Raw genomic sequence first — 115,343 nt, 5'->3', positions numbered from 1 at the left:
GAGTGAATTAAATTGAATAATAAAAAGGCGAAATCGAACATTGACTATAAGTAATTACTTTAAATTTCTCGTAGCTACTCATACACTGAACTGTTAACCAAAACACATCAAAAACACCCAAATTGGGTGTTTTTTATTGATGCTTGTCGCGATGTATTGATTTTATGCTTTATAAAAGTTAAATTCGTTTCGGTTTGTTGATAAGTAAGCAACAAAATGTATTGGGTTAATGACATTTCATCAAAACCATTTAACAGTTCAGCCATTATAAATTTTAATTCTTACCAAAACAATAGACTTTTGCAAGTGTAAATAACTAACACTAACACATACTACTATGAGCAAAAAGAAAACTATAATACTTAGGGTCATTTTACTTGTTGGAACAGTAACTTCATTGTTTTTTGTACCATGGCTTTTGGTAAAAGCTTGGATACTTCCATTGCCAAATACGGTTCAAGAGCAGCTAGATGAAGCCATAGATCATGGGTTTGACGGAATGGTTGTGTATGTAGACCAAGTCAACAAGCCACCTCAGTATTTTGCTTCTGGTTGGCACAATAGAGATACTAAAATACCAGCTAAACCCAATGCACTTTTTAAAATTGCCAGTATTAGCAAGTTGTATGATGCTGTTGCTGTTACTAAGTTGGTGAGCGATGGTAGGCTTTCATTAGACAAAACCATTGCAGATTACCTACCAGAACTTGTAGGACGAATTGAAAATGCCGATAAAATAACTTTACGATTAATGATTCAGCATCGAAGTGGGATTCCTAATTTTACTGATGCGCCAAACTTTTGGGGAAATCCTGCTACTAGCTATGAAGAAAGTTTAGCATTGATATTGGATACACCAGCCAATTTTAAACCAGGTGAGGACTATGAGTATTGCAACACCAATTATTTGTTAATTAATAAGATTATGGACGATGCTTTAGGGTATCCAAACTATCAATTTATAAAAGAGGAAATCTTAATACCATTAAAGCTTAACAATACGTTTGGCTCGTTAAGCGAAGTCAATATTGATGATGTAATGAGTGGTTATCATGTTGGGTATCCTCATGATTTAAAAGAAGACGAACGTGGTATGGTAGCCACTGCAGAAGATGTAGGTGTATTTTTAAGAGCATTGAATGATGGTTCACTATTTAAAGAGGGAGAACAGGACATTTATAGTTCTATATATGAATACGAACACTCTGGTTGGGTTCCAGGATATCAAAGTTTTGCTAAATACTACAAAGATATTGATGCTGTGGTAGTACAGTTTTACAGTACAACCGATCCAAAACTGTACAATTGGAACCTATCGGAAATAGTGAATAGTAGAATCAAAAAAATAATAAGCAAAGACAAAGTAGAATAGAGTTAGATAAGCATTAAAACAATTAGTGAAAACACCCAAAGTGGGTGTTTTTTTGTTACAACTACGTAACGTTACGTATTGTTTGGTGTTTGGAGAGTATGTATATTGCTCTATTCTAGATGTATAAATCGAATAATTTAAAAACCTTAAGAAACTGAAAATACTACTTATGGCTTGTGCTATAAATGTTTCGTTGACGCTTTTTTTAACCAACCTGAGAAACACCCAATTTGGGTGTTTTTTATTGGTGTTGTTTTGTGATGTGTTGATTATGTGGCTTTTAAATGCTAACTTAGCTTGGTGGTTGATATAGATAATTAAAAACAATCCATATTTTTATAAGATTACATACAAGCTGAAAAAAACATAGAATTATGGAAATTTTAGATGCAATTTTAAATGTAGATCCCAACTATATAATAATCGGTTTGTTGGCTTTTTTCTTTACGCTCGAACAGCTGTTAGACAATCCTTTTTCTTTCAAAAAACGCGGAACCCATTTATTACAAAACATTCTTTTTCAAATAGTATTTTTTGCAATTAACTTATTTTTTATTTCAATTTTAGTCTATTGTATTGAGTGGCTTAACTCTCATGAAATAGGACTTCTCTTTTTATTTGATATACCGTTTTGGATAAAACTAATTTTAAGTGTAATGCTTTTTGATTTTGCGACATATTGGTTACATAGAGCGTCGCACAAAGTTCCTCTTTTATGGCGATTGCATAGAGTGCACCACAGTGATACAACTATGGACTCTTCAACAACATTTAGGTTTCATCCTATTGAGCTCGCAATTATTTACCAAGGCGGTAATATTGTAGCAGCAGGAATTTTTGGATTAGATGTAACAGCATTGGCTTTTTACTATTTTATAGTTTACGTTTTCTTCTTTTTAGAACATTCAAATTTAAATTACCCTAAATGGTTAAATACTACACTAGGCTTAATCTTTGTGATGCCAGATCATCATAGAGTGCATCACCACCAAGAACAATTTTATACAGACTCAAACTTTGCAGATATTTTTATCATTTGGGACCGAATTTTTGGAACGTTTAAACTAATTCCTACTGTACAAATGAACTATGGCTTAATTGAATTTGAAGAAGAAAAAAAACAGTCCTTTCTCTATTTAATGAAAAGTCCATTTATAAATATTAAAAGAAAATAAAACCGCGTTTTAACCTGATATTCTAATGGTGTTTTATGGGTTTTGATTTGTGATGTGTTGACTATGTGGTTTTTAAGTATTAAATTGCTTAGCATAGATAATAAATAGTCTTGATACACTAACCAATCAATATAATAGTATGAACCGTAAAAAATTTTTAAAGTCTACAGCAGTTGGTATTGGAGCATTTTCAATGATACCTATGCTTAATGCTTGTAAAACAGAATCGACAAAAGAGGCTGAAAGCGAATCTTTAGAGGTTAAAGAAAAGCCTTCTTTAGAGCATAAAATAGTTACTAATGATAATGGTGATGCGTTGAATGTTTTGGGCGATAATCAAACTATTAAGCTAACAGGAAAAGATACTAATGGACAATTTACATTAATAGAACAAAACAATGACCCTGGAGTAGGAATTCCGCCTCACGTTCATGAAAGCGAAGATGAAGTATTTCAAGTACTGTCTGGTAAGGTTGAAATGAGCATAGACAATACCACTACTGTTTTGCAAGCTGGCGATTTAATTTTTTGCCCTAAAGGTGTACCACATTCTTGGAGAGTTGTAGGCGACGAAAAAGCTAAGGCAATGTTAAGTATCTTTCCAGCTGGATTAGAGGATATGTTTTCAGAATTATCGCAATTACCTAGTGGACCTCCTGACATGAAAAAGGTTACTGATATTTGTGCAAAGTATAAATTAAAATTTGTTTAAATCTAGTCCCTTTATCACTCTATAGTTGAGAGGTATTAGACAAAATAAACACATTAAAAAACATCCAAAAATGGGTGTTTTTGTGTTAGTACAGTTACAAATTGATTTTATGCTTAAAAAAAATTAACTTCGTTATGTTACTATAAACAGATATAATTACTTGTAATAATGTAATTTAAAATAAAAACAATGAAACACATTAGAATAATTATTGTAACGATATTGCTAAGCTCATTTAGTGTTCATAATTCACTTTTTGCTCAAAGTAGTAGTGAGCAAAGGTTTCAAAACAAATTAAATCAAACTCTTGAAAAAAACAAAAAAGGACTTATAGATTACGATACAACTTTTAAGGAAATATGGTCTCATTTACAATTTGTTTCAAAAGAAAAGGAAAAGTTAAATTGTGTCAATAATAACCGTAAAGCCTTGCAAGAAGTTGATGTGCTTTATCCTATTTATAAAGCAATGCGTGAAGGTAGATATATACCAGTATATAACCCTATAACCGAAAAATGTAATGATTGTGAAATAAGCTTAGGTTTAGTAAAATATGCTGCTAATTCAGGTAATGCCGATGCTAATTGGTATTTAGGGTTGCTTTATGATTCGACCAGTAGGTTCCATAGTGATTTTAATTTTAAACCAGATTTCCAAAAGTTTCAAGATTACCTATCTAAAGCGCATCAGTTAGGTCATAACGAAGCTGCAATTGTACTTGCAAATGCCTTTAGAAACAAACAAAAATATTCTAAAGCTGTCGAGTGGTATGTTAAAGTAAAAAGTCACTTACGCTCCCAAGCACTTACATCAGTTAGTGTTATTTACAGAGAAGGAAAAGGTGATGTTGTTAAAGACCAAAAAACAGCTAACGATTATCTAGTGGCTGCAGTTAATGATAAAGGCAGTGACCCTTCAAGTAAAGAGTATGCTCAATTTCTCTATGCTAAGTATTTGTATCTTGGAATTGAAGGGTTTAATAAAGATGTCCAAACAGCAAAAAAAATATTACAAGCCTTAAATTATAAAGAGGATTATAGTGCTGAAAAATTTATAAAAGAACACAACATAAAGTTTTAAAAGTTAATACACTTATATGCTCTGTGTTTTGTATCTAATTTTATACGCTCTATTTTAGCTTAAGATAAAAATGTAATCATGAATAAATTCACACTGTTACTTTTAGTATTTACACTAACGTTAAGTTGCTCAAACAATGAGAAAACCAGTAAAACCCAAGAGGAGTTAAGCCAGTTGCAAACTGAACTAGACAGTATAAAGCAGTTGTACAAAGACAATATAAAAACTACAACCAACCAAATAGCTACATTTTTAACCTTTCAAAAGGGAGATGCCGAACAAGCCATGAACTTTTACATAACCTTGTTTGATAATTCTAAAATTGAAGATGTAAAACGTTGGGGAAAAGATGCTCCAGGACAGGAAGGAACAATAATGCATGCAACATTTAGTTTAAACGGAAAACAGTTTATGTGTAGCGATAGTCCTGCAATACACGATTGGGGATTTACTCCAGCAGTTTCTAATTTTGTAGAGTGTAAGGATAACAGTGAACTAGAAGAATTATTCACAAAACTATCAGAAAACGGAACAGTGATGATGCCATTAAACAACTACGGTTTCAGTCAGAAATTTGGATTTGTCGAAGACCAGTTTGGTGTGTCTTGGCAACTCAATTTAAAATAAAAACGAGGGTAATCTTTTGTTGACACTTTTTAACTAACCCATCTTAAAACACCCAATTCGGGTGTTTTTTTATTGTGGCTACTTTTTACAATCCTCTAAACCCCATTCGTCTAATCCTCTTAAAATAGTTTCTAACGATTGTCCTCTTTCACTCAATCGATACTCAACTTTAGGAGGCACTACAGGAAATACCTTTCTTGTAATAAGTCCATCGTGCTCTAACTCTCTCACAGTTTGGGTAAACATTTTATTAGAGATACCAGGAATTTTCTTTTGCAAAACGCCTGAGCGTAATCCACCTTCTAGCAAATGAAATAATATTAAAGGTTTCCATTTTGTGCCTATTAAATTCATGGTGTAATTCAAAGGGCAGTGAAGTTCTTTATTCAAAATTTAAATTTTATTATATTAATAATTAGCATTTTACTCCTTTTGGTAACTATGCTACTTTTTGGTAAGTTATTGCCTATAAGGCAAATATAAATTAATTTTGCCATTAAAAATAAAGTTTATGACATCTATTAAAAATTATCCAAAATCATTTTCGCATATAGGTATTACAGTACCTGATATTCATAAAGCTGCAAAGTTTTATTCTGAAGTAATGGGTTGGTATACCATTATGCCACCTTCTGAAGTTAAAAAAGAAACCGATACTGCCATTGGACAAATGTGTATTGATGTGTTTGGTAACGATTGGGACACTTTTGAAATTGCTCACTTAGCCACATCTGACGGAATAGGAGTGGAGCTCTTTAGTTTTCCGCATGGTAAAAAAGAAGCACCAGAGTTTAATCCGTTTAATACTGGTTTATTTCATTTTTGTGTTCAAGATCCTGATATTGAAGGTTTAATTGAAAAAATAGTAGCTGCTGGCGGAAAACAACGAATGCCAATTAGAGAGTACTATCCAAACGATAAACCGTATAAAATGTGTTATGTCGAAGACCCTTTTGGGATTGTTTTTGAAGTTTACACACACAGTTACGAGTTAACCTATTCGTCTGGTGCTTATGCACATAAGCAATAAAACAATAAAACGTCGTATTAAAAAAGTGTGAGTATATAAGAAATAAGCCAAAAGAGTTAAAATAAACTAATCTTACAAAACTTAAACACTATAAAAACTCCCTATTTTGGGAGTTTTTTTATGAAAATTACGTAACGGTATTACGTGTATAAAATTTTAAAATATTAATTTCGTTCAGCGATTTGTATGGGTAATGAAAACTACTCATATTTTTATTTTAGCAAACATTTTTAACCCCAAATATTAACTATTAAAAACAATTACAAATGAAAAAAAATTACCTACTTATTAAAACAACCTTAATTCTAGCTTTCACGTTTTTATCACAAAATTTAACAGCACAATGTGTTATAAGTAATAACCCTCAATTTGCATTCCCTTGGGAAAGTACTGCAAATTGGTCTATAGGTCAAGGCTTTACTGCAGAGTGTAGTGGAGCTTTAGAATACGTTCAACTCCTTGCAGGTACAACAGGTACAATATCAGCTGGTACGCTTAAAGTATATAATGGTAATTCGGTTAGTGGAACACCTATATATACGCAAGCGTATCCTCAAATAACCATTAGTCAAGTAAACGACCCTATTAGAATAAATGTTACTGGCAATGTAAATATAACTCAAGGCAACCAGTATACTTTTGAATTTACCATAGATACAGGTATGAGCATTATTGCTGATTTTACTAATGAATATTCTGGAGGTAATACTTTTCGTGATGGAGCTAGTTTATCTTCAACAGATGCCAAATTTTCAGTTTCAATTTCAGATGACACATTAGGTCTTGATACGTTTAAAGTTTCCAATAACATAAAAGTATTACCAAACCCTGCGTCCGAATACATTAAAGTTTCAGGCTTAAAAAATGAAGCAACATATAGTATTTATAATGTATTAGGTTCAGAAATCACTCATGGTAAAATTTCTGACAATGAAAAAATCAATGTTCAAAATCTTACTGATGGAACATATTTTTTAAAATTTAATAATGGAAACGCAGTAAAGTTTATAAAAGAATAATACTGCTAACACTGTAAATAAGCTATGGCTTGGTTTGTCCTTATATGGAAAATCCTGCGGATTTTTACGCAACGTACATAGTCAAAGTCATTAAGCGAAACATAAAAACTCCCAAATTGGGAGTTTTTTTATGAAAACTACGTAACGTTACGTATTGTATGCTGTTTTAGGAGTTGGTATCTTGCTGTGTTTTGGATATGGATAATTAAAACTATCCATATCTTTATTATTGTGCCCAATTTAAAAAGCCATAATTAAAACATTTAAAATCCTATATTTGCTGAGTGGGAAAAGGACCAAGAAATTATAGCCAACTGACAATTAAAAGACTGTATAGTTTATCTGGAAATCAATGCGCATTTCCAGGGTGCACTACTACTTTTACAAGTCCTAAAAATGACACAAATTTATCTAATATATGTCATATCGCTGGAGCAGAAAATGGAGGCGAACGATATGACCCAAACATGACAGATAAGGAAAGGGCTAGCTATGACAATTTAATTTTGTTATGTGCGAATCATCATATCGTAACTAATGATGTTTCAAAACACACAGTTTCATCTTTGAAACTAATGAAACAAAATCATGAAAAAGATATTTTAAAAAAAATTGGTACAAATGATATTTTAAACAAATATCCCTCCTCTTTAGCAACTGTGATTAATCATATCAGTTCAATAAGCTTAGATAATGTTGACATATTAACTTCAACAAATATTTACAGCCCTGACAAAAAAATTGATTACAATAAAGTTATAGTTTACAAACCAATTCTTGAACAGTATAAGGTTTATCATGGAAAGTTGAATAAAATATATTCAGAAATTGAAAAACAAGGTTCGTTTAAAAAAGAATTGCTTTTGCAAAACATCAATAAACTTTATTTAAAAGCTAAAGGAGAAATCCTTGGAGAAGATTTGACTATTGAAAATATTCGAGAAAATGCAGATAGATTAATTGAACTTGTTGAAAACTATTTATGGGAGTTATTCGAAAAAAGTCCAAATGCAAAAGAAGACATTCCTTTTGAAGCTGTTAATATTGGCATGAAGATTATAATCGTTGATGCATTTGTTCGTTGTAAAATTTTAGAAGAGCCTATATGATTTTAAATAAAGATATAAATCCAGAACATTCTTTATACTTTATCGGTTCATTAATACTTAGTGAACTAACGAATTCTAAGAATGAAAAATTTGATTTTTTAGAGTTATATCGCAGTATTCAAAATAGTCAAACGATTTCAATGAACATATTTACTCTTAGTTTAGATTGGTTATATTTAAATGGTGTAGTTGACATCAACAAAGGAAAAATTAAAAAATGTTTCTAAAACTTTTAAAAATAGAAAATGACAGAAACGTCATAAGAGAAGTTCTTTTTCACAAAGGAATTAATTTAATAGTTGATGAAACTAATACTGATAATGAGCAAGAATCTGGTAACAATGTTGGAAAAACAACTGCAATTCGTCTAATAGATTTTTGTCTAGGCGGTAAAGGGAAAAATATATATCAAGATCAAGAATTTAAAAATAAAGGAAATAATGTCATTGAAAACTTTCTTAAAAACAATAATATAATTATCACATTAATTCTAAAAGAAGATTTAGATGTCGAGAATTCAAGGGAAATCACTATTCGTAGAAATTTTTTAAGTAGAAAAGATAAAATTCAAGAAATTAATGGAGAACAGTTTAATGATGAGAATTTTAGAATAAAATTAAAGGAGTTGATTTTTGACTCTGACAAACTAAAACCGACTTTTAGACAACTTATTGCGAAGAATATTAGAGATGAGAAAAACAGATTAGTTAATGCTGTAAAAGTTCTGCATTTTAATACAACCACAGATGAGTATGAACCTCTTTATCTTTTTTGGCTAGGTATAGACTTAGACGATGCTGACAAAAAACAACGATTGTTATCTCAAAAAAAGATTGAAGAAAATTTACAAAAAAGATTGAGAAAAGAAAGCAATCTTTCTCAAATTGAACAGTCTCTAACTGTAATAAATCGTACTATTTCAGATTTAGAAATTACAAAAGAAAATTTCAACATTAATGAAAATTATGATGATGACTTATCTTCTTTAAATTCAATTAAAACTCAAATCAACAAAATTTCTACTGAAATAAGCCAAATCGAAATACGTAAGGAACTTATTGAAGAAAGTAAAGCTGAACTTGAAAAAGAATACTCAAATATTGATGTATCTCAAATTCAATTTCTGTATAAAGAAGCAAAAATTCTAAACCCATCTATTCAAAAATCATTTGAAGAAACATTGAATTTCCATAATTCAATGCTTTCAGAAAAAATTAATTTCATAACTGAAGAGCTTCCAGTTTTAAATGAGTCAATTATATCAAAAAGGAGAGAACTACAGGATTTATTAATAAAAGAGGAAAAATTTACAACTAAGCTGAAAAAATCTGGCGCTGTTTCAGAACTTCAAACAATAATTACAAATCTAAATGTAGCATATGAGAAAAAAGGTAATCTTGAAGAGCTAAAAAGATTATGGAAAAACTCAATGGATAAATTAGACGACATTTCAACTCAATTAAGTGAGATAGATAAATCTATTACTGATAAAGATGGCTTAATTCAAGAACGAATTTCTGAATTTAATAAGTATTTTTCTTCAATATCAAATAAGTTATATGGGGAACAATTTGTTATGAGTTCAGAAAAAACTGAAAAGGGTTATGAACTAAATATAACTAGTATTAGTGGGAATTTAGGTACTGGTAAAAAGAAAGGACAGATTGCAGCGTTTGATTTAGCATATATTCAATTTGCCGATTCTTTAGACATTGAATCGCTACATTTCATCATTCATGACCAAATTGAAACAGTACATGGCAACCAAATTTTGAATTTAATGACTACTATCATTAATGAAATAAATTGTCAATATATAGCACCTGTCCTTCGTGACAAACTTCCAACTGACATAGATACTAGTATTTATGAAGTATTGAAATTATCACAAGAAAGTAAACTATTTAAAATATAGAATAAAAAAACTGGGCACAACAAAGTGTATAAATAATAGCATCTTATCGTCAGCTACTGCTCATATACGAACAGTTAATCGAACCACAAAAAAAACTCCCAATCTGGGAGTTTTTTTATGAAAACTACGTAACGTTACGTATAGATTTTTAGTTTTTTAACGCTAACTTCGCTTAACGTTCGATATAGATAATTAAAACAATCCATATCTTATAAAGTTACCAAACATTAAACAAAACTATGAAACAAAAAACATACTATTCTTTTTTTATTTTATTGATAATCATTCTTGGGTGCTCAAAAGAAGAAAGTGAATCAAGCGATAATAATTCAAATTTAACATTGAATTTAAGTTCAGTTTTCAGTAATTCTTATAGTGCAAATCTTGGCTACGACTATAGTTCAAACGCTGAAAATGTAAAACTAATATGGAATATTACAAATGAAGTTGATTTAAATAATAAAATTGGAGAAAAAAATATTACAACAAATAACTCTGATATAACAATAAATAATCTTGAACAGAATCAAACATATTTTTTTAGATTAACAGGTAACTCAAATAATGAAACATATTATAGTGAAATCGTTACTATTAATACATCAGAAATTGAAATTACATTTAATAATCAAATTTTAAGTTCAATAATCACAAATGGTGGTGGCTTGAAAAAAATTATCAAAAGGAATGATGGCTACTTACTGTTCACAACAGAGTTAGTAGAATTGTATAATACTGGCATAAGAGTCAGTAAAACTGATAATCAATTAAACTTATTATGGACATTTGTAATTGATGAAACTAACGATGCTGAAAATCTATCTGGAGTTTTCGAATTGAATAATGATGAATATATTGCTATTGCACATAAATTTAGTTATACAAATTTTGGCTTATATAATAATGAAGTTTATGGCTTTAAATTTAATAATTCAGGTAATTTAATTTGGAATAATGATTATAGTGCAAATAATGTCGATGCAAACACTCATTTTGATTTGATTGTCCCTTTTTCAAGTAAATCTAATGACTTAAAAGTATTATTTAAATCTGATTCTACATATTATGCATCAGGAGGAAGCTATTATAGAGAACTTCATCTAAACCCTAATGGACAAATTATTTCAAATAGCATAATCGGTAGTACTTCCGATTATCAATTTCAAACTATTGCTTATAGTAATAACGGAAGTAAATATAATTATGGAGGGATTGATATACTTCCGAACGATGGGTTATTTACTTTAGATGGAATGTTACAAAAGTTTGACCCAAGTAATAACCTACTATTAGATAATAGCTATGGTAACTATGGAGCGGATGATTATATTCATAAAATTCTTATTGCTGACGATGGGAAGATAACAATGATTGGTAAAAATGGACATGAAAATGGATTCGATGGAGAATCAAGATGGGTCTTACAAACAGATGAAAATGATGGAGAAATAATCTGGGACTTTAAAGAAAGTAGAAATAATTTCCTTTATCAAGGTAGAGATTTGACACTGGATGAAGATGGTAATTATTTATCGCTTTTTTTTGATATATATTATCCAAATAGTCACGTCTATAATTTAGCCACATTAATCAAATCTGATAGTGATGGAAATATTATATGGAAATTTGTTGATGGAGAAGATTTTAATGATGATTCATTTTCTCCTGTAAAAGTCTTTCGAGAAGGTAACGAATACCTGATTTTCGGAATAAAAGATGGAAGTTATTTATGGTTAAAGAAAATTAAGGTCGACTAAAAAACGTTTGCTTATGTCAGTACTAAACCGGAAAATTATTAACTTTAATCCCGTAACTGACGGTTATACGAGACCGTTAATCGAAACACACAAAAAAACTCCCAATTTGGGAGTTTTTTGTTTAGTTATTAAAATCGCTAATAATATTTTTTAGCTGTAGTTTAAGGTCTTCACCAGTATCGTACACCATTTGTTCATTACTAGGAAATGGTACTCTACGGTTGTTTACTAGGTCTAGGTCTTCGCGTGTTAAGGCACGTTTGTCGCCTCTAAAAGTGGCAAACAGGTTTTCAAACACAAAGCCACTATCAATAGGAAACGCATCTAGCGTAGTGTTGCTTTTTAAATCGGTATACACCACATTGGCAACTACCTGTGAGCTTTTACGTTGCAATACTTCAAACAGTCTTGCTTTTACTGTCACAATTTTATCTATTTTAATATCGTTACCAAGGCTATCCTTCATTACATTACCATTACTATCAAGTTGGTATTTCCAACCATCAACAATTTGCTTTTCACGTAGTAATTGACGCTCAGTAATTTTTTCAGGTGTAATATTAATACGCTTTAACTGTAATTGCATTGCAAAGTCATAGTCAATCTCATTACTTGGATTAGCATGGTAAGCAGTCCAAAACTGGTCTAAACCATAAGTGTCAAAATTAAGTAACTCATTTTCCAAACGTTTAGGAATAACCTGATTGGTTTGGTTTTGTATAGTTACAATCACATAATGGATTCCACGTTCGTGTGCTTCTTGCATTAAAGCTCTAGTATCTTCATAGTTTGGGTTAATCTTTTCAATATATTGATAGATACTGTACGCTTCACGAATGTTGTATTTGTCTTCGGTTTCTAAAAGCGCTAAGCCTTTTTCATATAAATAGTCTGACGCAAACTCTCTGGCTTCAATAATATCGTTGGTATAATCATTAAACTTAAAGTTTATGGTTTTACCATCAACTACCAAAGGCAATACAGGTTTTACTGCTTCCTGACGTGCATTAAGCGCAAGGTACAACTCATAAATGTTAGTGTACAGCTCTGGGTTGTTATCCTTTTTAAGATGCTTTATGTTGTTTAAATCGCGCTCATTGGCTTTATAGTAAGCGTCTTGAAGCATAATCGCATAATCTTGTTTACGTTTACTGTTTTTATTGGTTTCAAGCTTTTTTAAAGCATCATAAATCGCTTGGTTGTAATTACCAGTATTTATGGCTTTTTCAACTTGTTTTCTTCCACTACAGGAAACTAATACTGAAAGTAATACCGAAAGGAGTAATAATCGTTTCATAAGCTGTAATTTTAGGGTTATAGAAAAGTGTTTTCAATTTTGATGCCAAAAAAGAACCCTCATTGCTGAGGGACTTAAAATTAGTTGGTTGATTATTTAACTTTTTTGGGTTTGAAAACAGGTAGCAATTGCGTGGAGACTTCTCCAAAGCCAATGCGAGTACCATCTTTTTCGCAATACCCTCTCATGATAACCGTATCGTAATCGTTAATGAATTTTCGTTCGCTACCATCTTTCATTTTTAATGGTTTTTCACCTCTCCATGTCAATTCAAGCATAGAACCATAAGAGTCAGGAGTAGGACCAGAAATGGTACCACTTCCCATCATATCACCAGAGTTTACAGGACAACCATTAATAGTATGGTGTGCCAACTGTTGTACCATATTCCAGTACATGTATTTAAAGTTGGATTTGCTTACTATGGTTTCTTTAGCGGTTTTAGGTTTTATAGATACTTCTAAGTTAATGTCGTAGCTCTTTTTACCTTTGTACTGCAAGTAAGGTAATTGTGGTTTTAAAGGCTTAGGGCTTTCTACTCTGTAAGGTTCAAGCGCATCTAATGTTACAATCCATGGTGAAATGGATGATGCAAAGTTTTTAGCTAAAAAAGGACCAAGTGGCACGTATTCCCATTTTTGGATATCACGTGCAGACCAATCGTTAAACAGTACCAAACCAAAGATGTATTCTTCAGCTTCTTCAATTGGGATAGGTTCTCCAAGGTCGTTAGCATCAGTAGTAATAAAAGCCATTTCTAGCTCAAAGTCTACCAATTTAGAAGGTCCAAACACAGGAGTATCACTACCTGCAGGTAAAGTTTGTCCTTGTGGACGATGCACAGGAATACCAGAAGGGATGATAGAAGAACTTCTACCATGATACCCAACAGGAATGTGCAACCAGTTAGGCATTAAAGCGTTTTCTGGATCGCGAAACATGGTTCCTACATTGGTAGCATGTTCAATGCTTGAGTAAAAATCGGTATAGTCACCAATTTGAACAGGTAATTGCATTTCAATTTCGTCTAAACGAAAGAGTACAATTTCTTTATGTTTTTTGTTGTTTTTTAAAGAGGTGTTGTTGCTGTCAAAAATTTGGGCAATTCTATTTCTTACAGCTCTCCAAGTTTTTCTTCCATCAGCAATAAAATCGTTTAAAGTATCTTGAAGAAAAATATCATCTGTTAATGGAATATCGTCAAAGTAACCTAGTTGGTGCAATGCTCCCAAGTCAATGGCAGTGTCTCCAATACGAGTACCAATAGTAATGATATCGTCTCTAGTAAGGAAAACGCCAAAAGGGATGTTTTGGATAGGAAAATCAGAATTCTTTCCAACGTGCAACCACGAAGTTCTATCAGGATTATTTGCAGATAATGGCATAGGCTATTGTTAATTATAAGTTTTATAAAATCTATTCAAACCTACATAAATTTTTTAATCTTTTTGAATAAAAACCATAAAAAGTAGGTTGGTTTTATATAGTTGATAAATTGTTGAAAATACAATAGTAAATATATAGGTTTTGGTGTATTTAACAGATTGTATTTATTATTTTTGATAAATTTTTTAATCAAACCCAATATTATGCAACGCGATCAAGAGATATTTGACCTAATACAAGAGGAAAAAGAAAGACAACTACATGGTTTGGAGCTTATTGCTTCAGAGAATTTTGTTAGTGAGCAGGTTATGGAAGCTGCTGGCTCAGTATTAACCAATAAATATGCTGAAGGGTATCCAGGAAAGCGTTATTATGGTGGTTGCGAAGTGGTTGATGTTGTTGAGCAAATTGCTATTGACAGAGCTAAAACCTTATTTGGTGCTGCTTATGCTAATGTGCAACCACACTCAGGAAGTCAAGCAAATACAGCGGTTTTTGCTGCATGCTTAAAACCAGGAGATAAAATATTAGGTTTTGATTTGTCTCATGGAGGACATTTAACTCATGGTTCGCCAGTAAACTTTTCTGGTAAGTTATATAATCCTGTATTTTATGGTGTAGAAGAGGAGACAGGAGTATTAAACTATGATAAAATACAAGACATAGCTACTAAAGAACAACCACAACTTATTATAGCAGGAGCTTCGGCATATTCTAGAGATATCGACTTTAAGCGTTTTAGAGCTATAGCTGATAGCGTTGGCGCAATTCTTATGGCAGATATATCGCATCCTGCAGGTTTGATTGCTAAAGGTATTCTTAACGACCCAATACCTCATTGCCATGTGGTGACAACAACTACTCATAAAACTTTAAGAGGACCAAGAGGAGGAATGATTTTAATGGGCGAGGATTTTGATAATCCGTTTGGTTTAAAATTGAAAAATGGTAACCTACGTAAAATGTCGTCGTTGTTTGATTCGGCAGTATTTCCAGGAAATCAAGGTGGACCATTAGAGCATATTATTGCTGCTAAAGCAATTGCTTTTGGTGAAGCTTTAACTGACGAGTTTATGCATTACATACTACAAGTAAAGAAAAATGCAGCAGCTATGGCAAAAGCGTTTGTAGATAGAGATTACCATATTATTTCTGGTGGAACCGATAACCACATGATGCTTATTGACCTTAGAAATAAAGACGTTTCTGGTAAAGATGCTGAACAAGCTTTAGTAAAAGCCGAAATAACCGTCAACAAAAACATGGTGCCTTTTGATGATAAGTCGCCTTTTGTAACTTCAGGAATACGTGTTGGAACAGCAGCAATTACTACTAGAGGATTAAAAGAAACTGATATGGAGTATATTGTTGAATTGATTGATGAGGTTATCAAAAATCATGATAACGAAAGTACTTTAGAGGCTGTTGGAGAAAAAGTTAACGCGTTAATGCAAGACCGACCATTATTTTCTTAAATTTATGAAATGAAGTTGAACAGAAACATATTAGTATTTTTCATTTGTGCTATTGTTTTAGTAGTTCAACCTGTACATTCACAAATTTTTTTTGAAGAACAAGCCAATGCACTTGGAATTAATATTTCGGGAGGCTCTACTGTACGACTTGGTGGCGTAAGCTTTTTTGATTACGATAACGATGGTTGGGATGATCTAACTTTTGGAACTAAAGATGTTGATCCTGTTCGGTTTTTTAAAAACAATAACGGCACTTTTGTAGAAGAAACCTTTAATATTAATATCAATGGTCACTCCAAACAAGTTATTTGGGTTGATTATGATAATGATGGTGATAACGATTTGTTTGTAGCCAGATTAGATGCAAACAATAAGCTGTTTCAAAATGATGGTAACTTCAATTTTACCGATGTTACTGCTTCTGCAGGTTTTTCAAATGCAGCATTAATTTCTTATGGAGCTTCCTTTGGCGACTATGACAATGATGGGTTTTTAGATGTATTTATATCCAATAAAGATGATGATGGTATTATTCCTAATCAGTTATACCATAATAATGGAGATGGTACGTTTACTGATGTTTCGGTAGCTGCAGGAATTAGTACAGTTGGGCATTTGTCGTTTTGCTCTGCCTTTTTTGATTATGATAAGGATGGTTATTTAGATATTTACATTTCAAATGACCGAATGAACAATCCTAATATAATGTACCACAACAATGGAGATGGTACCTTTACTGATACTAGTGCTGCAACAGGAACTAATATTATCGCTAATGCTATGTCTACAACTATTGGCGATTATAATTACGATGGTTGGTTAGATATATATGTAACCAATACTTCCGAAGGTAACTTTTTACTTAAGAATAATGGAGATGGTACCTTTACTGATATGGCAAACTATACAGGAACCTTGTTTCACAGTATAGGTTGGGGAGCAATTTTTTTGGATGCTGATAATGATATGGATTTAGACATGTATGTATCAGGAATGATTAACAATCCAAATATTGGTGTGTTGACTTCTGCATTCTATGAGAGTGTTCCTGGTTATATATTTCAAATTCCTTCTAATGCTGGATTTGCAAATGATAACTACCGAAGCTTTGCCAATGCCATTGGTGATGTTGATAATAATGGTTATCCTGATTTTATTGTAATGAACGAGTCGCCAGATAACCATACCTTATGGCAAAACTCAGGTGGTACTAATAACTGGTTAAAAGTAAAGCTCGAAGGTGTTATTAGTAATAAAAACGGAATTGGTTCGTGGATTGAAATTATGGCTAACGGACAAGTGATTTATAGGTATACTTTATGTGGAGAAGGGTTTTTAAGTCAGAATTCTGCTAGTGAGTTTTTTGGATTAGGAACAGCAACCACTATAGATTATATAAAGGTAAATTGGTTGAGTGGAGTGGAAGACATGTATTACAATGTAAATCCAAACCAAACCCTAACATTAGTTGAAGGTGAAACCTTGTCTACTAACGAGTTTTCTCAGGCTAATTTTCATTTAACACCAAATCCTACTACAGGAACGATACAAGTGTTTAATGTAACCCAACCTACAAAAACTGTAGTGTATGATGTTGCTGGACGCTTAATAGACGAAATGACATTAACTTCTGTAAATCATACTATAAGCCTTAAAGCACAAGCTAAAGGCATGTACTTTGTTACCTTAGAGCAAGGTGGACGTAAAGTTGTTAAAAAAGTAGTATTGCAATAAGTTTTATTGCATTAATCTTCTTCAAATACAATATGCTGATATGCTCCTAAATCAGGACTTGTGGTTCTGTTAGTGTTTAAAATGTCAACAGGCACTTGGGCAGCAAAAAAGTCGTATAAGTCATTGCCTAGGTTGTTTGCTCCAGAATCTTCACCAATTCTTAAATCGTTTTCAAAAGGAAGTTTAAAATCAGGATCACTATTGAAGATACAATTATCATAAAGCTCACTATTGCTTAAATTATAGTTGTCACCAGGAAAGTTATTGTTATTGTCTTGGAATCGTATCAAGCAATTGGTGAATTTAAAACCAAAATCGGCTCCATCATTTTCATCTAAAATAATCTCAGGATTATCATTTCCGTAAATGATACAGTTGTTAAAATTAGCGTCTAACACATTAGGCGTAGCATTTTCGTTTTCATCTAACAAATAGTTATTTAAAAACACTGATGGAAATTGTCTAAAACTACTATCCCAATAGTTGGCAATGGTACAGTGTGTAAAATTGTAAGTTCCTCCAAAAGTTCCAGCAAATGACGACTGACCAGAGTTGTTAATTACAAGATTTTCTCCTGTTATAGCACTAGCTCTCGCCAAAATACCAAAGTTACTAGAGTTGTAAATTTTAGAGTTGGTGATGTTTAATTTGTTAGCATCGTTTTGGTTGCCTTCGGTTAAAACACCTACTGTTGCATTTTTAATAGTCGCAAAATCAATGCTATTGTTTGTGCTACCACTATATAACCAAATGGTTCCCCATTGTCCAGGAATGTCTTCATAAAGTGGTTCTAAACGGTCTCCTTGTATAATGACTTCGTTTTCTAAAATATCTTGGTCAGTACTTAATGCACCATTAATTTGTAAAGACGCAGTATTAGTAATTAAAAGTCCAGAGTTAGCATGAAAATGGACTCTTGCTCCAGCTTCCATTGTAAGGGTTTCACCTTCATTTACAGCAGCATAACCATAAATAACATAAGGTTTTTCGTTGGTGAAAGTGAGTTCGTCATTTTCTAAAAAGCGACCTTGAATTTCGGTCTGGTCTGGTGTTCCATCACCATCTACATCAAAAGCCAATGTTTCAATAACACCATTAGCATCTTTGCTTGGGTAAATAAATACAGCATCTTTAACTAAGGTTACCAAGTCCACTTTTTGATAATTACTACCAGAATCGAATTCAATGACATCTGTATATAAAAACTGATTGTCACTAGCTGCAAGCGCTTCAATGTCTATTGTGGTTTCAATGAACACGTACATGCTATCTTTTGCCAATAGCTCGATGTTTTGAAATTCCTTTCCTGCCATTCCATCGACATTTAAGCGGTAGTTAGAAGCTTCGCCTTGTCCAAGTCTAAGCGTTGGGATTACAATGTCATCATTACTTCGGTTATAAACTTTAAGGTTGTAAGTACTTGAGCCAATATTAGTAAACACAGTGTCTAGATATACAGTGTCTTTAGAGAACTCAAGGTTACCAGTACTTGGAGAAAAATCGAAATCCTCACGACAAGAACTCCAAAATACGAGAACAAAAAGTGTGAATACGAAGTATAGAATTTTTTTCATGTTAATGTCTTTATCTGTAGCAATATGCCAAAAATATAACTTTTGAAGTCATATTTTTATTATAAAGACGAAAAATTATTTGTTCATTTTTTTGAGATTAAAAGACTTTGTAGTTAATGCTTTAATCTTGCTGTTGTTCTTTTAGCATCAAATTAAATTCTTTACTCAAGGTGTTTAGTCTATCCAATAGCGGAAGTTCTTGGTTGGTATCAATTAATGCTTTGTTGATGTTTTTAGCACTACAAAAGTCAAAGAACAGTTGATGATATTCATTAGGTATCTTTAGCTCTTTGGTGAGCATTCGTGAGTTAAAAAACGAATGTGTTTCAAACAGGTGAATAAAATCTTCAGTTTCTGCATAAACTATTTCTGGAGCTTTGTTTTTCTTTTTAAAGAGCTTGCCAATTAGCTTTGCAATAGCAACAAAGTCCATATTGCCACTAGGAGGTGGTTGGTATAAGTAAGGTCTTTCTTTATAGTCGTTGTTGATTTGTGTGCTAAATTCTTCAGTATATACTATAGAATCGAACTTTTTCTCTTTGGCTTTTAAAATTTCAACTTCATCGAGTTCGTTAGTGATTTTTTTAAGCTCTACAACAGTGTCTTCTTTAAAGTGTTCTGATGTTACAACAATTGTTTTTTCATGATGAAAGAGTGAACTAAACACTAAAGTGTCATTAGGTTGAGCACTGATATTAAAAACACCTTCGTCATTAGTATAGGAAAGTATGTGTTGTGTGCTATTAATGATTTTTGCACCTTTTACTGTAGCTTCAGCGTCGTAAACAATACCTTTTAGTTGTTGCGCATTTAAAGACAGTGAGACTAAAAGAAAGAGAGTGATTGATAATGATTTCAATTGTAATAGCTTAGTTGGTTATTTCAAATAAAGAGAAATAACTGCACAGCTAATTCAGGATTAAGAAACTTTAACAACGGTTTTAGGCAATTTTTAACTAAAGAGTGTCGCAATTTCTGGAGTAATGCGTGTTGGTCGATGTGTTGTTTTAGACATCAAGCACCATTCAGTTTCTGAGGTAGTTAGTAATTTATTGGTTTGTTGGTTGTAGATTTCCACAACTCTAGTAGATTTGACACCTTCGGCTTTGGTTACAAATGTTTTGAGAGTAATCACGTCGTTTAAAATTGCTTCACCTTTATAGCGTATGTGATGGCTTAACATTACCCAGTAATATGTATCAAGTATTTGAGGTGTTGCTCTCGCGTTCCAATGTTGCTCAGCTATATCTTGAACCCATTGTACATACTGTACATTGTTTACATGGTTGAGCATATCTAGATGCTGATTGGAAACAGTGATTTGGGTTTCAAAAGTTTGCATGCTATTGCTCAATAATTTCAACTTCAAAAAGCTTATCCCAACGTTTTCCTGTTACAAATAAAGTATTGGTATCAGGATTGTAGGCAATACCATTAAGTACGTCCAGTCCTTGATGTTGTGTAACTAGTTTGCGTAAAGGTGAAAAGTCGATAACCGCTTCCATAGCACCATTTTTTGGATTAATGATAGCTACACCATTAAATTGATATAGGTTAGAGTATATTTTTCCGTTAACCCATTCCAATTCGTTTAAGCCAACAACTTTTCCTTTTTCTCTATACACTTGTATGGTTTCTTCTTCGGCAAGAGTTTCAGGATTTAGCAACCAGATATTCTCTGTACCATCACTTTTAAAAATACGAGTACCATCGTTACAAAGTCCCCAACCTTCGTTGCTTTTTCCGTAGGTGAAACTACTCAGCTTCTCAAAACTGTTGACGTCGTAAACAAAGCCTGTGTTTTCTCTCCATGTTAATTGATAGATTTTATCGTTTAAAACGGTTAAGCCTTCACCAAAATATTGGCTCTGTAAGTTGATGTTCTTTAAAACTTCGGCAGTTTTATAATCTACTTTTCTCAGTTTAGATTCTCTGTATTGTCCTGTGCTTTCATACAATTCACCATTGTAAAACTCAAGACCTTGTGTGTAAGATGTAATGTCGTGAGGATAGGTGTTTACAATCTTATAAGTGTAAATCTTAGGCTTGGTATTATTTAAAACAGTAATTTTTGTAGACACATCAGCAGTCGTATCGTCATAGCTAATAGTTGCTGTTAGCGTTTGAACACCTAATTTTAAATCGTTTGTTGCAAAAGATTCAGAAACCTGTTTGTCGTTAATTTTATAAGACACAGCAGTTATAGTTTCATTTTTTGGGTTCTTTATAGAAAGATTTAAGGTTTCACCTAAGGTTATAACGTTGTTTTTAGCATTAGTTTGAAGCGAAAAGTTATGTTTTTTAGTTTCGGTACTACTTCCGCAAGCAAATAGCGATAAGGCTAAAAGTGTGATTGATAATAGTTTAAAGCTGTTGTTCATGCCTGTAAATTTTGAAGCAATTTATTTAATAAAATTCAGTTTAAAAAACTATTGCAAAAGTATTAAAAGGTTGTATCTTTGCAGTCGGCAAGTCCTACACAACCAGCTCCTGTTTAATCCTCCAGGGCGGGAACGCAGCAAAGGTACGCGGTCGTAGCGGTGTGATGTAGGTAGCTTGCCTTTTTTTGTACCCAAAACTCAAATCTTTTTCACTTTTTCTTCTGAATGAATATTACATTGTTAATTTTACAGTATTAATTATAGTTTATGTCTAAAGTTGTTTTAATCACAGGAGGTTCTTCAGGTATAGGGAAATCTATTGGAGAGTTTCTTTTAGAAAAAGGATTTGTTGTTTATGGAACCAGTAGAAATCCTGAGCGATATTCTGAAAGTAAGTTAAACCTTTTAGCTTTAGATGTTTCAAATACCCAAACTATTACCAAAGCTGTTCAAACTATTATAGACAAAGAAGGTCGACTAGATGTCTTGGTTAATAATGCAGGAGCTGGAATTACTGGACCTATTGAAGAAATTCCAGACGAGGAGATAAAACGTAATTTTGAAACTAATTTTTTTGGACCTATCAATGTAATAAAAGCGGTATTGCCACAAATGCGTAAGCAAAAAAGTGGACTAATTATCAATATCACCTCTATTGCTGGATACATGGGATTGCCATATAGAGGCGTTTACAGTGCAAGTAAAGGTGCGTTGGAATTAATTACCGAAGCCTTTAGAATGGAGATTAAAGATTTTAATATTGAAATGACCAATATTGCTCCAGGAGATTTTGCTACTAATATTGCTGCTGGTCGTTACCATGCACCAGTACAAGAACAGTCGCCTTATAAAACACCTTATGGTAACACCTTAAAACTAATGGATGCGCATGTTGATAGTGGAAAAGACCCATTGTTAATGGCAAAAGCAGTTTATAAAGTGATAAATACTAAAAATCCAAAAGCGCACTATAAGGTAGGTGAGTTTATGCAAAAGTTTTCTATTGTTTTAAAGCGCATTTTGCCAGACAAGGTGTATGAAAAAATGCTGATGAAACATTATAAGCTGTAATAGTAATCCATTTCGTTTTTTACTACTGTAGATTGTTAATATTATTTCATAATATTTCTAATTAAAACCTGCATATAAATTGTAATTTTGCAACTTAAATAACACAACAAATAAATTAAATACATGAAATTTTTTATTGATACAGCTAATCTAGATCAAATCAAAGAAGCTCAGGATATGGGTATTTTAGATGGTGTAACTACAAACCCATCTTTAATGGCTAAAGAAGGTATTACAGGAACAAACAACATTTTAAAACATTATGTTGATATCTGTAACATTGTAGATGGTGATGTAAGTGCTGAGGTTATTTCTACCGATTTTGAAGGTATGGTTAGAGAAGGTGAAGCACTAGCAGAATTACACGATCAAATAGTTATTAAATTACCTATGATTAAAGATGGTGTAAAAGCATGTAAATACTTTAGTGATAGAGGTATAAAAACCAACGTAACTTTAGTGTTTTCTCCAGGACAAGCCTTATTAGCTGCAAAAGCAGGAGCAACGTATGTGTCACCATTTATTGGACGTTTAGATGATATTTCAACTGATGGATTAAACCTTATTGCTGAAATTCGTCAAATTTATGATAACTATGGGTTTGATACTGAAATTTTAGCAGCTTCTGTGCGTCATACAATGCACGTAATTGATTGTGCTAAACTAGGAGCAGATGTAATGACAGGACCTTTAAGTTCAATTACAGGGTTATTAAAACACCCACTTACTGACATAGGTTTAGAGAAGTTTTTAGCCGATTATAAAAAGGGTAACTAAGAATTAGAAATATATAGAAAAAGAAAACTCCTGAATTATTCAGGAGTTTTTTTATTGGGTTTATCTGCTAACGAGCGTTTGTATCTCGTTTTCAAAATCTTTATTAAAGAGGCTTCCTCTAGAGGTCACTATTTTACCATCATCATCAACTAAAATTACAGTGTAAATTGAGTTGATAGCCAAAACATTTGACATGCTTTTATCTTTAAATCGATATTCGTTTTGGGTTGGAAATTTTGAGTTTTGTAGCGTGCTTTTCCAGTATTTTTTGTCGTCGTTGTTAATATTAATAGCAATAAACTCTACCTCAGGAAACTTAGCTTTTAGGCGTTTGGTTCGGTAGTGGCTATTCTTAAAAATTAAATCGTTGTTAGAAGACCAGAAATAAATAACTGTTGGTTTAGATATTAAGCTATTCAGCATAACATCTTCATCATTAAAACCTACAAGTTCTGCATTTGGTAAATTTTTTCCTGGTTTCAAATTATTTAAAATAGTTAATAGCTTATTTATATCTTTTTTGTCATTATCGTCAGTTGCTTTTTCTAAGTAAGAGTTTAAAACTTGAGAAATTTCATCAGAGTCTGTACTATTGTAAACAAACTCTCTGGTGTTAATTTTCAATAGGTAGTTTTTAACTTTATTAGAGGTTACTAAACTATCTATTAATCGTAATTTTTCTAGATTATAGTTAAGCGATTGTTTGTCAAAAGCTTCATGGTAAGCTACGTTGTCATAATAATCAGTAAGTGCCAAATTATTAAAGTGAGCTAGCATAAATTGATTGTAGCTTGGATATTCACTCAAATGGTCTAGTCCATAATCTATCTCTTTTCTATAATCATAAAAATCTTGAGGCAAATCTTTGTAATGGGCTAGTTGATGATTACCGTAGTAACCAAAAGGGTAAATTTCTTTATAGTAATAGTAATTGTAGTCAATATTGGCTTCAGCAATAGACTTAAATAAGTCAGAAAAAGGTTTCTTGTCTAAAAAACTATTTAATTCTTCAAGCTTTATTTTTTTTGTAGAGTCTAAATACGATTCAAGCTCTTCAGGCGACATTCGGCAAAACGTATTACGCTTTTTTATTTCAATTTCATTTTCTAAAAATGTTTTAATCAGGTAATTGTTCTTTTTTGAACCAACACCTGTAAATACTAAAGACTCATCAAAATCTATAGTGTTTAGTCTAAGCATAATACTATCACTAGGCTCTAAAAGTACCAATTGGTATTCGCCTCCATGCATAAATGAAAATAAACCAGGTTTAAAAGTCTCTAGCTTCTTTAAAAAACGATTCTGCTTATCAAGAAATAAAGTATCGTATCCAGTTTCTGGACTGTATAATGTAACGTGATTATTTTTAGGGTTAATAATTTCACCGCCAAAATAGGTGTAATCACTGTTTTCAGTTGAAATATCTTTGCATCCAAAAACCAATACAGATGCTAAAAAACTTATGATGTAAAACTTCATATATATTACTATAACGTAGGCTAAATATGCATATCACACAAAAATAAAATTTGAAACGTATATGTGTTGTTAATACGCTGTTAAAACTTGAGTTGCAAGCTTTTTTAATACATTGAAAAAACAGCTTTAAGTTTCTTCTTTATGGATTCATTTTTCTACTTTTGCAAAAAATTAAAATAGACACTATGTTAACAGTATCTAATCTTTCGGTTCAATTTGGTAAGCGTATTTTGTTTGATGAGGTAAATACCACATTTAATCAAGGTAATTGCTATGGTATTATTGGAGCTAATGGAGCAGGAAAATCTACTTTTTTAAAGATTTTATCAGGAAAAATGGATCCTACGTCTGGTCACGTTCACCTAGAGCAAGGTAAGCGTATGTCAGTTTTAGAGCAGGAGCACAATTTATATGACGAGCATACTGTGTTAGAAACTGTGATAATGGGAAATAAACCATTATTTAAGTTAAAAACAGAAATAGATGCACTTTATGCAGATTATACTGATGAAAACGCTGAAAAAATTGGAGAGCTGCAAGTGCAATTTGAAGAAATGAACGGTTGGAATGCCGATAGCGATGCTGCAGCAATGTTGTCTAACTTAGGTATCAAAGAAGATCTTCATTATACCTTAATGAAAGATTTAGATGGTAAGCAAAAAGTAAGAGTGTTATTGGCACAAGCCTTATTTGGAAATCCAGATGTACTTATCATGGATGAGCCTACCAACGACTTGGATTATGAAACAATTTCATGGTTAGAAAATTTCCTAGCCAATTATAACAACTGCGTTATTGTGGTGTCTCACGACCGTCACTTTTTAGATGCAGTATGTACACATATTTCTGATATTGATTTCGGAAAAATTAACCACTTCTCAGGTAACTACACGTTTTGGTACGAGTCTTCACAATTAGCTGCAAGACAAAGAGCACAACAAAACAAAAAAGCTGAAGAAAAGAAAAAGGAGCTTGAAGAGTTTATTAGACGTTTTTCTGCCAATGTTGCAAAATCTAAGCAAGCTACCAGTAGAAAGAAAATGATTGATAAGCTTAATATTTCTGAAATTAAGCCATCGAGCAGACGTTATCCTGCAATTATTTTTGAACGAGAAAGAGAAGCGGGAGATCAAATTTTAAACGTTGAAAACTTATCAGCTTCAATTGATGGTGAAGTACTATTTCAAAATGTAGATATCAACTTAGCTAAAGGAGATAAGGTAGTAGTGTATTCTAAAGACTCTAGAGCAACTACCGCGTTTTATCAAATTATTAACGGAAAAGAAAAAGCCGATTCTGGTAAGTATGCTTGGGGAGTTACAACCTCTCAATCTTATTTGCCACTTGATAACAGCGAGTATTTTGAAAACAAACTTACGCTTGTAGATTGGTTACGTCAATGGGCAACTACCGAAGAAGAACGCGAAGAGGTTTATATTAGAGGTTTTCTTGGGAAAATGATTTTTAGTGGTGAAGAAGCCTTAAAAACTGCAGATGTATTATCTGGAGGTGAAAAAGTGCGTTGTATGTTGAGTAGAATGATGATGATGAGAGCTAACGTAGTGATGTTGGATGAACCAACAAACCACCTTGATCTTGAAAGTATTACAGCATTCAACAACTCATTAAAAAACTTTAAGGGAACAGTCTTGTTTACAACACATGACCACGAGTTTGCTCAAACGGTTGCAAATAGAGTAATAGAACTAACTCCTAACGGAATTATTGATAGATATATGACTTTTGATGAGTATATGGATGATAAAAAGATAAAGGAGCAAAGAGAAAAAATGTACGCTGTAACAGCATCTTAAAACTAAAATCCTGATGAAATTCATCAGGATTTTTTTATACTTTAAGTTCAGATTTTACTGATTCTACAATGGGTAGTGCGTTGTCCAATTCGTCTTTGTTAACAAAGAGTTCTTGAAATCCTTGAATGGATGACCCAAAACCAGCAAGCCTACCAGATTCTGACTCGTCTTTAATAATAGCATTAATGCCAATGCTTTGTAATCTGTCCAATACTAATTGAACAATAATAAAATTACCTGAAAACACTTTTATATAATTAACATCTTCCATAATAATTCGCTTTAAATTCTTTCTATAAGATACAAAAAAAGTACCATAGAATTTCAAAATAAAACAAAAATTTAACAAGGTAATAAAGCATGACTAGTTTGATGAATTACTGAGGACTTTTATTTTTTTTAAAAACCGCTTGATGAGTTTTTTCGTTTATATACCAAACAATTATAAACTTAAATCTAAAGTATTATGAAAAAGATTAAATTATTCAGTTCAATTATTTTGTTAGCAACATTTACTATAGGTACAAATACTATAGCACAAAGCAAAATGAAGAAAGAGGATACCAAAATGGTAGGTGGAGCTGCAATGTACCCAAGTAAAAATATTGTAGAAAATGCTCTAAACTCTAAAGACCACACTACACTAGTTGCAGCAGTTAAAGCAGCAGGATTAGTTGATGTGTTAATGAGCGAGGGACCTTTTACAGTTTTTGCACCTACAAATGATGCTTTTGGTAAGTTGCCAAAGGGCACAGTTGAAAACCTATTAAAGGAAGAAAACATCTCTACACTGCAAACTGTATTAAAATATCATGTGGTTGCAGGAAAATGGAGTGCTAGTGACGTTATGGGAATGATAAAGAAAGGAGATGGAAAAGCAAAAATAGAAACTGTAAGTGGTGGATGGTTAACAGCATGGACCAAAGGAGGAGATGTTTACATTACTGATGAAAATGGTAACACAGCTAAAGTTACAATAGCAGATGTTAACCAATCCAATGGAGTTATACACGTTGTTGATACAGTGCTTCTTCCAAAATCATAATAAAGTTGTATTAGTCATTAATAAAGGTCTCAATTGAGACCTTTTTTTTGTTTTAATTATTGTTTGTTATTGAAATTTTATTTTCTATAAGTTTTGTCAATAATAATATTATTTATAAAAATGTAATTTTTAATCTTTTAGGATGCATTTTTCTTAATTTTATAGAATATAGAATCATAAAAAAACAATAAAAATGGAAAACAATAATCATTCTAACAATTCAGACCCAAACAAGTGTCCCTTTTTAAGCGGAAAACAAAATACTGTTGGTGGAGGTGGAGTAAAGAATAGAGATTGGTGGCCAAATGAATTAAAATTAAATATTTTAAGACAACATGCTGCAAAATCGAATCCACTTGGAGAAAATTTTAATTATGCTGAAGCATTTAATAGTATAGACTTTGCAGAATTAAAACAAGATGTTTTAAATCTTATGACCGACTCGCAAGATTGGTGGCCTGCAGACTATGGCCATTATGGAGGTTTTATGATTCGTATGGCATGGCATAGTGCAGGTACTTATAGAGTTGGAGATGGTCGTGGAGGAGCAGGTACAGGTAATCAGCGTTTTGCACCAATAAATAGCTGGCCAGATAACGGAAACTTAGACAAAGCAAGATTATTATTATGGCCAATAAAAAAGAAGTACGGTAATAAAATCTCGTGGGCAGATTTAATGATTCTTGCAGGAAACTGTGCGTTAGAGTCTATGGGGTTCCCAACCTTTGGTTTTGCTGGTGGACGAGAAGATATTTGGGAACCTGAGCAAGATGTGTATTGGGGAAGCGAAACAGAATGGGGAGCAAACGAAGAGCGTTATGGAAATAGTGATAACTACAATGAAAGAGATTTAGAAGATCCTCTTGCTGCTGTTATGATGGGATGGATTTACGTAAACCCTGAAGGTCCAGATGGAAAACCAGACCCAATGGGTTCTGCTAAAGATGTAAGAGAAACTTTTGGTCGTATGGCTATGAATGATGAAGAAACAGTTGCTCTTGTTGCTGGTGGTCATACTTTTGGTAAAGCACATGGAGCTGCAGATCCTGGTCAATATGTAGGTGCTGAACCACATGGTGCACCAATAGAACAAATGAGTACTGGTTGGAAAAACACTTATAAAAGTGGTGTGTTAGACGATACAATTACTAGTGGTATTGAAGGTGCTTGGACACCAAATCCAACACAATGGGATGCTGATTATTTTGATGTGTTATTAAATTATGATTGGGAATTAACCAAAAGTCCTGCAGGAGCACATCAATGGACGCCAACAGCAGCGTCTAAAGCACGTATGGCTCCAAAAGCAGGTGACCCAAATGGGAAGCAAGCCTTAATGATGACTACAGCAGATATTGCTTTAAAAACAGATCCTGAATATTTAAAAATCTCACAACGCTTTCATAAAGACCACAAAGCTTTTGAAGATGCTTTCGCTAGAGCTTGGTATAAGTTAACGCACAGAGATATGGGACCAATTGATCGTTACTTAGGGCCAGAAGTTCCTAGTGAGCAATTAATTTGGCAAGATCCTGTTCCTAAAGTGGATTATAAACTAAGCGACAGTGATATTACCTCATTAAAGAAAATGATTTTAGCGTCAGGTTTGTCAATTTCTGAATTGGTAAGAACAGCTTGGGCTTCGGCTTCAACGTATAGAGATTCTGATAAACGAGGTGGAGCAAATGGAGCACGATTAAGATTAGAACCACAACGCAGTTGGAAAGTAAACAATCCAGAAGAATTAAATAAAGTTTTGGGCGTTTATGAAGGTATTCAAAACCAATTTAGCGGAACAATTTCTATGGCAGATTTAATTGTGCTAGGAGGTGTTGCGGCTATAGAAGAAGCTGCTAGTAGAGCAGGTCATAATATTTCAGTGCCTTTTGCTCAAGGTAGAGGAGATGCTATTCAAGAGCAAACTGATGTTGAGCAATTCAACTATTTAAAACCTATTGGAGATGGATTTAGAAATTATATGAATCCTAATGTTAGTGTAAAAGCTGAAGATTTATTGATTGATAAAGCCAATTTAATGGCATTATCAATACCAGAAATGACTGTTCTTGTCGGAGGTATGCGTGTATTAGGTGCTAATTATGATAGCTCAAAACATGGTGTATTTACTGATAATGTTGGTCATCTGACTAATGATTTCTTTAAAAACCTTGTAGATATGACCTATACATGGAGTGCTACTTCTGATGAAGAAACTCATTTTGAGGGTAGAGATCGTAGAACAGGTGAAGTGAAGTTTATAGGTACTCGTGCCGATTTAATTTTTGGTTCAAATACTGAATTAAGAGCAGTAGCTGAAGTATATGCAGCCGATGATGCTGAAGAGAAATTTGTTAAAGATTTTGTGGCAGCTTGGACTAAAGTGATGAATGCTGATAGATTTGATTTGAAATAATTGATAAATAGTAACTCTAAAAAGGAATGCATTAGTTATGTAATGTGTTCCTTTTTTTATTGAATACATAGATATGAACGAAAACGAATTATTTTTTAGAACCATACAGTCTGGTAATACCGAAAATATAAAACTACAACTTGATAGAAATCCTAAATTAGTTAGTATAGCTGATGCAAGAGGATTTACACCTTTAATTTTTGCTAGCTACTTTGATAAAGAAGATATTGTAAAAGTGTTATTAGAACATAATGCAGATATTAATGGAAAGGATGCTTCTGGTAATACAGCCTTAATAGGAGTGAGTTTTAAAGGAAATCTTGCATTAGTTGAGATGTTGCTAAAACATAATGCTAATGTAAATGCGCAAAACAATAATGGTACAACCGCTTTAATGTATGCAACACAATATAACCAAGAGGCAGTTGTAGATGTGCTTTTAGCCCATAATGCTGATAAATCACTTAAAGATTTTGAAGGTAAAACAGCTTTGGATTATGCTAAAGAAAAAGAATTAAAGACAATAGCAGAGAAATTATAAAACATAAAAAAACCACTTCTTTTGAAGTGGTTTTTTTATTCTTCTTTTTCAATTAATGCTATTATTTATCGATAGATCCAAGAACACGAGACATAAAAGTATTTAAAGCTTCCTTTTTTGGTGTGCCATCTTTTACCATTTTGTGTACTTCAATTGCACCATACATATTAGAAATTAATTCACCTATAACATCTAACTCCTCATCTTTTAATGATGGTACTTCGGTTAGGTTTTCTAAGGTTTCAATAGTCTCTAATACGAAGTCTTCGTCATTATCTTCGATAAACTGGGTTAATTGTTTTATTACTGGTAATTTCATAATTTAAATAACTTCATCAACAAGTTCTTTTAAAACATCGAACTTATTAGTTTGTATTTGATTTTTGAATTCACCATTTTTAAAAGTAGCAAACGTAGGTAAGTTGTCTACAGTTGCTAATTTTCTACTCTCAGGAAATTTTTCAGCATCAGCAATAACGAAAGTAATATTTTCATTTTCTGTTGCTAATTTCTTGAACTTTGGCTTCATTATACGACAGTTTCCACACCAAGTTGCTGAGTATTGCACAACAACTGTATCGTTTTCAGAAACTATACTTTGTAAATTGTCTTGATCTAATTCTTGAACCATAACTAATACTTAGTTTAAGTGTGCTTTTAAATACTCTTTTGTACCTTGAGCATTAGCTTGCATTGCATCTTTACCTTCTTCCCAGTTAGCAGGACAAACTTCACCTTTTTCTTGTACGTGAGTTAAAGCATCGATGATTCTTAAATATTCATTTACATTTCTACCAAGTGGCATGTTGTTGATACTCTCGTGTTGTACGATACCTTCTTCATCAATGATGTAAGTAGCTCTGTAAGTTACGTTATCGCCATCTACAGTTACAACTCCAGTTTCTTCGTTGTAAGTTTCGTTAGAGATATCTAAAATACCAAGAGTTGATGCTAAGTTTCTGTTAGAATCAGCTAAAAGAGGGTAAGTTACACCTTCAATTCCACCATTATCTTTAGCAGTACTTAACCAAGCAAAATGAACTTCAGCAGTATCACAAGAAGCTCCAATTACTATAGTGTTACGTTTTTCAAACTCACCTAAAGCAGCTTGAAAAGCGTGTAATTCAGTAGGACATACGAAAGTGAAATCTTTCGGGTACCAAAATAATACTACTTTTTTGTTATTGTTTTTTGCTTCTTCAAGAACGTTTAATTTAAAGGTGTCACCCATTTCGTTCATTGCGTTTACATTTAAATCTGGAAATTGTTTTCCTACGAATGCCATGTTTATTTATTTTTTAAGTGATTATTAATTTCACTACAAACATAAGGACTTAAACAGCGTGTTTTGATAGAAATAAATAATATAAAATTATATACAAATAGTATTAGAATATGGCATCAAAATTAGGTGTTGATTTTTGTTAAATCAGCAATTATTGATACTCTAAAATATCAACTTGGTAAAATGAGTTTAAAATGATTGAATTAATAATTATTTCTTAGCAGATAATTGTTTGATTTTAATCGAAAACGCAGCAAAAGTTAAGGTCATAAAAGGGCTTAACCAGTTAAATATGGCGAAAAAGAAATAATCTACAACAGGTACTCCAAGCACACCACTTTGGTAGGCTCCACAAGTATTCCATGGTACTAAAACAGAAGTTACAGTACCAGAATCTTCAAGAGCTCTACTTAGGTTTTCTGGAGCTAACCCTTTATCTTCATAAGCTTTTTTAAACATTTTTCCAGGTACAACTAATGCTAAGTATTGGTCTGATGCTGTAATATTTAAAGCTAAACAACTAGCCACTGTACTTGCAAAAAGACCAAATGTGGTTGTTGCTAAACTTAGTAGTGCTTGACTAATTCTTGTTAATGCTCCAATGGCATCCATAACACCACCAAAAACCATTGCACAAAGAATTAACCAAATGGTTCCTAACATACCATACATTCCTTTTCCTGAAGCAGAAAATAAATCTTGTAGTGTTTCATTGTCAGTAGCTATTGTAGTTTTTACTGTAATAGCATCCATAACACCTTTGTAAGCAGAAGTTAATGTTAAAGAGTCAGTTCCTGCAATTTGTGTGACTATGTGTGGTTGAAATAGCAATGCAAAAATACCTCCTAATAAAGTTCCTATTAAAAGTGCAACAAGTGGAGGTGTTTTTTTTATGATGAGTGCAATAACAATTATTGGAACTAAAAACAGCCAACCATTAATATTAAAAGTACTATCAATATCATTAAGCAGTAAAGAGGTATCAGCATTTCCAGTTGTGTCTTGCGTAAATCCTAAAATGATAAATACTATTAATGTGATTACAATTGTAGGCACTGTGGTTAAAGCCATATACTTTATATGTGTAAATAATTCACTTCCTGCCATAGCTGGAGCAAGGTTTGTAGTATCACTTAACGGAGACATTTTATCTCCAAAATAAGCACCAGATAAAACAGCACCTGCTGTCATTCCTAAAGAAACACCAAGCGCTTCGCCAATACCAACTAAGGCAATACCAACGGTTGCTGAAGTTGTCCAAGAACTTCCTGTAGCCACTGATATGATTGCACATATAATTACACAAGCAGCTAAAAATATGGTAGGATTTAGTATTTGTAAACCATAATATATCATAGCAGGAATAATACCACTAATAAGCCATGTTCCTGCTAAAGCACCAACCATGAGTAGAATTAAAATAGCTCCTGTGGTTGATTTTACATTCTCAGCCACTTCATCAATCATTTGGCTAAACGTTACTTTATTATAAAAGCCAACAACAGCAGCAACAGCAGCGCCTAAAAGTAAGATAAACTGATTGCTACCACTAAGCGCATTATCACCATAAACAAATACATTAAAAGCTAGCATACCAACCAAAGCAATAACAGGTATTAAAGCTTCCCATATATTTAATTGTTTGTTTTCAACAATATGTTCATCTTGTGGTTGTCTAGGCTTTATATCTTGGCTTTCCATAGGTGTTAGTTAGAAGTTTTATAGATGTAATGTTACGATAATGTTGTCTATAAAGCAAATGCAGATGTTTAACTGTTTTTAAATACTTGAATTATAATGATTTTGTAAAATAAAAAAGACGCTTTCGGTTTCTGAAAGCGTCTTTAGTGTATTAATTATGTCAAAAAAATTAAACTAAGCTAGCTTCACTTTTTTTATCTAAGATGTTTAAAGATTCCATGCATTCACGCATCATATTGTATGTGCGTTCAATATCAGCGTCTAGTCCAATAGAAAAACGAATAAGACCATCGCTTAATCCCATTTCTTTTTGCTCATCTTCTGGTATTTCAGAAGATGTTGAAGAACCTGGAGCCGAGAATAATGTTTTATAAAATCCTAAACTCACTGCAAGATACCCAAGGTTTTTTTCTTGCATTAGTTCCATAAGTGCATTGGCCTTATCAAGTGAGCCAACATCTATGGTAAGCATACCTCCAAAACCATATTTTTCGTTCATCATGCTTTTAAATAACTCATGTGAAGGATGCGATTCTAATCCTGGATATACCGTTTTTAAACCATCTGCTTCAAATTTTTGAGCTAAATACGTAGCGTTATGACTATGTTGCTGCATTCTTATGTGTAGTGTTCTTAAGTTTTTTAAAACAGAAGCAGAACGTAAACTATCCATTGTGCTTCCTAACAGCATGCAAGCACCATCATTAACGTTTCTTAAGGCGTCAATAAATTCTTGAGTTCCGCAAATAACACCACCAACAGTGTCGCTAGATCCATTAATAAATTTTGTTAAACTGTGTATTACAATGTCAGCACCTAATTTAACAGGTGATATTGATAATGGTGAAAACGTATTATCAACTACAAGTTTTAAATTATGCTTTTTTGCTATAGCAGCAAGTCCTTTTATGTCGGCAACTTCTAATAAAGGATTACTAACCGATTCGCAATATAAAACTTTAGTGTTTTCGGTAATTGCAGCTTCAACAACATCTAGTTTAGTAATATCAACAAACGAGGTACTAATATTTAGCTTTGGTGTGAAATTTTTTAGAAACGCATAAGTACCACCATAAATAGTTCTACTAGATACCACATGATCTCCAGCGCCACAAAACTGTAAAATTACAGGTGTAATGGCTCCCATTCCTGATGCAGTTACCGTTGCAGTTTCAGTGCCTTCCATTGCAGCAAGCGCTTCTCCTAAATAAAGGTTAGAAGGTGATGAGTGACGAGAATACAGGTAGCAACCATCAGCGTTACCTTCAAACGTATCAAACATAGTTTTTGCTGATAAAAAGGTGTAGGTAGATGAATCTGAAATAGAAGGGTTAACGCCTCCAAACTCACCAAAATATTGTAAGTCTTGTATATTATTTGCGGGTTTAAATGACATAGTAAAGTGTATTTAGTTAATACATCAAAAATCCGAATAAATAGATGTATTATCAATATATATGTATAATTTTAGATTATTAATCTGTTATTTGCTACTTTTATAAAAATATTTTACGAAAAGAATCTGCTAACATGTTAGTTTGAAGAAAATTTTTCAATATGATTTTTGATGATATAGATAAAAAGCTTTTGCATTTGCTTCAGCAGGATAGTAAGCAAACCAATAAAGAGTTGTCGTTAAAACTGAATTTATCGGTAACTGCTGTTTATGAGCGTATCAAAAAGTTAGAGCGTGAAGGCGTTATCAATAAATATGTAGCGCTAATTAAGAAAGAAAAGATTGATAAATCGTTTATTGCTTTCTGCCATATAAAACTTATTCAGCACACTCAAGAATATGTGGTTAAATTTGAAAAAGATGTTGCTAATTTAGAGGAAGTCGTAGAGTGTTTTCATATTAGTGGCGATTATGATTACCTTTTAAAAGTGATAGTGAGCGATATGGAAGCGTTTAGAGAGTTTATGGTTAATAAATTAACTTCTATAAACCATATTGGTAGTACACACAGCATGTTTGTAATTAACGAAGTAAAACACACAACAGCAATACGCGTTTAATTATGAAATCTAACGCTTATAAACTCATAGAGTTTTTCATTATTTTTATTCTAATACCAATAAGTTTTGCGTTAGAGTATTCACCATTTATTAAGTTGGGTATTGGGTTAGGAGGATTCTTGTATGTCATATATTTATTACTTAAAGTTGAGCGGAAAAAATTTAAAGTAGCCCAAGTCTTAAACTGGAAACAGTTTTGGAGAGAAACTGTCATAAAACTAGCCATTATAGCAGTTTTAACCACGCTTTTTGTTTGGTTTACTGATAATGCTCGTTTATTTGAAGTGTTGTTAAACAAGCCCTTGCTGTGGTTGGTCATTTTGTTTGTTTACAGTGTGTTTTCGGTATATCCTCAAGAGCTTATTTATAGAACGCTTTTTTTTGAAAGATACGCTGTATTGTTTCAAAGCACCTCTTTTGCAATAGTTTTAAATGCAGTAGTGTTTTCATTAGCACACATCATGTTTAAAAGTACTTTGGTGCTTGTTTTAACCTTTCTTGGCGGACTCTTGTTTGCGCTAACCTATACCAAAACAAAATCAACACTTTTGGTATCCATTGAACATGCTATTTATGGGTCTTGGTTGTTTACAGTAGGCATGGGAACTATGCTAGGTTTTCCTTCTTAAAACGAAATGAGTTTTTAGAGATTTACAAATCGTAATACTCAAGTAAATTATAGCTTTAAAATTAGTGAACTCACATTCGTAAATAAAAATACAATGTTGTATTTTTGTAATAGTTTTAAATAAAATCTGACAAAAAACAATCTTATGAATTCATACGATGTAGCCGTTATAGGCTCTGGTCCTGGTGGATATGTTGCAGCTATCCGTTGCGCTCAACTAGGAATGAAAACTGCAATCATTGAAAAATATTCAACTTTAGGAGGAACTTGCCTTAACGTTGGTTGTATACCAAGTAAAGCACTTTTAGACTCGTCTCACCATTACGAAGATGCTATTAAGCATTTTGAAGAGCATGGAATTGATATTTCTGGTGAGGTTAAGGTAAACTTAGAAAAAATGATTGCTCGTAAGCAATCTGTAGTAGACCAAACTACAGGTGGAATTGATTTCTTAATGAAGAAGAATAAGATTGATGTATATGAAGGTTTAGGAAGCTTTAAAGATGCTACTCATATCCTTATCAAAGGAGAAAAAGAAGAAGAAATTGAAGCTAAAAACACCATTATAGCAACAGGTTCTAAACCATCTAGCTTACCATTTATCAATATTGATAAAGAACGTGTAATCACTTCTACTGAAGCATTAAAACTTAAAGAAGTTCCTAAACATTTAATTGTAATTGGTGGTGGAGTTATTGGTCTTGAACTAGGTCAAGTATATAAGCGTTTAGGAGCTGAGGTTTCTGTTGTGGAGTATGCGGATAGAATTTTACCAACAATGGATGCAGGTGTTTCTAAGGAGTTGAATAAAGTATTGAAAAAACAAAAATTCAACATCAATGCCTCTCATAAAGTAAAGTCGGTAGAACGCGTTGGAGATGAAGTTATCGTTAAAGCTGATAATAAAAAAGGCGAAGAAGTAGAATTTAAAGGCGATTACTGTTTAGTATCAGTAGGTCGTCGTCCTTATACAGATGGTTTAAATGCTGAAGCTGCTGGAGTAAAAATAAACGACAGAGGTCAAGTTGAAGTAAATGACCATTTACAAACAAGCGCTTCAAACATTTATGCAATAGGAGATGTTATTAAAGGTGCAATGTTAGCGCATAAAGCTGAAGAAGAAGGTGTGTTTGTTGCTGAAACCTTAGCAGGACAAAAACCACATATAGATTATAACTTAATTCCTGGTGTAGTTTACACTTGGCCAGAAGTTGCAGCTGTTGGTAAAACCGAAGAGCAACTTAAAGAAGCTGGAGTAGAGTATAAGGTAGGACAATTTCCAATGCGTGCTTTAGGACGCAGTAGAGCAAGTATGGATCTTGATGGATTTGTAAAAGTTTTAGCTGATAAAACTACCGATGAAATTTTAGGAGTACACATGGTTGGTGCTCGTGCTGCCGATATGATTGCTGAAGCCGTTGTAGCTATGGAGTATAGAGCAAGTGCTGAAGATGTATCTCGTATGTCTCATGCACATCCAACATTTACTGAAGCTATTAAAGAAGCAGCTTTAGCTGCAACTGGAGATAGAGCTTTACATGTGTAGATTTATAATATTGTTATTCTGAATTAAATTCAGAATCTAAAAAAAGCGAGCCATAAGGTTCGCTTTTTTTGTTTTAGATAGAATGAAAGACAAAGGAAAGCGTAAGAAAATACTCAAAATGAGTATATAAACATATTCATATAATCTTTAGATTTGTTAAAATGTAAGTTATTTCTTAACCCTAAAATCTGAAATCATGAAAAACAGTCTATTAATGATTACATTATTTATTTCTATTAATACTATTACAGCGCAAACACTAGAAGAAATAAACCAAGCCTCTATAAAAATGTGTGAGTTTTTTGATGCCGATAAATCAAATAAAACAAGGAAAGAGATCCTTGAAGAATTTTGGAAAACCGAAACCAGACCATATCTCCTACAGTCAACTAATTTTCAATATTATGAGTTGTATCAAATTTTAGAGACTAGACTGTTTTTTAATTGTAAAGCGTATCATGACCTAACTATCTCTGACCCTGAACCCATTATAGGTCCAGATACTTCATATGAGCGCATAAAATCAGAGGTGTCTAAATCAAGTGTGGAAAAGTTTTTAAAGCAAAAGCAATTTTATTACGAGATGGCTTTTGTAGGTAAAACCTATTTTGAAATAGCTGATGGCATTTGGAAAATACATAAAGATAAAACAGATGATTATACATTATATAAGTACAAACAACTTAATGACACACAATTTGAGCTAGAATTTATAGAAAGTAATGACAGTGAAAATAAATACCTTAAAGGCGACAAGCTAATTATTGAAATAATCTTCTTTGATCGCAAAGACAAGCAATTTAAACTTTCTAAAAGCATAAAGGGAACGTCTATTTATGATTTTGAATATTATTACTACGACTAGACGTCTTCTTTTTTAAAATCAAAATAACTATTATGAAAAAAACCTATACACATTACTTACTAGTCATTTTTGTATTAATAAGTACATTTTCAGTTTTCAGTCAAAATAATAATACACCAACAGAACTTGGAGCAGATGTTATGTTTACGGTTTTTGAAGCTACAGGTGGAGGACCAAAAATGGTTTTGCTTATACAGAAAAAAGATGGTACAGAAGTAACCTTAGAAGAATTTGATAGTTTTTCATATCAAGATAAACCAGGAATTCCTGAAGGTTTTAAAGAGTTGAAACTAGAAGACGGTAATTATACGTTTGATAATTTTTTTCAGCGTGCAGACTTCGAGTATCATGGTTTTATTTATAAAGGCAGATGTGTATTGTTTTTCCATCCAACTACAATAATTCTTGATGTGAAATTCCGTCAAATAGTAAGTAAATCTTGGTACGAATTTTCAGAAACTGATTTAAAAATAGAGTTTGAAGAATACTATGAAAACGGAAAAATATCTGCCAAAGGGTTTATAGAAAAAGATGGCAGTAAAACAGGAGAGTGGAAATATTACAGTAGAGAAGATGGTTATTTATTTATGTCAGGAGCATTTGAAAATGATAAGAAAATAGGTGTATGGAAAGAATATAATAGTGAAGGTCATGTAACCATGTCAGGAACTTATGAAAATGATAATAGAGTTGGAGTGTGGAAAGTATATGACAGCAAAGGAAAGGTTAAGGAAGAAGTAAACTTCAGTAAAAGAAGTGAAGGCAATGCTTTCGAGTATTTTTCTAAACAACAAAAAAACTAAATGTTATTACCATGAAAAAAAACCTACTACTAATTACAACATTACTCTTTACGAGTATAGTTTCTGCACAATGGACAGAGTTAGTCAAAATGGCAGAAGAGAGAAACAAACCAGAAGAATACTATGAGTATTATGAAAATGGTAATGTAAAACTAAAAGCATTTAAAGATAAAAACACTAAGGATGGTGAAATTGTTCTAACTGGTGAGTATATAATTTATTATGAAGATGGAACCATTCAGAGAAAAGGGAACTTAGTAAAAGATATAGAAGATGGTGACTCGTATTATTATAACGAAAAAGGAGTATTAACAATTAAAGGAAAACATACTTTAGGTGTCTTAAAGTCTAAGTATGTATACTTTGAAAATGGAAAGATAAAAAGTATAAATAATTTTGAAAACGATTTATTAAATGGCGAGTTTAAAGAATTTTATGAAAGCGGAAAATTAAAATATCATTTTTATTATAAAGATAATAAACATCACGGTGAAGGTAAAACCTATTATGAAAACGGTAATTTACAAGCTAAAGGAAACCTAATTGAAGGAAAAAATGATGGATTGTGGCAGTATTTTTATGAAAATGGCACTTTAAAAAGTATGGGAAACCTAATTGAAGGCAAACAAGACGGATTGTGGAAATATCATTATGATAATGCATCATTGGCAGCAGAAATTGTGTACAAAAATGGAGAAATAGTTTCTCAAAAAGAATACGATCGAAAAGAAGAGTCTAATACTAATGATTATGACGATATGTTTTATTGGTCAGACTCCTATTCTTCATCTAATGAGGATATTGATAAAGCCTTTAAAGAGTTAACATCAGTTAGAAATTTACAGCTAGTAAGTATAGATGAAATAAAAAATAATTCTGGTTATTTTGGAAGCAATAACTCTACCACACATAGTTTTAAAATTAAAACAGATGAAAGCACCAGAAAATTATTTGCTTCAATAAGGTATGAAGCAGATAAAGTATATTATGAAGGACGTTATTATTATGATGTATTATATGATGTGCAAATAATATTTGATGATGTTTATGAAGTGTATCAAAATGGTGATAAAATTGAATTTGTTTTTTATGAAGATTATGGGTTTTTAAGAAGAGCGAAACCACAAGGCGAATATTGGTCTGATTATGTTAAAAATGAATTTAACTTTTCAATTACTATTTATGACGATGAAATTAGAGAAGAAACATTAAAGAATTTTAAGTACTTAGTCGAAAACCCAATTATGAAACGTGAATAATAAACATAAACAGATGAAACAACCTATTGGTGTGAAAAAAACAGCTTTTATTATCTCACTTTTTTTATTTTCTAGCTTTGTTATAGCCCAAGATATATCAGACAAACAAATCCTAAAACATATTAAAGGAAAAGAAATTGAGTGGATTACTGACGAAAATAATTTGGCTAAAGTAAAGATGAAGTCTACCAAAAAATGGGGAGTTTACAATATTGATGCCTATTATGATTTAGATGAAGCAATCATCGATTTTGATGAGGTAGTAGCTCCAAAATTCGATTCTATTGGCTGGTTTAAAAATATGGAGCCTTTTACTATTGTAAAAATCAAAAAAAAATACGGTATTCTTTTAAATCCTTATGAAATACATGATGCAGCGGAGAGAGCCAACTGCATTTATGATGCTATAAAAATGAAGGAAGTAGATGGTAGGTATTATGCGTTTGTAAAGCAAAATGAAAAATGGGGATTAGTAGATTGGTTTGAAGATATAGTTTTAGTAGATCCCACTTTCGATAACCCTGAAGATGTACCTTTGGTTTGGATAGAAGGTTGGGCAAAAGATATGTTTGTAGCTTCCAAGAAAAAACTAAAAGCGGATATACTCATTTTTGATCAAAGTAATGGCGATGGTGTTTTTAAAGCAAGGAATAAAGCCACAAAAAAATGGGGAATGTATCAATCATTAGGCGAAAATGATTTAACAACACTTATACCTGCAAAATACGATAGTATTCGTTTTTTTGGATACAACTCAAAATATACAGCAGTTTACAACAAAGGTAAAATGGGTATGCATTTGTCGTATTGGAGTTATAATGAAAACACAAAACTGTCAGTACCTTGTATTTACGAAGAGTATAAAAATTTTGATGCTGATGGTGTACTAAAACTAGCAATGAAAAAAGATGGAAAATGGGGTTGGGTAAACTGGTTAACAGGCAAAGAAGAATCAGAATTTAAATACGAAACGCTCGACGATTTACCATATCCTTATTATAAACAAGCCATTTGGATTGAAGACTAAATAAATCTTACATTAGTAATTTTTGAAAATGAACCTTCAACCCTTAAAAATACCAGCAGGCTGGACAGTTGAGTGGAATTTGTTAACCGATACAGATCCAACTGAAGACACCATACACGAGTTTACAGGCAGTTCTCTATTGCTTATCAGTTCACACACACGATTAAAAGCGATTGATGTATCATGGCAACCAGAAGGCGACATTAATGGTGCGTACCAATTGCAGGTTATTTGTTTACTGCCGAAATTCAATACTAAAACCAATACACTAGACTACGAAGGTGTTTGGGAAGCGCCAGAATTAGAGTTTTCTACCCAAAACCGGTTAGAACTAGTTGATAAGCTAAATCATTTACTGTTTTATTTAAAGCCTTATACAGATACACGTATTTTGCTACAACCTGGTGTTGTAGACAAACCTAATGAAGCTATAAGACAAGAGCTGTTAACTAACGATTTAACAGAAGAACTTGTAGAAAAAATAATGGCATCGAACCATAAAAAACTTCAGGAGTTACTATTAGCCCACAAAGCTGTTTCGTATGCTGATGTAGAAAAATTATCGCAAGAAGGCGCTACTAAAGGCGTTAAAAATAAGGCAAAGCAATTGTTAAACAGCAAACAGTTTAGAAATCAGAAATCTGAAGCATCATCAGACGTTGATAAGGCTAAACTCATTTCATTAATTACAAATAAGATGGAAGCTGTTCTTGTAGAATTGCAACAGCTAAAACCAGAAAAAGAGTTCACGCTTAAAACTTATGAGCCCAATGGCTATTGGAGTATCCATTGGAAAAGCACTAAGCTTTGGAAAACTGAACATTATTTAAAAGAATGGTTTACTGTTAGTTTATATGGTAATAGTGATGCGTTCTCATTAAGTGGCTCTCATAATATTAAAGATGTTTTTGAACAACTTGAAGAGGGACATTTTCTATATAAAGGAAAAACAATAAAAACGCTTTTTAAAATGCTTGATACCATTGAAAAGCAAACAAAAGATGCAGTTTTAAAAGCTATAGACCAACAATTTGACCCTAGTTTCTAAAAAAGCAGTAAAAATTACGTAAGTAATTATAACTAACACAATCATTGATTATGATAAAATGCAACCTAATAACTTATGTGCTTTCTATACTTTCAATAGTATTGTTTTTAGGCTGTGATGATGCTAAGAATAAAACAAAAAACGAACTTTTAATAACAAAAGAAATTATTAATAAGTTTACTGATAATCCGTCAAATGACTTTTATACTAATTGTATATTTCAAGAAGGACTTCCTATAGTATTTAATAAAAAAAGAAAATCTAGAATTAGTAAAGACAACATTAAACCTCAATGATGATTTTGAGACTAAAGTAAAAAATGCAGAAGGTTTTACTATTCCAGATACTTTACTGCCTAAACTAAATATCATCACTCAAAAGCAAATAGATAGTTTAGAAGCTATAAAACATACCAAAGACAGAAGAACAATTTATGAAGAGTTAGGTTGTTCAGATGGTTTGTTAAGTGTTGCCAAACCAATTTACAACTATGAAAAAACTAAAGCTTTTATAAGTCTGTATTTTCATTGCTCAGGAATTTGTGAAAAAAAGGGTATGTTTATTTTGAACTTAGAAAACAATTTGTGGTCAATAGAGAAAACCTTAGTTGACTAAAATCATTCTAATACTTCTTCCTTCGCTTTTTTTATTTTTTTGTTGTCTCTGGTTTTAATTTTTCACAATTCTTTTAACTAAAAGATATTTCTTACCGCTTGATTGTGTGTGTATAGCATACTTTAAATTGCACATTCTTCAACTTAAATAAATCTGTTTTTCAAGAAGATTTAGTAAATTAAAAAAAAGTTACACAAAAATGTGACTTTAATTAGATGTAGGTGTCTAAATATAAAACCATATTTAAAATTATTCCCTAGCTATTGGAAACCATTAATAACATTAATGCAGTATCTGATGAGGATTTGGTAAGAAAAATTGTCAAAACCAACGATACATTGCTTTTTGAAGTGCTATATGACAGGTATGCCACTATGGTGTATAATAAGTGCTACGGTTTCGCAAAGGATGAAGATGAGGCAAAAGATTTGACTCAAGATGTGTTTTTAAAGCTCTTTGTTAAATTGGCTAGTTTTAAAGAAAAATCAAAATTTTCTACTTGGCTTTATGCATTTACATACAACCATTGTGTAAACTATGTTACTAGGAACACAGCAAAAAAAATAGAAAAGAACGCAGTAGATTATCAAGATATTGAGAACATTTCTTTTGAAGAAGATGATAAAGATTTCCTTCAAATGAAAGTTCATAATTTAAAAGAAGCCCTGAACCTAATTTCTCCTGAGGAGAAAATGATTTTATTACTAAAATACCAAGATTACCTTTCTATAAAGGAAATTGAAAGTGTTTTAGGTATTGGAGAAAGCGCAGTGAAGATGAGAATTAAGCGCGCCAAGGACAAACTTATTAATGAGTATAAAAACAACTTTGAGTAATGGAAAATCCGTTTAAGCAAATAGACAAGCCTTTAAAAGAGGTGCCTGATGAATTGAAGGCAAAAGTCATGAATGATATTGCCATTGCTAAATTACTTATGGAACTAGCTAGTCTGTTTTCAGTAGACGTGGCAAAAATTATTGAAGCAACTATTAAAGAAAGGAACAAATAAAAATCAACTAAAAAAGCAATACATGGAAAAAATAACTGAATGGAACGAAGACGTGATGAACTCTTTGTCTGTTATGACTACCGAAATAGGTAAGGTAATACCCAATATAATTGGTGCTATTGTAGTATTAATTATTGGATGGATACTTACAAAAGTAGTTGTTGGTATTATCAAAAAAGCACTAAAGTTTGCTAAAGCAGATAAGCTTGATGATAAGATTAATGAAATAGAAATTTTTGAAGGTAAAAAGTTAAATTTCAACATTATAAAAATTACCTCAAAGTTTGTAAAATGGGTAATGTATATCATGTTAATCATCGTAGTTTCTGATATACTAAACTTAACAATGGTTTCTGAAGAGATAAGCAACTTACTTCGTTATTTACCTCAATTATTTACAGCTTTAGTCATTTTTACAGTTGGATTGTTATTAGCAAACTTTGTAAAAAAGTCGATTAGATCATTTTTTGAATCTATGGAGCTTTCAGGTGCAAAAATTATAAGTCAAATAGTGTTTTTGTTAATTCTAGTGTTTGTATCAGTTACAGCTTTAAACCAAGCAGGAGTTGACACTGATATTATCACTAGCAATATCACTATGATATTGGCTGCCTTTTTACTAGCGTTTGCTTTGGCATTTGGTTTTGGAGCAAAGGTAGTAGTAGGAGATATTTTAAGAACCTATTACGCAAGAAGAACCTATGAGATAGGACAAATCATAGAGTACAATGGTAAAACGTATGAGGTTTTAGCTATTGAAAACATATCAGTTATATTAAAAACTGATACAGGAAAACTTATTGTTCCAATTAAAGATATATCCGAAAGTCACATTAAGGTACAAGGTTAACTATAGTTAGGGTTATAGTAATTTAAATTTGGTTAATATTTAAAGAACCTTGATACCTTGTGGCTTTCTTAAACCCTTTTCATTAATTTGAAGAGGGTTTTTTTATTTCCTTTTCTTTTTTTTGTTGTAGTTTTTGTCGCCTCTAGTTTTAGGCTTCTTATATTTTTTGGCTATTTCTCTTCGGTACGAACCGCCTTGGTTTGTTTTCTTGTTTTTTTCTTTCTTTTCATGAAAAGCAGCACCAGGTTCATAATCGTCTTTGTTACGTTTTAAAGGGTTGTAATGCTCCTTTATTTGCGGTCGTTCTTCTTCAATTAATTCTGTAGAAATAGTTACTTCCTCAGGAAATTCAATTAATGCTATTTTTAAATTCATGTAGTTTTCAATAGCTTCAATGTAATCCTGCTCGTCTTCGGTAGAAAATACAATACTGGTTCCTGAGTTTTCAGCTCTACCAGTTCTACCTATTCTATGCATATAATTTTCAGGATATTTTGGTGTATCAAAATTTATTACATGACTTACATTATCAATATCCAAACCACGAGCCATAACATCTGTAGCTATTAAAATACGATGTTCGCCACTTTCAAAAGCTTCAATACTACGTAGTCTGTAGTTTTGTGTTTTGTTGGAGTGAATCACACAACAATTGCCAGGAAAGATGTCTTCTAGCTTTTCAAACAAGCGGTCAGCCATTTTTTTATTAGACACAAAAATCAGCACTTTATTAAAAGTTGCTTTATCAAATAGCACGTGTTCTAGTAGGTTAACCTTTGTGTAAAAGTTCTTTACCTCGTAGCGTTGTTGTATAATGTTTTCAAGAGGTGTTCCTGTAACAGCAACAGTAACGCGTTGTGGGTTGATGAAAAAGTTTGTGATTAATTCATCTACATCTTCGGTCATAGTTGCTGAAAACATAATGTTTTGTCTGCGTTCAGGTAAAATATCGAAAATGTTCATGAGCTGATGTCTAAACCCAAGGTCTAACATAACATCAACTTCATCAATAACCAGTTTTTGAATAGACTTAAGCTGTAATACTCTACTCATGGCAAGGTCATACAATCTACCTGGAGTAGCAACTATAATGTCGGTTCCTTGAGCAACAGCTTGTTTTTGAGTGTTGATGTTTGTACCACCATAAACACCTAAAATTCTATTGTTGATGTATTTAGAAAGTTTTTCAATTTCCTCAACAACTTGTACAACCAATTCTCGAGTTGGTACCAAAACCAATACACGTGGGTTTTCTTGTCTAGAATATTTTAGGTTTCTAAGTATAGGAAGCATGTAGGCAAAGGTTTTACCAGTACCTGTTTGTGCAATTCCTACCACATCTTTACCAGATGCTACAACATTAAATGCTTCTGATTGTATAGGAGTTGGTTTTACAAATCCTAAATCGTCAATGGCATTGTAAAGTGGTGTGTTAAGGTTTAAGTCCTGAAAAGTAACATCGTGTTCCATGTTGCAAAAATAGGCTTAATCCATTAAACTTAGTAGCCATATTCTATTAAACTTGGAATAAGGTTTTTGGTTTGTGTTTTCCAGTCCTTTTCAACGCTATCCCATTCAGTATAACATTTGTACCTTTCGTATGGTGTTTTTTGAGAGATTTCTTTTATTGGTCCTACAATGGCTAAATACTCTTCACTATCAGCTTCTTCGTATTCATATCCAAAAGAAATAGCATAGTATTCGTCACCTTCATTTTTAATTTTCCCAACTACAGTCATAGTGTCTGGATAGCCTTCGTCTTCGCCAACATAATTGTAAAGTGCAAGTTTTGCAAACTCTTCAGGCTTAATATATTTTTTAGGAACTTTATTAAACTGATTAGTTTTGTGGTAAGCTTCCATGATTTCGTATCTAGAAAACAAACTATCCATTTGTGTTTCAATAAAAGCGTTGTCAAGTGGGTAGTTGTTAACAATTCGTGCTGTTGTTGCTTGTAAGCTAAACCATTGGTTGTCTTTTTCTTTTGCTAGAGTAGAGGTGAAAGTGTCGGTGAATTCATTCTTGTATGAAGACTTATTTAAAAAGTTTAAATACGAATAGATTAATGAGTTCATTGAATAGTCGTACTCGTCTTTATCTTTTTCTTCTAAATATTTTTGAAGATCAGACTCCATGTACTGAAACAGTTTTTCCATATTATCACTTACCAAACTACTGTGACCTTTACTGTCTTGAAGGATGTTCAATGATACATCTAAAACATCTGAACGGTATTTTTCATGCTTGATTAAGGTTGAAAAATCTTTGTAGTTTTCAATAGCATAATTAAGTGAATCGGTAAATGGAGACACTACTCCCCAAGTATAATTTTCAGTATTTACAGGTGGATTATTAAGAAATAAATCTTTATAAATACTCAAGGCATCATCATTTTCTAAATCTGGAATAATTGTTAAGATTGTTGCTTTTAAATCATCGTTTGTACTTTCATTGGTATACAGATTTTTTAAAACGTCTAAAGTTTTACTATCGCTAACCAATGAAAATTGTTCAGCTATTTTGTCTTTTATAAGATTGGTTTTTTCTTGAGAATCGTAGCTGTAGTTTAAAGCTTCGTAGAGTTTAGGAAGATCGGTTGTTTCAAACTCATAATAATCAAAAGCGCCAAGTGCATTATGGTATACAATTGAATCTTTAGAGCGTAAGTCGTTAAAAATAGCATCAGTTTTTGAGCTGAATACATCAAACTCAGGTTCTTTTGAAATGACTTTAAAGGAGTTGAATATAGAGTCAGTTAGTTTGCTGTCGCGTTCTTCGTCGCTTAAATAACCTGTCATTAAAAACAAGCGTTTGTTTTGAAGCCATAATTGATGTTTTGTAATCACCTTTGTGCCTTCATTTTGAATATGAAATTCAACACCATCTTCATTACCAACTTTGATGTTTTTTTGCTTTATAATACTGTCATTCCAAGATTTAAGCGCGTCAATATTGGTTTCAAAAAACTCATCTTTAGATGCTATTTTGAAATAATCTTTCAAGTCGCTGTATCCAAACTGATACGTTCCTCCAGACATTTCATTGAGCGCAAAATAGTCGTTGGAGTTTTTAAGATAAGTACTTTCATAACCAACAGTGTCAATAACTCTTTTAAGGTCGTCAAAAAACAGAACTTCAAAGTTTGTGCCTCTTGGTTGTAAGGTTGTAAGCTCAGGAGTTTTGTAAGGTTCAAACTTAAAACTATTAAAAAAAGTATCGTCAGTAGTCGCTTTTTCTTTCTCGTTTAGTTTTTGCTTTAGTAAAAGGTAGGCTCTGTTTCCTCTTAAATAAATTCTGCAGATAGTATGAAATTTACCATCAAGCAATAATTCATATTCTCGTCCTTCATTACCATCTAAAAATATAGTTTTAGGAGGTGATAATAGTTCAGCTCTTGCAGTTAATGTTTCTTGCATAGACTCAAATCCACCAGCAGGATCTTCCATAAAATATCCAAGCGGTTGGTCGTTATATCTAAATAGATAGTTGTCGTCGTTTTTATAGTCTGGTGCAGAATAAAGGTATAAATAGTAAGGTTCACCATCTTCTTCTAACGGATTTGGGTATTCGCGCGACAAGTCAGTAGGTTCTTCTGGGATAGTGATTGAAAATGCACCTTTTTCACTCACAAAATCCAGCCATTCTTTAACTTCCTTAGGCTTAGCGCTTGTAACTTTAAGCGAATTAAAGAAGCGTTTGGTATTGTTGTTGTCAACACTGTCTTTTAAATCTTCAACCGATAAGTAGTACAGTATATTATTTTGTAAAGTAAACTGAGCACTCATTAGTTTTTCTTCGTTAATCTTTACAAGTATCTTGTATTGGAGTCCATCACTGTATTTTATTTCCTTTTTGTCTAGCAGCTCTCCATTAAGATTGTTGACGATGTTGTTTGTGAAATTATCAACAATTTCACTCGGTTTACTGTCTTGATTTCGATCTCTTAAGTCTAAAGCAAAAAAGGAATACACGCGCTTTGAATTCGTGTCATTGTAGGAATAGATGATAAAACTATCATAATCATCTTGATAGTTTGGTTCATTAGGTAACTCTAATGAGTAACCCAAATCGGTATTTGTATACGTATACCAATCCCAAAGAGTTAAATTTGAAAAACTAAGGTTAGAAACCAAAACAAAACATACTGTAAGAAGTATGTTGGTTGAAAAAGAGCGCTTTAAGTTCATGTGCAAAAAGTAGATTTTTGTTTAGTATTAAGTAAAGTCTTTTATATTATTCTAAATTGATAGTTTCTTAATAAATTTGGAAACTTATAAGAATTACCCTTTTGAGAACAATATCCAAGCAAAACATTAGTAACGTTGAGCAATATAAACAAAAATTATTGCATTGGAGCCAACAGTTTCGCGAAGTTGTTTGGTTAGATACAAATGCTTTCAACACTCAATATTCTACATTTGATGCAGTTTTAGCAGTAGATGCTATAACGAGTATTCAAACCGATTATGAAAATGCATTTAAAGCATTAAAAGACTATCAAACCCAAACAAACGATTGGATTTTTGGGTATTTAACTTACGATTTAAAAAACGATGTTGAGCACTTGACTTCAAGAAATTTTGACGGTTTGCAGTTTCCTGAATTGTTTTTTTTTCAACCCAAAAAATTATTCCTTTTTAAAGATGATGTAGTTGAAGTTAGGTATTTAAATTTTGTTAGCGATGAGCTTGATGCCGATTTAAAAACTATAGATGCTATAGATGTTTTAAATACCGTTGAAGAGCCACAAACCGAAAACATTAAAATAAAGCTTCGCATCCACAAAGACGACTATTTTAACAAGGTAAATACCATGTTAAAACACATTCATAGAGGAGATATTTATGAAGCTAATTTTTGTCAGGAGTTTTATGCTGAAGACACTTTAATTCAACCCTTAAACATTTATAACAAGCTTAATGCTATTTCCAAACCGCCTTTTGCAACGTTTTTAAAATTAGACGATAAGTATTTACTTTCGGCATCACCAGAACGTTACCTAAAAAAAGAAGGAACTACAATTGTGTCGCAACCTATTAAAGGGACAGCTAAACGCTCAAAAGATAAAGACGAAGATGATAAACTTAAAACAGAGCTTGCTAAGGACGAAAAAGAACGAAGTGAAAATATTATGATAGTGGATTTGGTAAGAAACGATTTGTCTCAAACTGCCACAAAAGGTAGTGTAGAGGTGAAAGAACTTTGTAAAGTCTATAGTTTTGAACAAGTACACCAAATGATTTCAACCGTAACATCTCAAATTGAATCCACGACACATCCAGTAGATGTTATAGCGACAACATTTCCAATGGGAAGTATGACAGGAGCTCCAAAAATTTCGGCTATGAAAATTATTGAAGCTTTAGAAGAAACCAAACGTGGTTTATACTCTGGAGCTGTTGGGTATTTTACACCTGAAGGCGATTTTGATTTTAACGTGGTGATACGTAGTATTTTGTATAATCAAAGCAATCAATATGTGTCCTATTCGGTTGGAGGTGCAATTACTGCAAAAAGCGACCCTTTAAAAGAGTATGAAGAATGCTTGATTAAAGCTAGAGCTATGCGAGAGGTGTTGGAGAGTTGAAAATTTCCACTTAAAGTTTAATGTTAAAGGTTTCAAGTTGTTATATTTGAAATAGGTATTAAAAACTTATGCTAGAAAGATTCAACAAACATATCATCCAAAATCTTCCTTTTCTAAAAGAAAGTAAACTCCTTATTGCAATTTCTGGTGGAATTGATAGTGTGGTGTTAATGCACTTATGTCGTGCTGCTAATTTTAAGTTTGCTTTAGCACATTGTAATTTTAATTTAAGAGGAAAAGAAAGTGATGCAGATGAAGATTTTATCGTTCAACTTGCTGATGATTTAGAAATTGAAGTGTTTGTACAGAATTTTGAAACCGAAACCTATGCCAAAACGCACAAACTATCTACGCAAATGGCAGCAAGGGAGTTGCGCTACAACTGGTTTAATGACTTAGCAACACAACTTAAGTTTGACTACATTTTAACTGCTCATCATGCTGATGATGATTTGGAAACCTTTTTAATTAATCTCACAAGAGGAACAGGTTTAGAGGGTTTTACTGGAATCCCCATTATAAATAACAATACAGTTAGACCATTATTGCCATTTTCTCGTTTGGAAATTGAGACGTATGCCAACGACAATAATTTAAAATGGAGAGAAGATAGTACAAACGCGTCCACAAAGTATTTGCGCAATAAAATACGTCATGAGGTTATTCCTGTGTTGAAAGATATTAATCCACAATTATTGCAAACTTTTAGTCAAACTCAAGCGTTTTTAAAAGACTCAAAAGCAATAATTGACGATAGGATAGATGATGTTTCTGATAAGGTTATAAAAGACATTACAGAGTTTGAAATTCAATTTGATATTTCAGGAATTAAGCAACTCAGTCATCCAAAAGCCTATTTGTATGAATTATTAAAAGCATATGGTTTTACCGAGTGGAACGATGTGTTTAATTTGTTAGATGCGCAATCAGGTAAGCAGGTGTTTTCTGAAACCCATCGTTTAATAAAAGATAGAGATTACTTGCTGTTGAGTGATTTAAACACTGAAGATAAGCAGCAAGTAATAACAATTTCTGAATGTGACGATAAAATTAAAACCACTGCTGGAGTTCTCTTTTTTGATGAAGCTGATGCAATTTTCGGAAAAGACGCTAATCGTATTTTTGTAGATAAGAAAAAGCTCAAATTTCCTTTAACAGTAAGACATTGGCAAGAAGGCGATTATTTTCATCCGTTAGGAATGAAAGGAAAAAAGAAATTAAGCAAATTCTTTAAAGACGAAAAAATGTCGCTCTTAGACAAGGAAAACACACTTTTACTATGCTCTGGAGATTACATTATTTGGGTTATTGGTAAACGTGCCGACAGTCGTTTTAAAGTTACTGACAAGACTAAGAAAATTATTAAAATAGAATTAAAATAACTTGATTTTACAAGGACAAATTGTCGATATTCTTAATCGACGCATCTTTAAAGGTGAAATTACTATTAAAGATGGAAAAATAGCAGCTATTGAAGAAAAAGCACATAGCGTAAACCAGTATATACTACCTGGTTTTGTAGATGCTCACATACATATTGAAAGTTCTATGCTAGTGCCAAGTGAGTTTGCGCGAATTGCTGTAACTCATGGTACAGTGGCAACGGTTTCTGATCCTCATGAAATTGCCAACGTGCTTGGAGTGGAAGGTGTGGAGTTTATGATTGAAAACGGAAAACAAACACCTTTTAAATTCAATTTTGGTGCGCCTTCATGTGTTCCTGCTACTACTTTTGAATCGGCTGGAGCTGTTATAGATTCTGACGGAATTAAGCAATTGATGGCAAATCCAGAGGTTAAGTATTTAGCAGAACTTATGAATTATCCTGGTGTGCTTAATGACGATCCAGAAGTTCTAAAAAAAATAGAATGGGCAAAATACTTTAATAAGCCCATTGATGGTCATGCTCCAGGTTTGAGAGGTGAAGCAATTTCAAAATACATCAACGCAGGTATTTCAACCGACCACGAGTGTTTTACGTTTGAAGAAGGTTTGGAAAAGCTCCAAAAAGGTATGAAAGTCTTAATACGCGAAGGTAGTGCAGCTAAAAACTTCAATGCTCTAATCGATTTGTTACCAGAACATTTTGAAAACATGATGTTTTGTAGTGATGATAAGCATCCAGACGATTTAATACTTGGTCACATCAATACATTGTGTGCAAGAGCTGTAGCAAAAGGTATAGATGTGTTTAAAGTGCTGCAAGTAGCTTGCATAAACCCTGTAAAGCATTATAATTTAGATGTAGGTTTGCTTAAAGTTGGCGATGCAGCAGATTTTGTTATTGTCAATGATTTAAAGGATTTTAAAATCCTTCAAACCTATATTAATGGTGAGTTGGTTTATGATGAAGGTGAATCTAAAATTCAATCAACTCCTTTTAAAGTGTTGAATAATTTTAATACTGAAAAAAAGCAAGTTGAAGACTTTAAGTTTAAAGCAACTTCTAAGCAAATACGCGTTATTGAAGCGCTAGAAGGACAATTGGTGACAAATGAAATTATTGCTGATAGCTTACTTAAAGATGGAAATTTGATATCAAATATTGAAAACGATATCTTAAAGATGACTGTTGTGAACCGTTATCAAAATCAAAGTCCAGCTCTAGGGTTTATAAAAAACTTCGGACTTAAGGAAGGAGCTATAGCAAGTTCGGTAGGTCATGATTCGCATAATATTATTGCTGTTGGAGTGGATGATGAAGCGATTTGTAAAGCGGTTAATCTGGTTATTGAACATAAAGGTGGTATTTGTGCGATTTCCAATTCCGAAGAAAAAATAGTACCACTTCCTGTTGCAGGAATTATGAGCGATAAAGATGGTGTTGCCATTGGAAAAGACTATGCAGCCTTAGATGCTATGGCAAAACAATTAGGTAGCACGTTAAATGCGCCATATATGACGTTGAGTTTTATGGCGTTGTTAGTGATTCCGTCGTTAAAGTTAAGTGATAAAGGATTGTTTAATGGTAGTACGTTTGCGTTTACACCAGTAGAAGTGAGTTAATAATGCCAATAGTAGAATCAAAGTACAAAGCGCCTTATTTTTTTAGAAACGGATTTGTGTCAACAGTGTATTCTGGTTTGGTGCGACGCGTTAAAGATGTTGTTCAAGAACGAGAACGAATCCATTTGCCTGATGGCGATTTTCTGGATTTAGACTGGAGTTTTTCAAAAGAAAAAACCAATAAACTTATAGTGTTGTTACATGGATTAGAAGGTCATGCGCAACGACCATACATTACAGGAACTGCAAAACTGTTTAATACAAACAACATAGATGCTGTAGCAGTTAATTTTAGAGGATGTAGTGGAACACCAAACTTAAAATTTCGTTCGTATCATTCTGGTGCTACCGAAGATTTAGAGGCTGTCATTCAACATGTTTTAGAGCAAAAATCATATACGCATATATACATAAAAGGCATCAGTTTAGGAGGTAATATGGTTTTGAAATATATAGGAGAACGCGATGATGTTCCAAATCAAATTAAAGCTGTAATTGCTGTTTCGGTACCTTGTAGTTTAAAAGGGTCTTCAGGTGAATTACATAAAATGAATAATATTTTATTTCACAATAATTTCAAAAAGCATTTGCTAAAAAACTTGAAAGAAAAGAAAATGCAATATTCTGGTAAATTGAGTGATAAGGAATTTAATTCAATTAAAACTTTAAAAGATTTTGACGATGTTTATACTTCCAAAGCGCATGGATTTAAAGATGCTTTTGACTATTATGAGAAGAGTAGCAGTCTTCAGTTTTTATCAAATATAAAAACACCAACCTTACTTATTAATGCCTTAAACGATTCGTTTCTGTCACCAGAATGTTTTCCTGTTAAAGAGGCTAAACATAATCCTAATTTACATTTAGAAATGCCTAAGTATGGAGGTCATGTTGGGTTTATCGATAGGAAGAATATTTATTACAACGAAAAACGAGCCTTGGAGTTTATAGCTTCTGTTAATTAGCTTTTAAACTTTCAGGAAAGCCATTAACAGCAATATCCCAAAGTAAAGGCAGCATAAAATACACAAACAAGGTTAAAATGACTATTGATATAACATTCATTATAATGCCTTTGCGAACCATATCAGGAATTCTCAAATAACCAGAACCAAAAACTACAGCGTTTGGAGGTGTTGCAACAGGAAGCATAAAAGCGCAAGATGCAGCCACTGCTGCACCAACCATAAGGATATAAGGATGCATGTCTACAGCTATTGCCATTGATGCTAAAACAGGTAATAGCATAGCTGTGGTTGCTAAGTTGGAAGTGATTTCGGTTAAAAAGTTTACAGCAGCAATAAGTAATAACACGATTAGTATTGATGAGATTCCTACTAAGGTTGTCATTTGATTGCCAATCCATTGTGCTAATCCGCTTGTTTCAAAACCTTTTGCTAGAGCCATTCCTCCTCCAAAAAGCAAAATAATTCCCCAAGGTAATTTTACAGCATCTTCCCAAGTCATGAGTTTCTCTTTTTTATCTTTGGAAGGAATAAAAAACAAGACTATAGCAAAAATAATTGCTATGATGGTATCATCGAGCTGTGGTAATATTGTATTGAATAAAAAGGAGCGTGTAATCCATAAAAATGCTGTTGTGGCAAAAACAATGGCAACAGCTTTCTCTTCGTAACTCAGTTTTCCTAAGTTTTTTAAAAGTCTTTTAATTTCTTGTTTTCCACCTGGAAATTCTTTCTGCTTAAAAGTAAAAGCAAAATTGGTGAGGTATTTCCAACAGATAAAAAGTAATAAGATTGAAATAGGAAACCCAAACATAAACCACTGTAAAAATGTAATTTCATAGTTGTAAGTATCTAGAACAACACCAGCTAAGACAAGATTTGGAGGAGTGCCAATTAAAGTTGCAATACCACCAATAGAGGCGCTGTAAGCTATAGCAAGCATTAAAGCTTTACCAAAAATTAGGTTTTCGTCTTCAATTGTGTCAGGATTATCTTTTAATTGAGAGACGATAGCAATGCCAATAGGTAGCATCATTACAGAAGTAGCTGTGTTGGAAATCCACATCGATAAAAAAGCTGTAGCAACCATAAACCCAAGAATAATATTCTTAACGTTTGAGCCAATAATGTTAATAATGTTTAAGGCAATGCGCTTGTGTAAATTCCATTTCTCAATAGCAATTGCAATAATAAAACCACCTAAATATAAAAACACAAACTTATGACCAAACGCACTTGTGGTATCACTTAAACTCAAACCGTTTGATAAGGGAAACAAAGCTATAGGAAGTAGTGCAGTTGCTGCAATAGGAATAGCTTCAGTAATCCACCAAACTGCAATCCATGATGTAGATGCTAGTATAGCATTGGCTTCGCTTGATAAGCCTTCTGGATGAAAAAAAAGTTTGATGATAATAAATAAAGCAGGTCCTAAAATAAAACCGATACGTTTGGAGGTGTTCATAGTCTATTAATGCAAATATGCAGTAATGATAGTAAATTTTAATCAATTTATTATTTGTCTTTTTTTATTACATTTAAGGAAACCAATCTTTTATGCTTAAAAAAGTCTTCGGAAGCGCAGTTTTTGGTGTTGAAGCAACAACCATTACTGTTGAGGTAAATGTCGATAATGGAGTGGGTTATCATTTGGTAGGTCTTCCTGATAACGCTATTAAAGAAAGTAATTATCGTATTGCGGCTGCGCTTCAAAATAACGGTTATCGAATTCCTGGAAAAAAAATAATTATCAATATGTCGCCTGCCGATTTGCGTAAGGAAGGTTCTGCGTATGATTTAACATTGGCAATCGGAATTTTAGCGGCTTCTAATCAAATAAAAGCTGAAAACCTAGAAGACTATCTCATAATGGGAGAGTTGTCTTTAGATGGAACACTACAGCCTATTAAAGGTGCATTGCCTATTGCTGTTAAAGCTAGAGAAGAAGGTTTTAAAGGGTTTATTCTGCCAAGTCAAAATGCAAAAGAAGCTGCGATTGTTAATGATTTAAAAGTTTTTGGAGTTGATAATATCAAACAAGTCATTAACTACTTTGATAAAGATGAGGCTTTAGAACAGACTATTATAAACACAAGGGAAGAGTTTTATAAAAATCTCGATTTTCCTGAGTTTGATTTTGCTGATGTAAAAGGTCAAGAAGGAATAAAACGCTGTATGGAAATTGCTGCAGCAGGTGGTCATAATATTATTTTAATAGGACCTCCAGGAGCGGGAAAAACAATGTTGGCAAAACGATTACCAAGTATTTTGCCTCCAATGACATTGAGTGAAGCATTAGAAACTACAAAAATCCATTCGGTAGTTGGTAGAGTAAAAGAACATACAGGGCTTATGTCACAACGACCATTTAGAAGTCCTCATCATACTATTAGCAATGTTGCTTTGGTTGGTGGAGGAAGCTACCCCCAACCAGGAGAAATCTCTTTATCGCACAATGGTGTGCTATTTTTAGATGAATTACCTGAGTTTAAAAGAGAGGTTTTAGAAGTAATGCGTCAACCTTTAGAAGATAGAGAGGTAACGATTTCTAGAGCTAAATTTACAGTAACCTATCCATCGTCGTTTATGTTGGTAGCAAGTATGAATCCGAGTCCTGGAGGTTATTTTAACGATCCTGATGCTCCTGTAACTTCGTCTCCTGCTGAAATGCAACGGTATTTAAGTAAAATTTCTGGGCCATTATTGGATAGAATTGATATTCATATTGAAGTGACGCCTGTGCCTTTTGAAAAACTATCTGATGACAGAAAAGGTGAATCTTCGGTTGATATAAGAAAACGCGTTACTGCTGCTCGAGAATTTCAAACTAAGCGATTTAAAGAGTTTGATAATGTGCATTATAATGCGCAAATGAATACAAAACAGATTAGAAAATTTTGCGTTTTGGATGATAATTCAAAGCAATTGCTTAAAACAGCAATGGAGCGTTTAAATCTTTCTGCTAGAGCTTATGATAGAATTTTAAAAGTAGCACGTACTATTGCAGATTTAGAGGCTAGTGAAGCGGTAAATGGAGCGCATATTTCTGAGGCTATTCAATATAGAAGTTTAGATAGGGAGGGTTGGCTAGGTTAATGAAAGCATGGTTTAAAAATATAGGTCCAGGACCATTGGTTGCAGCGGCTTTTATTGGACCTGGAACAGTAACAGTTTGTACGCTTGCAGGAGTTGGGTTTGGTTATGCGTTGCTTTGGGCTATGTTGTTTTCGGTGTTCGCTACAATAGTATTGCAAGAAATGTCAGCACGATTAGGAGTAATTACTCAAAAAGGTCTTTCGGAAGTTATAAGAACTGAAATTAAAAATCCTGTTTTTAAGACTGTTGTAATTGTTTTAATGTTGTCAGCGATAGTTGTAGGTAATGCAGCTTATGAAGCAGGCAACATTAGTGGAGGCGTACTAGGTTTGGAAACGCTATTTGGTAATCCGAGTGTTGAAATTGGTGTGTTTGATGTGAATGTTTTTAGTTTAATCATCGGTTTGGTTGCGTTTTTAATTTTAACTATTGGAAATTATAAAACACTAGAAAGAATATTAATAGCTATGGTTATGGTAATGAGTGTTGCTTTTTTAGTGACAGCAATACTAACAAAGCCTAACTTAATGGAGGTTTTTAAAGGCTTGTTTGGTTTTAAAATGCCTAAAGAAAGTGTGTTGACTGTTGTTGGTTTAATAGGAACTACTGTGGTGCCTTATAATTTGTTTTTACATGCAGCATTGGTTAAAGAAAAGTGGCGTGCTGAAAGTGATTTGCAGTATGCTAGAAAAGATACTATAGTTGCTGTTGTGTTGGGAGGAGTGGTGTCAATGTGCATTATTATTTCTGCTTCAGCGATTCAGACTAAAACAATTAGCAATGCTGTGGATTTAGCTTTAGGGTTAGAGCCTTTGTTTGGTAGTTTTTCAAAGTATTTTATGGCTATCGGACTGTTTTCGGCAGGCATTACAAGTGCAATTACTGCGCCTTTGGCAGCTGCTTATGTTGCTAGTGGATGTTTGGGTTGGAGTACCAATTTAAAATCTAAGACCTTTAAAGGTGTTTGGTTGTTTGTTCTAGTTTTAGGAGTTGTATTTTCTTCTTTAGGAATAAAATCTATAGAGCTAATCAAGTTTGCACAAGTGGCTAATGGATTGCTGTTGCCTCTAGTTGCTGTGTTTTTGATTTGGGTCATGAATAAATCTGAATTGCTGGGTAAATATAAAAACAGCTTATTGCAGAATGTTGTGGGAGTAGTGATTCTTTTAGTGGCTATTTTCTTAGGTTTAAAAAGTGTTTTAAAAGTGTTTAATGTGTTATGATGAATGGATATACTGTAGATATTAATGTTGATGTTGGAGAAGGTTTAGGTAACGAAGCTAGGTTGTTGCCTTATGTGTCTTCGTGTAATATAGCTTGTGGAGGACACGCTGGAAATGAGGAAACAATGATTGCTGTTGCTAAACTAGCTAAAGAGTTTAGTGTAAAAATTGGTGCGCATCCTTCATTTCCTGATATAGAGAACTTTGGAAGAAAGCCAATGGAGATGTCTTGTGCTGATTTATATACTTCGGTAAAACAGCAGGTTAGAGGGTTTATGAATGTTTTGCGTTCCGAACATCTTGCATTGCATCATATTAAACCTCATGGCGCATTGTATAATCTGGCGATGAAGGATGAAAAGACTGCTAGTGTGATTATTGAGGTGATAAAAAGTATAGCGCTACCCGTAAAATTGTATGTGCCTTATGGTTCTGTGATAGCAAATTTAGCTTTAAAAGAACAAATTCCTGTAATGTACGAAGCGTTTGCTGACAGAAATTATAATGAAGATTTAAGCTTAGTGTCAAGAGATAAAAGCAATGCTGTTTTAAATCATCCTGAAGCAGTTTTTGAGCATGTTTTTAATATGATTTCAAGGCAGAAAGTAAAAACAATAAGTGGAGTAGAAGTCGATATAAAAGCAGATACTTTTTGTGTGCATGGAGACTCTCCAAACGTTGAAAAAATATTGCAATATCTTACCGGAAAATTAAAAGAACTTCATGTTAAAATAGCCTAATATTTTGATGGATTTTAATCTAAAATATAAAGCTTATGGTGAGCGTTCAATTTTAATAGAATGGCCTAATGAAATAAATGAAATTATTCTTGAAGATATTCTAATTTTTAAAAATAGTATAGCTGATAATTATATTAAAGAAGTAGTTGAGATAAATAATGCATATAACTCGATATTAATTATTTGTAAATTCACTATTGATAATATCAATGATGAAATTTTAGCATTGAAATCGATTTATTTTAATCGTAAAAAGGTTGGACATAGAAGCCAATTGTTGTGGAAAATTCCTGTGTGCTATGATGCGTTTTTTGGTATTGATTTAGAAGAAATTTCTGCTCAAAAAAAGCTGTCAAAATCAGCAATTATAAAACTACATTCGCAAGCTATTTATACTGTTTTTTTTGTTGGCTTTTTACCTGGTTTTTTATACTTGGGAGGTTTAGATAATCAACTACATTTTCCTAGAAAATCTTCCCCTAGAATGGAAGTAAAAAAAGGAGCTGTTGCCATTGGAGAACATCAAACAGGAATATACCCAAATGTGAGTCCTGGAGGTTGGAATATTATAGGTAATTCGCCAATTGAGTTTTTTGATGTTTCCAAAGACGAGCCTTGTTTTGCGAAGAGTGGAGATAAAATTCAGTTTTACCCAATATCTTTAAATGAACATAAAGCTATTTCAGAATTAGTAGCATATGGGAATTATGAATTAGAAAGTGAGGTAATAAATGGTTGAGGTTTTAAAATCAGGATTATTTTCAACTATTCAGGATTTAGGTCGGTTTGGTTTTCAGCGTTATGGAGTACCTTTTTCTGGCGCTATGGATGCCTACAGCTCAAAAATTGCAAACACAGTTTTAGGCAATAATGAAAATGATGCTGTTTTAGAGATTACAATGACAGGACCAAGGCTTCTTTTTAAAACACAAACAGTCATTTGTTTAACAGGAGCAGACTTATCTCCAAAATTAAATGACGTATCAATTAGTTTAAATAAAGCGATAAAAGTGAAACCTGGATATGTACTTTCATTTGGTAAACTAAATTATGGTTACAGGTGTTATTTAGCGGTTTTGGGAGGTTTTCAGTCTGAAAGTGTAATGGAGAGTAAAAGTATGTTTTCAAACGTGACTAAAGCAAATAAAATAGCTGTGGGAGATTCTTTGAAGATTAATACAACTTCCGTTTTTAATTTAGAACATAATGCAACACTTAAAGTTAATACCAATCACTTTAAAAGTAAAACTATAGAGGTATTTGAAGGACCTGAGTTTGAAAGCTTAAGTGATAGTCAAAAAGCATTACTTTTTAACCAAGAGTTTTCAGTGTCCCAACTTAATAACCGTATGGCTTATCAACTTAATGAAAAGTTAGAGAATAACTTAGCGCCAATAATAACGTCAATGGTTTTACCAGGAACTATTCAATTGACACCTTCAGGTAAACTAATTGTTTTAATGCGAGATTGTCAAACAACAGGTGGATATCCTAGAGTTCTTCATTTAAACGAATTGTCTATTAGTAGATTAGCACAAAAAAAGGCTAATGAAAAGATAAGGTTAAAATTGTTAAAGCAGTAAAACAATAAAAAATACTTTACAGTATTGAAAGATTTCAATATTTTAGAACCAACTATTAATTCAAAACTTATGAAAAAACTAATTTTACTTTTGTTAGGATTTGCTTTAGGAGCAGTGTTGACTTACTTTTTTTGTTGTAAACAATCTGAAACAGGAATGGAGAACTTAACACCTCCTAAAGGATTGATAACACCTCAAGAAGCTAAAGCTTTGGATACGGCTTACAATCCAAGGTATCAATTAATCAGTGACTCTATTGTGACGCGAAGAGGAGGAGATAACCGATCATCTTGGTATTCACTTGATGATATGAGAGCTTACTTGGATTATGCTGAAAACGAAGCCGATTCGTTAGGGTTTACAATGAATGGTATTAGGGTATATCTTGGAGCTTATCCAGATGCTAACGGTATTCCAGGTTATACAACGATGTTTTTTGTGCCAACAGGCTATCTAAAAAGTGCAACCAACACATCTGATGGTAGTATGAATGCTTTTAGCCACTTTATGCAAGGAGGAAAAGGAGATATTACTGGAGGTAGTGGATTTAATGAAGGCGGTAATGGGCATCCTCCTGGAGCTAATTATCCTCAATAAATTATAGTCTACTTTTGGTCAAGTTTATAAATGATTATGCAAGCTACCTCTACTTAGTGGTAGAAATAATAGCAGCTGTAACGGGTTTAATCTTATATAAAAGATACCGTCATACAGCTGCTAAATACTTTATTTACTTTTTAATTTATGTGGTAGCGTTTGGTGTTATAGGACGCTATACTTTTTGGGTTAGAGATGGAATTTTTAGCTTTTTACAAGGTACTTTATTAGAAAAAAACTATTGGTGGTATACAATATGTTGGAGTTTAGGGGCAATTGTGTTTTTTGTATGGTATTATCTCAAGATTCTCACTAATCAAAGGGCTAAAAGTACTTTGAAAATAGCGCTTGCTTTATTTTTAATAGCTTCACTTTGTATTATCATTTTGACTCTACCTGATTTTTTTAAAACTTCTATTCCTTCAATTAGTGTTTTAGGAGCAGTAATAATTATGCTCTGTGTGTTTTATTATTTTTTTGAAATGCTACAAAGTGATAAAATTTTAAAATTTTATAAATCACTGAATTTTTATATCAGTTGCACTATTCTTGTCTTTTGGTTAGTAAAAACACCTTTGGCTTTTTTTGAGCCTTATTTTAGAGTAGCAGATATGGATTATGTTAATTTAAGAGGGTATATTAACTTATTTGCAATTTCATTAATGTATTTGACTTTTACTGTAGGTCTTATAGTTTCAAACCCTGATTATGACTAATTTTTTAATGCTTTTTTTACAAGAACAACAACCAATATCAACTTCTGCTGAAAGGAATTTGTTGATTTATATGGTGTTTGTGCTTTTTATTTTATGCGGATTTATCGTTGTCTTTTTTATAGTGTTTCAAAAGCGAAAAAATAAACTCTTACTAGACAAAATAGCGCAACAGCAGGCGTTTGATGAAGAAATTGCAACAGCTCAAACCGAAATACAAGAGCAAACCTTAAAGCATGTAGGTTGGGAGTTGCATGATAATGTCGGTCAATTGTTGTCTTATGCTAATATGCAACTCAATATGCTAGGAGCATTAGTTCCTGAAAACATAAAGGGGAAAGTTGATGAGACCTCAAACATCGTTAAAGATAGCCTCAAGGAAGTTAGAGCACTTTCAAAGTCTTTAAACAATGAAGTATTACTAAATATGGGTTTTGAAGACTCTGTAAGTAATGAACTTAACCGATTAAAGCGGATGAAATTTTCATCAACTGAATTGGAAGTTAAAGGCGAAAGAAAAGAGTTTAGCGATAAAAAACATGAAATAATTGTTTTCAGAATTCTACAAGAGTTTTTCTCAAACACAGTTAAATATTCCGAAGCTCAAAACTTAAAAGTAACGCTCAACTATCAATCTGAAGAACTAATTATAACAGCAACTGATGATGGTAAAGGTTTTGACATGAAATCTGCTGAAAAAGGCTCTGGACTGATAAATATGAAAAGTAGAGCAGAATTAATTAATGCTAAGTTTGATATATATTCAAAACCTAATGAAGGGGTTGCTTTAACCTTAACTTACCCTTTAGTTTAGAGACAAGCGTCCCAAATAGTATCTTTTGGTAAAGGCGCGATAACCGAAATGGCTTCTTTTTTTACAGGATGAGTAAATTTTAGTTGTCTAGCATGCAAACTAATACTTGCATCAGGATTACTTCTTTTAAAACCATATTTTAAGTCGCCTTTTATAGGACAACCAATACTTGCCAATTGACAACGTATTTGATGATGTCTACCTGTTTCTAATTCAATTTCCAACAAGAAATAATTGTCAAGTTGCTTCAAGATTTTATAATGTAAAATAGCCTTTTTACTGTCTGAAGTTTCTTTTATGAAAGCAGTTGATTTATTGTTTTTAGGATTTTTACGCAGCCAATGAATTAACGTATCTTGTTGTTTAGGTGGTTGGTTTTTAACTAAAGCCCAATAGGTTTTATTTGTTTTTTTCTCAGCAAATAGCTTGTTAAGTCTTGGGAGTGCTTTACTGGTTTTTGAAAACAATACAATTCCTGTTGTGGGTCTGTCTAAACGATGTACAACACCTAAATACACATTTCCAGGTTTGTTGTATTTATCTTTAATATAGCTTTTTACAACATCGCTTAAAGGCTTGTCTCCAGTTTTATCGCCTTGTACAATATCACCAGCACGTTTATTAACCACAATAATGTGATTGTCTTCATAAAGTACTTGAAGATTTGATTTATTTGATAGAATTTTTTCTGACACGTGTTTAGTTAGTGATTAAAAAAAAGTAATGAGCCCATTAAAGAGAGCATAAAGTTAATAAAGAAACAAATAACACTAGTTTTAATTGAAGAAGTGATTTCTTTTGTTTTAAGATAATTGACTGTAAATAAAAATATCATTGAAATAAATCCAATTAAAGAATAGCCAAAAGTCCTATATATAACATTTTCTATTAAATCAGACTTCATTATCAGATATTGTTCGTGTGAACCTATGAAGAAGAAACTTGATAAAATAAAAGAAATTAAGCAAGTTATTAAAATCAAAGCTAGATTAAATGCTTTTAGAAAACTCACTTGTTTTAAGATTAATACTGCTCAGAGTCATTAGGAAAATTAACCGATTTTACATCATCTACATATTGCGAAATAGATGTTGTCATCTCTTCGTATAAATTCATATAGCGACGTAAAAAACGTGGGTGGAACTCATGAGTCATTCCTAACATATCATGAACCACTAGTACTTGACCATCAACACCATTTCCAGCTCCAATACCAATTACAGGAATACTAACACTCTCAGCAACTTCTTTTGCTAATTTTGCAGGTATTTTTTCTAACACAATGGCGAAACAACCTGCTTTTTCAAGCATTAAAGCATCTTCTTTTAGTTTTTTTGCTTCTTCCTCTTCTTTAGCTCTTACTGTGTAAGTTCCAAATTTGTATATAGATTGAGGTGTTAAACCTAAATGTCCCATAACAGGAATTCCAGCATTCAGTATACGCTTTATAGATTCTTTAATTTCTTTACCACCTTCTAATTTTACGGCATGACCTCCTGATTCTTTCATTATTCTAATAGCAGATCGCAACGCTTCTTTAGGATCACTTTGGTAGCTCCCAAAAGGTAAGTCTACAACCACTAAAGCTCTGCTTATAGCTCTAATTACCGAAGAGGCATGGTATATCATTTGATCTAAAGTAATTGGCAGTGTAGTTTCATGTCCTGCCATAACATTACTAGCAGAATCACCAACCAAAATAACATCAACTCCTGCGCCATCAACAATTTTTGCCATGGTATAATCATAAGCAGTAAGCATGGAGATTTTTTCTCCGTTTTGTTTCATCTCTATTAAAGACTTTACGGTAATTCTTTTGTATTCTTTTTTAGCTACTGACATAAGATTATAGTTTGTTTATTTCTGTAAAAATAATGAGTTTTAATGAATTTTTATCAATGGAGCAGTCTACAAATAAGGAAAGATTAACAATCCACTAAATTTACACCAACTGCTAAACCGCCTTCACTGGTTTCTTTGTATTTGGAATTCATGTCTTTAGCGGTTTCCCACATCGTGTTTACTACTTTGTCAAGCGGAACTTTTACATTATTAGGATCAGTATCTAAAGCTAATTCTGCAGCATTAATCGCTTTTATAGCTCCCATAGAGTTGCGTTCTATGCATGGGACTTGTACCAAACCACCAATTGGGTCGCAGGTTAGTCCTAAATGGTGTTCCATAGCAATTTCGGCAGCAACTAGAACTTGTTCAGGAGTTCCTCCAAGCAATTCACACAAAGCTCCAGCAGCCATTGCTGATGAGACTCCAATTTCGGCTTGACAGCCTCCCATTGCAGCGCTTATAGTTGCCCCTTTTTTAAAGATACTTCCAATTTCTCCTGCAACTAGTAAAAATCGTTTGATGTGCTCAAAATCTGCTTCATGGTTTTCAATTACCATATAATACATCAATACAGCAGGTATTACACCAGCACTACCATTGGTTGGTGCAGTAACAACACGACCTAATGAGGCATTTACTTCATTTACAGCAAGTGCAAAGCAGCTTACCCATTTTAATATTTGTCGAAACTTTACTTCGGTTTTTCTAATAACTTGTAGCCATTCTTCAGGAGATTGATAAGGTAAATCACCTTTAAGCTTTTGGTGCATATCATAAGCGCGACGTCGCACATTTAATCCTCCAGGAAGATTTCCTTCTGTATGACAACCTACATACATACATTCTAGCATAGTGTTCCAAATTCTGCTTAACTCTGAATTGATATGGTTTTCATCATTAATAGACTTTTCATTTTCCAATACCACTCCAGAAATAGGTAGATTTAAGTCTTTACAAAACTTAAGTAAATCAACTCCTGTTTCAGTTGGATACGGAAATGTGCAATAAAAGATGATTTTATTGGCTTTGGCTGTTTTTCGTTCTTCCTGTACAACAAATCCGCCTCCAATGGAGTAGTAGGTAGATTTATAATTTCTACCATTTATAGTAGCAGTAAACGTTAAAGCATTGGCATGAAATGGTAAAAACTTTCTGTTGAAAGTAATTTCAGTTTTTGGATTGAATTCCAAAGGCTTTTCATTGTTGAATAAAAGGGTGTTGGTGTTTTTTATTGATGCAATAATGACATCAATGGTGTCAACAGGAATACGTTCAGGATCAGCACCACTTAAACCTAGCATAACCGCATAGTCAGTAGCATGTCCTTTTCCTGTTAAGGATAAAGAACCATACAGATCAACAGCAATTTTTTCAACTTTATCAAACCTGTTTTTGTCTTTTAATTCTTTAATCCAGCGTTCAGCTGCGCGCCAAGGACCTAAAGTATGAGAGCTTGAAGGACCAACGCCTATTTTTAGCATATCAAAAACCGAAATACACTCCATTCACGAAATCGTTTTAGTGCGCCAAATATACTCACATTTGGAGCATTCCCAATATAATAATGTGTAAAATTAAAGTTATAAAAAGTGACATCGTGTCATATTTTTTGTCATGGCACAATCATTGACTTATACAAACCGAATTAAAATTAGAACACAACATTTCTGCGAAAGCGGAAATCTTAAAAACAAATAAAAACAAATTATGAGTAAAATTATTGGAATCGATTTAGGTACAACAAACTCTTGTGTTTCTGTAATGGAAGGTAATGAGCCAGTTGTAATTCCTAACGCAGAAGGTAAGCGTACAACACCATCTGTAATCGCTTTCGTAGAAGGTGGTGAAATTAAAGTTGGTGACCCAGCAAAACGTCAAGCAGTAACAAACCCAACAAAAACGGTTTATTCTATCAAGCGTTTTATGGGTAACAAATATTCTGAATCAAAAAATGAAGCAGAACGCGTACCTTATAAAGTAGTAAAAGGTGATAACGATACACCAAGAGTTGATATTGATGGTCGTTTATATACACCTCAAGAATTATCAGCAATGATTCTTCAAAAAATGAAGAAAACTGCTGAAGATTATTTAGGTCAAGATGTAAGTGAAGCTGTAATTACAGTTCCTGCATACTTTAATGACTCACAACGTCAAGCAACAAAAGAAGCTGGTGAAATCGCAGGATTAAAAGTTCGTAGAATTATAAACGAACCAACTGCTGCAGCTTTAGCTTACGGATTAGATAAAAAAGGACAAGATCAAAAAATCGTAGTATTTGACTTTGGTGGTGGTACACATGACGTGTCTATCCTTGAATTAGGAGATGGCGTTTTTGAAGTATTATCAACAGATGGAGATACGCATTTAGGTGGTGATGATGTTGATGAAAAAATCATTAACTGGTTAGCAGATGAATTTAATGCTGAAGAAGGCATGGACTTACGTAAAGACCCAATGGCTTTACAACGTCTTAAAGAAGCTGCTGAAAAAGCAAAGATTGAATTATCATCTTCTGCACAAACAGAAATCAACTTACCTTACGTAACAGCTACAGCTAGCGGACCAAAGCACTTGGTACGTACATTAACACGTTCTAAATTTGAGCAATTAATTGACGATTTAGTAAAACGTACTATTGAGCCATGTGAGTCTGCATTAAAAGCAGCAGGTTTAAGTAAAAGTGATATTGACGAAGTTATTTTAGTTGGTGGTTCTACACGTATTCCTGCAGTACAAGAAGCTGTAGAAAAATTCTTTGGTAAAAAACCAAGTAAAGGTGTAAACCCAGACGAAGTTGTATCATTAGGAGCTGGAATCCAAGGTGGTGTATTAACAGGTGATGTAAAAGACGTACTTTTATTAGACGTAACACCATTATCTCTTGGTATTGAAACTATGGGTAACGTAATGACCAAGTTAATTGAAGCGAATACAACTATTCCAACAAAGAAAAGTCAAGTATTCTCAACAGCTGCAGATAATCAGCCATCAGTAGAAATTCACGTATTACAAGGTGAGCGTCCTATGGCAGCAGATAACAAAACAATTGGTCGTTTCCATTTAGATGGTATTCCACCAGCGCAAAGAGGTGTTCCACAAATTGAAGTAACGTTTGATATAGATGCTAACGGTATCATTAAAGTATCTGCGACTGATAAAGCAACTGGTAAATCTCAAGATATCAGAATTGAAGCGTCTTCAGGATTAACAGAAGATGAAATCCAAAAGATGAAGCAAGAAGCAGAAGCAAATGCTGAAGCTGATGCTAAAGCAAAAGAAACTGCTGATAAATTAAACAGTGCTGACGCTATGATTTTCCAAACTGAAAGTCAGCTAAAAGAATTTGGTGACAAATTATCTGATGATAAAAAGAAACCAATAGAGGAAGCACTTGAAGAATTGAAGAAAGCTTACGAAACAAAAGATATCGCAGTAATTGATCCAGCTTTAGAAAAAATAAACGAAGCTTGGAAAGTAGCTAGCGAAGAAATGTACAAAGCACAAGCCGAAGCACAGCAAGGTGCAGCAGGAGCAGAGCAACCTCAAGGTGATGCAGGAGCATCTAACGAAGGTAGCGATGTAGAAGATGTAGACTTCGAAGAAGTGAAATAAGTTCGAAGCTGTCATGCTGAACTTGATTCAGCATCTCAAAAATTTTCACATAACATTTGAAAAAGCGCAATCAGTCATGGTTGCGTTTTTTTATTCGCCTAATGTCGTATAAAACCCATACTTTTGAAGCAGATAATTTTTCTATGCCATTTTCACCAAAAATTCAATCAGCATACCAACCTAAACGATTAGCTGTAAAACTCACAGCAAAAGGCGAGCAGTTTGTTTTAAACGCGCATCCTTGGGTGTTTTCTAACAGTATTGTTAAGATAAATGACGATGCAAAATCAGGTGATTTAGCAATTGTTTTTAATAAGAATAAAAATAAAGTTATAGGTTTAGGCTTATACGATGCGTCATCACCAATTCGTATTAAAATGCTGCATAGTGGCATGGAAAAAGCTGAAATTAATGCAGCGTTTTTTAAGCAAAAGATTGATACCGCTTTTGAAAAACGATTAGATTTATTACAAACCACAACCAATAGCTACCGTTTATTATTTGGAGAAAATGACGGTTTCCCAGGTTTGATTGCTGATGTGTATGCATCTGTTTTGGTCGTAAAACTATATTCTGAAATTTGGTTACCATATTTATCAACCATTTTACCAATGCTTCAAGAAACAGCACAAGCCAAAACGGTTGTCATTAGGTTAAGTCGTGGATTACAAAATTCAAAAGCACACCAACTAAAAGATGGCGATGTAGTTTTTGGAACGTTAGAAAATGAAGTTGTTCAGTTTGTAGAGCATGGCGTAAATTTTTCGGCAAACGTTATTAAAGGTCATAAAACTGGTTATTTTTTAGATCATCGCGAAAACCGAAAACGCGTAGGTGAGTTGAGTCAAGGTAAAACAGTGTTAGACGTATTTTCGTATGCTGGCGGATTTTCGGTGCATGCTTTGGCTAATGATGCTACAGAAGTAACAAGTTTAGATATTAGTGAGCAAGCCCTAGAAATTGCTATTGAAAACGGAAAGCTAAACACCTATTCAGGGATTCATAAAACCATTGCAGGCGATGCTTTTGACGAAATGCAAAAACTGATTAATGTAGGTAAAACCTTTGATGTAGTAGTGATAGATCCTCCAAGTTTTGCCAAACAAGCATCTGAAATAACATTAGCCAAGAAAAAGTATGCACAATTAGCTGTGTTGGGAGAACAGTTAACAGCTAAAAAAGGCATGTTAGTATTGGCTTCTTGTTCGTCAAGGGTGCAATATCAAGCCTTTTTTGATATTAATTCGCAAGCTTTAAAACAAACTGGCAGATCTTTTCAATTACAGTTAAAAACACAACACGATAGTGACCATCCAATAGGGTTTCCTGAAGGTGCTTACTTAAAATGTGGTTACTATAAGCTTGGGTAGTTCATTACAGACTAACTAATTATCTGCATGTTTAAAATGTCAAATTGACAATGTTTTTGTGTGTAAAGTTTTTTAAATCAGTTGGTTTAGCAAATGAAATGTTAAAATAAATGACAAAGATTCATTTTGGTATTTTTTTTGAAATATAGCATCATGAAATCAGATTAGATTTCAAATTTGAAATAATGTTTAACTTAAATTTTTTAATTATGAGCAATTTAGTAACTGTTCCAAAAAATGGAAGTTTAGCAACTACAAATTCAAATTTAAACTTCCCAACATGGTCTAATTGGTTAGATGATTTATTTAATAGAGAATTACCTTCGGTTTTCACTTCCAACTTTAATACTGGAATTACCTTACCAAAAGTAAATATTAAAGAAACAGCAGACGCTTATTATGTTGAAATGGCTGTTCCAGGACTTAAAAAATCAGATTTCCAAATAGATTTAGACAATCAAGTTTTATCAATATCTACTGAAGTAAAGCAAGAAAATGAACAAAAAGAAGCGAATTACACACGTAGAGAGTTTGGTTACTCATCATTTAAACGCACCTTCACATTACCTGAAACAGTAGATGAGGATAAAATCCAAGCAAGCTACACAGAAGGTATTTTAAATATTCATTTACCTAAAAAAGAAGAAGCCAAACAAAAACCGGCTAGGACTATTAAAATATCTTAAGTGTTTTTTCTAGAGTTTTAATACAATATTCAAGAAGAGGTTCATAGACAATCTCTTCTTGAATTTAATACAGTTTTGTTTAACTTTTTAAGGCTTTTAGTTATGAAGAAGTATATGTTTTTACTCGTGTTATTTTCATGGTGTGTAAGTTGTAATGGACAAAATTCAGAAGAGAAAAAAGAGTTAAGCAACTTAAAAGAGCATGTTAATAATGATAAACCAAAAGGCAGCTGGAAGGTAGATAAAGAGTTTGATGAACACGGAAACTTAATTAAGTATGATAGCATTTATTCATGGTCTTCTAGTAGCCATTTAAATAATTTGTCTTCTTTAGACAGAGATAGTATAATAGAATCTTTTAAATCAAAATTTCATTCTAGCTTTTCAAAATTTAATGATGATAATTTTGCCGGCATTTTTTCTCAAGATTCACTCTTTAACCAACGCTTTTTTAACGATACTTTTTTTGATAGTAACTTTGGAATGGATTTAATGGAGTTAGATAAGTTAAGGGAACAGATGATAGCTAGACAAAAAGAATTTCTTAAAAATTACTATCCACAGATTATCAGTGCAGAAAAATAAGAACTTAACCAATAGGGTGTTTTTTTTCTTTGGCTTGCTTTTAGAATTCACTTAAAATATTATGCATGCATAATAAAAATATAGTATATTTGTTTGACAAAATATACAACAATGAGCACAAAGTTAACCGAGTTATTAGATATAAAACACCCTATTATTATGGCGCCAATGTTTTTGGTGTCTAATGTAGCAATGGTTAAAGAAGCTATGAAATGTGGTATTGCAGGTTGCATTCCAGCATTAAACTACAGAACTTTAGAGGAGTTACGTGCAGCAATTAAAGAGTTAAAAGCAGCAAAAGTAGAAGGCGGTTCGTTTGGTTTTAATTTGATAGTGAATAAATCTAATCCGAAAGCTAAAGACCAACTGCGCGTATTGTGCGAAGAAGGTTGCGATTTTATTTTAACCTCATTAGGAAGTCCTGAAGAAACCATCAATCAAGCACATGCTGTAGGAATTAAAGTTTTTTGTGATATAACCGATTTAAAATTCGGTCAAAAAGTGGAAAGTTTAGGTGCTGATGCTGTTGTGGCTGTAAATAATCAAGCTGGTGGACATCGTGGTAATATAGACCCACAAGCACTTATAAAAACGCTAAACGATAATTTATCTATTCCTGTTATTTCAGCAGGTGGAGTAGGAACTAAAGCTGATGTTGATACTATGTTAGCTTATGGAGCTGCTGGTGTTTCAGTTGGTAGTCCGTTTATTGCTTCAGAAGAGGCAGGAGTTACTAATGAGTACAAACAAGCTTGTGTAGATTATGGTGCTGATGATATTGTTATGACCGAACGTATTTCAGGAACTCCATGTACAGTAATCAATACACCTTATGTAAAAAAAATTGGCACCAAATCACCTTGGTTAGAACGTATGCTTAACAAAAACCGAAAGCTTAAAAAATGGGTGAAAATGGTCCGTTTTTATATTGGCATGAAAGCCACAGAAAAAGCAGCACAACAAGCCACTTATAAAACGGTTTGGGTTGCAGGACCAAGTATAGAACATACCAACGCTATTTTACCTGTTAAAGACATTGTAAGTAAATTAATTTAGAAGTATTGAAACGGTTAAGCTTTCTAGTTCTCATTTTAAGTGTTGTTTTTGCGTGTAGTGATTCAAACAAAATACAATCAGGAGATATTGTTTTTAGAAGCGCAACAAGCAGTTCGCTCTCTGAAGCAATTAATAATGTAACACAAACTCAAAAAGCAACAAACTATAGCCACATTGGTGTTTGTGATGTGGTAGAGGGTACAGTTTACATCTATCATTCCGATTTAGGTAAAGGTGTCGTTCACGAGCCTCTTGAAGCCTTTATGAAAGCAACTGATAGTGTAAAATATGTTGCTGACTTTTACAGAATTAAAAACATAACTTCAAATCAGGTTGAAAATGCGCTCGATCGTGCCAAAACATTTTTGGGTCAACCTTATAACACCACATATATTTTAGAAGACGATGGACTCTATTGTTCAGAATATATCTACGAAGTGTTTAAAGAAGACACTATTTTTGAGCTAGAGCCTATGACTTTTAAAAACCCTGAAACCAAGGCATTTCACGAAGGTTGGATTAAGCATTATGAAGAATTAGGTATTGAAATTCCTGAAGGAAAACTAGGTTGTAATCCTAATGGAATGGCAAACAGCAAACATTTAGAGTTTGTAAAAAGTTTAACAACCAATTAATAACAAAAGTTTTGTAGCTTTAAAGTATGAAAATCACTCTAGAGCATACAGACGCTTCACATTCAGACTTTATAACATTAGTCAGTCATTTAGATGCCGATTTAAAAATTCGTGATGGCGACGACCACGAGTTTTACAATCAGTTTAATGGTATTGAAGCCTTAAAACATTGTATTGTAGCTTATCATGGCAAACATGCAGTAGGTTGTGGCGCCATAAAACCTTTAGATGATACCTCAATGGAAGTAAAACGAATGTTTGTATTTCCAGAACAACGCGGTAAAGGGATTGCTACTACAATTTTAAAAGCCCTAGAACAATGGACCAAAACATTGGGTTATACCTCTTGTAAACTAGAAACAGGAATTAAACAACCAGAGGCCATTGCACTCTACAAACGCAACGGTTATAACATCATTTCTAATTACGGTCAATACGCAGGAGTAGAAAATAGCGTGTGTTTTGAGAAGCAAGTATAGCGCATAATTGCTTTTTTGAATTGAGAACACTAAATTAGTTAACACGTAATTTAATCCTATTCTATGTATACTAAAAAAGTTTTCGGCATTAAAGACATGGCGATGTGGACGCGCTATGAAACCATTGTATTTTTAATAATAGCAATTGTTGAAGTAGCACTATTTGTATGGAGTGACCAAGTCATTCAATTTCCATTTACACCTGTTGCACTTATTGGTACAGCTGTAGCATTTATCATAGGTTTTCAGAGTAATTCGGCTTATGGTCGTATTTGGGAAGCTAGACAAATTTGGGGAGCAATTGTCAATTCGTCTAGAACATTCGGTATGATGGCTCAAGATTTTATCACTAATGAGCATACTAAAAACCCAATTTCAGAAGAAGAACTCCAAAACGAACGTAAAATAGTTATCCATAGGCATATTGCTTGGTTAACCGCTTTACGCTATTCTATGAGGCAATCAAAACCTTGGGAATATGTGATGCGAGAACACACCAACAAAGAATGGGCAAAAAAAATATATGTTCCAGAATTTAACGAAGACTTTGATGCTACGATAAAAAACTATCTTACAGAAGACGATTTTAAATACCTTTCCAATAAAGGTAACAAGCAAACCGCAGTACTATATTTACAATCTAACCATTTGCGTCAATTAAAAGAACGCGGACTCATTTGGGAATTCTCATTTTTAGAGTTAGAAAACGTAATAGAAGAATTATTTACACATCAAGGAAAATCTGAACGTATTAAAAACTTCCCATATCCAAGGCAGTTTGCTTCGTTAATGCATTATTTTACATGGATTTTCTTGTTGATTTTACCTTTAGCAATGGCATCACAGTTTGGTGAAATATCAGTAAAAATTTCAGATAAAATAGGGTCTTGTCCAGATTGGATTATCTGGTTGTCAGTTCCGTTTTCAATGGCAGTAATGTGGGTATTTCATACCATGAATAGAATAGGACGTGTTGGTGAAAATCCGTTTGAAGGTTCAGCAAACGATGTGCCTATTTCAACCATAGCAAGAGGCATTGAAATTGATATGCGCCAAAATTTAGGCGAACCAAAAGAGGACATTCCAGCACCTTTTGAAGTTAGAAACCACACGCAAATGTAAACCAAAAAGCAGCTTAAAAATGAGCTGCTTTTTTTATATCTTTAAGAAATGAGAGAAGACTTTAAAACTATTCCGTTAGTAAAAAATGAAACCCAAAAACGTTTCGAGTTAGAGGTAGATGGTCATTTTGCTTTTATCAATTATGGCGAATATGGTAATCAAATCGCATTAGTACATACCGAAGTTCCCGAAGCATTAAGAGGTAGAGGTGTAGCAGCAGTTTTGGTTGAGAAAACCTTGAACTACCTAGAAGGACAAGGCAATTCACTTTTACCATTTTGTCCGTATGTATTTGCCTATATCAAAAAGCATCCAGAATGGAAACGTATAGTAAACCCAAAATTTAAGGGTTATGATAAACTTTAAACACAACAAAAATTATGTCTAATACCAAATTAATAATTGAAGAACGCGCAGCTAACATAGGCAATTTTATTGTTGGTAGATTGTTACCCTTTCGTCAAAAACGAATGGTAGGACCATTCATTTTTATTGACCACATGGGTCCAGCTTGTATGAGCGACCAAGATAATATGGATATTGCTATGCATCCGCATATAGGTTTATCTACCTTAACCTTTTTGTTTGAAGGTGCTGTAATGCATCGCGATAGTTTAGGAACAGCTATGGAAATTACTCCTGGAGCTGTAAACTGGATGACCGCAGGAAAAGGCGTCGTACATACCGAGCGTACACCAGACCGTTTACGAGATTCTAAAAAAATGCTTCATGGGTTACAAATTTGGGTAGCTTTACCAAAAGCCGATGAGCAATGCGAACCATCGTTTACACACGTTTCTGCAAACGACATTCCTAGTTGGACAGACAACAACGTACAATTTAAACTCATAGCAGGTAAAGCCTTTGGTAAGCAGTCGCCTGTGCCAGTGTATAGTCCGTTGTATTTTATCGAAATTAAAACAACCGAAACCAAAACCGTTTCCATTGGCGAACATTTATTTGGCGAAAGCGCGCTTTATATTCTAGAAGGTAGCATTACTAGCGATGGTCATAACTATGGATCTAAACAACTTTTGGTAGCTAAAGACGCGACACTTTGTGCTTTTGAAATTGAAGCCAATTCAACTGTGTATATTTTTGGTGGTGACGCCTTTCCGGAAGAACGTTTTATTGAGTGGAATTTTGTAGCTTCAGAAAAAGCGCTTATTGAAAAAGCCAAACAAGATTGGAAAGACAACAAATTCCCTAGTGTACCAACCGAAACCGTTCGTATTCCTTTACCAGAACTAAAACGCTTTGGAGGATGATATTTTCATTGAAAATAAAGTCGAAATCGAAGATGAAATTTAAGTTGAATTACATTAATAATACCAATAAACAATAATGAAAACCGTATCAGCTGCCATTGGCACACAACTTTATAAAACCGAAATTCAAGCTAAAAATCATATTATAACTGCCGATGAGCCAGAATCGGTTGGCGGACAAAATTTAGGCTTAACACCAACCGAGTTGTTAGAGTCGTCATTAGCTGCATGTTCTGCTATGACTATCAGGATGTATGCCAATAGAAAGGAATGGGATTTACAACAAGTAATTGTTAATGTTGGTTTTAAACGCAATATAACCACACAAACGGTAACCTTTAAAAAGGAGATTGAGCTCATTGGTAACCTTGATGATGAACAACGCCAAAAACTCTTACAAATGGGTTCAAAATGTCCTATTGAAAAAATGATTACAGGTGAGATTGTTGTTGAGTCTGCGTTAAAATAACACAAGTTAAAACATAAAATTATGAGAGATTTTGAAACCTTAAGTCAAGCTATGAACGCACTACGCGAAGAAGGCTATGTTGAAGACTTTAACCTTAAGCAAAACTGTATTGAGTGTAGAAATGGTGAGTATACAGTATTTCATAATGAGTTTGAAATAGATGAGTACTTCCGTTTTGAAGGCATGAGCGATCCAGGAGATAATAGTATACTGTATGCCATTTCATCAGAAAAGTATGGTTTAAAAGGACAATTGGTAAACGGTTATGGTATTTATACCGAACCTATTACCAACGAAATGCTACAAAAGCTTAAGATGGATTAAAGCTATTTGTTAGCTGACCTTTTTGTTGATAACTGTTTATAAGTTAAAATCTTAAGACATTGGTTTTAAGACGATAAAAAATTAACTTCGCTTAACAAACGATATGATTTATATCTAAATATTAGTATTAATTAAAATGAATGAAGAGAAAAAATCAAATAATAAAGATTTAGTCAGCGCTGGGTTTTTGTTTTTATTAGTAATTAGTGTATGGTATTTTTCTTGGCAATATATTGATAAATCAATTTTATCAAAAGAGGATGGACTATCAGATATAGAAGCTAGAGGGCTTTTTGGAGATAAATTTGGAGCAATAAATGCACTTTTTTCAGCTCTTGCTTTCGCGGGAATTATATTTACAATTTTTCTTCAAAAACGAGAACTAAAGCTACAAAGAGAGGAAATGAAAGAAACAAGAGGTGAGTTTATAAAGCAAAATGAGACATTAATTCATCAAAAATTTGAAAATACGTTCTTTCAACTATTAAAATTACTAAATACGAATATTGATTCTATTGATTTAAGAGATAAGCGGTCAGGGATTGTAAAAAACACAGGAAGAGATTGTTTTAAGGAGATTTACAAATATTGGATAAATTCTATTAAAAGAGAAATAAACAAAGAAGACAATAATGACAAGAAAATAAATAATGTATCAATAGATAAGGCATTGATTGTTTTCAGTGAAATATATGATCAATTCAAATCAGATTTAAGCCACTACTTTAGAACATTGTATCATATTATCAAGTTTATTGACCAATCAGGCATTGACGATAAAAAGCAGTATATCTCAATCATGAGAGCTCAATTATCAAGTTATGAGCAAACTCTCTTATTTTATAATTGTCTTCATTCGAATGGTAGTGAAAAGTTTAAACCTTTAATTGAGAAATACTCACTTTTGAAAAATATTGATAAAGATTTAATCATAAATAAAAACCATTTGAATGAATATCATACAGATGCTTACGGGAGAAATACTAGTGTTAAAGCCATATATAGTTAATTGCTTAGTTCTAAATTTCTTACGAAAGCCCTAGCGCTGAATTACAACTCATTTTTGCTTATTATTTAAGCTCAAAAGAAGATTAACTATATGTGAATGACGATACAAAACGAAACAGGAACTCGAAAAATAGAACTAAACATATCTGATTCAGAGACTGCAAATTACCCAAGTTGTCGCTTGAAAATAAATTTAGTGACAGAGGAATTGAATGCTGAATTTGATCGACCAATTTGGATTGCGTTATCAGATTTAGAAGCTTTTATTCATAAGCTAACTGAAATGGAAAAAAACAGAATTGGAGACGAGAAACTGGAAAGTATGAGTCCAAACGAATTTTATTTGAGATTCAGGAATATTGACAACCTTGGACATTTGTCAGTCGAATTGAAAGTTGAAAAAAGAAGCCCTCATCAAAAAGACTATTCAGATTTTATTAAAGTGGAATTTGAATTTAACCCAACTAATTTTCCAAATATAATAAATGAACTAACTGAATTAAAAAACAGTTGCTAACAAGATTTATAGCTCATTTCGGCTAAACTTTTTTTAAATTAAAAGACTATTAACAACAAATAGCAACAATTTTAAATAGATATAGATATTGATTATTAAAGCAATCTATATTTTTATAAAGTTGATTTTAATATGAAAAAACTAATAATCATATTATTTCTGGGACTTCTTTCATGTAAAACAGAAAAAAATATTTCATCTAAAAAATGTTATGAAAGTGAACAACGGGATGTTTTGGAGAATTCAGTTCGATTGTTTGAACTTAAATTAAAAAAACAATATCCTGAGCTTTCCAATGAAGCAGCTTATTTTGAATTTATTTCTGATTGGAGTGACAAAAAACTGTCAGTAGATTTTTTTAAAGATTCACTGGAGTTAAAAATCCGTAATCTGAATTTGTGGACAGAGTCCAATCGTTCGGGAAAAGACATGGAGTTGGAAAAGAGGTTATTCAATGTTGATTCAATGAATCCAATTAGGATTAAATTGAACGAACAATTTTCTAAATGTATTGCATTTTCAACAAAAGCAGAAGGGATTAGAAATTTTTTAATAGTAAATACTAAGTATCGATACAGTTCAAAACTTGCCAAGAAAAGTTTATTACATACAAGTGAATATGATTTAAAAGAATTTGATAATAGATTAGCTATAGTTCTTGGTGTATATTATCAGACAATGTTTAACATAAAAGTACTTTAGACAGCAACTTTTATAGCTTATTGCAGCTAAACTTTTTTAAACTAAAAAGAACAACACTGAAAAAACATGAATAACGATAAACTTTTGAAAACGGTAAACGAGATTAAAAATTCAGACATTTATGAGAATTCTGAAAATTGGGAAGCTCGTGGACTTAACTCTTCAGACCAGCAAGTAATTACTATACTCAGAAAAGCAACTAATAACTTTCTCGATAGACTTGTCAAAATTGACAATTCAAATGAAACATCTGAAACAAAATTGAAACAGATTTCTAATCTCGTTGACGAATTGCCTTGGGACGAACTCGACACAGAAGAAAAAGAGTTTATGGCAGACACTCTAGCACCTGCAATTGAAGCGGCTGGATTCAACCCATGGAAGATATTTTAAAAAACCATTCCTTCCTATCAATTTGGCACACAGCTTGTTTGTAACAAAACACAATAGTTTACTACTTATAAGTAAACACGTTTAACCTTAAAAAATATAGTTATGATACATAAAGGTGCAATAGTACTAGGTGTACTAATAGGAGCAGGAGTAGGAGTGTTGCTAGCTCCAGAAAAAGGCAAAGTAACCAGAGATAAGCTTAAAAAAGAAGGTAAGGACATAAAAGACCAAATAGTAAGTGACTTTACCGAAGTAAAAGACGATGTGTCTAAAGCTGCACAATCTGGCAAAGAAAAGTTTAAGGCAGAGGCAAAGGATTTTGCATCAAAAGCCAGTTACAAAACCGAAAAAGCCATTACTTTTTTAGAAAAACAATTGGCTGTGCTTAAAGAAAAAAATAAAACCTTACAGCAAACCAGTTAATCGTTTTTTAATGTTTTGGTGACTACTGTTTACCAAAAAAAGTGTAACTTCAAGATTAATAAAAACACATCTAAGACATGAAAAAACTATCTTTTGTACTACTGCTGTTAGTATTAGTGACAGCTTGTAATTCTTCAAAATCTTCAAGCGAAGATGCGTTGTATAACACACAATGGGAACTGGAGCATTTATCTGGTCCACGAATCGCTTTTGAGGGTCTTTTTCCTGATAAGAAACCGCAAATAACATTTAATAAAGAAGACCAAAAAGTCACTGGTAATAGTGGTTGTAATGGGTATTCGGCTAGTGTTACTATTGATGGTAATAGCATTTCTTTTGGCGAACCAGGACCTGCAACTATGATGTATTGTGGTGAAGGTGAAAACCATTTTAAAAATATTATTAAAAAAGTAAATGCCTATACAATTGATGAGGAAGGTAAACTACATTTATTGATAGACGATGTCACAATGATGCGATTTAAAAGCGTAACACCTTAACCTATTAAGCAATGAAACAAATCGTTTTAATAGTATGTGCTATACTAAGCTTAAGTAGCTGTAAAGACAATAAAGACACTACAAAAGAGGTAATACACGATGTTAAAGAGGTTATTGCAAACGAAGAAACACTAACCGCTTTGGTGGAATTGAGTTGCTTTGAGTATAGTAAAGACAATAACAAGGTCAGGTTTAAAATCACCAATATTCTAGAAGATAGTATTACAGGAACTTTAAGTTATGCCTATGCTGAAAAAGATGCAAACCAAGGTGTATTTAAAGGAACTTTAAACGATGATAAACTTATAGGAACTTATACATTTACTTCAGAAGGTGTTGAAAGTAAGCGTGAAGTTGCATTTAAGGTTAATGATTCTGTTTTAATTGAAGGCTATGGAGAATTAAACGACTCTGGAACAGCGTTTAAAGACAGAGCAACTATTAAGTACACGTCTACAATGCCATTGGTAAGAACTGCTTGTGAATAATACAACTTTAATTAAACTCTTTAAAAATGGTCAACTTTATAGTTGGCCATTCGTCTTTTAAAATACCATAGCAGCAGGTATTACGTCGGAAGCCATCTTTTAAAACCACATCGCGTCTAAGAATGCCTTCAAGTGTAGCACCAAGTTTTTCTACAGCTTTCCTAGAACGTATGTTGCGCTCATCTATTCTGAATTCTACTTTTTCAAACGCTAAAGTTTCAAACGCATATTGCAGCATTAAAAACTTCATGTTGGTATTGAGTCCGCTACCTTGAAACTCGCGTCCTATCCAAGTCCAACCAATATGCAGTGTTTTATTGTCCCAGTTGATGTGACCAAAGCGTGTGCTACCAGCAAATTTCTGTTTCTGTTTATCGTAGATAATAAACGGAATAATGGTTTTATGGTAAAATCCATCAACAGCAGTTTGCACGTAGTTTTTTAGCTTTTCAGGAGAAGAAATATCGCTAGGCGAATAGGCAATTAAGTCTTTTTCGTTAGCGACCTCTTGTAACTTTTTATAATTGCTTAAACCCAGTAAGGTTAAGCTAACACGATCGTTTTCTATTGGAGGAATATTCATGCTCTTAGTGTCTTGTGGTAACAGGTAAATGTTTCACTATAAAGATACTAGTTTTATCAATTGAATGTTACAATACACGCATAAGTATTAAATAAAGGTTAATGTGCTTTTTAAATTCTAACCGATTGTTTAGTTTTGTATGGTAATTTAGATGTTTATTTAGTTACATGGCAAGAAAAAAAGAATATAACGAAGATGTTGTAGTTGAAAAAGCTATGAATGTGTTTTGGCGCAATGGCTATGAAGCTACATCTATGCAAATGCTAGAAAAAGAAATGGGAATTAACAAATTTTCTATTTACTCTAGCTTTGGCAATAAACACGGTCTTTTCTTAAAAAGTTTGCAATGCTATAAAAACAAGGTAAGTATCATTTTTGAGAAGTTTAAAAACGCTAGCAATGGCGTAGATGATATTAAACAGTTTTTTTATGATTCAGTTGATTTGGAGATTAAGAATACGACTCAAAAAGGCTGTTTAGTAACGAATACCTATAATGAGTTTTGTAATAGTGAAGATGCATTGATAAAATCACAGATGGATGATTTTATGTCTAACCTCAAAGCTATTATCATTGAAAAGTTACAAACAGACACTAGCAAGTCCCAAGACACGATTTTAAAACAAGCTAATTACTTGTTATTAGCAAAACATGGACTTGCAGCAGCAGCAAGAGTAAACACAGATCAAGAGATTAAAGATTATATAGAAATGACCTTTAGCAATCTATAATCCTTTTTTTTGCACTAAAACTAAACGAACGTTTAGAAATAATTAACATAAAAATTAAAATCTATTATTATGACAACATTAAAAATTCATAACATTGAAACTGCTCCAGAAGCGAGTAAAGCATTATTAGAAAACTCACAAAAAGCTTACGGAATGATTCCTGGTTTACATGGTGTATTGGCAGCAGCTCCTCAAGCTTTAGAGGCGTATCAAAAAATACACGAATTGTTTACACAAACGTCGTTTAATGAAGAAGAGTTAACTGTGGTATGGCAAACTATAAATGTAGAGCACGAATGTCATTACTGTGTGCCAGCACATACAGGAATTGCAAAAATGATGAAAGTAGACGATGCTATTACTGAAGCTTTACGTAACGAAACACCTTTGGCTGATTCAAAACTAGAAGCCTTACGTACTATGACACTAACCATTGTTAGAAATAGAGGTAATGTTACTCAAGCAGATTTAGATGCGTTTTATGCAGCAGGTTATGGTGAAACACAAGTACTAGAAATTATTTTAGGACTGTCGCAAAAAACCATAAGTAACTATGTAAACCATATTGCAAATACACCAGTTGATGCAGGTTTTAAAAAGTATGAATGGACTAAAGAGACTGTAAATTCATAATCAGAAAAACCAATAGCAACTGTATGAAAAAGAATAGGAGAGACTTTATTAAAAATATGGGTTTAATGGGAACAACAGGTCTTTTAATGCCCAATATAGTATTAGCAAACACAAAAGAGAACACACAAAGTATGATACAAAAAGAGCGACCAAAAGTTTTGTTTTTTGATGTAAATGAAACGCTTTTAGATTTAACCGATATGAAAAAGCAAGTAGGAGAAGCTTTAAACGGTCGCGAAGACTTACTATCGCTTTGGTTTACAACAATGCTTCAATATTCATTAGTAACAACAGCATCCAATCAATATGAGCATTTTGGATATATTGGAGCAGCAGCATTACAAATGGTTGCTGCAAATAATAATATTAGTATGTCGCAAGATGAAGCCAGAAACATTATTGTAAAGTCTTTACGTGGTTTGCCTGCGCATCCTGAAGTAAAAGAGAGTTTAGCGCAACTAAAAGAAGCAGGTTATAAATTGGTGTCGTTTACAAATTCTTCAAACGAAGGTGTTAAAAAGCAATTTGAAAGTGCAGGATTAACTCATTTTTTTGATGAACGATTGAGTGTGGAAGACATCGGGAAGTTTAAACCGTTTACTGATACCTATACTTGGGGAGCACGTAAAATGGGCATTAAACCAGAAGAATGTATGCTAGTAGCAGCTCATGGTTGGGATGTTGCTGGAGCACTTTGGGCAGGTTGGAGAGCAGCTTTTATTAGCAGACCAGGACAACAACTGTTTCCGTTGGCACCTAAAACAGAAATCTCTGAACCTGATTTAAAAAAGATTGCTGATATTTTAGTAACTTATAAGTAATTCTTAATTCTTTACATACAAAAAAGGCCATCATTACTGATGGTCTTTTTTTATGCTAAGCGTTTAATTAAATCAGCATTTACAACATGTTTGCCTTCAAAAGGATGAATGCTTACAGTATCACCAAAAAGGGACTTTGCACGTTCTATTTCATAAGCAATGCGTTCTTCGTTTAGATATTCGTCTTCAGTACCATAAATTAGAGAGACTTTGGTGCTTAAATAACTAAAATCTTCAGGAGTTAGCTCTTTAGGAATTCCACCAGAATGAATAAATAAATGAGAACATTGTAGTTTGCGTTTTGCTAGATAACGCATTGCTACACTAACACCTTGCGAGTAACCAAGCACAATAAAATTGAGGTTGTTAGGTATATTTTCAGCTTCAAAAACAGCATCAAAATAACACATGACATTTTCGGTTTCTTTCACAGTGTTTTCTTTGGTAAGCCAACTTGCACCAACATATTTAAATTTTGGAGGAATATAATATTTACTTTGTGCTTGTGGTGCAATAAAATAGTTTTCGCTAGCATCAAATTGTTTGAAATATTTTAAAAAATACCGACTTAAATAACCCATGCCATGACACACAAACCATACAGTTTTAGTGCTTTTGGTTAACGTGTTTAAAGTGGAGTATGAGTTTGTAGTTGTATAGCTTATTTCCTTTTCAACTTGAGTCATATTTTGCTCTTTGTTTTTGTATTTTTGTTAGCGACATTAAAAATACAGTATTTATGCCATTAACTAAAGAAGAGATATTAAAACAAGCAAACGCAATTAGTAAAAACACTTTAATGGAAACCTTGCAAATTGAAATGATTGATTATGGTGATGATTTTCTAGTTGCAAAAATGCCTGTAAACTCTAGAGTGTATCAGCCAGATGGAGTATTGCATGGTGGAGCAACAGCTGCTTTGGCTGAAAGTGTTGGTAGTTTTGCGTCAAATATATTCTCAAACTTAGAAGAGGTTTTTGTGCGTGGTATTGAAATTACTGCTAACCATGTAAAAAGTGTAACCGAAGGTCACGTTTACGCTAAAGCTACTTTTTTACATAAAGGAAGAACAACACAGTTGTTAGACATTCGTGTTACTGATGATAACGATAACTTAGTCTCTATTTGTAGATTGTCTACTATTAGTTTGCCTAAAAAGAAATAATGGAGTTTCAGTCTTTAATAGCGCGATTATCTCAGCAATATAATAATCAATTGCCTTTTGTGGTTTACCGATCACCAAACCAGTCAAGGCTAAACGCTTATTTGCAGTTAAATGATATCTTGTTTTCGGTTGAAAATTTCTCAGAAAGAGGTTTTGTTTTTGCACCTTTTAATTCTGAAGCTAAAACAGTTTTAATTCCGCAAGCAGCTTCAAAACATATTGTTAGTGATTATAAATCTACTAATACCAAAGTTGAGGTTGAGGTTTATACTGAAGAGGATGAAGATGAAAAGCAACAACATATTCAACTTATAAAACAAGGTGTTGAGGCCATTGTTTCTGGAGAATTTGAAAAGGTAGTATTGTCTAGAAAAGAGACTGTAAACATAAAGACCAAAACCATATTTCAATTGTTTGAAGATGTCTTGAAAAATTATCCTACTGCGTTTGTGTACCTATGGTACCACCCAAAAGTTGGGTTGTGGATAGGTGCGACACCTGAAACATTGTTATCGGTAGAGAATAATAGATTTTCAACAATGGCATTGGCTGGAACCCAAGAATATAAAGGGAATATGGATGTGGTTTGGGGACAAAAGGAACAACAAGAGCAGCAAATAGTAACTGATTTTATTGTTGACGGACTGTCTAAAACTGTAAAAAGTATAAGCATTGGTGAGGTCAATACAGTAAAAGCTGGAAATTTATTGCACCTTAAAACTAAAATAACAGGTTTACTTAAGGACGATTTACAGCATGTGATAGAAATTTTGCATCCAACACCAGCTGTATGTGGTTTGCCTAAAGAGGCAGCTAAGACCTTTATTTTAAAACACGAAAACTATCAAAGATCCTTTTACTCAGGGTTTTTGGGAACTCTTAATTTACAAGACAGTAAAACTAGAAATCGCAATCGACGAAATGTTGAAAACAATGCGTATGCAACAGTAAAAACAACCACAAATTTGTATGTGAATTTACGTTGTATGGAAATTGTAGATGATACTGCTACTGTTTTTGTAGGAGGAGGGATTACAAAAGACTCCAATCCTGAAGCTGAATGGTTAGAAACGGTTGCTAAAGCCAAAGTGATGAAACGAGCAATATTGTTATGACAGCATCTCATTTACACGAATGGCAAAGTAAGTTACCTTACAAAGACACAGTACAGCCTGTGTTATTTGTAGGACATGGTTCGCCTATGAATGCTATTCAAAACAATGCATTTACACAAGAGTGGAATGCACTAGGCGAAACTTTGGAAACACCTATTGCTATTTTATGTATTTCCGCACATTGGTTAACTAACGGTACGTTTGTTACTAATATGGAAGCACCAAAAACCATTCATGATTTTGGCGGTTTTCCTCAAGAGCTTTTTGATGTTCAATATCCTGCAAAGGGATTACCTACGTTAGCTGAAGAAATTACGCATCATATCACATCAACTCATGTAGGATTAGATGATGAATGGGGACTCGATCATGGTGCTTGGAGTGTTATCAGTCATATGTATCCAAAAGCTAACATTCCTGTTGTGCAAATGAGTATAGACTATTTTAAACCACCTGAATATCATTATAAATTAGCGCAACAGTTGTTAGAATTAAGAAAAAAAGGAGTGCTTATTGTTGGTAGTGGTAATATGGTACACAACTTAAAAATGATTGCTTGGGATAAGGTTGAGCAGACTTATGGTTTTGATTGGGCTTTAGAGATTAATGAGCTTTTCAAAACCAAAATAACAGATGGTAATCATAAGGATTTAATCAATTATAAATCATTGCATAACGACATTGTTAAAGCCATACCAACTCCAGATCATTACTATCCTTTGTTGTATACTTTAGGACTTCAAACATCTAAAGATGATATACAATTTTTTAATGATACACCTGTTGCAGGTTCACTAACGATGACTTCGGTAAAAATAGGGTAGTATTAAAATTCGTTAAGTCGTGCATATTAAGTAATTTTGTAAGACTATTTTATAGAATTGTATGTCATACCCAAAAATTCCGCTAGCACAAACAGTTATTCAGCTTTGTAAAGCTAAAAATATTAAGCATATAGTATTGTCTCCAGGTAGCAGAAATGCACCTTTAACTATAGGTTTTACTCACGATCCATTTTTTATTTGCTATAGCATAGTAGATGAACGTAGTGCTGCTTTTTTTGCTTTAGGAATCGCACAAAATATTCAGCATCCTACTGCGTTAGTGTGTACTTCAGGAAGTGCATTATTAAACTATTATCCAGCTGTTGCTGAAGCATTTTATAGCGATGTTCCCTTAGTGGTGATTTCCGCAGATAGACCTAAACACCTAGTTGGTATTGGAGATGGACAAACCATCAATCAAAAAGACGTTTATAAAAATCATATTTTATATTCAGCAAATTTAAAGCTCGACATTAAAAACTTGCCAAAAACAAGTGGAGACGATGATGAGCCTGCTATAATAAAGAGTATTGAAAATAAATTAGAACGCTTTTTAGGAATTAAACAAGCTCTACAGGAAGAAAACGAAGAAGAAATAAATCTTGCTCTAAATACTGCAATTCACAAATTAGGACCTGTGCATATCAATGTTCCGTTTGATGAACCTTTGTATGAAACGGTTAAGGAATTGTCAGTTAACCCAAAAGTAATTACAGTTGATGCTTCACCGAAAAAAGTTGATAGTGTCGATTTAAAGCTGTGTTTAGAAGATTGGAGTGATGCTTCCAAAAAAATGATTTTGGTAGGTGTTAATCCTCCAAACGAGATTGAGCAAAAATGGTTAGATGAATTGGCGAACGACAATAGTGTTATTGTGTTTACAGAGACCACATCTAATTTGCATCATAAAGAGTTTTTTCCAAGTATCGATAAAATAATTGCACCACTTACTGATGCTGAGTTTACTGAGTTGCAACCTGATATTTTGTTAACTTTTGGTGGTATGGTAGTGTCTAAAAAAGTGAAAGCTTTTTTAAGAAACTACAAACCTAAACAGCATTGGCATATTGACAGTAAAAAAGCAAATGATACCTTTTTTTGTTTAGAAAAGCATATTGAAACTACTCCTAATGAGTTTTTCTCTGAGTTTCTTCCAAAAATAACACACTTTAAAAAGAGTAACTATAAGTCAGTTTGGAAAGCAGTAAAACAAAAACGAAACGATTTACATAAAGCGTATTTAGCAGAAATTCCTTTTAGTGATTTTAAAGTTTTTGATACTGTTTTTAAAGCATTACCAAAACAAACAGCATTACAAATAGGTAATAGTTCAGCCATTAGATATTCGCAATTGTTTAATATTAGCAAAACTTTGCAGGTATTTTGCAACAGAGGAACAAGTGGTATTGATGGAAGTACAAGTACAGCCATAGGTTTTGCAGTTGCAAATAAAAACCAAACAACCTTTGTTACTGGTGATTTGAGTTTTTTATATGATAACAATGCCTTGTGGAATAACTATATTCCTAAAGATTTCAGGATTATTGTTATTAACAATGGAGGAGGAGGTATTTTCCGTATTCTTCCAGGACATAAAAACACCGAAAACTTTGATCAGTATTTTGAAACCAAACACAACCTTACAGCAAAGCAGTTGTGCGAAATGCACGGTTTAGATTATAAAACAGCTCATGATCAAACGCAGTTGAACGAGCAGTTATCGACGTTCTTTAATGCATCAAAACAACCAATGTTGCTTGAGGTGTTTACACCTTCAACAGTAAATGACGAAATATTGCTTAACTACTTCAGTTACATTAAGTAATCGTTAAAAAGTGACTTTTAGGCTTTTTAGGTGTCTAAAAAATAGCTATATTTAATAACGATTAATTTTTTAAAAACTAAAATTTTACAAAATGAGCAAAAGAGACGAACTAATTGCAAAATATGCAGCTGATTTAAAAGACAAAGTTGGTGTAACACCAGATATGGACTTATTAACAAAAGTAACTATTGGTTGTGGACCATCAATATATAATGCTGATGCATCTACTGTATCAGGTTCTGATGAGTCAGAGTTGACTACTGTAAAAAACAACTTCTTAATCAAGAAATTAGGATTAAAAGACAGTCCAGATTTAGATAAAGGTATTGCTAAAGTAATGGAGCAATATGGTCAGTCTAACAGAAATAAATACAGAGCAGTTGTATATTATTTATTGACTAAGCATTTTAAGAAAGAATCGGCTTACTAAAAGTCTGTTTTAAAACAATATATAAGCGTTACAAACTTGTAGCGCTTTTTTTATATCCATAAACTAATATCATTACCTTTGCAACATGATAAATATAGGAGAATACAATACATTAGAAATCCTTAGAGAAACCGATCCAGGATTGTTCTTAGGAGATGATGAAGGGAATGAAGTTTTATTGCCTAATCGTTACGTACCTGAGTCTTTTGAAATTGAAGACAAACTAGAAGTATTTGTTTATCTTGATAACGAAGAACGTCTTGTTGCGGTTACTGACAAACCCTACATTAAAAAAGGCGATTTCGCAGTATTAAGATGTAATCAGGTTACTAAGTTTGGTGCTTTTTTAGATTGGGGAATGGTAAAAGAACTGTTTTGTCCATTTAAAGAACAAGCATTTAAAATGAGAACAGGTGGTTGGTATTTGGTGTATTGCTATTTAGATGAAGAAACTGAACGTCTTGTAGCTTCAAGTAAAACCAACAGGTTTTTAGATAATAAAGAATTGACTGTATCACAGTTTGAAGAAGTTGATATCATTGTATCCCATCCTTCTGAAATAGGAATGAATGTAATTGTCAATAAAAAGCATTCAGGACTTATTTTTAACGAAGACATTTTTAAAGATATTAGCATAGGAGACCAACTTAAAGGTTATGTGAAAAAAATACGTCATAACAACAAGTTAGATATTGTTTTAGAACAAATAGGTTACAGAAGTATCGAACCAAATGCTGAACTCATTTTAAAAGAACTTGAAGATAACTCAGGTTATTTAAATCTTAATGACAAGTCTGATCCAGACACCATTAAAGACCAGCTTCAAATGAGTAAAAAGAGCTTTAAAAAAGCAATTGGTACATTATACAAGCAAAAACGTATTGAAATTAAGGAAGACGGAATTTACCTTAAATAGTCACATTAGAGTTATTTAACTCTTTTCTCATCCATTTTTCACTTTCTAGTAGGCAAGTAAAGTCTTTTCTTTTTATATGACAAAAGTAGCTTTCTAGTTTAGAAATATCTGTAGTACGATTAGAATAAGCGACAACAGCTTTGGCTTTAGCGTTTGGAAATCTCTGTTTAAATTTTTCAGAATCTAAAATATTTATGGAGTAAGAATTTACTCGGTTTGAGATAATGCCAAAAGGCTTTTGAGTACCAAAATGTAAATCGATAAGCGAAATTAAGTCTTTAGAATTTTCAAAATCACTAAAAACACCTTCACTTGTTTCAATAACAACAAAGTTTTCAAAAAAATGAGCGATACCATTTTTTAAGTTGTAGGTTTTTAGGATTTTAGATTTTAATTGGGACTCTGTTAATCGCATTAAATAGGTTGTTTTTAAAAAATCAGCGGCAAAGATACTGTGTAACAAGAGGTCTTAAATGTAATCCATTGCACTTTAACGTTTTTAGTGTTAATTTTATAACAGTTAATGTGTTTTAGTGAGAAGTTTTTAAAGTTTTGCTTTTGAGCTTAATTGGTTTGCAAACAGTTGATTAATAATTGTTTGTGTGTTGTTTGTAGCGAAAACGATTGCGTTTGTTTACAAGTGATACAAAACGTCAAATAAAGCTTGTTTTAATGATTTTCTTTAACGCTTTGAGTAGCTAAAACTACTTTTTTGTTCACCCAATTAAAAGCATCAATGAACGCGTTAAACCTTTTTCTTTTTAAATTGAAATAGTGGTCTTCCACTATAAGCATTCGTTTTGAATTATGGCTATAAGTAACTATAGCATAAGCGTGCAACAGTTTAAGTTTTTTTCGATGCTCTTGTGCATCAACTAGGTTTATAGAATAAGAATTAACTCTGTTAGAAATAAAGCCAAAAGGCGTATTATTAAAAATATCAAGACATAGCTCATAAGCTTCTTTATAATCTTCAAAAGAAACATAAGCACCTTGTTTAAATTCTGCAACTACAAGATTTTTGAAAAAATGAAAATCGCCAACCTCAAGGCAATACGTAGCCTCGACCTGATTTGCTATAGGAGAATCTAAAACCTTCATTTATCAATCGTCTTTTGTGCAAAATTAGTTACGCGTCAAAGTCCGACCAAAAAAATGAATTTAAATTAGATGTAAATATGTATTTTTACGCTGAAAACAATTCTTATGAGTAAAATTGATTGGCAAACAGCCCAAGAGTATACAGATATTACCTACAAAAAGTGTAATGGAGTTGCTAGGATAGCCTTTAACAGACCTGATATTAGAAACGCTTTTAGACCAAAAACAACAAGCGAACTTTACGATGCATTTTACGATGCTAATGAAGATACAAGTATTGGTGTAGTGTTACTTTCTGCCGAAGGACCTTCAAGCAAAGATGGAATTTGGAGTTTTTGTAGTGGAGGAGACCAAAAAGCTAGAGGACATCAAGGGTATGTTGGTGAAGATGGTTACCACAGACTTAATATTCTTGAAGTACAACGTTTAATTCGTTTTATGCCAAAAGCGGTTATAGCTGTTGTTCCTGGTTGGGCAGTTGGTGGAGGACATAGTTTACACGTAGTTTGCGATTTAACGCTTGCTAGTAAAGAGCACGCTATTTTTAAACAAACTGATGCTGATGTTACCAGTTTTGATGGTGGTTATGGATCGGCTTATTTAGCTAAAATGGTAGGTCAAAAGAAAGCACGTGAAATCTTTTTCTTAGGAAGAAACTACTCTGCACAGGAAGCCTTTGAAATGGGAATGGTAAACGCTGTAATTCCTCACGACGAGCTTGAAGATACAGCCTATGAGTGGGCTCAAGAGATATTGGCAAAATCACCAACCTCTATAAAAATGCTTAAATTTGCTATGAACCTAACCGATGATGGTATGGTAGGGCAGCAAGTATTTGCTGGTGAAGCAACACGTTTGGCTTATATGACTGATGAAGCTAAAGAAGGTAGAGATGCCTTTTTAGAAAAAAGAAAGCCAAATTTTGATAAAAAGTGGATTCCTTGATTTAGCCATAAAAATTATTTGAATGAGTAAACTTAAACCTTGGTTGTCTGCTTTTCGACTAAGAACACTTCCTTTATCTGTTTCTGGAATTATTATTGGAACCTGTTTCGCGTTTTATAGCGGAAACTATAATACAGCCATTTTTGTACTTGCTATTTTAACTACTGTAGCGTTACAAATTTTATCAAATCTTGCTAACGATTATGGCGATGGTATTAAAGGTACCGACAATAATGAACGACAAGGACCAGAACGTGCTATACAAAGCGGAAGTATTACTCCAGCTCAAATGTTGGAAGCCATTAAGGTAAATATACTTATAGTTATTGTATTGTCTCTTTTACTTATTTACATGTCTTTTGGGCAAGGTAATCTATTGTATTCTCTATTGTTTATCGTGTTGGCAGGACTTAGTATTTATGCAGCAATCAACTACACTATGGGTTCAAAAGCCTATGGTTATAGAGGATTAGGAGATGTTTTTGTGTTTATCTTTTTTGGACTTGTAAGTGTAATGGGTAGCTACTTTTTATATGCTAATAAGATAGACCACAATGTGGTTTTACCTTCAATTTCATTAGGGTTATTAAGTGTTGGTGTACTCAATTTAAACAATATGCGAGATATCGATTCTGATATATTGTCAAACAAAATTACTCTTGCCGTAAAACTAGGTAAGCAACGTTCTAAAACGTATCATTTAGCATTAATTTTTGGAGCTATATTGGTTTCGCTGGTGTTTACTATTTTGTATTACACCTCACCATTAAACTTTTTGTTTTTCGTGGCTTACATTCCGTTGATAATTCATGCCAAAAAAATAAGTAAAGCTAAAACTGCTTCAGACTTCGATTCGCAGTTAAAAATATTAGCACTTACTACATTTTTATTTTCTGTACTTTTAGGTGTAGGGTATATCTTATAAAAAAATATTTTCATAAATACTTGTAAATCAATAAATTAATTTATATATTTAATTCGAAAATTTTGTAGGTCAGCATATTTTGCTACAGTGTTGGCAATGAAATTTGGGGCTTTAAAACTCAGACATATGTATTTCAATGTGTCTGAGTTTTTTTGTACTTTTCTTCCTTAAATTAACAATAAAACACTTACATGAAAAAACTCGCCCTAATTGTAATGCTTTTGGCATTACATTTTACTACAGCCCAAGAAAGTACTACTAAACTAACCGTTACCGAAAGTGAAGAATACAAAGACAAAGTTAAAGCAAACGATATCCTTTCAATTCATACTACAGAGTCTGGACTTACAGGTATAGTGCGTAATAGTAAAAGAGATATTCTGTTTGATATTTTTGACGCTAATCTTAAAAAAGTATTTAATGAGGTTGTAGAGAGCGATAAAAAAGAAACGTTTGTAGGTGAGTTATTTTATGACAACGAGATTAAATTTTTTACTGTTTATGCGCCAAAAAAGACTGAGCGTATTGTGTACTGCCATATTTTTGACATTGCAGCTAAAACTCATAAAAAGGTCAAACTTTTTGAAACTACAGTAGAGAAGAAGCAGTTGTTGTTTTCAGGACAAAACAAGCGTCAAACCAGTTTTGCCATTTCACCAAACGGAAATTATTTTGCCATAACTACCGATAATATTAAAAAGAACAGCAACTCTTACACTATTAGAGTGTTTAATTCTAACAATTTAAGCCTGCTTTACGAAAAGGCGTACCAAGAACACGAAAAGCGTTTTTATGAGCACAACGATTTATCTATTGACGATAACGCAACAGTTTACGGACTAGGAAAATTGTTTATTAAAGGACGTTCGTTAAAACGAAAAGGAGATGCTAATTACGAGTTTGTACTCAACAAAGTCACACAGTCTGGTACAAATGATATTACAATTTCTTTAGGTGAAGATGAGCACATCCAGTCGCTTAATATTTCTATCATTCAAGATGAATTGCACTTGCTTGGGTTCTATTCTGAAAAAAATGTATTTAAGATTAAAGGAGGTTGCAATTTTGTAATTGATACCAATGCGCTTGCTGTAAAACGTAAACGTTCTTATGAGCTGCCAATTGAGGTGTATAAAGACTTGTATGGTGAAAACAGAGCAGACCGAAAAAAATCTAAAGGGAAAGAAATTTCTAACTTTTATGTAGATTACGTATTGCAAGATAACAATGGCAATACCTACATTTTAGCCGAAGAGTTTTATATTACACAAACCTATGTGTCAACAGGAACTACAGGAGGTTATTGGGTAACAACCTACCATTATGACGATATTTTAATTATGAAATTTGATGCTAAAGGTGAGTTAAGTTGGGGACGAAGCATATTTAAAAAAGCAACAGCACCTTCGTATAATGCCTTTTTAAAAGACGACCAATTGCACGTTATTTTAAATTCTGGTAAGCGACTTACCGAAAAGAATGATGGAAGAACCAAAGTGTCAAAAGGTTTCCTAGAATCTACTGCGTTATTTGATTTTGTATATTCAGCTGATGGAAAAGTGTCTTACGACAAAATACAAGACAATAAAGGCAATACCTACTACACACCATACTTTGGTACCTTTGAAAACAACACCTTTATTATGGCTAGTGATGGTAGAAAGAAAAAACAATTTATGATTTTAAAATAAAACAGTAATCCTATGAAAATTACATTTTACGGTCATGCCGCTTTAGGCATTGAGGTTAACGACGTACATATTTTGGTAGACCCTTTTATTACTGCCAATGACAAGGCAAAACATATAGACATCAACAGTTTAAAAGCCGATTATATTTTGATTACGCATGCGCATCAAGATCATATTTTAGATGTCGAAGCCATTGCAAAACACACCAATGCAGTTATTGTATCTAATTTTGAAATTACCTCGTATTATGAAGCCCAAGGCTTTGAAGTACACCCAATGAATCATGGTGGTTCGTGGGATTTTGAATTTGGTATGGTAAAATACGTTAACGCTATTCATACCTCGTCGTTTCCTGATGGTAGCTATGGTGGACAACCAGGAGGTTTTGTGATTGAAGGCGAACACAAAAACATTTACATAGCTGGTGATACAGCCTTAACTATGGATATGAAGCTGATACCATTGCGTACTAAACTAGACTTAGCCATTTTGCCAATAGGTGACAATTTTACCATGGGAATTGAAGATGCCATTACAGCGAGCGATTTTGTGCAATGTGATAAAGTATTGGGTTACCACTTTGATACCTTTGGATATATTGAAATTGACCACGAAGAAGCCAAACGCCAGTTTTTTGATAAAAACAAAGACTTAATGCTGCTAGAAATAGGTGAGAGTATTGAGTTATAACTGTTGATAAAAATGTATAACTAACTATTTGTTTTTTAGTTTTTTAAATTAATTTGGTTGAACGAAAAAATGCTTGACTAAAGGTGTGGGTTGTTAAAGCAATCCATGTCTTTTAAAAGTTGTTCACAATATAAAAACAGAAAACAAATAAGATAATAATGAAAAATAATATTGATAGTTCACTAATTTTAAATCGTAAAGTAATTATTGAATTACGATATAGTCCAGCACCAAAATTCCTTGACTTAAAAGGAACAATACTTGATAAAATTAATTCCTTGAATATTATCAAAGGAGCAGATTGGAGCATTGGTGATTCTGCTTTAAAAATTGCTGACAATAGTAATGAGGAACTTATCAAAAATATAGTTCAAGTGGAAATAAGCCGCTTATCACTAATCAGTTCTAAAATTGACTCAATAGAAAAATTTGTTAGTGATTTTATGAAAGTATATGACTCAATTAGCGAAATTATTGGAACATTAAATATCACTAGAATAGGTTGCAGAATACAAGGAACTTACAAAACTAAATCTCGAGAATTTAATAAAGTCCTTGAGAATTTTAAAAATGCTTTTCCATCTCAAATATTCCTTGAGAATTTTCCGACGAATGATTTAAGGTTACAAATTGTTTATCAAAATGGTACATATCATATTGGACCAGTTAAAGAAAATGACCCTTTTCTAATAAGAGAGTTTAAAAATACAGACCGAAAAAATGATATTGGGATTGGAATTGACACAGACAATTATTTACTCAAAACAGCAAATGACAGTATAGGTAGTAAAAGCAAAATTAAAGATGTGATAACAGCTTCATTGGCAGTTGAGAAATCCTTAGTTGAAAATTTAAAGGACTTCTAATTATGGGTAGAGGTAACAAGAAAAAGAAAGTCATATCTCAGAAAAACGATGAGTATGACCTAAAACAAAGTCTTAGTAAACTAAATCAGCGAAAGGAACTACCTAATTCGCAAACGTCAACTGATTTTGAAATTAGTAAATCACAAACTAGCGGAATAAATCAAAAAATTTTAAATGAAAATTTAAACTCTGAAACGGCAACAATATATTTTAAACTTAATGAAAGTTTTAATTCACGCTATGATACTTTAAACGATAGCATACAAACTGTTCGTGATAAAATTAGTGACTCTAGTGACACATTAAGACAAGAACTTGAAGGTAAAATCGACTCTAAACTTGAAACAAAATTCTTTATTTGGACTGTTGTTGCTCTTGTAGCTATAGCGACTTTGATATTTACACTTTCTTACTCAAACTTAATTTCGGAAACAAAAGAGAACTCTAATTCGGTAAAATCTTTACAAAAAGATATGGAAAATCAAAAAGGAGAAATTAAAGATTTGGAAAAGGATATAGAAAGAATTGAAGAAAAACAAAAGGATTTAGAAATCGAAATGATAAAGTCTAATAAATAAATACTGTGGGCAACAATGTATAACAACAATTACGACTGATTAGACTACGTCCAAATCCACTCAGAAATTTCTCAAGTTCGTTAAAGTTTGCTAACTTAGTTACTTAAACACACAACACACCATACACAAACACGTTAAACGATATCGGTCAAAAAAAAATCTACTAGCAACTAGTAGATTTTTTTTATGTTTTAAAACGACGCTTCATTAAAAATAATGAGAGGTACTTTAGCGTGATGGCTTATAGATTTACTCTGGCTTTTATTAAATAGCTTTTCAAAGAAATTGTGTTTTTTAGCAATGACACACATCATGTCTAATTGTCTGCTTTCACTAAAAATACGAGTTCCTTTTGCTACTGAGACATCAGTTAATTGATAAAAATGAGTTGGTACTGGTTTTAAAAACGCGATAAGTTTCTCTTTACTAGACGCTTTTTCAGGCGTTAATGCTTTATCTTTTAAAATATGAACCACAGAAACTTGTGCTTCAAAATGTTCAGCTAGCGCTTTTAATAAGCTTAAACCATTGGTATAAGAATTTATAGAGTAGTCTACAGCAAAACCAATTTCGTTAATGTCATTAAATACAACGTTAGAAGGTACTGCAATTATTGGGCAAGTGAGTTTACCAATTAAACCAGCAGTGTTGCTACCCAACGTTACTTCTTTTAAACCACTAGCACCTTTGGTTCCTAAAATTACTGCATCAATACTGTGTTCTTTTACTTTTGCCTTTACAGCACTTGTAAAATAGTCGTTAATTATAGAGGTTTTAAACGTGTGATTTTCGTTTTTAGGTAAGGCATCTATCTGTTTTTTTAAGCGGTTTAGTTCAGAGATAGCTTCGTTTTTCATAGACTCCATAATTATAGAGTTGGCACGTTTAGAGGTAACTGCTGTTGATGGAGCAGCAACTTGTGGCTCGTACGAATGCATTAAGTAAAATGTACATTCAGCATCTTTAAGCAGCTCTAAAGCGTATGAAATCGCTTTCCATGAATTATCAGAAAAATCGGTAGGTAATAGTATATTCTTCATTTTTTTGCTTTGAAATAATTACACTATAAAATTAAAGGTTTTTTGGCAAACAGTATATGATAATTATCAGTAGTTTTTATCTGTTTTAGCAGACTTTAACCATTCCTCTCGTAAATCGTCACTAAGTTTTCCTGTACCATCGTGTTTCCAACCTGGTGGCTTGGTAAGGTAATGCCAACGGTCTTTTAACGATTTTTTTCCTGAAAACGCATCTTTAAGCATATTGTACCATTCAACAAAAGCAATCTTTACAGGATTGTATGTGTTAATATTAGTTACCAAACCATAACGTACTTTTTCCTCGCTAAGTTCGGGTTGAAATGTACCGAACATCTTATCCCAAATAATTAAGATGCCAGCGTGATTTCGATCTAAATAAATAGGGTTACTACCATGATGTACTCTGTGATGCGAAGGTGTGTTCATAACAGCTTCAAACCACTTTGGCATTTTATGGATAGCTTCGGTATGAATCCAGAATTGATATAGTAAGCTAATAGACATTTGCAGTAAAATCATAGCAGGATGAAAGCCCAAAAGCGGTAACCACAACCAAAAAATAAACGAGTAAAAGCCACCAGACCACGTTTGTCTTAATGCTGTACTTAAATTGTAATGTTGCGACGAATGGTGCACCACATGAGATGCCCAAAACAAACGACACTCATGCGAAATACGATGAAACCAGTAGTAAGAGAAATCATCAGCAAAGAAAATTAAAATAAAACTCCACCAAGCCACAGGAATGGTAAAGAGCCTAAAGTTTTCATAAATCACTACAAAAGCTCCAAGCACAATAGCTTTACTAAAAAAGCCTAAAAACACATTGCCTAAACCCATAGCAATAGAGGCAAAGGCATCTTTGGGTTCGTAACCTTTAGTTTCTTTAAATTTTTCGCGTGTGGTAACATATAATTCCAGTGCCATTGATAAGATGAAAAAAGGAATGGCAAAGTGGATGATATTTGGAAATTCAGGCATTAAGTAAGATATTTGTGTTTCTAAATTTAATACTTTTTTTATTATCCTAAATCAGGATTAAAACAATCCAAAAATATAAATGCTATGACCAAAACAGCTCGTGTTTTATTATTATTTTCCATTTTAACAGTATCATTTACGCAATCCACTAAAGCCCAAAACCCAGACCAAATGGGAGCGTGGTACATGTATTTTTTTGATACTCAGTTTAAAGAGAGCAAATTTGGGTTGCAAGGTGATGTGCAGTACAGAAACTGGAACATCATGGGAGATTTAGAGCAGTTGCTTATACGTTCTGGTGTAACGTACAGACCAAAAAATACGTCAGTAAAATTAACCTTAGGATATGCGCATATTACATCTGGAGCCTTAGGTGAAAGCGATGATACTTCGGTTGAAAGTAGAATTTACCAAGAAGCACTTTTGCCACAAAAAATAGGAGGACGTGTGTATTTAACGCATCGTTTTAGATATGAGCAACGTTTTGTTGAAGACCAAGATTTTAGAACGCGTTATCGTTATAACCTGTTTATGAATATTCCGTTTAATAAAAAAACGTTCGAGAAGAATACCATTTATGCAGCGTTATACAACGAATTATTTATCAACGGACAACAAGATATAGGTGATGATAGAACGGTTGAGTTTTTTGATAGAAACCGTACGTATTTAGGATTGGGTTATGTGTTGAACTCAAAAATTAAGTTTCAATTGGGTTGGATGAACCAAAAAACCAATGCACAAGGAAAAGGGCAACTACAAGTGAGTATGCACCATAAATTTTAATGTATTTCATCATGTTGATTACCCAATGAAAGCCACATACCACAAGTACATTCTTAATTTTAAACAACCTAGCGGAACATCCAGAGGGATTCTTAAAACCAAAGAAACTTGGTTTATTAGTATAGAAGCCAATGGACAACAAGGTATAGGCGAATGTGGGATTTTACGTGGTTTAAGTGCAGACGACAGACCAGATTACGAAGAAAAACTAAAATGGACTTGTAATAATATTCATTTAGGTTTAGAGGAGTTGTATAGTGAGCTTGTTGAATTTCCAAGTATTCAATTTGGTTTGGAAATGGCTTTTAAATCTCTTGAAAGCGCATCATCGTTTCAATTATTTCCTTCAGAATTTACTAACGGAACAGACGCTATTTCAATTAATGGATTGATATGGATGGGAACCGAAGCCTTTATGAAGCAACAGATTAAAGAGAAAATTGAAGCAGGTTTTTCATGTATTAAAATGAAAATTGGCGCTATCGATTTTCAAACAGAATACAATCTGCTTAAATCTATAAGAAAAGAGTTTTCAAAAAGCGATATCGAGCTTAGGGTTGACGCTAATGGTGCATTTTCGGTTGATGATGCTTTAGATAAATTAAACTATTTAAGCGAGCTCGATTTACATTCTATTGAGCAACCTATTAAGCAAAGGAATTGGTATGAAATGGCGAGTTTGTGTGAAGATACACCATTGCCAATTGCTTTAGATGAAGAACTTATAGGTGTTTTTGAAGCCTCTGAAAAGCAAAAACTATTACAAATCATTAATCCGCAATACATTATTTTAAAACCAAGTTTTATAGGTGGTTTTAAAGGAAGCAAAGCGTGGATTGACTTAGCTGAAGAGCGAAGTATAGGTTGGTGGATTACCAGCGCATTAGAGAGTAATGTTGGGTTAAATGCCATCGCACAATGGACGTATACTTTACAAAATACAATGCCACAAGGCTTAGGCACAGGCAGTTTGTTTACTAATAATTTTGATAGTCCGTTATTGGTAAAAAATGGTAAATTGCACTTCAATAAAAATTTAGATTGGAATTTTAACTTACTTATATGATGAATTATATACAACAAGCGTTTAAAGGAAATATTGGCTTTTGGAAATACATATTGATTCCTTTAGGATTTTTTGGACTTATGGTACTTCAATATATTGCCATTAAAGTTTTTAATTTAGATATGGACGCTATTATTCAAAGTGAAGTAGAAAAAAAAGGGGAAAACAGGTTTTTAATTGAGACATTGTTGCCTCTTGCAATAGGTCTTTTTGTATTGTTAGCTTGGGTTAAGTATATACATAAACAGTCCATTACTTCTTTAACGACTTCTCGCCCAAAAGTAGATTGGAAACGTATTTGGTTTTCCTTTTTTCTTTGGGGAACCATTACTACTGTAATTACTTTACTTGGCTATTTTTTAGCTCCTGATGATTATGTGCTAAATTTTAATTTAGTTCCATTTTTGATTTTAGCTGTTATTGCAATTTTATTAGTGCCATTACAAACCAGCTTTGAAGAATATTTATTCAGAGGTTATTTAATGCAAGGAATAGGAGCTTTTACTAAGTCTAGAGCAATACCTTTATTTTTTACATCCATAATGTTTGGTTTGATGCATATAGCTAACCCAGAAGTAGAAAAGGTTGGTCCTACAATTATGATTTACTATATAGGAACTGGTTTCTTTTTGGGAATTATGACTTTAATGGATGAAGGGTTGGAGTTAGCTTTAGGGTTTCATGCGGCAAATAACCTATTTGGTGCATTGTTAATTACAGCGGACTGGACAGTTTTTCAAACACCATCTATATTTAAGAGTGTAGCAGATCCTCAAGATTCTGGACTAATAGATATTATTGTACCAGTGTTTGTGATGTTTCCAATACTATTATTTATCTTTTCTAAAAAGTACAAATGGACGAATTGGAAGGATAAATTATTTGGTACTGTACAAGAACCACCGAAAGAAGATTATAAAATATTAGAATAAAAAAAGCGACCAAATGGTCGCTTTTTTGTTGTCTTGTTTTTGCTTTCTATTCTATAGGTTTAAATAGAATAGCTGCTTTGTTAAAATCTGACGCTGCATTAATTACATTTCTGAATTCTTCGTAACGGTCCAAATCATATTCTAACGTCTTATAAAATTCTTGAATGGTAATTACTAATGTATTGCCATCTAACTTATAACCAGATTCAAACTTACATACTTTGTTACCCTTACTGTCTTTGTAGCTTTCGTCAATGTTTAAACTACTTAAACCTTCAACTGTATAACCTTCAGGAATATTAACTGTAATAGTGTAGTTGTATTCATTAGGATAGGTCATTTCAATTGGGTTAACTCTTTCGGTTTCTTGATACAATTCACTTTGTGTACCAATAATTAGTCCAGCTTGAAAGATATAACTGTCACCAGCATCTTCAATTAAGGATTCTGAAGAAATTTTACAGTCAATTATAAATGGTATGTTATATTCTGTTTGGTTTATTTCACCATTTTTAGTTTCAAAATTTAAGGTCTCCTTATCTTCAATGCCAGAACCTGTAAGATAGTCTTTAAACTCTTTTACACCTTGCTCTGACGATAAGTTAAGAACAGCTCTGTTAGTAGCAGACCAATGTCCTGAGTACTCTTGGTGCATGTCGATAATAGTACTTTCAAAATCTTCGGTAAACGTAATGTCTGTAATACGATTCACTTGACTATAATCAGGATCTGCCTGAGAAATTTTAGAGAAATAGTGGCTAAAATCGCTCTTAATAAACAATCCGTAGTTGCCTAAAATATTGAAAGGAGCTTCACCAACTCTGTATTCAATTCTGTCTGGAGCGATGTATTTTTTCTCAGTAGGTAAGTAGATTAAGAAATCTCTAAGCATATTAGGAATAAAGAAGTCTGGATCAAACTTATACTGAAATCTATTAGCAGTAATAACTACTTCGTATTCAATATCTAAAGCTTTTAAAAAGTTTGCATATACTTTTATGATACCAAAATCACTTGCTGAACGGTTTTTAAGAATATAGTCTAAATCAGACAGCTCGTCATTGTTGTTTTTGATAACATTAAAGTTACTTTTAATAAAATTATCTACTCTAGACGCTTTTTCAAATACCGAAAGATCAGTTTTTCCTTCGATTATGGTAGCTAAATCTGCATCAATTTTACTGGTTGCAGTTTCAGGGAAAAATCTTCCGCCAACATTATTGGAAACGTTAGTCCAAAACATGTCTTGGGTAATGTCTTGACCTTGCGGAAAACATTGATATACTACTGTAATTTTATTGGCATCTGGTGTAGCATATTCTTCTTCAACCATTGCAGGAATGTTTTTTAATGTCAACGATTTGGCATTGTCACCATCAATTGTAACGTCTTTAAATGTAGAGTCAGTTCTATATGCTTTAACATTGGAATTAAGTTTTCCTGTGATAAAAATAAACTGTGCTTCGTTGATTTTGTAGTTACTCTGCATAGTTTCTGAACCATACATGTCAAACTCTTTTTCAACTGTGTAAAGCACTTCTATTTCTGAACCTTTTTCAACACCTTCAATAGCAAAAATCTTGAAGTCTCCATATTCGTCAACATTTTTAACCTCTTTAATATTGTCTTGGTTTAGCACAGTAACTTTTCCTTTGGCGTTAATGGTTCTTGCTTTTATGTCTACAACCTTTTTTACTTCGTACATTGGGATGTAAACTGTGTTGTGTCTTGCAATACCTTTATCGTCGTTTACTCGTGTAATGGTGTGTTCTGTCTCATAGCGTTTGGGCTCTGGAGACATCATACTAGACGCGTATTCAACAATATGCTTTTTTAAAATACCTATTGAGGATTCTTTTTCATCTTCAGCAGATAGTTTATGAAGTTTAGGTTTTTCGGTCCAATCGTAGGTTCTAAAATGTTGGGAAAAACTACTACTTGTACTTACAAATAGTAATACAATCAATGCTTTTTTTATCATTATATCTTTTCTATTATTATACTTTTTTTGTAGGCTTTTATAAGGCTTTTGATAAAGCTGTTCCAAGTTTCAAAATCTTTGTTTTGAATACTTAGTGTTTTTACATAAATAGATTTGTTTTGAGTAATGGTATCTCCATCTACAGTGTAAGAAATGGTGTAACCATACTCTGGGTTATCAAACGTAAGGTCTTTAGGAACATAGTTTACTTTGTAGCCTTCAGGAACTTTAAACGTTGTGGTGAAGCTTTTTATAAACTCGTGGTCAATTTTCTTACTGTATTTTCGGTCTTCTAAATCAATACTACTGTTTGATAACGATCTGTCTATGTTTAGGTTAATATACGTTTTATTGCCAATAGTTTTAGCATAACTGTCAATACTAAGGTCATAACCTAATTGTAATGGAGTACTTTTGTTATCAAAATTCTCCAGTGTAATGTTGGAGTAGTTGGTCTTGTTGTTTCCAAGAGATAACGTAGTATTTAGGAATTCCTCTTCGGTTTTATCATCTTTTTTATAGGTGTAATCTGAAATGAAATTCACTTTTTCATAACCTTTAAGCGCTCTTTTTTCAGAGACTTTTACAATACCATCTTCTAATGAAAAATGACTGGTAATGGTAGATGTATTTTTATCTGCACTTTGAACAGGTACTTTTATAACCTTGAAATTATCAGCATCAATACCTAAAAGCGCTTCTTTGGTTTGTGTAAACTCACTAGGCATTCCAAAAGGCACATAACTATCAGTCGCATCTAAAAATATAGTGTCGTTTTCTACCATAGCAGTTGTAATCATGTGGTTGTCTACCATTGGAGTAGGTACTTCAAAATAAGAATAGTGTCTGTCTCTAGTTCCAATCCAAGTTCTGTAAGATTCAATACCTACATGATTAAGCATTTCGTAGAGCAAGTTTGCCATGTCTTTACAATCGCCATAACGCTTGTCGCAAACACTTGCAGCACCACGAGGAATAAATCCTCCAAGACCATCTTCAAAAGCAACATAAGTAATATTGTCTTGTACCCAATTAAAAATGGTTTCGGCTTTTTCTCTATCAGTAGTAAGGTCTTTTGTGATGTCTTCAGCAATAGCATATACTTTTTGTAAAGAAGAAGTATCTATTTGATCAACCAAAGAGCTGTACCATTTGTATAAATCATTTACATCGTTTAATACATTGTGGACTTTACCGTCTTCTTCATAGTTTTTGATGTAAACGATAATGTGTGGTAAATAATATAAAATAGCTTCACTGTCTTCTTCACCTTGGTAGCCTTTAATATTATCTACTGTCCAAGTGTAGGTGTAACCGTTTTTGGTGTCTTCTTTTTTGAAATCTAAGTTTATGTTTTCGGTATTAAAATCGATATACCCAATATTTACATTTTTAGGAAACTCAATAGAGAGTTGCGCACTTTTAGTAGGTACATAAGTTCCAAATCTGAATAGTCCTAAAAAATGAGGGTCCTTAATAATTTCTTTATAGCTTAAATTGGTAATTGCACCTTTAGTAACAGCAGGAAAAATAAAGTTTTTTGACTCTTGGTCACTGTAAAACACACCATTGTCAAAAGCACGTTTGGTTTCGATATAATCTACCTTTACTTTTTTATCTTGACTAGGAATGTAGGTGTAAGCATCAATATCTTCTATTGAAGTAAAGCTGTCAAAGTGCATAGATTCGTTAGCAAAATAAAGTTTGTTAGAAGTTAAAAATTCAGCTTGTTCTGATATGTTTTTGGCAATATCAAACTTGTGATTTTTTAAACCAATTTTTATGTGTTCGTGACGTTTTAAATAAATATAATCCTCGTTCGAAAAATCTTGAGCAAATAGAAAAAGAGGACATAACAATAGGGTTAACAGGGACTTCTTCATAATTCGTGCTTTATTGTCAAATATATATTTTTTTAATTTTAAATTTTTAGTACAATTCGTTAAAAATACTATAATTTTAACACATCTAATATCATACCAAAAATGATTCCTACTTTTGACAAGATACATTTAAAATTTAAGCTTAATAATACTAGTTATAACCATGAGGAGCTTAAAGAAGTCTCGTATAGTTTAATAAAAGAAGGTGAAGCTTATGAAAAAATTATAGGCAATTTTCTTTTAGATTGGTTAGACGAAAAGGATTTTCTGTATGTGAAAACCTCAGGTTCTACAGGTAACCCAAAGCTTATAAAAGTAAGCAAGCAAGCTATGGTGAATTCTGCAATAGCAACAGGGAATAGGTTTAAGTTATCTCCAGGAGATACAGCATTACATTGTTTGCCTACAAACTTTATTGCAGGTAAGATGATGCTAGTAAGAGCAATGATTTTAGGTTTAGAACTGGACATTGTTGAACCAAGTACACTACCAGCTTATGACGATGAAAAGCCATATAAATTTTGTGCTATGGTACCAATGCAACTACAAAAATCATTGAAAAGACTACAAAATATAAATACATTAATTGTTGGAGGAGCTGCAGTTTCAAAATCATTATTAAAAGATATTGAGCCATTAAAAACAAAAGTATTTGCTACTTATGGTATGGCAGAAACCTTAAGCCATATCGCTATTAAACCATTAAACAATTACAAAGGAGAAGCGCATTTTAAGTTACTAAAAGACGTTAAAATATCACAAGACGATAGAGACTGTTTAGTGGTTGAAGCGCCAAAGCTTACAGATAAAACTATTGTAACCAACGATATTGTAAAATTATATTCTAAAACAGAATTTGAGGTTATAGGTCGTTATGATAATATGATTAATTCAGGTGGTGTTAAATTATTTCCTGAGCAAATTGAAGCAAAGCTAGACGGAAAAATAAGCCAACGTTTTTTTGTGGCTTCTCAACCAGATGACACTTTGGGAGAACGTGTGGTATTGGTTTTAGAAGGACAATCAACTGAATTAGATACAGCTATTTTTTCTGATTTAGAAAAATACGAAGTGCCAAAACAAATACTTTCTGTAGAACAATTTGCAGAGACATCATCGAAAAAAATCCAGAGGGCTAAAACGCTAAGTAAATTAAACTAATTTGTTTCTAGTTTTTTTAATTCATTAGTAAATGCATTTGAAGTATCAATACTAAAATGACTTGTTTTAAATAGGTATACACCCATGCTGTTGATGGTTAACATAAAATCACAGGTTTCATAACCTCTGTCAAAAAGTGATGAAATAATTTTTTTTTCATCATGTAAGCTGTAAAAAGAGTTGTAGCCTGAATCATAATGAGCTATTAATAAATCGGAATTCATTTTTGTTTTCAATTTATTTAATAAGTCTTTGTTACTATCACTACTTATATTTTGATAATTATCGTACCAACATTTATTCTTGGACTTTAAATATGATATGGTTAAATATTTTAAACTATCTAAATCTTTATTGAAAGTTTCTTTTAAATATTTTTTTAAATCAACAATTTCTTGCTTTTTTAGTTCTCCAACTTCTATTGATGACGCACTTGTTTTTATATCTGAAAGGGTGTAGTTTTTCGTATTCTTTTCAGTATTGTTTTTAGTAGATTTACAGGAAAAGGCAAATAAAACGAATAAAATCAAAAATAAATTTTTCATAAGAAAGCAAAGCGTTTTTGTTTTTAGTCTTTATGAAGAAATAACATAGTATGATTTGTGGTATTTAGTATCTCTTTAGCTCTTTCATGTTGGTCTTCAAAAGTTTGTAAATCAGTGCCTTTACAAATACCATAAGAATAATGATATCTTAGAATTTCTAAATCTATTTTTGAGAGCTCGATTATAGATGAATTGCATTCAGCCAAAAAACTATCACATGATAATATTACTGTTTTATGAAAAAAGCCTAAAGAAGAGAAAAAATCTTTCTTAGCATCAAATATTAATCGTTCTTTGTTAAATAAAATTTGAGGATTTAATTCTAACATACACTTGTAAAACTGTTGCTTTCCATCCCAATTTATATAATAGCCAACTCCATCTTTTCCTTTTATTCTTTGTTCGTATTTATAATCTTTTTCTGAATTTAAGCTATAGATAAAATAATTAGCATCATTTTTAGAATTAACTTCTCTAATTTTTAAAGAATCAACTTTATCAGATAAATCTAAAGCAAACTTTAAAAGTTCTTTTTTAACAGTTTTATCGACAGTTTTGTCAAAAAATAATTTTACTTCATCTTTCCAATATTTTATGGTTTGCTTTTCTTTAACATGTTTCTTCCAATGTTTACTGCTTTGAAAAACAACATCTTTATACAATTCTAAAAATACAGAATCTCTTTCCTCGTAAGGAACCGTAACTCCATCAGTTCTATTTCCATGATTTAATGATACTACAGAGTCTTTATAAATAATTTTATTTGTTTCTAAGCTATCTTGAGACCTTAGGCTATTAGAACCCAAAAAAAGTACTAAAGCTATAATGAAGAAGTTGTTTTTTTTGTGCAATACCATTAGTTTAATCAATTATAAATTTAGTTTGGGTTGGATGCTCTTTTTTTAATAAAGAATATTTTTCAATTAAACGTTCGTAATTAAAGATGGTTACATCAGAATCATAAACGTTTTTATAGTGAAAATTTAAAATATTAAAATCTAAATCAGTAAGCCTTTTGGTTGGACTATAGCAATCGGCTAGTATGCTTTCACATGGTACATTGTTAATCAACCAAAATTGACCTAAAGATTTGAAGAATTGAACTTTTAGACTATTGATTTGATCATTAAATGAAAAAAAAGATAAAGTATTTAATCGTAAAACACCACTGTAGAATTTGTTGTTAGAGTGTAATAAATTATAGGTTATTGGTTTTTGTTGAATAATATTAGGATGCTCTTTATCTTTTTTTGAATTAATATAGTAGATTAAATAATTAGAGAGTTCTAATTTTGAAACGACACTTATTTTTAAAGAATTAGAATTTTTTGAGATTTCATTAAAAAAAGAACTTAGTTCTTTTTTTGTCTTCTTATCAACACTTTTATCAAAATAAACTTTGATGTCAGATGTCCATAATTTAACATGAGATAATTTGAAGTTTTTTCGTCTAGTTTCTTTATTTCCAAAAACAGCGTCCTTATAGTGTTCAATAAATTCAGGGTCGAAATCTCCAAAATCAACCTCAAATTCTCCCATTGGAATACTTTTTTCAACAACTAGCGTGTCGCTTTCAAGATAAATTGCATTTTTTAAATTGATATTTTTTGAATTTTTTAAGCTTTTTATACTTACATACTTTCTATTAATATCTAAATTATTTTGCCCAATACTTATTGAACTTATTAAAACGAATAAAATCAAAAATAAATTTTTCATAAGAAAGCAAAGTGTTTTTAAGTTAAACCTGCAACACACCCAAATTAAAAGGTTTTTCAATAGGAGCGTGGTTAGCGGCTTCAATACCCATACTAATCCAGGTTCTGGTGTCTAAAGGATCAATAACCGCATCGGTCCATAATCTGGCAGCAGCATAGTAAGGCGATACTTGGTTGTCATAACGTGCTTTTATTTTGTTGTAAAGTTCGTCTTCTTTCTCTTTGGTGAATTTTTCACCTTGTTTTTCTAAAGAGGCTTTTTCTATTTGTAATAATACTTTAGCAGCACTTTTACCACTCATTACAGCTAGTTCAGCACTAGGCCATGCAAAAATAAGTCTTGGGTCGTAAGCCTTACCACACATAGCATAATTACCAGCACCATAACTATTACCAACTACAACGGTGAATTTTGGCACCACACTATTACTCACAGCGTTTACCATTTTAGCACCATCTTTTATGATCCCTGAATGTTCACTCTTACTACCTACCATAAAACCGGTAACATCCTGTAAAAACACTAACGGAATCTTCTTCTGGTTACAATTGGCAATAAAACGCGTGGCTTTATCGGCAGAATCATTGTAAATCACACCACCAAATTGCATTTCGGCTGGTTTGGTTTTAGATCCAGTAGTTTTTACAATATGACGCTGATTTGCAACAATACCAACAGCCCAACCATCAATTCTGGCATAACATGTAATAATGGTTTGTCCGTAACCAGCTTTATATTCTTCAAATTCACTATTATCTACAAGACGTTTTATAACCTCATACATATCGTATTGATCGGCACGACTTTTTGGTAAAATACCATAAATATCTTGAGGATTTTCTTTAGGTTTTTTAGCCGTAGTACGATTAAAACCAGCCTTGTCAAAATCACCTATTTTATCAACAATATTTTTTATTTTATCCAATGCATCTTTATCATCTTTAGCCTTGTAGTCCGTAACACCGCTAATTTCACTATGAGTTGTTGCGCCACCAAGCGTTTCGTTGTCAATACTTTCGCCAATAGCAGCTTTTACCAAATAACTACCAGCAAGAAAGATACTTCCAGTTTTATCCACAATAAGCGCTTCGTCACTCATAATAGGTAAGTAAGCACCACCAGCAACACAGCTACCCATTACAGCAGCAATTTGTGTAATGCCCATACTACTCATTACAGCATTGTTTCTAAAAATACGACCAAAATGCTCCTTATCAGGGAAAATCTCGTCTTGCATTGGCAAATACACACCAGCCGAATCCACAAGGTAAATAATTGGTAATTTGTTTTCAATGGCAAGCTCTTGTGCACGCAAATTCTTTTTCCCAGTTATAGGAAACCACGCACCAGCTTTCACAGTCGCATCATTAGCCACTACAATACATTGTTTCCCTTTTATGTAGCCAATTTTCACTACAACACCGCCAGACGGACAACCACCATGTTCTTTATACATGTCATCACCTGCAAAAGCACCAATTTCAATACTTTTGGCTTTATCATCAAGCAAATAATCAATACGTTCTCTAGCAGTCATTTTTCCTTTAGCGTTATGTTTTTCAATACGCTTTTCGCCACCGCCAAGTTTTACTTTTGCAAGTCGTTTCTTAAGTTCAGAAACCAATAATTTATTATGATCTTCGTTTTTGTTGAAGTTTAAATCCATCAGATGTTATATAGTTAATTAGGGCGTTACCACGCAAAAGCGTGGTCGGGTTTTTCGCTATATCTCCCTAAAAAAAAGGGAGGATGCCGCTGCAACCCCTAACGCAAGTTGTTAATGCAGGCTAAAAATACAAAACTTAACCTTGCTACGAAAACGTTGTAATGTAAAAGCTATGTTAAAAATATTACCATGTAAATAGTTTCCTTGGAAAATAAAATGTTTTGTTATATATTTGCCATGGAAAATAAAAACAATCACACATGAAACATATTATAGCATTCGCAGGAAGTAACAGCACAACATCAATCAACAAACAATTGGCAACATACGCTTCAGGGTTAGTAGAAGGAGCCAAAGCAGAAGTATTAGACTTAAATGATTTTGATGTACCGCTATTTAGTACAGATTTAGAAAAAAGCATGGGCGGACAACCAGAAAACGCTCACAAGTTATTCAATAAAATAAAGGAAGCTGATGGTATGGTTATTTCATTAGCAGAACACAATGGCGCTTATGCTTCAGTTTTTAAAAACCTATTTGATTGGATATCGCGTATAGAAGCTAAAACATTTTTAGGAAAACCTATGCTGCTTATGGCAACATCACCAGGAGCAAGAGGCGGACAATCGGTATTAACCATTGCTGAAGACCGTTTTCCAAGACATGAAGCAGATATTGTAGGCGTGTTTTCTTTACCGCAATTCGGAAATAATTTTTCTGAAGGAAAGATTACTAATAAGGAATTAAACGACCAATTATTAGTTGAAGTAGATAAATTTCAAAACGCAATATAGTTATGAACATCCAGCAAGAAGACGATACTAAAAAAGGTGCTTTTTATATAGAGCAAGATGCGAAACGAATAGCTGAAATGACTTACGTTTATGCAGGAGAACAAAAAATTATTATCGATCATACCGAAGTAGATGCAAGTCTAAAAGGTCAAGGCGTTGGTTACAAACTAGTAGAAGAAGCTGTAGCATTTGCAAGAGAAAAAGCGTTTAAAATTTTACCACTTTGTCCGTTTGCAGCAGCAGTTTTTAAAAAGAAAGCTGATGATTATAATGATGTAAAAGCCTAAAAACTATGGGAGATATTTCAAAAGACGTTAATTCTTCGTTTAAGGATAACCGCACAAAAGCGCTGATTAATATTTTGTACACAGCCAATTGGATTACTGGAAAACAAAATACATTTTTTGCAAAGTTCGGGTTATCACCACAACAATATAATATTTTACGCATTTTACGTGGAGCTGATAAACCATTGACGATGCAAGATGTAAAATCAAGAATGATAGACAGAGCTCCAAATGCCACACGATTGGCAGACAAGCTTTGTGCAAAACAACTCATTGAGCGCATTCCCTCTGAAACCGATAGGCGCGTGGTACAAGTTGCTATCACCAGCGAAGGATTAAAACTTTTAGAAGATATATCAGACAATTTTAATGACGATTGGTTAAAAAATATCACAGAAAAAGAAGCATCACAATTAAGTGATTTATTAGATAAATTAAGATAAAAGGGGAAGCCCAGAAAGGATAATAAAATGAAAACAGTAGTTCACAAAGCAGGAACAAGAGGATTTGCAAATCACGGATGGTTACAAGCCAATCATTCGTTTAGCTTTGCAGGTTGGTTTAATCCAGAGCGCATTCATTTTGGAGCGTTACGCGTATTAAATGATGATGTTATTGCACCAAAAATGGGTTTTGGAACACATCCACACGATAATATGGAAATTATCACCATTCCTTTAAGTGGAGAGCTTAAACATCGTGATTCTATGCATAACGAATGGCAATCTGTATTACCAGGTGAAGTGCAAGTAATGAGTGCTGGAACTGGTGTGCAACATTCTGAAATTAATGGTTCTGAAGATTCGCATTTAAGTTTGTTTCAAATATGGATAATACCTAACAAACAAGGTGTTTCACCACGTTATGATCAAAAAACATTTAGTGATTCTGACAGGAAAAATAAATTACAAACCTTGGTAACATCTATTGATGATAATCATGAAGGAAGTTTAAAAATTCATCAAGATGCTAAACTATCTCGCATTGATTTAAGTCAAGGTGAAACGTTTACCTATAACCTAAAAAGTAGTAATCATGGTGTTTACGTAATGACTATTTATGGAGACATTATTATAGGTGATCAAAACCTTGAAACAAGAGACGCTATAGGTGTTTCAGAAACCGAAAGTTTTTCAATAGAAACAAAACAAGATTCTGAATTGTTGTTTATTGAAGTTCCTATGATGACTTTGTAAAATAGGTAACAATTATAATATAAAAAGCACTTATGAAAATGAGTGCTTTTTTACTTTTTTGGCTTGTCTATTTTTTAAAGTAAATATTACTAAAGCAATAAAAATACCACAACCAGCCATAGCAGCACCAACCCAATCAGCAGCTGTATATCCATAACCCATAGCAATAGGAAGTCCTGCAAAATAAGCTCCAGATGCATTACCAACATTAAAAGCACTTTGATTTAACGAAGAACCTAATGTTTCAGAGCCTTTAGCCGATTTTATAATAAGCATTTGTATAGGTGTTGATATAGAAAAAGAAACAATACCTATTATAAAAGTCATCACTAATACAAGTACTTTATCTGATGCTAAAAACGTATTTAGAGAAAGGCATAAAACCATCATGCAAAGCACAATTGTTACAGTGTTTAATGGAGAGAACTTTTCAGTAAGTTTTGCGCCTAAAAAATTACCAATTACCATTCCTAATCCAGCTAAAATCATGGCATAAGACACAACACTTTCAGGATGTCCAGCAACATCAGTAATCAATGGAGCTATATAACTATACCAAGCAAAAAATCCACCTGTACCAATGGTTGTTAGTAGTATTATCAACCATAACTCCAAACGTTTAAAAACCTTAAATTCACTTAAAAAATTAGTGTTGTTTGATTGTCTTATTTTTGGCATCCAAAACTTTACACCAAGAACAGCTAGAACACCAACAAATCCAACCATTAAAAATGAAATACTCCAACTAAAGTTTTTACCTAAATAGGTTCCTAAAGGCACGCCCAAAAGGTTTGCAACAGTTAATCCGCTAAACATAATAGCAATTCCTTGTGCTTCTTTACCTTCTTTAGATAGTTTTCCTGCAACTACAGCACCAATACCAAAGAAAGCACCATGTGGTAAGCCAGATAAAAAGCGTAAAATCATAAATGAATTGTAGCCAGTAGCAAAGGCAGAAAGTGTATTAAAAACTGTAAACCAAAGCATAAGTATTAATAGCACTTTATTTGCAGGCCATTTACTTCCTAAACCTGTAAGAATAGGAGCACCAATTACAACACCTAAAGCGTAGGCTGAAATAAAATGTCCAGCATCAGGGATACTAATACTAAAAGCATTTGCAACATCAGGTAAAATACCCATAATAACAAACTCTGTGAGTCCTATTCCAAATCCTCCAATAGCTAATGATAGTAAGGCTTTATTCATATTTTTATACGTAGATTTTTCAAAAAGAAATAAACAACAAAATTAGTTCTATTATTAAGTAATCGACGTATAAAAAATGATAAGAAAAAGTTAATTAAGAAATTAAGAAAAAAGGGTTGTTAGAATTAAGAATTTCAAAATTTATTGTGATATATACAGCGTATTTGTGAGGCTAAATTTACAGCTTGAAAAAGGTGTTTTCTTAAAGAATAATTAAAAGCACCTTACTTTGGTTGAATTTTGTTAGTTAAAACACGATATTTGTATTTGCTAACTAAAAATAAAGATTAAGAAATGGCAATGAATAAAAATACAGTGTTGGCTTGGGCCACATGGATTATGATTTTTGTAGGATTAGGTTTAATAGGACTAGGAGCTTTTCGCTATGACGATGTTGCAGGTTGGGGATTTGCTGCTGTTGGTTTTGGCTTTTTCTGTATTGCTTGGGTGTTTAATGCATTAAAAGGAAGAGTATAATTATGAGCGACGATAAAAAAGTAATTTTTTCAATGTCTGGTGTAACCAAGACATTTAAATCGGCTAATACGCCAGTACTTAAAAATATTTATTTAAGCTTCTTTTACGGAGCTAAAATTGGTATTTTAGGTCTTAACGGTTCAGGTAAATCTACATTATTAAAGATTATTGCAGGTGTAGATAAAAACTATCAAGGCGATGTGGTTTTTTCACCTGGATATTCTGTTGGTTATCTAGAACAAGAACCACAACTAGATGATGAAAAAACAGTGATGGAAGTAGTGCGTGAAGGCGCTGCTGAAACTGTAGCTATTCTAGATGAATACAACAAAATAAACGATATGTTTGGTTTGGAAGAAGTGTATAGCAATCCTGAAAAAATGGAAAAGCTTATGAACCGTCAAGCCGAATTACAAGATCAAATAGATGCTTCCAATGCTTGGGAATTAGATACCAAATTAGAAATTGCCATGGATGCATTACGTACTCCTGATGGCGATAAAAAAATAGGTGTACTTTCTGGTGGTGAGCGTCGTC

121 protein-coding genes and 1 other RNA gene (2 of these 122 running past the window's edge) are annotated in these 115,343 nt (G+C 32.8%); 89 read left to right on the top strand and 33 right to left on the bottom strand.

The annotated features are described in order from the left end of the window. The 6 genes from DMZ43_RS07530 to DMZ43_RS07505 form a co-directional block, all read left to right on the top strand. Positions 1-11, top strand: partial view of a Kiwa anti-phage protein KwaB-like domain-containing protein gene (locus DMZ43_RS07530; protein WP_131507089.1) — the 3' end only. 883 nt of this gene lie to the left of the window's left edge; the window shows 11 of its 894 coding nt (coding positions 884-894); its start codon lies off the left edge, out of view; it ends in the stop codon at positions 9-11. 326 nt (positions 12-337) lie between these two features. Beyond that, positions 338-1,372 carry a serine hydrolase gene (locus DMZ43_RS07525; RefSeq protein ID WP_131507087.1) on the top strand — a complete coding sequence of 345 codons (1,035 nt, stop codon included), beginning with the start codon at positions 338-340 and terminating at the stop codon, positions 1,370-1,372. Between the two features lie 374 nt (positions 1,373-1,746). Beyond that, positions 1,747-2,547: a sterol desaturase family protein gene (locus DMZ43_RS07520; RefSeq protein WP_131507085.1), complete on the top strand. Its 801-nt coding sequence runs from the start codon at positions 1,747-1,749 to the stop codon at positions 2,545-2,547. Positions 2,548-2,686: 139 nt separating this feature from the next. Next, a complete protein-coding gene (locus tag DMZ43_RS07515) occupies positions 2,687-3,259 on the top strand; it encodes a cupin domain-containing protein (protein ID WP_131507083.1) in 573 nt (190 codons plus the stop codon). Between the two features lie 189 nt (positions 3,260-3,448). Continuing rightward, a complete protein-coding gene (locus DMZ43_RS07510) occupies positions 3,449-4,339 on the top strand; it encodes a tetratricopeptide repeat protein (RefSeq protein ID WP_131507081.1) in 891 nt (296 codons plus the stop codon). A gap of 78 nt (positions 4,340-4,417) precedes the next feature. After that, on the top strand, positions 4,418-4,966 hold the full coding sequence (locus DMZ43_RS07505) for a VOC family protein (RefSeq protein WP_131507079.1): 549 nt from the start codon (positions 4,418-4,420) through the stop codon (positions 4,964-4,966). A gap of 78 nt (positions 4,967-5,044) precedes the next feature. On the opposite strand, the gene DMZ43_RS07500 is transcribed toward DMZ43_RS07505, so the two are convergent. Then, the gene (locus DMZ43_RS07500; protein ID WP_131507233.1) at positions 5,045-5,320 is read right to left on the bottom strand and encodes a helix-turn-helix domain-containing protein; all 276 of its coding nucleotides are present in this window, start codon (positions 5,318-5,320) and stop codon (positions 5,045-5,047) included. Between the two features lie 157 nt (positions 5,321-5,477). On the opposite strand from DMZ43_RS07500, the gene DMZ43_RS07495 reads away from it, so the two are divergent. From DMZ43_RS07495 to DMZ43_RS07475, 6 genes are all read left to right on the top strand, one after another. Next, the gene (locus tag DMZ43_RS07495; protein WP_131507077.1) at positions 5,478-5,996 is read left to right on the top strand and encodes a lactoylglutathione lyase family protein; all 519 of its coding nucleotides are present in this window, start codon (positions 5,478-5,480) and stop codon (positions 5,994-5,996) included. A gap of 266 nt (positions 5,997-6,262) precedes the next feature. After that, positions 6,263-7,015, top strand: a complete 753-nt coding sequence (locus DMZ43_RS07490) for a T9SS type A sorting domain-containing protein (RefSeq protein WP_131507075.1) — start codon at positions 6,263-6,265, stop codon at positions 7,013-7,015. A 284-nt stretch (positions 7,016-7,299) separates the two neighbouring features. Then, a complete protein-coding gene (locus DMZ43_RS07485) occupies positions 7,300-8,124 on the top strand; it encodes an ABC-three component system protein (RefSeq protein WP_131507073.1) in 825 nt (274 codons plus the stop codon). Beyond that, complete coding sequence (locus tag DMZ43_RS15130) at positions 8,121-8,351, top strand: ABC-three component system middle component 6 (protein ID WP_370450271.1); 231 nt, start codon at positions 8,121-8,123, stop codon at positions 8,349-8,351. Before DMZ43_RS07485 ends, DMZ43_RS15130 begins: the two co-directional genes overlap by 4 nt. Next, positions 8,342-10,039 carry a DUF2326 domain-containing protein gene (locus DMZ43_RS07480; protein WP_131507071.1) on the top strand — a complete coding sequence of 566 codons (1,698 nt, stop codon included), beginning with the start codon at positions 8,342-8,344 and terminating at the stop codon, positions 10,037-10,039. The genes DMZ43_RS15130 and DMZ43_RS07480 overlap by 10 nt, the downstream gene beginning before the upstream one ends. Before the next feature lie 239 nt (positions 10,040-10,278). Continuing rightward, a complete protein-coding gene (locus DMZ43_RS07475; RefSeq protein ID WP_131507069.1) occupies positions 10,279-11,796 on the top strand; it encodes a hypothetical protein in 1,518 nt (505 codons plus the stop codon). 121 nt (positions 11,797-11,917) lie between these two features. Here DMZ43_RS07475 and DMZ43_RS07470 read toward each other — a convergent pair whose 3' ends face one another. After that, positions 11,918-13,093 (bottom strand): hypothetical protein, encoded by a 1,176-nt coding sequence (locus DMZ43_RS07470; RefSeq protein ID WP_131507068.1) that lies wholly within the window; start codon positions 13,091-13,093, stop codon positions 11,918-11,920. Positions 13,094-13,185: 92 nt separating this feature from the next. Beyond that, positions 13,186-14,478: a fumarylacetoacetase gene (gene fahA / locus DMZ43_RS07465; RefSeq protein ID WP_131507066.1), complete on the bottom strand. Its 1,293-nt coding sequence runs from the start codon at positions 14,476-14,478 to the stop codon at positions 13,186-13,188. Positions 14,479-14,682: 204 nt separating this feature from the next. On the opposite strand from fahA, the gene glyA reads away from it, so the two are divergent. Next, entirely contained in the window at positions 14,683-15,954 is a 1,272-nt protein-coding gene (gene glyA, locus DMZ43_RS07460; protein WP_129760303.1) for a serine hydroxymethyltransferase, read from the top strand. 9 nt (positions 15,955-15,963) lie between these two features. After that, on the top strand, positions 15,964-17,688 hold the full coding sequence (locus DMZ43_RS07455) for an FG-GAP-like repeat-containing protein (RefSeq protein ID WP_131507064.1): 1,725 nt from the start codon (positions 15,964-15,966) through the stop codon (positions 17,686-17,688). Between the two features lie 11 nt (positions 17,689-17,699). Here the strand turns inward: DMZ43_RS07455 and DMZ43_RS07450 are convergent, their stop codons facing one another. The 4 genes from DMZ43_RS07450 to DMZ43_RS07435 form a co-directional block, all read right to left on the bottom strand. Beyond that, positions 17,700-19,262 carry a hypothetical protein gene (locus tag DMZ43_RS07450; RefSeq protein ID WP_131507062.1) on the bottom strand — a complete coding sequence of 521 codons (1,563 nt, stop codon included), beginning with the start codon at positions 19,260-19,262 and terminating at the stop codon, positions 17,700-17,702. A 121-nt stretch (positions 19,263-19,383) separates the two neighbouring features. Continuing rightward, positions 19,384-20,121 (bottom strand): carboxypeptidase-like regulatory domain-containing protein, encoded by a 738-nt coding sequence (locus DMZ43_RS07445; RefSeq protein WP_131507060.1) that lies wholly within the window; start codon positions 20,119-20,121, stop codon positions 19,384-19,386. A 93-nt stretch (positions 20,122-20,214) separates the two neighbouring features. After that, positions 20,215-20,604 (bottom strand): thioesterase family protein, encoded by a 390-nt coding sequence (locus DMZ43_RS07440; RefSeq protein WP_131507058.1) that lies wholly within the window; start codon positions 20,602-20,604, stop codon positions 20,215-20,217. 1 nt (position 20,605) lies between these two features. After that, positions 20,606-21,643, bottom strand: a complete 1,038-nt coding sequence (locus DMZ43_RS07435) for a glutaminyl-peptide cyclotransferase (protein ID WP_131507056.1) — start codon at positions 21,641-21,643, stop codon at positions 20,606-20,608. Between the two features lie 85 nt (positions 21,644-21,728). Here DMZ43_RS07435 and ffs point away from each other — a divergent pair. The 3 genes from ffs to fsa all read left to right on the top strand — a co-directional run bounded on the left by ffs (position 21,729) and on the right by fsa (position 23,491). Next, positions 21,729-21,827: signal recognition particle sRNA small type (gene ffs / locus DMZ43_RS07430), an RNA gene on the top strand. Positions 21,828-21,910: 83 nt separating this feature from the next. Continuing rightward, positions 21,911-22,714, top strand: a complete 804-nt coding sequence (locus DMZ43_RS07425) for an SDR family oxidoreductase (RefSeq protein ID WP_131507054.1) — start codon at positions 21,911-21,913, stop codon at positions 22,712-22,714. A gap of 123 nt (positions 22,715-22,837) precedes the next feature. Further along, entirely contained in the window at positions 22,838-23,491 is a 654-nt protein-coding gene (fsa, locus tag DMZ43_RS07420; protein ID WP_129760296.1) for a fructose-6-phosphate aldolase, read from the top strand. Positions 23,492-23,551: 60 nt separating this feature from the next. Here fsa and DMZ43_RS07415 read toward each other — a convergent pair whose 3' ends face one another. Then, the gene (locus tag DMZ43_RS07415; RefSeq protein WP_131507052.1) at positions 23,552-24,970 is read right to left on the bottom strand and encodes a thioredoxin-like domain-containing protein; all 1,419 of its coding nucleotides are present in this window, start codon (positions 24,968-24,970) and stop codon (positions 23,552-23,554) included. 185 nt (positions 24,971-25,155) lie between these two features. Between DMZ43_RS07415 and DMZ43_RS07410 the strand changes: the two genes are divergently transcribed. Then, positions 25,156-26,784, top strand: a complete 1,629-nt coding sequence (locus tag DMZ43_RS07410; RefSeq protein WP_129760294.1) for an ABC-F family ATP-binding cassette domain-containing protein — start codon at positions 25,156-25,158, stop codon at positions 26,782-26,784. 34 nt (positions 26,785-26,818) lie between these two features. Here DMZ43_RS07410 and DMZ43_RS07405 read toward each other — a convergent pair whose 3' ends face one another. Continuing rightward, the gene (locus DMZ43_RS07405; protein ID WP_131507050.1) at positions 26,819-27,055 is read right to left on the bottom strand and encodes a putative signal transducing protein; all 237 of its coding nucleotides are present in this window, start codon (positions 27,053-27,055) and stop codon (positions 26,819-26,821) included. 195 nt (positions 27,056-27,250) lie between these two features. Here DMZ43_RS07405 and DMZ43_RS07400 point away from each other — a divergent pair, with 195 nt between their 5' ends. The 3 genes from DMZ43_RS07400 to DMZ43_RS07390 all read left to right on the top strand — a co-directional run bounded on the left by DMZ43_RS07400 (position 27,251) and on the right by DMZ43_RS07390 (position 30,783). Continuing rightward, positions 27,251-27,829 carry a fasciclin domain-containing protein gene (locus DMZ43_RS07400; protein WP_187347849.1) on the top strand — a complete coding sequence of 193 codons (579 nt, stop codon included), beginning with the start codon at positions 27,251-27,253 and terminating at the stop codon, positions 27,827-27,829. A 193-nt stretch (positions 27,830-28,022) separates the two neighbouring features. After that, positions 28,023-30,242, top strand: coding sequence for a catalase/peroxidase HPI (gene katG / locus DMZ43_RS07395; RefSeq protein ID WP_131507048.1), 2,220 nt, complete (start codon positions 28,023-28,025; stop codon positions 30,240-30,242). A gap of 73 nt (positions 30,243-30,315) precedes the next feature. Then, positions 30,316-30,783: an ankyrin repeat domain-containing protein gene (locus DMZ43_RS07390; protein ID WP_131507046.1), complete on the top strand. Its 468-nt coding sequence runs from the start codon at positions 30,316-30,318 to the stop codon at positions 30,781-30,783. Positions 30,784-30,844: 61 nt separating this feature from the next. On the opposite strand, the gene DMZ43_RS07385 is transcribed toward DMZ43_RS07390, so the two are convergent. The 5 genes from DMZ43_RS07385 to DMZ43_RS07365 all read right to left on the bottom strand — a co-directional run bounded on the left by DMZ43_RS07385 (position 30,845) and on the right by DMZ43_RS07365 (position 35,165). Then, positions 30,845-31,102: a hypothetical protein gene (locus DMZ43_RS07385; RefSeq protein WP_129760290.1), complete on the bottom strand. Its 258-nt coding sequence runs from the start codon at positions 31,100-31,102 to the stop codon at positions 30,845-30,847. 3 nt (positions 31,103-31,105) lie between these two features. Then, positions 31,106-31,414 (bottom strand): co-chaperone YbbN, encoded by a 309-nt coding sequence (locus DMZ43_RS07380; RefSeq protein WP_131507044.1) that lies wholly within the window; start codon positions 31,412-31,414, stop codon positions 31,106-31,108. A 9-nt stretch (positions 31,415-31,423) separates the two neighbouring features. Then, positions 31,424-32,068 (bottom strand): peroxiredoxin, encoded by a 645-nt coding sequence (locus tag DMZ43_RS07375; RefSeq protein WP_131507042.1) that lies wholly within the window; start codon positions 32,066-32,068, stop codon positions 31,424-31,426. Positions 32,069-32,278: 210 nt separating this feature from the next. Next, on the bottom strand, positions 32,279-33,769 hold the full coding sequence (gene nhaC / locus DMZ43_RS07370) for a Na+/H+ antiporter NhaC (RefSeq protein ID WP_131507040.1): 1,491 nt from the start codon (positions 33,767-33,769) through the stop codon (positions 32,279-32,281). Between the two features lie 169 nt (positions 33,770-33,938). Further along, positions 33,939-35,165 (bottom strand): aminotransferase class I/II-fold pyridoxal phosphate-dependent enzyme, encoded by a 1,227-nt coding sequence (locus DMZ43_RS07365; RefSeq protein ID WP_131507039.1) that lies wholly within the window; start codon positions 35,163-35,165, stop codon positions 33,939-33,941. Between the two features lie 161 nt (positions 35,166-35,326). Between DMZ43_RS07365 and DMZ43_RS07360 the strand changes: the two genes are divergently transcribed. From DMZ43_RS07360 to DMZ43_RS07310, 12 genes are all read left to right on the top strand, one after another. Then, positions 35,327-35,785 carry an Lrp/AsnC family transcriptional regulator gene (locus DMZ43_RS07360; RefSeq protein WP_129760285.1) on the top strand — a complete coding sequence of 153 codons (459 nt, stop codon included), beginning with the start codon at positions 35,327-35,329 and terminating at the stop codon, positions 35,783-35,785. A 2-nt stretch (positions 35,786-35,787) separates the two neighbouring features. Then, positions 35,788-36,414, top strand: a complete 627-nt coding sequence (locus tag DMZ43_RS07355) for a CPBP family intramembrane glutamic endopeptidase (protein WP_131507037.1) — start codon at positions 35,788-35,790, stop codon at positions 36,412-36,414. 144 nt (positions 36,415-36,558) lie between these two features. After that, complete coding sequence (lpdA, locus tag DMZ43_RS07350) at positions 36,559-37,959, top strand: dihydrolipoyl dehydrogenase (protein ID WP_131507035.1); 1,401 nt, start codon at positions 36,559-36,561, stop codon at positions 37,957-37,959. 196 nt (positions 37,960-38,155) lie between these two features. After that, positions 38,156-38,824: a hypothetical protein gene (locus tag DMZ43_RS07345; protein WP_131507033.1), complete on the top strand. Its 669-nt coding sequence runs from the start codon at positions 38,156-38,158 to the stop codon at positions 38,822-38,824. A 32-nt stretch (positions 38,825-38,856) separates the two neighbouring features. Beyond that, complete coding sequence (locus DMZ43_RS07340; protein WP_131507031.1) at positions 38,857-39,627, top strand: toxin-antitoxin system YwqK family antitoxin; 771 nt, start codon at positions 38,857-38,859, stop codon at positions 39,625-39,627. A gap of 11 nt (positions 39,628-39,638) precedes the next feature. Beyond that, positions 39,639-40,886: a toxin-antitoxin system YwqK family antitoxin gene (locus tag DMZ43_RS07335; RefSeq protein WP_131507029.1), complete on the top strand. Its 1,248-nt coding sequence runs from the start codon at positions 39,639-39,641 to the stop codon at positions 40,884-40,886. 13 nt (positions 40,887-40,899) lie between these two features. After that, a complete protein-coding gene (locus tag DMZ43_RS07330; RefSeq protein WP_131507027.1) occupies positions 40,900-41,913 on the top strand; it encodes a WG repeat-containing protein in 1,014 nt (337 codons plus the stop codon). Positions 41,914-41,941: 28 nt separating this feature from the next. Further along, positions 41,942-42,961 (top strand): hypothetical protein, encoded by a 1,020-nt coding sequence (locus DMZ43_RS07325; protein WP_131507025.1) that lies wholly within the window; start codon positions 41,942-41,944, stop codon positions 42,959-42,961. A gap of 50 nt (positions 42,962-43,011) precedes the next feature. Beyond that, a complete protein-coding gene (locus DMZ43_RS07320) occupies positions 43,012-43,257 on the top strand; it encodes a hypothetical protein (protein WP_131507023.1) in 246 nt (81 codons plus the stop codon). A 582-nt stretch (positions 43,258-43,839) separates the two neighbouring features. Continuing rightward, complete coding sequence (locus DMZ43_RS07315; protein ID WP_129760279.1) at positions 43,840-44,412, top strand: RNA polymerase sigma factor; 573 nt, start codon at positions 43,840-43,842, stop codon at positions 44,410-44,412. After that, positions 44,412-44,585: a hypothetical protein gene (locus tag DMZ43_RS14950; RefSeq protein ID WP_165353687.1), complete on the top strand. Its 174-nt coding sequence runs from the start codon at positions 44,412-44,414 to the stop codon at positions 44,583-44,585. The genes DMZ43_RS07315 and DMZ43_RS14950 overlap by 1 nt, the downstream gene beginning before the upstream one ends. A gap of 22 nt (positions 44,586-44,607) precedes the next feature. Beyond that, positions 44,608-45,435 (top strand): hypothetical protein, encoded by an 828-nt coding sequence (locus DMZ43_RS07310; RefSeq protein ID WP_131507021.1) that lies wholly within the window; start codon positions 44,608-44,610, stop codon positions 45,433-45,435. Between the two features lie 102 nt (positions 45,436-45,537). Here DMZ43_RS07310 and DMZ43_RS07305 read toward each other — a convergent pair whose 3' ends face one another. Together DMZ43_RS07305 and DMZ43_RS07300 are read right to left on the bottom strand one after the other, a co-directional pair. Further along, positions 45,538-46,905, bottom strand: coding sequence for a DEAD/DEAH box helicase (locus DMZ43_RS07305; RefSeq protein ID WP_131507019.1), 1,368 nt, complete (start codon positions 46,903-46,905; stop codon positions 45,538-45,540). A gap of 29 nt (positions 46,906-46,934) precedes the next feature. Next, a complete protein-coding gene (locus DMZ43_RS07300) occupies positions 46,935-49,622 on the bottom strand; it encodes a hypothetical protein (RefSeq protein WP_131507017.1) in 2,688 nt (895 codons plus the stop codon). Between the two features lie 101 nt (positions 49,623-49,723). Here DMZ43_RS07300 and pabB point away from each other — a divergent pair, with 101 nt between their 5' ends. The 4 genes from pabB to DMZ43_RS07280 all read left to right on the top strand — a co-directional run bounded on the left by pabB (position 49,724) and on the right by DMZ43_RS07280 (position 54,993). After that, on the top strand, positions 49,724-51,022 hold the full coding sequence (gene pabB / locus DMZ43_RS07295) for an aminodeoxychorismate synthase component I (protein ID WP_131507015.1): 1,299 nt from the start codon (positions 49,724-49,726) through the stop codon (positions 51,020-51,022). Positions 51,023-51,090: 68 nt separating this feature from the next. Beyond that, on the top strand, positions 51,091-52,404 hold the full coding sequence (tilS, locus tag DMZ43_RS07290) for a tRNA lysidine(34) synthetase TilS (protein WP_131507013.1): 1,314 nt from the start codon (positions 51,091-51,093) through the stop codon (positions 52,402-52,404). 1 nt (position 52,405) lies between these two features. Then, positions 52,406-54,028 (top strand): adenine deaminase, encoded by a 1,623-nt coding sequence (gene ade, locus DMZ43_RS07285; protein ID WP_131507011.1) that lies wholly within the window; start codon positions 52,406-52,408, stop codon positions 54,026-54,028. A gap of 2 nt (positions 54,029-54,030) precedes the next feature. Then, positions 54,031-54,993: a YheT family hydrolase gene (locus tag DMZ43_RS07280; protein ID WP_131507009.1), complete on the top strand. Its 963-nt coding sequence runs from the start codon at positions 54,031-54,033 to the stop codon at positions 54,991-54,993. Here DMZ43_RS07280 and DMZ43_RS07275 read toward each other — a convergent pair. Next, a complete protein-coding gene (locus DMZ43_RS07275) occupies positions 54,986-56,458 on the bottom strand; it encodes a DASS family sodium-coupled anion symporter (protein ID WP_131507007.1) in 1,473 nt (490 codons plus the stop codon). The two genes, DMZ43_RS07280 and DMZ43_RS07275, sit on opposite strands and share 8 nt — an antisense overlap. Before the next feature lie 92 nt (positions 56,459-56,550). Between DMZ43_RS07275 and DMZ43_RS07270 the strand changes: the two genes are divergently transcribed. The 8 genes from DMZ43_RS07270 (at position 56,551) to DMZ43_RS07235 (ending at position 63,759) form a co-directional block, all read left to right on the top strand. After that, positions 56,551-58,089 (top strand): YifB family Mg chelatase-like AAA ATPase, encoded by a 1,539-nt coding sequence (locus DMZ43_RS07270; protein WP_131507005.1) that lies wholly within the window; start codon positions 56,551-56,553, stop codon positions 58,087-58,089. Next, entirely contained in the window at positions 58,089-59,312 is a 1,224-nt protein-coding gene (locus tag DMZ43_RS07265) for an Nramp family divalent metal transporter (RefSeq protein ID WP_131507003.1), read from the top strand. The genes DMZ43_RS07270 and DMZ43_RS07265 overlap by 1 nt, the downstream gene beginning before the upstream one ends. Then, on the top strand, positions 59,309-60,052 hold the full coding sequence (pxpA, locus tag DMZ43_RS07260) for a 5-oxoprolinase subunit PxpA (RefSeq protein ID WP_370450270.1): 744 nt from the start codon (positions 59,309-59,311) through the stop codon (positions 60,050-60,052). Before DMZ43_RS07265 ends, pxpA begins: the two co-directional genes overlap by 4 nt. Positions 60,053-60,059: 7 nt before the next feature. After that, complete coding sequence (pxpB, locus tag DMZ43_RS07255) at positions 60,060-60,791, top strand: 5-oxoprolinase subunit PxpB (RefSeq protein WP_131507001.1); 732 nt, start codon at positions 60,060-60,062, stop codon at positions 60,789-60,791. After that, complete coding sequence (locus DMZ43_RS07250) at positions 60,784-61,635, top strand: biotin-dependent carboxyltransferase family protein (protein ID WP_131506999.1); 852 nt, start codon at positions 60,784-60,786, stop codon at positions 61,633-61,635. The genes pxpB and DMZ43_RS07250 overlap by 8 nt, the downstream gene beginning before the upstream one ends. 69 nt (positions 61,636-61,704) lie before the next feature. Continuing rightward, on the top strand, positions 61,705-62,232 hold the full coding sequence (locus DMZ43_RS07245; protein ID WP_131506997.1) for a hypothetical protein: 528 nt from the start codon (positions 61,705-61,707) through the stop codon (positions 62,230-62,232). 56 nt (positions 62,233-62,288) lie between these two features. Next, the gene (locus tag DMZ43_RS07240) at positions 62,289-62,948 is read left to right on the top strand and encodes a hypothetical protein (protein ID WP_238155790.1); all 660 of its coding nucleotides are present in this window, start codon (positions 62,289-62,291) and stop codon (positions 62,946-62,948) included. Continuing rightward, positions 62,941-63,759 (top strand): sensor histidine kinase, encoded by an 819-nt coding sequence (locus DMZ43_RS07235; protein WP_131506993.1) that lies wholly within the window; start codon positions 62,941-62,943, stop codon positions 63,757-63,759. The genes DMZ43_RS07240 and DMZ43_RS07235 overlap by 8 nt, the downstream gene beginning before the upstream one ends. Here the strand turns inward: DMZ43_RS07235 and DMZ43_RS07230 are convergent. The 3 genes from DMZ43_RS07230 to DMZ43_RS07220 form a co-directional block, all read right to left on the bottom strand. Then, positions 63,756-64,454: an RluA family pseudouridine synthase gene (locus DMZ43_RS07230; RefSeq protein ID WP_131506991.1), complete on the bottom strand. Its 699-nt coding sequence runs from the start codon at positions 64,452-64,454 to the stop codon at positions 63,756-63,758. The genes DMZ43_RS07235 and DMZ43_RS07230 overlap by 4 nt on opposite strands. Before the next feature lie 328 nt (positions 64,455-64,782). Further along, positions 64,783-65,601, bottom strand: a complete 819-nt coding sequence (gene panB, locus DMZ43_RS07225; protein WP_129760262.1) for a 3-methyl-2-oxobutanoate hydroxymethyltransferase — start codon at positions 65,599-65,601, stop codon at positions 64,783-64,785. 83 nt (positions 65,602-65,684) lie between these two features. Next, the gene (locus DMZ43_RS07220) at positions 65,685-67,109 is read right to left on the bottom strand and encodes an L-serine ammonia-lyase (RefSeq protein WP_131506989.1); all 1,425 of its coding nucleotides are present in this window, start codon (positions 67,107-67,109) and stop codon (positions 65,685-65,687) included. 202 nt (positions 67,110-67,311) lie between these two features. Here DMZ43_RS07220 and dnaK point away from each other — a divergent pair, with 202 nt between their 5' ends. From dnaK to DMZ43_RS07125, 19 genes are all read left to right on the top strand, one after another. Further along, the gene (dnaK, locus tag DMZ43_RS07215; RefSeq protein ID WP_131506987.1) at positions 67,312-69,219 is read left to right on the top strand and encodes a molecular chaperone DnaK; all 1,908 of its coding nucleotides are present in this window, start codon (positions 67,312-67,314) and stop codon (positions 69,217-69,219) included. Positions 69,220-69,362: 143 nt separating this feature from the next. Further along, on the top strand, positions 69,363-70,589 hold the full coding sequence (locus DMZ43_RS07210; RefSeq protein ID WP_131507227.1) for a class I SAM-dependent rRNA methyltransferase: 1,227 nt from the start codon (positions 69,363-69,365) through the stop codon (positions 70,587-70,589). A gap of 209 nt (positions 70,590-70,798) precedes the next feature. Then, positions 70,799-71,275: an Hsp20/alpha crystallin family protein gene (locus tag DMZ43_RS07205; RefSeq protein WP_129760257.1), complete on the top strand. Its 477-nt coding sequence runs from the start codon at positions 70,799-70,801 to the stop codon at positions 71,273-71,275. Positions 71,276-71,377: 102 nt separating this feature from the next. Further along, positions 71,378-71,860, top strand: coding sequence for a hypothetical protein (locus DMZ43_RS07200; RefSeq protein WP_131506985.1), 483 nt, complete (start codon positions 71,378-71,380; stop codon positions 71,858-71,860). Between the two features lie 111 nt (positions 71,861-71,971). Beyond that, entirely contained in the window at positions 71,972-72,916 is a 945-nt protein-coding gene (locus DMZ43_RS07195) for a nitronate monooxygenase family protein (protein ID WP_131506983.1), read from the top strand. A gap of 5 nt (positions 72,917-72,921) precedes the next feature. Then, positions 72,922-73,551 carry a YiiX/YebB-like N1pC/P60 family cysteine hydrolase gene (locus tag DMZ43_RS07190; protein WP_161566740.1) on the top strand — a complete coding sequence of 210 codons (630 nt, stop codon included), beginning with the start codon at positions 72,922-72,924 and terminating at the stop codon, positions 73,549-73,551. 26 nt (positions 73,552-73,577) lie between these two features. Continuing rightward, a complete protein-coding gene (locus DMZ43_RS07185) occupies positions 73,578-74,030 on the top strand; it encodes a GNAT family N-acetyltransferase (RefSeq protein WP_187347848.1) in 453 nt (150 codons plus the stop codon). A gap of 63 nt (positions 74,031-74,093) precedes the next feature. Next, on the top strand, positions 74,094-75,152 hold the full coding sequence (locus tag DMZ43_RS07180) for a bestrophin family protein (RefSeq protein ID WP_131506979.1): 1,059 nt from the start codon (positions 74,094-74,096) through the stop codon (positions 75,150-75,152). Positions 75,153-75,200: 48 nt separating this feature from the next. Beyond that, entirely contained in the window at positions 75,201-75,518 is a 318-nt protein-coding gene (locus DMZ43_RS07175) for a GNAT family N-acetyltransferase (RefSeq protein ID WP_131506978.1), read from the top strand. Positions 75,519-75,532: 14 nt separating this feature from the next. After that, the gene (locus DMZ43_RS07170; RefSeq protein ID WP_131506976.1) at positions 75,533-76,420 is read left to right on the top strand and encodes a pirin family protein; all 888 of its coding nucleotides are present in this window, start codon (positions 75,533-75,535) and stop codon (positions 76,418-76,420) included. Between the two features lie 76 nt (positions 76,421-76,496). After that, positions 76,497-76,889: an OsmC family protein gene (locus DMZ43_RS07165; protein ID WP_131506974.1), complete on the top strand. Its 393-nt coding sequence runs from the start codon at positions 76,497-76,499 to the stop codon at positions 76,887-76,889. Between the two features lie 21 nt (positions 76,890-76,910). Next, positions 76,911-77,213 (top strand): phosphoribosylpyrophosphate synthetase, encoded by a 303-nt coding sequence (locus tag DMZ43_RS07160; protein ID WP_131506972.1) that lies wholly within the window; start codon positions 76,911-76,913, stop codon positions 77,211-77,213. A gap of 136 nt (positions 77,214-77,349) precedes the next feature. Continuing rightward, positions 77,350-78,222 (top strand): putative phage abortive infection protein, encoded by an 873-nt coding sequence (locus tag DMZ43_RS07155; protein ID WP_131506970.1) that lies wholly within the window; start codon positions 77,350-77,352, stop codon positions 78,220-78,222. 96 nt (positions 78,223-78,318) lie between these two features. Continuing rightward, positions 78,319-78,738 carry a hypothetical protein gene (locus DMZ43_RS07150; protein ID WP_131506968.1) on the top strand — a complete coding sequence of 140 codons (420 nt, stop codon included), beginning with the start codon at positions 78,319-78,321 and terminating at the stop codon, positions 78,736-78,738. Positions 78,739-78,870: 132 nt separating this feature from the next. Next, positions 78,871-79,440: a hypothetical protein gene (locus tag DMZ43_RS07145; protein ID WP_131506966.1), complete on the top strand. Its 570-nt coding sequence runs from the start codon at positions 78,871-78,873 to the stop codon at positions 79,438-79,440. Positions 79,441-79,506: 66 nt separating this feature from the next. Beyond that, positions 79,507-79,833 (top strand): hypothetical protein, encoded by a 327-nt coding sequence (locus DMZ43_RS07140; protein ID WP_131506964.1) that lies wholly within the window; start codon positions 79,507-79,509, stop codon positions 79,831-79,833. A gap of 102 nt (positions 79,834-79,935) precedes the next feature. Beyond that, positions 79,936-80,256 carry a YtxH domain-containing protein gene (locus DMZ43_RS07135; protein WP_131506962.1) on the top strand — a complete coding sequence of 107 codons (321 nt, stop codon included), beginning with the start codon at positions 79,936-79,938 and terminating at the stop codon, positions 80,254-80,256. A gap of 77 nt (positions 80,257-80,333) precedes the next feature. Beyond that, positions 80,334-80,756, top strand: coding sequence for an META domain-containing protein (locus tag DMZ43_RS07130; RefSeq protein WP_131506960.1), 423 nt, complete (start codon positions 80,334-80,336; stop codon positions 80,754-80,756). Positions 80,757-80,767: 11 nt separating this feature from the next. Further along, positions 80,768-81,244, top strand: coding sequence for a hypothetical protein (locus DMZ43_RS07125; protein ID WP_131506958.1), 477 nt, complete (start codon positions 80,768-80,770; stop codon positions 81,242-81,244). A gap of 7 nt (positions 81,245-81,251) precedes the next feature. Here the strand turns inward: DMZ43_RS07125 and DMZ43_RS07120 are convergent, their stop codons facing one another. Then, the gene (locus tag DMZ43_RS07120; RefSeq protein ID WP_131506956.1) at positions 81,252-81,827 is read right to left on the bottom strand and encodes a GNAT family N-acetyltransferase; all 576 of its coding nucleotides are present in this window, start codon (positions 81,825-81,827) and stop codon (positions 81,252-81,254) included. A 167-nt stretch (positions 81,828-81,994) separates the two neighbouring features. On the opposite strand from DMZ43_RS07120, the gene DMZ43_RS07115 reads away from it, so the two are divergent. The 3 genes from DMZ43_RS07115 to DMZ43_RS07105 all read left to right on the top strand — a co-directional run bounded on the left by DMZ43_RS07115 (position 81,995) and on the right by DMZ43_RS07105 (position 84,012). After that, a complete protein-coding gene (locus tag DMZ43_RS07115) occupies positions 81,995-82,558 on the top strand; it encodes a TetR/AcrR family transcriptional regulator (RefSeq protein ID WP_131506954.1) in 564 nt (187 codons plus the stop codon). Positions 82,559-82,627: 69 nt separating this feature from the next. Further along, complete coding sequence (locus tag DMZ43_RS07110; protein WP_131506952.1) at positions 82,628-83,191, top strand: carboxymuconolactone decarboxylase family protein; 564 nt, start codon at positions 82,628-82,630, stop codon at positions 83,189-83,191. 23 nt (positions 83,192-83,214) lie between these two features. Further along, the gene (locus DMZ43_RS07105) at positions 83,215-84,012 is read left to right on the top strand and encodes a haloacid dehalogenase type II (protein WP_187347847.1); all 798 of its coding nucleotides are present in this window, start codon (positions 83,215-83,217) and stop codon (positions 84,010-84,012) included. Between the two features lie 50 nt (positions 84,013-84,062). On the opposite strand, the gene DMZ43_RS07100 is transcribed toward DMZ43_RS07105, so the two are convergent. Next, positions 84,063-84,698 (bottom strand): alpha/beta hydrolase, encoded by a 636-nt coding sequence (locus tag DMZ43_RS07100; protein WP_131506950.1) that lies wholly within the window; start codon positions 84,696-84,698, stop codon positions 84,063-84,065. 53 nt (positions 84,699-84,751) lie between these two features. On the opposite strand from DMZ43_RS07100, the gene DMZ43_RS07095 reads away from it, so the two are divergent. From DMZ43_RS07095 to DMZ43_RS07070, 6 genes are all read left to right on the top strand, one after another. Beyond that, the gene (locus tag DMZ43_RS07095) at positions 84,752-85,177 is read left to right on the top strand and encodes a PaaI family thioesterase (RefSeq protein ID WP_129760246.1); all 426 of its coding nucleotides are present in this window, start codon (positions 84,752-84,754) and stop codon (positions 85,175-85,177) included. After that, positions 85,177-86,292: a chorismate-binding protein gene (locus tag DMZ43_RS07090; RefSeq protein ID WP_131506948.1), complete on the top strand. Its 1,116-nt coding sequence runs from the start codon at positions 85,177-85,179 to the stop codon at positions 86,290-86,292. The genes DMZ43_RS07095 and DMZ43_RS07090 overlap by 1 nt, the downstream gene beginning before the upstream one ends. Further along, positions 86,289-87,116: a 4,5-DOPA dioxygenase extradiol gene (gene ygiD / locus DMZ43_RS07085; protein ID WP_131506946.1), complete on the top strand. Its 828-nt coding sequence runs from the start codon at positions 86,289-86,291 to the stop codon at positions 87,114-87,116. The genes DMZ43_RS07090 and ygiD overlap by 4 nt, the downstream gene beginning before the upstream one ends. A gap of 61 nt (positions 87,117-87,177) precedes the next feature. Next, positions 87,178-88,941: a 2-succinyl-5-enolpyruvyl-6-hydroxy-3-cyclohexene-1-carboxylate synthase gene (gene menD, locus DMZ43_RS07080; protein WP_131506944.1), complete on the top strand. Its 1,764-nt coding sequence runs from the start codon at positions 87,178-87,180 to the stop codon at positions 88,939-88,941. Between the two features lie 91 nt (positions 88,942-89,032). Continuing rightward, complete coding sequence (locus tag DMZ43_RS07075; RefSeq protein WP_131506942.1) at positions 89,033-89,371, top strand: DUF2853 family protein; 339 nt, start codon at positions 89,033-89,035, stop codon at positions 89,369-89,371. A gap of 85 nt (positions 89,372-89,456) precedes the next feature. Then, complete coding sequence (locus DMZ43_RS07070) at positions 89,457-90,287, top strand: S1 RNA-binding domain-containing protein (RefSeq protein WP_129760241.1); 831 nt, start codon at positions 89,457-89,459, stop codon at positions 90,285-90,287. Here DMZ43_RS07070 and DMZ43_RS07065 read toward each other — a convergent pair. Further along, positions 90,280-90,702, bottom strand: a complete 423-nt coding sequence (locus DMZ43_RS07065; RefSeq protein WP_131506940.1) for a hypothetical protein — start codon at positions 90,700-90,702, stop codon at positions 90,280-90,282. The two genes, DMZ43_RS07070 and DMZ43_RS07065, sit on opposite strands and share 8 nt — an antisense overlap. A 254-nt stretch (positions 90,703-90,956) precedes the next feature. Continuing rightward, positions 90,957-91,388 carry a hypothetical protein gene (locus DMZ43_RS07060; protein ID WP_129760239.1) on the bottom strand — a complete coding sequence of 144 codons (432 nt, stop codon included), beginning with the start codon at positions 91,386-91,388 and terminating at the stop codon, positions 90,957-90,959. A gap of 105 nt (positions 91,389-91,493) precedes the next feature. Here DMZ43_RS07060 and DMZ43_RS07055 point away from each other — a divergent pair, with 105 nt between their 5' ends. The 6 genes from DMZ43_RS07055 to DMZ43_RS07030 all read left to right on the top strand — a co-directional run bounded on the left by DMZ43_RS07055 (position 91,494) and on the right by DMZ43_RS07030 (position 97,083). Continuing rightward, positions 91,494-92,333, top strand: coding sequence for a 1,4-dihydroxy-2-naphthoyl-CoA synthase (locus tag DMZ43_RS07055; protein WP_131506938.1), 840 nt, complete (start codon positions 91,494-91,496; stop codon positions 92,331-92,333). A gap of 22 nt (positions 92,334-92,355) precedes the next feature. After that, positions 92,356-93,258, top strand: coding sequence for a 1,4-dihydroxy-2-naphthoate octaprenyltransferase (menA, locus tag DMZ43_RS07050; RefSeq protein ID WP_131506936.1), 903 nt, complete (start codon positions 92,356-92,358; stop codon positions 93,256-93,258). 191 nt (positions 93,259-93,449) lie between these two features. Next, positions 93,450-94,949 carry a hypothetical protein gene (locus DMZ43_RS07045; RefSeq protein WP_131506934.1) on the top strand — a complete coding sequence of 500 codons (1,500 nt, stop codon included), beginning with the start codon at positions 93,450-93,452 and terminating at the stop codon, positions 94,947-94,949. Positions 94,950-94,961: 12 nt separating this feature from the next. After that, positions 94,962-95,639: a metal-dependent hydrolase gene (locus DMZ43_RS07040; protein WP_129760235.1), complete on the top strand. Its 678-nt coding sequence runs from the start codon at positions 94,962-94,964 to the stop codon at positions 95,637-95,639. 158 nt (positions 95,640-95,797) lie between these two features. Further along, positions 95,798-96,505, top strand: coding sequence for a hypothetical protein (locus DMZ43_RS07035; RefSeq protein ID WP_131506932.1), 708 nt, complete (start codon positions 95,798-95,800; stop codon positions 96,503-96,505). A 2-nt stretch (positions 96,506-96,507) separates the two neighbouring features. Further along, positions 96,508-97,083, top strand: coding sequence for a hypothetical protein (locus tag DMZ43_RS07030; RefSeq protein WP_131506929.1), 576 nt, complete (start codon positions 96,508-96,510; stop codon positions 97,081-97,083). A 191-nt stretch (positions 97,084-97,274) separates the two neighbouring features. Here DMZ43_RS07030 and DMZ43_RS07025 read toward each other — a convergent pair whose 3' ends face one another. Continuing rightward, on the bottom strand, positions 97,275-98,123 hold the full coding sequence (locus DMZ43_RS07025) for a universal stress protein (protein WP_131506927.1): 849 nt from the start codon (positions 98,121-98,123) through the stop codon (positions 97,275-97,277). 66 nt (positions 98,124-98,189) lie between these two features. Next, the gene (locus DMZ43_RS07020; RefSeq protein ID WP_129760231.1) at positions 98,190-99,104 is read right to left on the bottom strand and encodes a sterol desaturase family protein; all 915 of its coding nucleotides are present in this window, start codon (positions 99,102-99,104) and stop codon (positions 98,190-98,192) included. Positions 99,105-99,188: 84 nt separating this feature from the next. Here DMZ43_RS07020 and DMZ43_RS07015 point away from each other — a divergent pair, with 84 nt between their 5' ends. The 3 genes from DMZ43_RS07015 to DMZ43_RS07005 are packed head-to-tail and all read left to right on the top strand — an operon-like array spanning position 99,189 to position 101,888. After that, positions 99,189-99,890 carry a DUF2490 domain-containing protein gene (locus tag DMZ43_RS07015; protein ID WP_129760230.1) on the top strand — a complete coding sequence of 234 codons (702 nt, stop codon included), beginning with the start codon at positions 99,189-99,191 and terminating at the stop codon, positions 99,888-99,890. Between the two features lie 25 nt (positions 99,891-99,915). Continuing rightward, entirely contained in the window at positions 99,916-100,956 is a 1,041-nt protein-coding gene (locus DMZ43_RS07010; RefSeq protein ID WP_131506926.1) for an o-succinylbenzoate synthase, read from the top strand. Beyond that, positions 100,956-101,888 (top strand): CPBP family intramembrane glutamic endopeptidase, encoded by a 933-nt coding sequence (locus tag DMZ43_RS07005; RefSeq protein WP_131507221.1) that lies wholly within the window; start codon positions 100,956-100,958, stop codon positions 101,886-101,888. The genes DMZ43_RS07010 and DMZ43_RS07005 overlap by 1 nt, the downstream gene beginning before the upstream one ends. Before the next feature lie 46 nt (positions 101,889-101,934). Here the strand turns inward: DMZ43_RS07005 and DMZ43_RS07000 are convergent, their stop codons facing one another. Both DMZ43_RS07000 and DMZ43_RS06995 read right to left on the bottom strand, forming a co-directional pair. Then, positions 101,935-103,869, bottom strand: coding sequence for a DUF3857 domain-containing protein (locus DMZ43_RS07000; protein WP_131506924.1), 1,935 nt, complete (start codon positions 103,867-103,869; stop codon positions 101,935-101,937). Next, positions 103,869-105,752, bottom strand: coding sequence for a DUF3857 domain-containing protein (locus tag DMZ43_RS06995; protein WP_161566739.1), 1,884 nt, complete (start codon positions 105,750-105,752; stop codon positions 103,869-103,871). The genes DMZ43_RS07000 and DMZ43_RS06995 overlap by 1 nt, the downstream gene beginning before the upstream one ends. Positions 105,753-105,854: 102 nt before the next feature. On the opposite strand from DMZ43_RS06995, the gene DMZ43_RS06990 reads away from it, so the two are divergent. Continuing rightward, positions 105,855-106,913 carry an AMP-binding protein gene (locus DMZ43_RS06990; RefSeq protein ID WP_131506920.1) on the top strand — a complete coding sequence of 353 codons (1,059 nt, stop codon included), beginning with the start codon at positions 105,855-105,857 and terminating at the stop codon, positions 106,911-106,913. Here the strand turns inward: DMZ43_RS06990 and DMZ43_RS06985 are convergent. From DMZ43_RS06985 to DMZ43_RS06970, 4 genes are read right to left on the bottom strand one after another with little or no spacing between them, the layout of a single operon-like run. Then, positions 106,910-107,458 carry a hypothetical protein gene (locus tag DMZ43_RS06985; RefSeq protein WP_131506918.1) on the bottom strand — a complete coding sequence of 183 codons (549 nt, stop codon included), beginning with the start codon at positions 107,456-107,458 and terminating at the stop codon, positions 106,910-106,912. The two genes, DMZ43_RS06990 and DMZ43_RS06985, sit on opposite strands and share 4 nt — an antisense overlap. 23 nt (positions 107,459-107,481) lie before the next feature. Then, positions 107,482-108,315 (bottom strand): hypothetical protein, encoded by an 834-nt coding sequence (locus DMZ43_RS06980; RefSeq protein ID WP_131506917.1) that lies wholly within the window; start codon positions 108,313-108,315, stop codon positions 107,482-107,484. Positions 108,316-108,319: 4 nt separating this feature from the next. Further along, on the bottom strand, positions 108,320-109,177 hold the full coding sequence (locus DMZ43_RS06975; RefSeq protein WP_131506915.1) for a hypothetical protein: 858 nt from the start codon (positions 109,175-109,177) through the stop codon (positions 108,320-108,322). A 22-nt stretch (positions 109,178-109,199) separates the two neighbouring features. Next, positions 109,200-110,843, bottom strand: coding sequence for an acyl-CoA carboxylase subunit beta (locus DMZ43_RS06970; protein WP_131506913.1), 1,644 nt, complete (start codon positions 110,841-110,843; stop codon positions 109,200-109,202). Positions 110,844-111,103: 260 nt separating this feature from the next. Between DMZ43_RS06970 and DMZ43_RS06965 the strand changes: the two genes are divergently transcribed. The 4 genes from DMZ43_RS06965 to DMZ43_RS06950 are packed head-to-tail and all read left to right on the top strand — an operon-like array spanning position 111,104 to position 113,120. Beyond that, complete coding sequence (locus DMZ43_RS06965; protein WP_131506911.1) at positions 111,104-111,637, top strand: NADPH-dependent FMN reductase; 534 nt, start codon at positions 111,104-111,106, stop codon at positions 111,635-111,637. Between the two features lie 2 nt (positions 111,638-111,639). Further along, positions 111,640-111,924 (top strand): GNAT family N-acetyltransferase, encoded by a 285-nt coding sequence (locus tag DMZ43_RS06960; RefSeq protein ID WP_131506909.1) that lies wholly within the window; start codon positions 111,640-111,642, stop codon positions 111,922-111,924. Between the two features lie 5 nt (positions 111,925-111,929). Further along, positions 111,930-112,367 carry a MarR family winged helix-turn-helix transcriptional regulator gene (locus tag DMZ43_RS06955; RefSeq protein ID WP_129760218.1) on the top strand — a complete coding sequence of 146 codons (438 nt, stop codon included), beginning with the start codon at positions 111,930-111,932 and terminating at the stop codon, positions 112,365-112,367. A 27-nt stretch (positions 112,368-112,394) separates the two neighbouring features. After that, positions 112,395-113,120, top strand: coding sequence for a pirin family protein (locus DMZ43_RS06950; RefSeq protein ID WP_131506907.1), 726 nt, complete (start codon positions 112,395-112,397; stop codon positions 113,118-113,120). A 30-nt stretch (positions 113,121-113,150) separates the two neighbouring features. Here the strand turns inward: DMZ43_RS06950 and DMZ43_RS06945 are convergent, their stop codons facing one another. Further along, positions 113,151-114,329, bottom strand: coding sequence for an MFS transporter (locus DMZ43_RS06945; protein WP_131506905.1), 1,179 nt, complete (start codon positions 114,327-114,329; stop codon positions 113,151-113,153). A 294-nt stretch (positions 114,330-114,623) separates the two neighbouring features. Here DMZ43_RS06945 and DMZ43_RS06940 point away from each other — a divergent pair, with 294 nt between their 5' ends. Continuing rightward, on the top strand, positions 114,624-114,806 hold the full coding sequence (locus DMZ43_RS06940; protein ID WP_103052245.1) for a CAL67264 family membrane protein: 183 nt from the start codon (positions 114,624-114,626) through the stop codon (positions 114,804-114,806). Between the two features lie 2 nt (positions 114,807-114,808). Next, a protein-coding gene (gene ettA, locus DMZ43_RS06935; RefSeq protein ID WP_131506903.1) for an energy-dependent translational throttle protein EttA crosses the window boundary here: on the top strand, positions 114,809-115,343 show its beginning. It continues 1,157 nt past the right edge of the window; 535 of the gene's 1,692 nt are visible here — the first part of the coding sequence; the start codon lies at positions 114,809-114,811; the stop codon falls past the right edge of the window.

The sequence above is a fragment of the Meridianimaribacter sp. CL38 genome (assembly GCF_004328055.1).
GTDB classification, from domain to species: Bacteria; Bacteroidota; Bacteroidia; order Flavobacteriales; family Flavobacteriaceae; genus Gaetbulibacter_B; species Gaetbulibacter_B jejuensis.
Note: the sequence above shows the minus strand (reverse complement) of the source record. Positions and strands in the feature narration are given on the sequence as shown.

Excerpts from the sequence above, each read along its gene's own strand:
- katG (WP_131507048.1), top strand. The coding sequence starts at position 28,023 with ATGGAAAACAATAATCATTCTAACAATTCAGACCCAAACAAGTGTCCC.
- DMZ43_RS07250 (WP_131506999.1), top strand. The coding sequence starts at position 60,784 with ATGGTTGAGGTTTTAAAATCAGGATTATTTTCAACTATTCAGGATTTA.
- menD (WP_131506944.1), top strand. The coding sequence starts at position 87,178 with ATGTCATACCCAAAAATTCCGCTAGCACAAACAGTTATTCAGCTTTGT.
- pxpB (WP_131507001.1), top strand. The coding sequence starts at position 60,060 with ATGGATTTTAATCTAAAATATAAAGCTTATGGTGAGCGTTCAATTTTA.
- DMZ43_RS06960 (WP_131506909.1), top strand. The coding sequence starts at position 111,640 with ATGAACATCCAGCAAGAAGACGATACTAAAAAAGGTGCTTTTTATATA.
- lpdA (WP_131507035.1), top strand. The coding sequence starts at position 36,559 with ATGAATTCATACGATGTAGCCGTTATAGGCTCTGGTCCTGGTGGATAT.
- fahA (WP_131507066.1), bottom strand. The coding sequence starts at position 14,478 with ATGCCATTATCTGCAAATAATCCTGATAGAACTTCGTGGTTGCACGTT.
- DMZ43_RS07160 (WP_131506972.1), top strand. The coding sequence starts at position 76,911 with ATGAGAGATTTTGAAACCTTAAGTCAAGCTATGAACGCACTACGCGAA.
- tilS (WP_131507013.1), top strand. The coding sequence starts at position 51,091 with ATGCTAGAAAGATTCAACAAACATATCATCCAAAATCTTCCTTTTCTA.
- DMZ43_RS07440 (WP_131507058.1), bottom strand. The coding sequence starts at position 20,604 with ATGCAAACTTTTGAAACCCAAATCACTGTTTCCAATCAGCATCTAGAT.
- DMZ43_RS06995 (WP_161566739.1), bottom strand. The coding sequence starts at position 105,752 with ATGAAGAAGTCCCTGTTAACCCTATTGTTATGTCCTCTTTTTCTATTT.
- DMZ43_RS07135 (WP_131506962.1), top strand. The coding sequence starts at position 79,936 with ATGATACATAAAGGTGCAATAGTACTAGGTGTACTAATAGGAGCAGGA.
- DMZ43_RS06955 (WP_129760218.1), top strand. The coding sequence starts at position 111,930 with ATGGGAGATATTTCAAAAGACGTTAATTCTTCGTTTAAGGATAACCGC.
- DMZ43_RS07520 (WP_131507085.1), top strand. The coding sequence starts at position 1,747 with ATGGAAATTTTAGATGCAATTTTAAATGTAGATCCCAACTATATAATA.
- fsa (WP_129760296.1), top strand. The coding sequence starts at position 22,838 with ATGAAATTTTTTATTGATACAGCTAATCTAGATCAAATCAAAGAAGCT.
- dnaK (WP_131506987.1), top strand. The coding sequence starts at position 67,312 with ATGAGTAAAATTATTGGAATCGATTTAGGTACAACAAACTCTTGTGTT.
- DMZ43_RS07515 (WP_131507083.1), top strand. The coding sequence starts at position 2,687 with ATGAACCGTAAAAAATTTTTAAAGTCTACAGCAGTTGGTATTGGAGCA.
- DMZ43_RS07025 (WP_131506927.1), bottom strand. The coding sequence starts at position 98,123 with ATGAAGAATATACTATTACCTACCGATTTTTCTGATAATTCATGGAAA.
- DMZ43_RS07475 (WP_131507069.1), top strand. The coding sequence starts at position 10,279 with ATGAAACAAAAAACATACTATTCTTTTTTTATTTTATTGATAATCATT.
- DMZ43_RS07410 (WP_129760294.1), top strand. The coding sequence starts at position 25,156 with ATGTTAACAGTATCTAATCTTTCGGTTCAATTTGGTAAGCGTATTTTG.
- DMZ43_RS06970 (WP_131506913.1), bottom strand. The coding sequence starts at position 110,843 with ATGGATTTAAACTTCAACAAAAACGAAGATCATAATAAATTATTGGTT.
- DMZ43_RS07165 (WP_131506974.1), top strand. The coding sequence starts at position 76,497 with ATGAAAACCGTATCAGCTGCCATTGGCACACAACTTTATAAAACCGAA.
- DMZ43_RS07320 (WP_131507023.1), top strand. The coding sequence starts at position 43,012 with ATGATAAAATGCAACCTAATAACTTATGTGCTTTCTATACTTTCAATA.
- DMZ43_RS07185 (WP_187347848.1), top strand. The coding sequence starts at position 73,578 with ATGAAAATCACTCTAGAGCATACAGACGCTTCACATTCAGACTTTATA.
- DMZ43_RS07045 (WP_131506934.1), top strand. The coding sequence starts at position 93,450 with ATGAAAAAACTCGCCCTAATTGTAATGCTTTTGGCATTACATTTTACT.
- DMZ43_RS07000 (WP_131506924.1), bottom strand. The coding sequence starts at position 103,869 with ATGATAAAAAAAGCATTGATTGTATTACTATTTGTAAGTACAAGTAGT.
- DMZ43_RS07180 (WP_131506979.1), top strand. The coding sequence starts at position 74,094 with ATGTATACTAAAAAAGTTTTCGGCATTAAAGACATGGCGATGTGGACG.
- DMZ43_RS07365 (WP_131507039.1), bottom strand. The coding sequence starts at position 35,165 with ATGTCATTTAAACCCGCAAATAATATACAAGACTTACAATATTTTGGT.
- DMZ43_RS07510 (WP_131507081.1), top strand. The coding sequence starts at position 3,449 with ATGAAACACATTAGAATAATTATTGTAACGATATTGCTAAGCTCATTT.
- DMZ43_RS15130 (WP_370450271.1), top strand. The coding sequence starts at position 8,121 with ATGATTTTAAATAAAGATATAAATCCAGAACATTCTTTATACTTTATC.
- DMZ43_RS06950 (WP_131506907.1), top strand. The coding sequence starts at position 112,395 with ATGAAAACAGTAGTTCACAAAGCAGGAACAAGAGGATTTGCAAATCAC.
- DMZ43_RS07170 (WP_131506976.1), top strand. The coding sequence starts at position 75,533 with ATGTCTAATACCAAATTAATAATTGAAGAACGCGCAGCTAACATAGGC.
- DMZ43_RS07060 (WP_129760239.1), bottom strand. The coding sequence starts at position 91,388 with ATGAAGGTTTTAGATTCTCCTATAGCAAATCAGGTCGAGGCTACGTAT.
- DMZ43_RS07210 (WP_131507227.1), top strand. The coding sequence starts at position 69,363 with ATGCCATTTTCACCAAAAATTCAATCAGCATACCAACCTAAACGATTA.
- panB (WP_129760262.1), bottom strand. The coding sequence starts at position 65,601 with ATGTCAGTAGCTAAAAAAGAATACAAAAGAATTACCGTAAAGTCTTTA.
- DMZ43_RS07105 (WP_187347847.1), top strand. The coding sequence starts at position 83,215 with ATGAAAAAGAATAGGAGAGACTTTATTAAAAATATGGGTTTAATGGGA.
- DMZ43_RS07265 (WP_131507003.1), top strand. The coding sequence starts at position 58,089 with ATGAAAGCATGGTTTAAAAATATAGGTCCAGGACCATTGGTTGCAGCG.
- DMZ43_RS07035 (WP_131506932.1), top strand. The coding sequence starts at position 95,798 with ATGAAAAATAATATTGATAGTTCACTAATTTTAAATCGTAAAGTAATT.
- DMZ43_RS07495 (WP_131507077.1), top strand. The coding sequence starts at position 5,478 with ATGACATCTATTAAAAATTATCCAAAATCATTTTCGCATATAGGTATT.
- DMZ43_RS07310 (WP_131507021.1), top strand. The coding sequence starts at position 44,608 with ATGGAAAAAATAACTGAATGGAACGAAGACGTGATGAACTCTTTGTCT.
- DMZ43_RS07505 (WP_131507079.1), top strand. The coding sequence starts at position 4,418 with ATGAATAAATTCACACTGTTACTTTTAGTATTTACACTAACGTTAAGT.
- DMZ43_RS07435 (WP_131507056.1), bottom strand. The coding sequence starts at position 21,643 with ATGAACAACAGCTTTAAACTATTATCAATCACACTTTTAGCCTTATCG.
- DMZ43_RS07090 (WP_131506948.1), top strand. The coding sequence starts at position 85,177 with ATGGAGTTTCAGTCTTTAATAGCGCGATTATCTCAGCAATATAATAAT.
- DMZ43_RS07245 (WP_131506997.1), top strand. The coding sequence starts at position 61,705 with ATGAAAAAACTAATTTTACTTTTGTTAGGATTTGCTTTAGGAGCAGTG.
- DMZ43_RS07480 (WP_131507071.1), top strand. The coding sequence starts at position 8,342 with ATGTTTCTAAAACTTTTAAAAATAGAAAATGACAGAAACGTCATAAGA.
- DMZ43_RS07120 (WP_131506956.1), bottom strand. The coding sequence starts at position 81,827 with ATGAATATTCCTCCAATAGAAAACGATCGTGTTAGCTTAACCTTACTG.
- DMZ43_RS07345 (WP_131507033.1), top strand. The coding sequence starts at position 38,156 with ATGAAAAACAGTCTATTAATGATTACATTATTTATTTCTATTAATACT.
- DMZ43_RS07140 (WP_131506964.1), top strand. The coding sequence starts at position 79,507 with ATGAATAACGATAAACTTTTGAAAACGGTAAACGAGATTAAAAATTCA.
- DMZ43_RS06965 (WP_131506911.1), top strand. The coding sequence starts at position 111,104 with ATGAAACATATTATAGCATTCGCAGGAAGTAACAGCACAACATCAATC.
- DMZ43_RS14950 (WP_165353687.1), top strand. The coding sequence starts at position 44,412 with ATGGAAAATCCGTTTAAGCAAATAGACAAGCCTTTAAAAGAGGTGCCT.
- DMZ43_RS07125 (WP_131506958.1), top strand. The coding sequence starts at position 80,768 with ATGAAACAAATCGTTTTAATAGTATGTGCTATACTAAGCTTAAGTAGC.
- DMZ43_RS07030 (WP_131506929.1), top strand. The coding sequence starts at position 96,508 with ATGGGTAGAGGTAACAAGAAAAAGAAAGTCATATCTCAGAAAAACGAT.
- DMZ43_RS07340 (WP_131507031.1), top strand. The coding sequence starts at position 38,857 with ATGAAAAAAACCTATACACATTACTTACTAGTCATTTTTGTATTAATA.
- DMZ43_RS07205 (WP_129760257.1), top strand. The coding sequence starts at position 70,799 with ATGAGCAATTTAGTAACTGTTCCAAAAAATGGAAGTTTAGCAACTACA.
- DMZ43_RS07220 (WP_131506989.1), bottom strand. The coding sequence starts at position 67,109 with ATGGAGTGTATTTCGGTTTTTGATATGCTAAAAATAGGCGTTGGTCCT.
- DMZ43_RS07130 (WP_131506960.1), top strand. The coding sequence starts at position 80,334 with ATGAAAAAACTATCTTTTGTACTACTGCTGTTAGTATTAGTGACAGCT.
- DMZ43_RS07150 (WP_131506968.1), top strand. The coding sequence starts at position 78,319 with ATGACGATACAAAACGAAACAGGAACTCGAAAAATAGAACTAAACATA.
- DMZ43_RS07380 (WP_131507044.1), bottom strand. The coding sequence starts at position 31,414 with ATGGTTCAAGAATTAGATCAAGACAATTTACAAAGTATAGTTTCTGAA.
- DMZ43_RS07375 (WP_131507042.1), bottom strand. The coding sequence starts at position 32,068 with ATGGCATTCGTAGGAAAACAATTTCCAGATTTAAATGTAAACGCAATG.
- DMZ43_RS07155 (WP_131506970.1), top strand. The coding sequence starts at position 77,350 with ATGAATGAAGAGAAAAAATCAAATAATAAAGATTTAGTCAGCGCTGGG.
- DMZ43_RS07425 (WP_131507054.1), top strand. The coding sequence starts at position 21,911 with ATGTCTAAAGTTGTTTTAATCACAGGAGGTTCTTCAGGTATAGGGAAA.
- DMZ43_RS07455 (WP_131507064.1), top strand. The coding sequence starts at position 15,964 with ATGAAGTTGAACAGAAACATATTAGTATTTTTCATTTGTGCTATTGTT.
- DMZ43_RS07235 (WP_131506993.1), top strand. The coding sequence starts at position 62,941 with ATGACTAATTTTTTAATGCTTTTTTTACAAGAACAACAACCAATATCA.
- DMZ43_RS07145 (WP_131506966.1), top strand. The coding sequence starts at position 78,871 with ATGAAAAAACTAATAATCATATTATTTCTGGGACTTCTTTCATGTAAA.
- DMZ43_RS07385 (WP_129760290.1), bottom strand. The coding sequence starts at position 31,102 with ATGAAATTACCAGTAATAAAACAATTAACCCAGTTTATCGAAGATAAT.
- DMZ43_RS06945 (WP_131506905.1), bottom strand. The coding sequence starts at position 114,329 with ATGAATAAAGCCTTACTATCATTAGCTATTGGAGGATTTGGAATAGGA.
- DMZ43_RS07330 (WP_131507027.1), top strand. The coding sequence starts at position 40,900 with ATGAAACAACCTATTGGTGTGAAAAAAACAGCTTTTATTATCTCACTT.
- DMZ43_RS07300 (WP_131507017.1), bottom strand. The coding sequence starts at position 49,622 with ATGAACTTAAAGCGCTCTTTTTCAACCAACATACTTCTTACAGTATGT.
- DMZ43_RS07015 (WP_129760230.1), top strand. The coding sequence starts at position 99,189 with ATGACCAAAACAGCTCGTGTTTTATTATTATTTTCCATTTTAACAGTA.
- DMZ43_RS07525 (WP_131507087.1), top strand. The coding sequence starts at position 338 with ATGAGCAAAAAGAAAACTATAATACTTAGGGTCATTTTACTTGTTGGA.
- DMZ43_RS06990 (WP_131506920.1), top strand. The coding sequence starts at position 105,855 with ATGATTCCTACTTTTGACAAGATACATTTAAAATTTAAGCTTAATAAT.
- DMZ43_RS07075 (WP_131506942.1), top strand. The coding sequence starts at position 89,033 with ATGAGCAAAAGAGACGAACTAATTGCAAAATATGCAGCTGATTTAAAA.
- DMZ43_RS07175 (WP_131506978.1), top strand. The coding sequence starts at position 75,201 with ATGAGAGAAGACTTTAAAACTATTCCGTTAGTAAAAAATGAAACCCAA.
- DMZ43_RS07275 (WP_131507007.1), bottom strand. The coding sequence starts at position 56,458 with ATGAACACCTCCAAACGTATCGGTTTTATTTTAGGACCTGCTTTATTT.
- DMZ43_RS07470 (WP_131507068.1), bottom strand. The coding sequence starts at position 13,093 with ATGAAACGATTATTACTCCTTTCGGTATTACTTTCAGTATTAGTTTCC.
- DMZ43_RS07305 (WP_131507019.1), bottom strand. The coding sequence starts at position 46,905 with ATGGAACACGATGTTACTTTTCAGGACTTAAACCTTAACACACCACTT.
- DMZ43_RS06940 (WP_103052245.1), top strand. The coding sequence starts at position 114,624 with ATGGCAATGAATAAAAATACAGTGTTGGCTTGGGCCACATGGATTATG.
- DMZ43_RS06975 (WP_131506915.1), bottom strand. The coding sequence starts at position 109,177 with ATGAAAAATTTATTTTTGATTTTATTCGTTTTAATAAGTTCAATAAGT.
- DMZ43_RS07405 (WP_131507050.1), bottom strand. The coding sequence starts at position 27,055 with ATGGAAGATGTTAATTATATAAAAGTGTTTTCAGGTAATTTTATTATT.
- menA (WP_131506936.1), top strand. The coding sequence starts at position 92,356 with ATGAGTAAACTTAAACCTTGGTTGTCTGCTTTTCGACTAAGAACACTT.
- DMZ43_RS07040 (WP_129760235.1), top strand. The coding sequence starts at position 94,962 with ATGAAAATTACATTTTACGGTCATGCCGCTTTAGGCATTGAGGTTAAC.
- DMZ43_RS07070 (WP_129760241.1), top strand. The coding sequence starts at position 89,457 with ATGATAAATATAGGAGAATACAATACATTAGAAATCCTTAGAGAAACC.
- DMZ43_RS07415 (WP_131507052.1), bottom strand. The coding sequence starts at position 24,970 with ATGAAGTTTTACATCATAAGTTTTTTAGCATCTGTATTGGTTTTTGGA.
- ygiD (WP_131506946.1), top strand. The coding sequence starts at position 86,289 with ATGACAGCATCTCATTTACACGAATGGCAAAGTAAGTTACCTTACAAA.
- DMZ43_RS07195 (WP_131506983.1), top strand. The coding sequence starts at position 71,972 with ATGAGCACAAAGTTAACCGAGTTATTAGATATAAAACACCCTATTATT.
- DMZ43_RS07390 (WP_131507046.1), top strand. The coding sequence starts at position 30,316 with ATGAACGAAAACGAATTATTTTTTAGAACCATACAGTCTGGTAATACC.
- DMZ43_RS07110 (WP_131506952.1), top strand. The coding sequence starts at position 82,628 with ATGACAACATTAAAAATTCATAACATTGAAACTGCTCCAGAAGCGAGT.
- DMZ43_RS07095 (WP_129760246.1), top strand. The coding sequence starts at position 84,752 with ATGCCATTAACTAAAGAAGAGATATTAAAACAAGCAAACGCAATTAGT.
- pxpA (WP_370450270.1), top strand. The coding sequence starts at position 59,309 with ATGATGAATGGATATACTGTAGATATTAATGTTGATGTTGGAGAAGGT.
- DMZ43_RS07450 (WP_131507062.1), bottom strand. The coding sequence starts at position 19,262 with ATGAAAAAAATTCTATACTTCGTATTCACACTTTTTGTTCTCGTATTT.
- DMZ43_RS07270 (WP_131507005.1), top strand. The coding sequence starts at position 56,551 with ATGCTTAAAAAAGTCTTCGGAAGCGCAGTTTTTGGTGTTGAAGCAACA.
- DMZ43_RS07325 (WP_131507025.1), top strand. The coding sequence starts at position 41,942 with ATGAACCTTCAACCCTTAAAAATACCAGCAGGCTGGACAGTTGAGTGG.
- DMZ43_RS07355 (WP_131507037.1), top strand. The coding sequence starts at position 35,788 with ATGAAATCTAACGCTTATAAACTCATAGAGTTTTTCATTATTTTTATT.
- DMZ43_RS07280 (WP_131507009.1), top strand. The coding sequence starts at position 54,031 with ATGCCAATAGTAGAATCAAAGTACAAAGCGCCTTATTTTTTTAGAAAC.
- DMZ43_RS07115 (WP_131506954.1), top strand. The coding sequence starts at position 81,995 with ATGGCAAGAAAAAAAGAATATAACGAAGATGTTGTAGTTGAAAAAGCT.
- DMZ43_RS07065 (WP_131506940.1), bottom strand. The coding sequence starts at position 90,702 with ATGCGATTAACAGAGTCCCAATTAAAATCTAAAATCCTAAAAACCTAC.
- DMZ43_RS07400 (WP_187347849.1), top strand. The coding sequence starts at position 27,251 with ATGAAAAAGATTAAATTATTCAGTTCAATTATTTTGTTAGCAACATTT.
- DMZ43_RS07335 (WP_131507029.1), top strand. The coding sequence starts at position 39,639 with ATGAAAAAAAACCTACTACTAATTACAACATTACTCTTTACGAGTATA.
- DMZ43_RS07500 (WP_131507233.1), bottom strand. The coding sequence starts at position 5,320 with ATGAATTTAATAGGCACAAAATGGAAACCTTTAATATTATTTCATTTG.
- nhaC (WP_131507040.1), bottom strand. The coding sequence starts at position 33,769 with ATGGAAAGCCAAGATATAAAGCCTAGACAACCACAAGATGAACATATT.
- DMZ43_RS07010 (WP_131506926.1), top strand. The coding sequence starts at position 99,916 with ATGAAAGCCACATACCACAAGTACATTCTTAATTTTAAACAACCTAGC.
- DMZ43_RS07490 (WP_131507075.1), top strand. The coding sequence starts at position 6,263 with ATGAAAAAAAATTACCTACTTATTAAAACAACCTTAATTCTAGCTTTC.
- DMZ43_RS06985 (WP_131506918.1), bottom strand. The coding sequence starts at position 107,458 with ATGAAAAATTTATTTTTGATTTTATTCGTTTTATTTGCCTTTTCCTGT.
- DMZ43_RS07055 (WP_131506938.1), top strand. The coding sequence starts at position 91,494 with ATGAGTAAAATTGATTGGCAAACAGCCCAAGAGTATACAGATATTACC.
- DMZ43_RS07360 (WP_129760285.1), top strand. The coding sequence starts at position 35,327 with ATGATTTTTGATGATATAGATAAAAAGCTTTTGCATTTGCTTCAGCAG.
- DMZ43_RS07200 (WP_131506985.1), top strand. The coding sequence starts at position 71,378 with ATGAAGAAGTATATGTTTTTACTCGTGTTATTTTCATGGTGTGTAAGT.
- DMZ43_RS07005 (WP_131507221.1), top strand. The coding sequence starts at position 100,956 with ATGAATTATATACAACAAGCGTTTAAAGGAAATATTGGCTTTTGGAAA.
- DMZ43_RS07020 (WP_129760231.1), bottom strand. The coding sequence starts at position 99,104 with ATGCCTGAATTTCCAAATATCATCCACTTTGCCATTCCTTTTTTCATC.
- glyA (WP_129760303.1), top strand. The coding sequence starts at position 14,683 with ATGCAACGCGATCAAGAGATATTTGACCTAATACAAGAGGAAAAAGAA.
- DMZ43_RS06980 (WP_131506917.1), bottom strand. The coding sequence starts at position 108,315 with ATGGTATTGCACAAAAAAAACAACTTCTTCATTATAGCTTTAGTACTT.
- DMZ43_RS07100 (WP_131506950.1), bottom strand. The coding sequence starts at position 84,698 with ATGACTCAAGTTGAAAAGGAAATAAGCTATACAACTACAAACTCATAC.